Source organism: Chromobacterium vaccinii (genome assembly GCF_001855275.1).
GTDB lineage: Bacteria > Pseudomonadota > Gammaproteobacteria > Burkholderiales > Chromobacteriaceae > Chromobacterium > Chromobacterium vaccinii.
Genome location: NZ_CP017707.1, coordinates 3,921,277 through 4,035,284 on the forward strand (window position 1 = coordinate 3,921,277; position 114,008 = coordinate 4,035,284).

A 114,008-nucleotide genomic window follows, 5' to 3' on the forward strand; every position below is an offset into this window, starting at 1 on the left:
GACGCGGCGATGTACCACGCCAAATCGTCGGGCCGCAACAGCTACAAGTTCTACACCGCCGACCTCAACGCCCGCGCCCGCGAAATCCTGGCGATCGAGAGCCAGCTGCGCTTCGCGCTGGAGCGCGACGAGTTCGTGCTGCACTACCAGCCGCAGGTGGAGATGGAAAGCGGCCGCATCGTCGGCGCCGAGGCGCTGATCCGCTGGAACCATCCGTCTCTGGGCCTGCTGGGGCCGGTGCGCTTCATCCAGGTCGCCGAGGAGCGCGGCTTCATCGTGCAGATCGGCAACTGGGTGATCAGCGAGGCGACGCGCCAGCTGGTGGCCTGGCGCCAGGAGGGGCTGCCGGAGCTGACGCTGGCGATCAACCTGTCGGCGCTGCAGTTCCGCCAGCCGGATCTGGCGTTGCAGGTGAAGCAGGCGCTGGAATCCAGCGGCCTGCCCGGCCACGCGCTGGACATCGAGGTGACCGAGAGCATCATCATGGAAGACGCCCAGGCCACGATCCAGACCATAGACAATATGAAGAACATGGGCCTCAGGCTGTCGATCGACGACTTTGGCACCGGCTACTCCAGCTTGTCCTATCTCAAGCGCTTCAAGGCCGACAAGCTGAAGATCGACCGCTCCTTCGTCCGCGACATCCCGCATGACGCCGACGACAGCGCCATCGCCCGCGCCATCATCAATATGGCCAAGAACCTGAACATGCAGGTGGTGGCCGAGGGCGTGGAGACGATGGAGCAATGGCAGTTCCTGGAGCAGGAGGGCTGCGACTTCGTCCAGGGCTACCTGATCGCCAAGCCGCTGCCGGCCGACGACTTCGCCAAGCTGTTGCACAAGGACAGCCTGCTGCCCCAGAGTTGAAGCCCCAAGACCGTTTCATCCCGAAAGCCCGCCGAGCGCGGGCTTTTTGCTTGGCGGCCGGCATGGCCGGCCAAGATCGGCTCGACATGCCGCGATCGCCGGCCATACTGAAGAAACATAGGGAAAGACAATATCCGCATCGAGTTGTGGAGGAGTTCTCCGCGGGGGGCGCATGGAGGCAGATAGGCGGCGTTTGCATTGGATCATCGTGTCGGCGTACGCGCTGATCGCATCGGTCTGGATCATTGTGCCGGATTTGCTGATGGGGCAGTGGGGCTCGTCGGACAACCCCATCGGCGGCATGGGGTGGGATGGTTTGTTTGCTTTCGTCTCTTCAGCTTTTTTATATCTGTTGCTGAGCGGCATGGGGCCGGAACGGCTGGCGGGCTTGCACAAATTCGGGCGTTTGGGGCGTGGCCTGCTGGCGCTGGCCCGACGGGATATGGGCTGGCTGGTGTTGCTGTATCTGTTGGCCGTGCTGGCGGCGATGGCCGTGCCGGATGTGTCCTTGATTCATCTGGCGAATCCGCGGACGTATGCCTGGTTGGTCGCCGGATGGGATGCGGCGTTCATTTTGGGTTGTGCCGTATTGTTGAAGTTGTGCCTGGATCAACTGAACGACGACTGTGTGCTGCTGCAACCCAGGTATGGTCAGTTGTTGGCCTATCTTTTCGCGGCTTGCGGCTCTCTATTGGTGTTGGATTTGCGGTTTCAATTGAAATCCCAGCATCACCTGATGTTGCTGTTTCTGATTCCGATCGGCCTGAGCGCCTTGCTTGGGGGGCTGGGGCCGGGACTGTTGTCCATCGTCTTGATTTCCTCCATTGTCGCGGCTTTGTCGCTTTCCTCCTTTTCCGGCGTGCCCGCAGGCCCGGCTTCGCAATTGCTGTCGCTCAGCCTGCTGGTGCTGATCGGCGTGTTATTCAGTGTGATGAGCGAGGTGCAGTTGCGCGCCCGCGCCAGGTTGGCCATGGCATTGGAGCGACGGCAAGCGGCGCTGGAGGCCTTGAGGCACAGCGACGAGCGTTTCCGCGCGCTGTTCGCCGACAGTCCGGTGGCGATGGCGATTTCGAGGATGGCGGACGGCGTGCTGGAAGAAGTGAATCAGGCCTTCCTGGATCTGCTGCAACTTGAACGGGAGCGGGTGTTGGGCCGTACGACGCTTGATCTGGGCATTTGGAAAGACGCCGCGGATAGACGCCAGCTGATCGAGACGTTGCGGCGCGAAGGCGAGGTGATGGGCGTTCCGGTAGCCCTGCTGCGGAGCGATGGGACGACCGCTCAGGTGCTGCTGTCGTTCCGTCTGATCCATTTTGACGGCGAATCCCACGTGCACGGCGTGGTGCTGGATGTGACGGATAGGCACCGCGCCCAGATGGCGTTGAGGGAGAGCGAGGCGCGGCTGGCGGGCATGGTGCGGTCGGCGATGGACGGCATCGTGATGCTGGATAGCAGGCTGCGCATCTCGATGTTCAACGCGGCGGCGGAGCAGATGTTCGGCAGGTCGGCGCAGGCTATGCTGGGCCAGCCCCTGGATATGCTGCTGCCAACTGCCTTGCGCGCGGAGCATGGCCGGCTGGTGCAGCGCTTCGGCGACGTCGGCGCCAGTCCGCGGCGGATGGGGCAGCTCGGCAAAGTCCAGGGCGCGCGCGCGGATGGGACGTTGTTCGAGCTGGAAGCGTCCATCTCTTCGCAGGACATCGACGGACAGCGCGGCTATACGGCGATCCTGCGCGATATTTCCGAACGCGAGCGGAGCCAGTTGGAAATTTTGCGGCATATGCGGCAACTGGAGGCGCTGAATGATTTGAGCCGCGCCATCCTGGAAGATGCCGGCGCCGAGCAGATCGCGCAGATAGGCTTGCGCAATCTGCGGAAACTGGTGCCATTCTGGGGCGCGACGGTGATGCTGATCGACTGGGAGGCGGAATACGCCAGGGTGCTGGCCGTGGAGCGCGCGGTAGGCTCCCATTATGATCCCGGCCGGCAATTGCCCCTGGCCAGTTACGGCATGGATGATCTTGTGTTCCTGAAGAGGGGAGAGGTCTGCCTGGAGAAGGATCTGGGCGCCCTGCAGTGGCGCGCGCCGACGTTGGAGCGCCTGTACCGGCAAGGCATGCGCTCCTATGTCCGCATCCCGCTGATAGCAGAGGGACGATTGCTGGGCATGTTGAATATGGGCTCAGACGTGGTCGGAGCCTTCGGCGATGCCCAGCGGGAAGTGGCTCAGGCGTACGCCCGCCATTTGGCGGTTTGCCTGCAGCAGTCCCTGTTGCGGCAGCGGGTGGCGCGCCTGGGGCGGGTGCATGAGGTGCAGAGCCGGGTCAATGCGCTGGTTGTCCGCTGCCATCAGATGGAGGAGCTGTTCGATGGCATCTGCCGGATCGCGGTGGAGGTCGGAACTTACAAAATGGCCTGGGCGGGCGTGATCGATCCGGAAACGCAGAACGGCGCGGTGGCCGCCTTCCGCGGTGAGGACAGCAATTATTTTCGGCAAATCCGCCTGAGCGCGAAGGAAGACTCGCCGCATCGCGACCGCCCGGCCTGTCGGGCCGTGCGCTTGAAGGAAATCGTGGTGTGCAACGATGTGCAGAACGATCCGTCGATGACGGAACTGGCGCCGTCTTTGCTCGGCACCGGTGTGCGTTCCATCGCCAGCCTGCCCATCGTGGAGGAGGGCGGCGCGATTGCGGTGCTGGCCCTGTTCTCCTGCGAAGTCGGCGCTTTCGATAGCCAGGAGATGGCGCTGCTGCGCGAGCTCGCCAGCGATATCGGCTATGCGCTGGACCATATCCGACAGGAACAACGCCTCGACTACCTGGCCTATTACGACAGCCTGACCGGCCTCGCCAACCGCAGCCTGCTGCTTGAGCGTTTGGCGCAGCGCGTGGCGGACGCCGCGCAGCAGGAGCGGCGCTTCTCGGTCGTGGTGCTTGATATCGAGAATTTCAAATCCATCAACGATGTGTTTGGCAGGGGCGAGGGCGATCAGCTGCTGAAGAGGATGACCGAAAGGCTGTCGCGGCATGTCCAGGATGCCTCGCTATTGGCGCGGATAGGCGCGGACCAATTTGCGCTGGCCTTGCCGCAGGCTGCCGGCGAGGATGAGGCGGTGCTTGGGATGGAGCAACTTAGGCAGGATTGCCTGGATCCGCCGATTCCGCTGGATGGGAGGGATCTGTGCCTGGCGGCCAAGTTCGGCATCGCCATGCATCCAGAGGACGGCTCTACCGCGACGGAGTTGTTGGAGCGGGCCGAATCGGCATTGAAGCGAGCCAAGGCCGGGAATGAGAAATTCTTGTTCTATCGCGAGGAAATGACAGCCCGGGCCGCGGCGGCGCTGGAATTGGGCAATCGTCTGCGGCAGGCGTTGGAGCTGGAACAGTTCGAACTGTACTACCAGCCCAAGTGCACGGTGCGCGGGCATGCCGTCGTGGGTGTGGAGGCCTTGTTGCGCTGGCATTGTCCGGGACAGGGCATGGTGCCGCCCGCCCAGTTCGTGCCGATGCTGGAAGAGTTGGGATTGATCGCGGAGGTGGGAAACTGGGTGCTGCGGCAGGCTGCGCGCGACTATCAGCGCTGGCGTTCCGCCGGCCTGCCCGCCCCCCGCATCGCCGTCAATGTCTCGCCGCTGCAGCTTCAGCGTCCGGATTTTGTTCCATCGCTGATCGCGGCGCTTGCCATGAATCCTCAGGATGCCGGCATCGATATCGAGATTGTAGAAAGCCGTCTGATGCGAGACATCGATAGAAGCGTCGCCACTCTGCGCGAGGTGAGGGAGCTGGGCATCGGCATCTCGCTAGATGATTTCGGGACCGGTTATTCCTCGTTGGCTTACCTTGCGCAGCTGCCGGTTCAGACCTTGAAGATCGATCAGTCCTTTGTCTGTCGCATGCTGGAGGAAAAAGACGCGATGACGCTGGTGGAAATGATCATTTCCCTTGCCCACTCGATGGGCCTGGATGTGGTGGCCGAGGGTGTGGAGACGGAGGCGCAAGCCGCGGTGCTGGCGGAGCTGGGATGCGACGCGCTGCAAGGCTACTGGCTGAGCCGGCCCATGCCGGCAGACGCGTTGGCGGCCAGGCTGGCCGGCGGGACCGCGCTGGCCGGACTGAACGCCGGCCAGTGAGCGCGAGGATTAATGGTCGCGATGGTCGCCATGCCACTCGTCGCGGTGGTCGTCATGGCGGTCGTCGCGGTGGTCGCGTTTCCATCCCTCGTGGCGGCCGTTGTCATGATGGTATTCGCGGTAGTGCGGCACGTAGACGCGGTTGTACCAGTCGTCGCGGACGAAATAGACCCGGCGGCCACAGGCGCCGTACTGCCGGCAGTATCGGTCCCAATGCTTCATGTGGCCCGGCGGCACGCGCAGGTAGATCGGCGGCGCGGCCACCGGCACCGGCTGCACGATTATCGGTTGCGGGCTGATCAGCTGGGGCGGCGGGTAGCCGCCGATGTCGATCTGGCCGTAGAAGCCGGGTTCGCCGACGCTGATTGAGACGCCGGCCTGGCTGGGCAGGCTGGTCAGGGAGGCGGCGATCAGCACCGCCGCGGTCATCACGTGTTTCATGGCAAGTCTTCCTTTTACGTTGCGGACGCGTATTGCGCATGCTTGCACTATGGCGTCGGTTTGTTTCGCAATCGCAAAGGAAAGATAGCCACTGATTGCGATTTGTATCTGTTCATAACCGTAACAATGTGTACAGCAGCGGCATGCGGCATCAACGGCGGCCGCGGCGCGCCTGCCGCGCGGCGGCGGTTCCTGAGGGGGAAAAGACGGGAAATGAAAATGACATTAATGGTGTGTTGAATGTATATTAAAGCCATTGTCATCAAGCGGCCGGATTGTCCGGCCGCTTGCGCTTGAGGCGCCGCGGGCGCGCCATTGCAACATCCCGATATCCGAGGAGACGGCATGGAGGCAGGCAGGAAGACGATGGCTGGCCGGCATCGGCGCGGCATGGTCTTGGCCGGACTGGTGGTTTTGGCCGGTTGCGGGAGGGGAGAGGTCAAGCCGCAGGCGGCCGATCTGCAGCGGGCGGAGACGCTGCGGCCGATGGATGCGCAGCTGGCGCGCAAGTACGAGCGCTCCTGTCTGATCTGCCATGGCAACCAGGCCAGCCAGGCGCCGCTGGCCGGCTTCGCGCCGGCCTGGGAGGCCAGGCTGGAGAAGGGCATGCCGCTGTTGCTGACCCATGTCCGCGATGGCCTGAACGCGATGCCGGCGCGAGGTTATTGCAATGATTGCAGCGATCAGGAGTTCACCCGGCTGATCGCCTTCATGGCTGACGGCGGGCCAGGAGGCGCGCGATGAGGCCGGCACTGAATCGTCGGGCCTTGCTGCAACTGGGCGGCGGCGCGCTGCTGGGCGCCTGGGCCGCTCAAGCGGCCGGACCGCGGTCCGCCGCGTCCGCCGGCGGTTATCGCTGGCGTAACTGGAGCGGCCTGCAGAGCTGCGCCGCGCAGGCGCTGGCCACGCCCGGCGACGAGGCCGAACTGGCGCGACTGCTGCGCGAAGCGGCGCAGACCGGCACGCCGCTGCGCTGCGTCGGCGCCGGCCATTCCTTCACCCCGCTGGTGCCCACGCCCGGCAAGATCGTGTCGCTGGACCGGATGTCCGGCCTGCTGGCGCATGACGCGGCCGCCGGCGAAGCCACCTTGCTGGCCGGCACCCGCATCGGCCAGCTGGCGCGCTTGCTGGACGCGCAGGGACTGGCGCTGCGCAACCAGCCGGACGTGGATGTCCAATCCTTCGCCGGCGCGATCAGCACCGCCACCCACGGCACCGGCGCCGGCCTGCCGGCCCTGCACGCCGACGCGCGCGCGCTGCGGCTGCTGACGCCATCGGGACTGACCCTGGACTGCGGCAAGGGCCGCGACGAGGATCTGCTGCAGGCGGCGAGAGTGTCGCTGGGCAGCCTGGGCGTGATCGCCCGCGCCACCGTGGCGACGCTGCCGGCCTATTATCTGCAGCGAAAATTATGGCTGCTGCCGGCGGGACAGATGCTGGACGCCGCGCCGGAGCTGGCGCGCCGGCACCGGCATTTCGAGTTCTACTATCTGCCGTTCACCGGCTACGCCGCGGCGATCACCCACGACATCCGCCCGCCGGGACCGGCGTCGCGGCCGGAGTCCGGCGATGAGGAGATGCTGCAAGAGCTGCGCCGGCTGCGCGATTGGCTGGGAGGCATGCCGGCGCTGCGGCGCTGGACCGCGCAGAAACTGATCGATCCCGATCTGAGCGAGCAGGCCTTCGACAAGTCCTGGCGGCTGCTGTCCACCGTGCGGCCCACTCGCTTCAACGAGAGCGAGTGGCATGTGCCGCGGGAGGCCGGCATCGCCTGCGTGCGCGAGGTGATCGAACGGCTGGAGCGGCGCAACGATGTGTTCTTCCCGCTGGAGTTCCGCTTCGTCAAGGCCGACGACGCCTGGCTCAGCCCTTTCTACCGCCGCGACTCCTGCTCGATCGCCGTTCATGCCGCCGCCGGCGAGCCGCATGATTATCTGCTGACCGAACTGGCGCCGGTTTTCCGCAAATACGAGGGCCGGCCGCACTGGGGCAAGCTGCATCCGTACGGCGCGGCGGAGCTGGCCGCGCTTTACCCGCGCTGGAACGACTTCCTGAAGCTGAGGCGGGAGCTGGATCCCAAGGGCGTGCTGCTCAATTCCCATCTGCGCCGCGTGTTCGGCGTGGCGGCATGAGCGGGCCATCGCGCGGCCGGCGCCGCTTGCTGGCAGCTTTGGGCGCGGGCGGGGCGGCAGTCTGGCTGGCGCGGCCCTCCGCGCGCGGGGCGCCGCACGACGCTTATTTCCGCGGGTTGCAGGCGGCGCTGCGCCAGGCCGGCATCGCCGAGCCGACGCTGGTGTTGGACCGCGAGCGGCTGCGCGCCAATATCCGGCGGATCGCGGGCCATCTGGCCGGCAAGATGGCGCTCAGGGTGGTGGTGAAGTCGCTGCCGTGCCCGGCCTTGCTGGCCGAGGCGGCTGCGCTGGCCGGCACCGGGCGGCAGATGCTGTTCAGCCTGCCGCAGCTGGAGGCGATGGCGAAGGGCGGCCGGGACATCCTGCTGGGCAAGCCATTGCCGGCCGCCGCCGCGCTGGCGTTTTACCGCCAGTTTTCCGACATGGATTTCCAGCCGGAGCGGCAACTGCAATGGCTGGTGGACACGCCGGAGCGGCTGGCGCAGTACCGCGAGCTGGCGCGCGGGCAAAATCTGCATTTGAAGCTCAATTTCGAGATCGACGTCGGCCTGCACCGCGGCGGCATCGCCGACGCCGCCACGCTGCGGCGAATGCTGGACATGGTGGCCGTGGAGCCGCGGCTGCAGTGGTCCGGCCTGATGGGTTACGACGCGCACGTGGCCAAGATTCCGGATCTTCCCGGACTGAGGGACAAGGCTTTGCGCCACGCCCGCGCAAGCTACGCCGCCTTCGCCGCCATTGCGCGGGCGCATCCGGCGGGAAGAATCTCCGAGCCGTGCTTCAACGCCGCCGGCTCGGCCACTTACCGGCTCTATCCCGGCGATGGTCCGGAAAACGAGGTGGCGGTGGGCTCGGCCATGGTCAAGCCTAGCGATTTCGATCTGCCGCTGCTGGATGAGCTGCTGCCGGCCTGCTTCATCGCCACGCCGGTGCTGAAGGCATTGCCGCGCTTCGAACTGCCTTACGGCGTGGAGTGGCTGGGCGGGCTGGCGGGCGGCTGGGACGCCAACGCGCGGCGCGGCTATTTCATCTACGGCGGCAACTGGCAGGCCGACGCCGTATCGCCCGCGGGCCTGGCGGGAAGCGGACTGTACGGGCATTCATCCAATCAGCAACTGCTGGTCGGTTCCGGCTTGCAGGCGCTGGCGGTGGACGACACGGTGTTCTTCCGCCCGCGCCAGAGCGAGGCGGTGCTGCAGCAGTTCGGCGATATCGCCGTGTACGAGGGCGGCCGCATCGTCGACAGGTGGCCGGTATTGCCGGCCACCGGCTGAGGCTGGCTGAACGGCCAGCAGCCCTATGGGGAGGGGCGGCCTACCATGGCCGGGGCATCGGCGCTGAGCCGGCGCCGTTCATCCATCTTCAGCAAGGGGCATGCATGAACCCATTCGCCAAACCGGACCGCGGCGCGCGGACCGCCGACACCGCGGCCATGCCGCCGCTTCCCGACCGTTTCATCATGGGCTTCTGGCACAACTGGCCGTCCTCGGCCGGCAATGGTTATCAGCGCGGCACGTCGGCCGACATCGCGCTGGACGATGTGCCGGAGGACTACGCCGTGGTGGCGGTAGCCTTCATGAAAGGCGCCGGCATCCCCACCTTCAAGCCCTGGAACCTGAGCGACGAGGCTTTCCGCGCCCAGGTGGACGCGCTGAACGAGCAGGGCCGCGCGGTGCTGGTTTCCTTGGGCGGAGCCGATGCCCACATCGAACTCAAGGCCGGCCAAGAGGACGCGCTGGCGGGAGAGATCATCCGCTTGGCGGAGCTTTACGGCTTCGATGGGCTGGACATCGACCTGGAGCAGAGCGCGATCGCGGCGGGCGACAACCAGACGGTGATTCCGGCCGCGTTGAAGATGGTGAAGGACTACTACCTGGCGCAAGGCCAGCATTTCATCATCAGCATGGCGCCGGAATTCCCTTACCTGAAGCCGGATGGACACTACGCGGCCTATATCGCGGCGCTGGACGGCTATTACGACTTCATCGCGCCACAGTACTACAACCAGGGCGGCGACGGCGTGTGGGTGGACGAGTTGAACGCCTGGCTGTCGCAGGATGACGAGGCCAGGAAAGAGGACTTTCTCTATTACCTGACCGACAGTCTGATCCACGGCACGCGCGGCTATCTGCGGATTCCGGCCGACAAGCTCGCCATCGGCTTGCCGGCCAATGCCGATGCCGCCGCCACCGGTTTCGTCCGCGATCCGGACGCGGTGTTCAACGCCTTCCGCCGGCTGGAGGAGGCGGGCAACCCCATCCGCGGCCTGATGACCTGGTCGGTGAACTGGGACGATGGCCGCGACGTGGCCGGCCGCGGCTACGACTGGAGCTTCATCCGCGACTACGCCCCGCTGCTGGAGGGCGGAGCCGGGGGCGATCGCCCGCCGGCGCCCGGCAATCTGCGCGCCGGCGAGATCGGGCGGGATTTCGTCGCCCTGGCTTGGGACGCGCCGGCCGGCGGCGATTTTCCTATCGTGGAATACCGGGTGTATCGCGATGGGCAGCAAGTGGGTCTGACCACCGCCGCCGATTTCCGCGACGTCGGCCTGCGCCCTGGCGGCGATTATCGGTACCATGCGACCGCGCTGGACGACGCCGGCCGGGAATCCCTGCCAGGCAACGGCGTTCTAGTGCGCACAGACGGCGATGGCGAGCCGGATTATCCGGAATGGCAGAACGGCATCCAATACTTGGTGGGAGACGGCGCCGGCTATCAGGGAAAGCGTTACCGCTGCCTGCAGGCCCATGTGTCCAATCCCGGCTGGACGCCGGATGAGGCCATTACCTTGTGGCAGCCGGCCTAGCCTGATCGGCGCGCGCAAGAAAACCGCCGCGGCATGCGGCGGTTTTCCATATGGTCTCGGGCTTGTGGCTGGTTTTCCCGATACCGCAGGCGATATCGGCCCGGGCCTCCGAACAGGGCTTAGGCGGAAGCGTTGTCGTCTTCGCTGTACTCGTCGCTGGCGTAGTCGGAGTCGGCCACGGTCTGGTAGTCGTCGCGCGGGAGCGCATCTTCCCGGTAGCCGGCGTCGTCCTGGCCGTCGGACTCGTAGTAGTTGTTGATGGTGATGTGTTGCTCCACCGGCTGTTCCGCCTCATAACCGGCATGGCCTTGTCCGCTTTCATGGTTGGGCTTGTCGTCGCTGAACAGGCTTTCTATGCCCTGGACCAGGAAGGTGCCGGCGGCGACGCCGGCGGCGGTGGTGGCCACATTGCCGAGGAAGCTGCCCACGCCGCTGGTGAAACCGCCGGCGCTGCCGCCGCCGAAAAAGCCTTGGCGCGGCGCTGGGGCGGGTTGCTGGTAGACCGGCGCGGCTTGCTGATAGGCGGGCGCTGCCGGCGGATAGGCCGGAGGCGCCGCTTGGTAGGCGGGTGCGGGCTGTTGATAAGCGGCAGCCGGTGCAGCCTGGCGCGGAGCGGCGAAGGCGGGCGCCGCGGGCGCGCTGCTCCAGGCCGCGGAACCGGCGTTGGGATCAAGGAAGGTGCCGGGCGCGCCGGCGGGGACCGGCGCGCTGCGAGCGGCTTGCAGGTCCGATTGCAGTTTGGCGATTTGGGCGTTGGCGGCGTTCAGCGCCTGGTCCTGTTGCATGCAGCGCAACACCAGCAGGTAGACGGCGTCCGGCTGTTGGGCCGCGGCCTGCATGATGGTGGCATTGGCTTGCGGGTCCTTGGCCATGCCGCGGACTTGTACCAGTTGATTCAGGAAGTTTTGCAGCGCTTGGGTTTCTTGCGGGGTCATATCTTGCTTTTCCGGGGAAGGGTAGAGATGGCGCGGCTGGCGTCCATCTCAGTTGAGCATGCCGATTCAGTTTGTAAACGAATTGTATATGCGTTTGGATTGATCGGGGAAGGTCGCATGGCCAAGGCATGAATGAAAAGGGCGGCCTGGGTGGGCCGCTCCTCAGTTGCCGGCATGGGGCGATCGGGCGATGCCCGGCCGGCGCGTCCTCAGACAACGGTGATCGTCGACTGGGCCTTGAGCGGGCAGGGCAGGCTGTCGTCGAAGGTGATCTCGATCGCGCTGGCCACGAAGAAGCCGCCGATGTGCTGGGCGGCGATATGCGGCGGGGTGCCGGGCTTGGTCAGATTCACGTCCTGGGCGAACACGAACACCCGCCAGATGCCGCGCACGTCCTGGTGCTGCTGCAGCAGCAGCCGGTAGGCGCGCTCCAGGTCCAGGCTGCCGGCATAGGTGCCGTCGTTGGCGGCCGGATCGAAGCCCAGGCCGTCGTCGGTCAGCGGCGCGACGAAATACAGCCCCTGCGGCGCTTCGAACAGGGCGAAGGAGTACAGGTCGCTGCCCTTGAACAGCGTGCCGTCCTGGCGCTGGAAGCTAGCCCGCACCCACAGGGGGGCGAACGCGTGGACCACGTCGGGCGTTTCCACTTTCACCGGGCCGGCGGCATGCACGTTGACCTGGGTTTCCGTCACCGCGTAGTGATAGGTCTTGCCGGTGGTGAAGCGCTCGTAGGTCCAGGACACATCGGTTTTGTAGGCCTTGCCCGCCACCGGCGCTTCCAGCATCTTCCACTTGGCCACCACCCGCTCGGCCACCGTGGTCTCGCCGGCCGCCGGCGGCGTGGCCGCCTGGCCGCGCCAGAACGGATCGGCCTCGTCCGAGCACGCCACCGCGATCGCCCCGGAGGCGATGGCCGAGGCCACGCCGGCGACGGTGAATTCGGGTTTTCCCGATGCCGCGCCCTTCAGCGAACAGCAGTGGACGCTGGGGTCTGTCTCCTCCACCGAGCCGCCGACGCTGAAGTTGGCCTTGCCCGCGCCGGCGGCGGCGGCGATCCCGGCCACCAGCGCGGCGATCACGGCGACGATGATGGCCAGCACCTTCCACCAGGGGTCGGAGAACGGCAGCTCGGCATGGGTGCCGGCGTAGGCCGGATTCGGCTTCCAGGCCATGGTCAGGCCGGTGGGCACCATCGGGCCGAAGCGGGGCGGGCAGCGGCATTCCTTGCCGTTGTCCGTCGGCTCGCCCCAGGTCTTGCCCGGCGCGTGGCCCTGGATGTTGGAGATGGTCAGCGTGCCTTCCTCCACCGTGCAGGTATAGGTGTTGCTGGCGCTGTCGAAGCGGGTCTGCGACACGAAGATCTGTTGGATGGAGCGCTGGGCGGCGAAGCCGTCGGCGCGGGCGATGAAGCTCACCAGCGGCTTGCCCGGCGTCGCGTGCTGGAAGTCCGCGTCCCAGGTCAGCAGCACGGTGCCGCCGGCGGGGATGGTGGGGAAGGTGAAGGTGTGCGCGGTGGGCGCGATGCCGGGATCGCCGACGCTTTCCAGATAAACGGTGACGTTGCTCAGCGGACTGGCCGAGGTATTGGTGAAATGCGCGGCGATGCGCAGCTGGTAGATCGCGTTGTCGAAGATGCCGTCGGGCAGCATGATGCTGCTCACCGGTTCGATCGCGAACGGGCGCGTGAGCACCTGGAGCGGCGTGTTCATAGTCTGTTCTCCTTGCCTTGCGGAATGACCACATAGCTGACGCCGCCTAACGGCTTGCCGGCGTCGTCGTGCTCGACGATGTGCAGCAGCTGGTAGTGGTCGGGATGTAGCTGGCCGGCCTGGATATCGAGGTATACCGGCACCGTCGCGCCGCGCGGCACGATCACGGCCAGGCTGGGCGCTTTCTCACCGTCGCTCTGGCCGCCGCAGCGCGGCTCCAGGCTCAGCCGGACCTGCACTTCGGGCTTGGGCGCGGGCCGTAGTTGCAGCCGGGCGAGTCCCAGGCGTTGCAGCTGGCGTTCGTCCAGCTCGCCGCCGAACTCGGCGGTCAGCCTCACCCGCCTGTCCTGCCGAGGCAGGCCATTGACGGCGATGCGTAGCATGGACGCCATCTTGCTGGCGTCCAGCACCGTCAGATTGCGTTGGGCGATCTGGTCGTGGGCCGGCGGGTCGAAGCTGTAGGAGGCCGGCAGCGGGTCGGGAATCGGGTTGCTGTCGCCCGGGCTATGCGCGACGGCCAGCAGGCATTCGTGGCCGTCGTTGACGATCTGCACTGCCCAGGGCACCAGGCACAGCACGTCCTGGCCCATCGCCTCCTTCGGGTCCGCCGGCAGATCGGCGTAGCCGGAACCGATGTAATTTACTGCGCCGGCCGTCATTTGCCCGGCCGGATTGGCCCAGTAGAAATCGATGCGGACGTTCTGCGCGTCCGCGTCGCCGATATTGTCCACATGGGCCCAGACATAGGCTTTCTGGCCGGAGACCGGCGTGCCGGGCGCGCCGTTGGGATCGTTGCCGGGAACGGCCCAGACGTCTGCGCTGAGCCACCAGTGCGGCGAACCGTCCCGTATCAGGATATGAGCAGACATGGTTGTCCTTTCGCGCTCAAGAGATGGATGGAAACATCCCCTATGAAGTCGGCGCGCAAAGGAACGCGTCAGCCCATCACGGCATGGACGGGGGCTTGGGTCGGCCGCCCGTTTAAGATGCGCCCGGCGTCTGTAGGCGCCGGTGCGGTCAGGGCAAGGGACGCGGGTGTTCCCTTGTATGTAGTGGTTAGTAATTTAGACCATTTGTTTTTTGATGTAATTGGATTATGCGGCTGTAGTGGTTTTTGCGGAGGGAAAGACGCCACACTTGATTCGTCGGACGGTCGGGGCGGGTTGGCAAGAATCGGGTCGCCGCGCGGGGCGCGCTGTTCCAGACTGGGCGCGTGTTCTGGAAAACGCGGAGGAAAAATGGAACAGCTTGCGGGAAAAGTGGCGATTGTGACCGGCGCCAGCGCCGGCATCGGTTATGAGGCGGCCTGCTTGTTCGCGCGCGAGGGCGCGCGGGTGGTCGCGGTGGCGCGGCGGGCGCATGAGCTGGAGCGGCTGGCGGCGTCCGTCCGGCGGGAGGGCGGGGAGATCGCCGTCGTGGCCGGCGACGCGCGCGAGGAGTCCACCGCGCGGCAGGCGGTGGAGGAGGCGGTCCGGCGCTTCGGCGGTTTGGACATCGCCTTCAACAACGTCGGCGCGGTGGGCGAGGCCGCGCCGGTCCACGAGATCACGCCCGAGGCCTGGCGTTTCGCGCTGGATACCAATCTGACCAGCGCCTTTCTGGCCGCGCGCCGCCAGATTCCGGCGATGCTGGCGCGGGGCGGCGGCTCTCTCATCTTCACGTCCACCTTTGTGGGGCATACCGCCGGTTTTCCCGGCATGGGCGCCTATGCCGCCGGCAAGGCCGGGCTGATCGGCCTGACCCAGGTGATCGCCGCCGAATACGGCGCGCGCGGCATCCGCGCCAATGCGCTGTTGCCGGGAGGCACCGACACCGAGATGGGCCGCGCCGCCGCGCCCACGCCGGAGGCGCGCGGCTTCGTCGAGGGGCTGCATGCCTTGAAGCGGCTGGCGCGGCCGGAGGAAATCGCCCGCGCCGCCTTGTTCCTGGCGTCCGACGCGGCCAGCTTCGTCACCGGCAGCGCGATGCTGGCCGACGGCGGAGTGTCGATCCAGCGGGGCTAGCTGCGGCGAAGCCGGTTTGAGGCGCTTCAAGCTCAGTTTGGTCCCGGGCAAACCGTGCTTTGTCCGTTGAGGCCCTGCGTCCGGATGGCGAACGAGGCGGCGCGATGGCTGCCGGAGCCATTGATGGTGATGACGTAGAGGCTGTCGTAGTCGGAGTCGGACCAAGAGGGGATATTGGCCGATTGCTTGAGGTTGGAGAAGATCTGCTTGGCCAGCGTGACGATCTTCTTGTGTTCCCAGGCGACGAAAATGGTGGCCCCGGCGTAGTCCGAGTCCAGCAGCTTGGCGGCCAGGTCCGATGTCTGGGTGAAGCCGTAGCCGGTGTTGACCGGCATGCCCAGGCGGATGGCGGTGGGTTCTATCGTGGCCAGCGGGCACACGTAGTAATAGTTGTTGCCCGAGTCCGATACCTGGATGGCGGGATCGGGCGCGAAGATCGCGTCCGGCGCGCCGAAGGCGCTGGTCAGCACCTGCGGCAGCGCCAGCGCGCGGTTCAGTCCCTGGCAGGTGATTTGCCCTAGCCCCTGGGCGGGTTTCTCGCCATGGCGGAGCAGCACGATGGTTTCGGTGGCGGCATGAGCGGGGATGGACAGCAGCAGCGCGATCAGCGCCGGCCATTTGGTAAACGATAGCTTCATGTGGATTATCCCGATATCAAATTGGCGCCCGCCGGCGTGGAGCCGGGGCGCGTCAGTGCTTATAGCTGATCAATTTGACAATGGCATGTATCGGGCCGTTGCTTTTGCAAGGATGGCGAGATGCGGCCGGCGGGGTTGTTGGAGGTTGGGGAGAGGCGGGGTCGTCAGGCCGGCACATCGCTGCCGTAAACGATGAAGCCCTGATGCTCGGCCACCTTGTCGTACAGCGCGCGGGCCGTTTGGTTGGTCTGGTGCGTTTGCCAGTAGAGGCGGTTGCACCCGGCGGCTGCGGCCATCTGCTTGGCGGCGTCGATCAAGGCTCGCGCCACGCCTTGGCCCCTGGCTTCCGGCGCGGTGAACAAATCCTGCAGGTAGCACACATCGGCCAGGCGAGTGGTGCTGCGGTGAATGACGGTATGGGCCAGGCCGACGATTTTTCCATCAAGCTCCGCTACCAGCGCGTCTACCGGCTCCCGGTCATCAAGAAAGCGCGCCCAGGTCTGCCGGGTGATGTTCTCCGGCAGCGCTGTTTCCCCGGCGCGTCCGTAAAACGCGTTATAGCCATCCCATAGCGGCCGCCAGGCTTGGTAGTCGTTTCGGTCAACAGGTCTGATAATCATGTTTGCTCAATCCGTGTTTTATTCATTTCTGCCAAGGGGGAGATGTAGCCGGAGGCTAGGGATAGCATGCCAGCTCTCATTCAAAATGGATAGTTCGAGTCAGTTGCTTGATAAGGGAAGCCGCGCGCGGGATGAGCAGGCTCTTACCGCCGCCAGCGCCGGCGTTGCGCTTTACCGGCCGCTCCCATGGGGCTGCGATGAGGTTGGACATTGCTTGAAGCGCGGGAAATGGAGAGTGGAGCAGCCAGGCCCTTGACCCTCTAGCGGCTACAGGCGTTTTCATGGCGCTATCTACATCAAAGGGAGACAGGCAATGGGTCATTTCGGAAAACTGTTTGGCCGCCATCACGGCCGCGATGAGCACCATGGCCGCCGCGAAGGCCACTCCGCTCCACAGCCTGCGCAGACGCTGTCGGCAAGCTGCCCGAGTTGCCGGCGGGGGAATGATCCTGCCGCGCGGTTCTGCCAGCATTGCGGCGCCGGGCTGGTTCCGCGCCGCTGCGGATCATGCGGGCAAGAAGCTGTCGCCGCGGCGAAGTTCTGTTCCCACTGCGGCGCAGGATTGGGCCGAAACGAGATTGGCCGATAGGGATAGAGGGTTGATATTTATTTAACTTTCTAATAGGTATATTAACCAATTGAAGATAAGCATGGCCGAGCCTATGCTGGACTTGTTATGATGACTGCATTTCCTGGCGTGAATTCCTTGCCGCATGAAAGCGGCAAGCTCCGCCGGGCAGCCAAGCTCAGGAGTGTCGCCATGTCGATTTTTTCCATCCAGCCATCGCATCAAACCGTTGAGCGCGTGCCCATTCTTGAGCGCGTGCGCGCCGTTTTCACCGGCTTGAAGAGGGCGGATGCCCGTGCGGAGGCGCCGCTTGTGCCTGGCAAACTCGATTTGGGCAATATCACCGTCGCTGAAGGCAGGGCCGCGATCTGCGCGCTGCTGAAAGCTGGCCGGATCAACCGCGAAGAAAGCCGCAGCCTGAAGTTGGCGATGGATGTCAGGACGCTCAACATCCGTTATGGCGACCCGATCCCCGAGCGCTTCGATTTGATGGCGGAAGCTTGCCGAGCCATGGAAAGCGGCAAAAACATGGGCTGCTGGGATCAGGTGCAGTCGTTGGCGCATGGCCTGGAGGTGATGCAGGCGTATCAGCTGGAGGCTGAGTCCGTCTGAAGATGCGCCATGCCGCCATGGATGGCGGCGCAAAACAGCCAGCCCCGCCCTTCGGCGGACTGGCTGTTTTTCATGCGTGAGTGAGGCTTGCCCATTCCCCCCCGCGACCGCTCGTCGAGCTCTGGGGAGCGGAGTGGATACCAGGGTGTCCGGCTGGCCATCCGGCCACGGATGCTTCCCGCGGGGCTGGTCCGATGTCTCATGCCGACTGGCGGCATGTGCGGGATGCTCGCGCAGCGCTTGGGCTCCGCGCGCCTAACAGCCTGAATGGATGGGCGCTCCGCTTGGCATGGAAAAGGAGAGCCATGCGCTGCCGCAGCATGTTGTTTTTTCTTCGATGGATGCGCTGGGTCAGCTAAGTGAAAACCGCAGGATTATGGCGTTTGCTTGCCTTTTAGTTCTAAAGCATGGGGTTGAGCACTATTTTCCGGCCTAGAGTGGCGGGGCTCGGTCATGGCCGTCGAGCCCTGAGCTGCCAGGTCGCATGCATGTTTCAACTCAAGGAGTGAGCAATATGTCATCGCAATTTCATGGTTTGGCTATTGGAAACGGCAACAGCAATTATCTTCAGGTATTGGGACTCTCCAACATCACGGACACCGCTTATCTGACCGACTGGCAAGACTCCGGCGGCAACTGGCACGCGGGTTTCGCGCTGCCGGTTCCGTCCGACTATCCGAAAGGGCATTTCTTCCAACTGGCCACCGGCGTCGGCAACAGCAATTATCTGCAGGTGCTGGGCGCGGGCGAGGATGGCAATCCCTACCTGGTTTCGTGGCAGGACGGCAGCGGCAAATGGCACGGCGGCATGCCGCTTCCCAAGCCGAGCGGCTACAGCGGCGGTCCCCTGGTGACCGGGATCGGCAACAGCAATTACTTGCAGGTGATCGGCGCCAGAGTGGAATCCTCGCCGTATCTGGTGGCTTGGCAGGACAATGGCGGCAACTGGCATGCCGGCATGCCGCTGCCGAATCCCAGCGGTTACGCGGGCGGTTTCCAGCAACTGGCGACCGGCAACGGCAACGACCATTTCCTGCAAGTCGTGGGGGTGGGCAATGACGGCAACGCTTACCTGGTGACTTGGCAAAACGCTCAGGGCCAGTGGAGCCCGGGCTTCGCGCTTCCCAAGCCCAGCGGCTACAGCGGCACCTTCACGCAGCTGGCCACCGGTGTCGGCAACAGCAACTTCCTGCAAGTGCTGGGCATCGGCACCGACGGCAACGCCTACCTGGTCGCCTGGCAGGATAACGGCGGCAACTGGCACCCCGGCTTCGCGCTGCCCAAGCCCAGCGGCTACAACGGCACTTTCGCCAAGCTGGTCACCGGCATCGGCAACAGCAACTACCTGCAAGTGTTCGGCATCGGCAGCAATGGCGTGGCCTACCTGGTTTCGTGGCAGGACAGCGGCGGAAACTGGCATGGCGGCCTGACGCTGCCGCAACCGTCCGGCTACAACGGCAGCTTCTCGCAACTGACTACCGGCAATGGCAACAGCCATTTTCTGCAGGTAGTCGGCACCGACGCGCAGGGCAATGTCTACCTGGTGTCGTGGCAAGACTCCGAAGGCAAGTGGCACGCCGGTTTCGAGCTGCCCAGGGCATCGTGATGCGTAGATGAATCTTGAGTTTCGGCTTGCGCAAGCAGGCTGAAATCCAAGCCAGGCCCTCCGCGATCAGGAGGGCCTGTTTTTATCGCGATGCCGGCGATCAGGGGCTGGCGAGTGGCAAGAGAGGGATACGCCCCATGCCTGGTGATGCGCTAACCTTGAGCCGGGCCTTGCTTCTTGGGAAGCTGGGGATTCATGAAGTCCCAGGCCGCGGCGCTGGCCACGTGGAAATCCAGCTTGGGGGCGTAAAGCGAGGTTTCGTTCAGTGTGCCCGCCTTGATGCCCAGCATGCCGGGAAAGCCGCCGAACTTGGCGAACAGCTGGGAGCCGCAGTTCGGACAGAAGCCTCTGCCATGCGTATTGCCGCTGTCGGCCGTGGTCTCGAAATACTTGGCTGTTCCAGACACAGTGACTTCTTTTTCCGGGAACAGCATGGCCGGTATATAGGCGCTGCCCGAGCTGCGCTGGCAGTCCTTGCAGTGGCAGTTGCCGGCAAACAGAGGCTCGACATCGACTGAATAATGGATTTCGCCGCACAGGCACTGCCCGGTGTATTTGGACGTCACATTCATCTCCGTATGGATTGGGTTGGTTCGATGCCGCAGCCAGCGGTGGTGGCAGGGGATGTGATACGGCAGACTATATCCACCTGGAATGAATGTGTGAAGCATGTGGATTGGAGTGGCTGGGCTGCCCGCGCTGGCGGGCGGCCCAGCCAGCCACATTCCGATCAGGCCATGTTCAGCCAGGAATGGCGCCGTTTATTTGTCTCGCCTCGGCGATTTGTCGGCCGGCCCTGCGCTTGGCTGGCGTCGATAGCGCCCCGGGCTTTGCCCGACAATCCGCTTGAATGCGGAGTGGAACGCGGCTTCCGAGCCATAGCCTATGCTCTCGGCGACGGTTGCGATGCTTTGCCCCGCCTCCAGCGCGGCCTTGGCCTTGGCCATGCGCCAATGGGTGAGGTAGTCGATGGGCGTCATGCCCACCCGCGTGCGGAACCGCTCGGAAAACGCTGTGCGCGACATCGCCACCGCCGCGGCAAGCTCATCCACTTTCCAGTGCCGGGCCACATCCGCGTGCATCAGGCCCAGGGCCTTGCCTATCCTTGGGTCGGCCAGCGCGCCCAGCCAGCCCGGCGCATGCGCGCCGGACGCCAGATGCGCGCGCAGCACTTGCACCAGTACCAGATTGGCCAGGCTGGCCGCGGCAACCGATGCGCCGGGGCGGGAGGTTTCCGTTTCCAAGCGCAGCAGATCCAGCGTGGCGCGCAGCGTCGGCGCGGTTTCCGACGCGGCCGGAATATGGATCAGCGGCGGCAGCGACTTCAGCAGGAGCCCGCTGGCGTGCGAGTCGAAAACGAAACGGCCGCCCGCCGCGCTGACCCTCTCCCCGCCTTGGCCATAGCGCACGATGCCATCCTCGCAACGATTCGCGGCGAGCACCGTGCGGCCATCGGCAGGCGCGAGCGAGGGATCGCTGCCGGTGCAATAGGCCTGCCCTTGGGTCAGCAGGTAAAAATCGCCCTGGTTCAGCCTGAGCGGCGGAGCGCCGTCCTCGAACCACAGCCAGAAAGCGCCAGCCAGCACGCCGCCGAACTTCATGTGCTGATAAGCGGAAAACCGCAGCGACCACGCGCCATGCGCCTCGAACCGCGCCGACAGCACGCTTTCGACTTTTAGCAGGTGGAAGACATCGGAGAGCGGGTCCATATCAGTTTGTACGATCAATAAATAATTTAGCTGGATTGATTATAGATTGAACGGGATGGGCAGGCGAACATGCACGCTCCTGGATACGAGACAAGGAGAGCATCATGTCGGCCATCAAAGACAAGGTCGTGGCCATTACCGGCGCGAGCAGCGGAATCGGCGCGGCAACCGCGCTGCTGTTGGCGGAGCGGGGAGCGAAAGTCGTGCTGGGCGCGCGCGGCGAACATCGCCTCCGCCATCTGGCCGAACGGATCGAGCAAGCGGGCGGGCGCTGCGCATGGGCATGCGCGGACGTCAGGCGGCGGCAGGACGTGTCGCAGCTGGTTGAACTGGCTTGCGCGCGCTACGGCAAGCTGGACGTATTGATCAACAACGCCGGCATCGGCCCGATCTCCCCGCTAGATGAATTGCGCATCGACGATTGGGATGACATGGTGGACGTGAACATCAAAGGCGTGCTGTACGGCATTCATGCAGCGCTGCCGGTGTTTCGTTCTCAGGGCTTCGGCCACTTCATCAATACCGCCTCCACCGCCGCGCATCGCATCGCGCCGAATATGGCGGTGTATGCGGCAAGCAAGGCCGCCGTGCGCGCGATCTCCGAAGGCTTGAGGCAGGAGGCTGGCGACAAGCTGCGGGTGACGGTGATTTCACCCGGCTTCACCCGGACCCATTTCGCAGAGTCGATGACCAACCAGGCTGTCAAAGCGCAAATCACCGCCAGCATGGAGGCATTCGCCATGGCGCCGGAAGCGGTGGCGCGGGCGATTGCGTTTGCCATCGAGCAGCCGGCGGATGTCGACGTGGGTGAAATCATCGTCCGCCCCACCGCGCAGGGATAGACGCAGAGGCGTAGGGTGCAATACTCGGCGTGAAACGATTAGAGGCAGCGATCTTCCCGCCGGGCATTGCACCACCTTGGCGTACAGCGAAATCAAAACAGCCTGCCGCTGGGAAGCGGACAGGCTGTTGGCTCATGGAGCAGGGCTTACCGCACGCGGGTGAGGAGCGTTGCAACTCGCCCATGCGCTTGTCCAGCGGCGTTAGCAACTTCGCGATGTGCAAGAGGGCAAGTAAAGAGGCAGATCACCGACTGGAAGCCCAAAGGTAGTGGTAGATGCGGAAGATCACTTCGATCTCCGGCGACTCTATATTTTTGTATAAAAGTGAAAGACCCTGCGCGTGTCGCTCAAGCATTAATGTTTTGTCATTGTTAAACTGTCGGCATATTGTTGCCTCTCTTTGCTGAGTATCGTTTTTTTTTGGAAATTTAAGATGTGAAAGCGCACATTTATATTTGTAATTAATTCGGCTGTATATATTGTAACAATGAGTCATGCAACGTAAGCATTGTATGGGTTGAGTGAAATAACTTGCCGGAAATCCTATTGTCATGATAGGTTTTTGTTGAATAACACAGAGGCTATTTAATGCTTGAATATACGAATGTGTCGTGAATTATGTTTGAGATTTCCTTTAATTTATAGGGCTGGTGATGAAAAAACTATCAATGGCACTATTTTCATTTTGTTTTGTATGGTTGTCTTTTTCTGCAATGCTTTATGGTGTTGCAAGGTATTACTCGCCAGGAGGGGACGAGGTTGATGTAAAGCTTGTTGTTTTTAAAACGTTCATCTCAACAGTAATAGTTGTATTGGTTGGTTTTTTTTCAAAGAGAAAAAATGATTGAATTGACTATTGATGAAATAGAAACAGTTGCTGGCGCACGAGGCGAGTGCGCAAATCAAATTGTTGGGGCTGGTGGTGCGGGAATGGGAGCGGGTGCATTGGCAGGTGGAGCGCTTGGCGCTTTGTCCCCCTTCCCTGGAGGGGCAGCTGTTGGTGCGTACTTTGGTGGCATGGCTGGGGCGCTTCTTGGAGGAGCTTGGGGATCTAGTGGAGGAGCTTGCCCCTCTGGCGGTGGTGCTGGAGGAGGCTATTTAGTGTTTATACATCATTTATTGTAGTTTTCGTCTGGATTTATTTTGAAATTACAGACTAATGGGATGGAGTAATTGAAGTTCCTCCCTGTCGTATTACAGTTAATCACATTATCAAAACAGCCAGTCCGCAAAGCGGGCTGGCTGTTGGTTTTTATGGCGCCGGGCTTACTGCACGCGGGTGTGACCTCCTCCCGCAAAAACGTAGCGGCGAAAAGTAGAGATTTCTGGCAAATTTAAGCCCATCCGGGCAGGAGATTTGTCATGAAAAAATCGAAGTTCACCGAAGAACAGATTGCCTTCGCCTTGCGCCAGGCGGAATCCGGCACCACCGTCGCCGAGGTCTGCCGCAAGATGGGCGTCTCCGAAGCCACCTTCTACAACTGGAAGAAGAAATACGGCGGCCTGGGCGTCAGCGAATTGCGCCGCCTGAAACAACTGGAAGAAGAGAACGCCCGCCTCAAGCGCATGGTCGCCGACCTGAGCCTGGACAAGCAGATGCTGCAGGAAGTCATCCAAAAAAAGCTGTGAGGCCGGCTCGCAAACGCGAGCTGGCGAACTTCCTGATCGACGCCTACCGCGTCAGCATCCGTCGCGCCACCGCGGTCATTCAACTGCGGCAAGCTACCTATTTTTATCGCCCTCACCCTCGAGACGATCGTGCGGAGCGGCAGCGAATCCACGAGATCGCCGCCACGCGTATTCGTTATGGCGCGCGCCGCATCCACGTCCTGCTGCGGCGTGAGGGCTGGCAGATCAATCACAAGAAGACCTACCGGATCTACTGCGAGGAGGGTTTGAACCTCCGGCGCAAACGGCCCAAGCGGCGAGTGGCGGCCGCGCACCGGCAAGCTCGGCCGGCGGTCTCCAGTTTGAATGCCTGCTGGAGCATGGATTTCGTCGCCGATCAGTTGTTCAACGGCCAGAAAATCCGGGCCTTAACTGTGGTGGATAATTTTAGTCGGGAGAGCTTGGCGATCACGGTGGATTTCGCGCTGAAAGCCGCAGACGTGGTTGCTACGATGCAGCATGTGCAAGCCTTGCGCGGGACACCGCAACGAATTCAGGTCGACAACGGCAGCGAGTTTATTTCCCTGGCGCTGGACCAGTGGGCCTATGAGCAAGGCGTCACGCTGGACTTCTCACGACCAGGGAAACCCACGGATAATGCCTTTATCGAGTCATTTAACGGCAGTCTGCGGGATGAGTGCCTGAATGTGCATTGGTTTTTATCGCTGGATGACGCACGTGAAAAGATCGAGCGTTGGCGGCAGGATTACAATGAATTCAGGCCGCACAGTTCGCTGGGCGACCAGACCCCGAGCGAGTTCAGACTTGCTCACCTTGAAGCCGGAAATCTCTAGACTAGACCGCTCGGTTAGCCGGGAGGAGGTCACATCACTGTCATTAAGTTCCTTTTTCAACTCTGTTATTAAATCAAGCCAGCTGGGTAGCTTGATGGATTTTGTTTCAGAACTTTTTGATATTCCCGCGCCAACAAATATTGCTAGGCTATTATCATTATTTGCTTTGATAATATTGGCTATATGTTTAAGGTTAGTTCCCAATTCTTTATCCTTTCTTTTAACGATGAGGTATATTTGATGGTTAATAAAAAAGCCGCCCACCTTGCAGTGAGCGGCTTTTTCTTTAGCCCAATGTAAGCTCGCTAAAGCTTACTCCGGACGCATATGCGGGAACAAGATCACATCCCGAATAGAAGGCGCATCCGTCAACAACATCACCAAACGGTCGATGCCGATGCCACACCCGCCCGTCGGCGGCAGGCCGTATTCCATCGCGCGGATGTAGTCGGCGTCGTAGTGCATCGCCTCGTCGTCGCCGGCATCCTTCTGGGCGACTTGGGCCTGGAAGCGCGCAGCCTGGTCTTCCGGATCGTTCAACTCCGAGTAGCCGTTGGCGTGCTCGCGGCCCACGATGAACAGCTCGAAGCGCTCGGTCAGGCCCGGCTGGGTGTCGGAGCCGCGCGCCAGCGGGGAGACTTCCACCGGGTAGTCGATGATGAAGGTCGGGTTCCACAGCAGCGATTCGGCGCATTCTTCGAACAGCGCCAGCTGCAGGCTGCCCAGGCCAGGGGCCGGGGGCAGCTTGCCGCCCAGGCGCTTGATCTCGCTGGCCACCCAGGCGGAATCGGACAGCTGAGCGTCGGTGTATTGCGGGTTGTAGTGCTTGATCGCTTCCACGATGGTGAAGCGGTCGAACGGCTTGCCCAGGTCCACTTCCTTGCCTTGATAGCTCACGGTGGTCGTACCGCAGGAAACCAGCGCGCACTCGCGGATGATGGTTTCGGTCATCTCCATCATGCGCTGGTAGTCGCTGTACGCTTCGTAGAACTCGATCATGGTGAACTCGGGGTTGTGGCGCGTGCTCATCCCCTCGTTGCGGAAGTTGCGGTTGATCTCGAACACGCGTTCCAGGCCGCCCACCACCAGGCGCTTCAGGTACAGCTCCGGCGCGATGCGCAGATAGAGCGGCATGTCCAGGGCGTTGTGGTGCGTGGTGAATGGCTTGGCCGATGCGCCGCCCGGAATCGGGTGCATCATCGGGGTTTCCACTTCCAGGTAGCCTTCGCTCACCATCACGTCGCGCACTTTCTGCACGATCTTGGAGCGCTTGATGAAGGTGTCGCGGCTTTCCTCGCTCATGATCAGGTCGGCGTAGCGCTGGCGGTACTTGGTTTCCTGATCGCTGATGCCGTGGAATTTTTCCGGCAGCGGACGGATGTTCTTGGACAGCATGCGCACTTCGGTCGCCTGCACGGTCAGTTCGCCGGTCTTGGTCTTGAACAGCACGCCCTTGACGGCGATGATGTCGCCCAGGTCCCAGCGCTTGAAGTCGGCGTAGACGTCTTCGCCCACATTGTCGCGGGAGATGAAGGCCTGGATGCGGCCGCTGCTGTCCTGCAGGGTGGCGAAGCTGGCTTTGCCCATCACACGTTTAAGCATCATGCGGCCGGCGACGGCGACTTCGATTTTCTCGGCTTCCAGCGCTTCCGCTTCTTTGGCGGCGTGGTCGTCCTGCAGCGGTTTGGCGAAGTGGCTGCGTTTGAAGTCGTTGGGGTAGGCGATGCCTTTTTCGCGGATCGCTTTCAGTTTCAGGCGGCGTTCCGCCATGATCTGGTTTTCGTCTTGGCTTTGCGCCTGTGCTTGTTCGTGATCAGACATGATGACTCCGTGCCGGGTAGGGTTCCTTCGGCAATTAACTAAAACTACAACGCGAAGGCCGGCCCCGCGGAGGGGCCGGCCCGATATGGCTTAGACGCCGTGCTTGAGGCTGGCTTCGATGAAGCCGTCCAGGTCGCCGTCCATGACGCCCTTGATGTTGCCCACTTCGTAGCTGGTGCGCAAATCCTTGATGCGGGACTGGTCGAACACGTAGGAGCGGATCTGGTGGCCCCAGCCCACGTCGGTCTTGGTGTCTTCCAGCGCCTGCTTGGCTTCGTTGCGCTTCTTCAGCTCCAGCTCGTACAGCTTGGCGCGCAGCATCTGCCAGGCCTCGTCGCGGTTGCGGTGCTGCGAACGGTCGTTCTGGCACTGCACCACGATATTGGTCGGGATGTGGGTCAGACGCACGGCGGAGTCGGTCTTGTTGATGTGCTGGCCGCCGGCGCCGGAGGCGCGGTAGGTGTCGGTGCGCACGTCCGCCGGGTTGATGTCGATCTCGAAGCTGTCGTCCACTTCCGGATACACGAACACCGACGAGAACGAGGTGTGGCGGCGGGCGTTGGAGTCGAACGGCGACACGCGCACCAGGCGGTGCACGCCCACTTCGGTGCGCAGCAGGCCGTAGGCGTATTCGCCCTCGATCTTCAGCGTGGCGCTGGTGACGCCGGCCACTTCGCCTTCGGACAGTTCCAGCACGTCCACCTTGAAGCCCTTGCGTTCGGCGTAGCGGGTGTACATGCGCAGCAGCATGCCGGCCCAGTCTTGGGCTTCGGTGCCGCCGGCGCCGGCCTGGATGTCGATGAAGCAGTTGGTGGGGTCCATCGGGTCGTGGAACATGCGGCGGAATTCCATCTTCGCCACTTTCTCTTCCACTTCTTCCAGATCGGCCTGCACCGCGAGGATGGTGTCGTCGTCTTCCTCGCTCTTGCCCATGTCGAACAGTTCGCGGCTGTCGCCGATGGTGGCGTTGATGCTGTCCAGCACCAGCACCACGTCTTCCAGCTGTTTGCGCTCGCGGCCCAGATCCTGCGCCTTTTTGGGGTCGTTCCAGATATCCGGGTCTTCGGTCAGGCGGCTGACTTCTTCCAGACGGTCTTTTTTACCGTCGTAGTCAAAGATACCCCCGAATGTCGGCGGCGCGGGCGGCCAGGTCTTCGATTTTGGCCGCGATTTGGTTCAAAACTTCAACTTCGATCATGCTTTCGCTCCAAATGGCAGTCTGTATTAGTAAATTCAAATGTATTTTCGCGGTTTGACCAAAGACAAAAAGCGCACCGTTTGGTGCGCTTCTCTTCGGTCAGGCCGGAAAATCAGCCAAACAGGTGAGCGATGGCTGCGCGCTCTTCTTCCAGCTCGGCCAGGGTCAGGTCCATCCGCTCGCGGCTGAACGCGTCGATCTCCAGGCCTTCTACACGTTTGTATTCGCCATTTTCGCATACAACCGGTACGCCGTACATCACGCCTTCCGGGATGCCGTAGGAGCCGTCGGACGGAATGCCCATGGTCACCCACTTGCCGTTGCTGCCCAGCACCCAGTCGTGGATGTGGTCGATGGCGGCGTTGGCGGCGGAGGCGGCGGAGGACAGGCCGCGCGCTTCGATGATGGCGGCGCCGCGCTTGCCCACGGTGGGCAGGAACACGTCGCGGTTCCACACGTCGTCGTTGATCAGGGTCTTGACCGATTGGCCATCGATGGTGGCGAAGCGGTAGTCGGCGTACATGGTCGGCGAGTGGTTGCCCCACACTGCCAGCTTCTCGATCGCGGCCACCGGCTTGCCGGTCTTGGCGGCGATTTGCGACAGCGCGCGATTGTGGTCAAGACGCAACATGGCGGTGAAGTTTTTCGGATCCAGATCCGGAGCCGACTTCATCGCGATCCAGGCGTTGGTGTTGGCCGGGTTGCCCACCACCAGCACCTTGACGTCGCGGGCGGCGTGGTCGTTCAGCGCCTTGCCCTGCACGGTGAAGATGGCGCCGTTGGCTTCCAGCAGGTCCTTGCGCTCCATGCCCTTGCTGCGCGGGCGGGCGCCGACCAGCAGGGCGACTTTCACATCCTTGAAGGCCACGTTCGGGTCGTCGGTGGCTACCATGCCGGCCAACAGCGGGAAGGCGCAGTCTTCCAGCTCCATCATCACGCCCTTCAGCGCGGTTTGAGCCTGCGGCAGGTCCAGCAGGTGAAGAATGACCGGTTGATCCTTGCCCAGCATTTCACCACTGGCAATGCGGAACAGCAGGCTGTAGCCGATCTGGCCGGCAGCGCCGGTAACGGCAACGCGAACGGGGGCTTTCATTGGCGGACTCTCCTTTGATGTATCCGATAATGAGCTGCAGATGATGCTCTGCAGTATAGATGTGGCCAGGAGTGTATCACGGCTGTTTATCGATTTGGGTTATCTGTCAAGAATATGTCGTTAAACAATCGTTTAAGTCTTGTGTCTTATATAAGACTTATCTTTACGCTGGAATTGTTTGGTGTTAAAACACAGACCATGACAGCCAATACGCTGAAAAGACAGCCGCTTTATGCGCAGGTCAAACAGCTGCTGATGCAGCGCATGAGTGGCGGCGAATGGCAGGCGCACGACGCGCTGCCCAGCGAATGGGAGCTGGCCGACGAGCTTGGCGCGAGCCAGGGCACGATAAGGAAGGCGCTGTCGGAGCTGGTGGATGCGGGCTTGCTGTACCGCCAGCAGGGCAGGGGCACTTATGCGGCACCGGTGCCGGGCGATTGGGGCGAGGCCTCGTTGCTGACGCCGGGCCTGTTTTTCGAGCGGCCGGACGAACTGGTCAGGGAATTTCTCGGCATGTCCCGGCTGAACGCCAGCGAGGACATCGCCGAGGCTTTGCAATTGCGGCGTCTTGCGCCTTTATTGAGAATTCGCCAGCTGTGGCGCTGGCATGGCGCGCCGGTGGCGCTGGACGACGCGCTGCTGCCGGCGGAAACGTTTGACGGAATGGACGCGCGCTGGCTGCGCAATTCGGCCGGCGTGTACGCCACGCTGCAGCAGCGCTTCGGCGTGCGGGTGAGGGTGATGTGCGAGCAGTTCCGCGCCGAGATGCTGCCGCGCGAGGAGGCGGGGCTTCTGGGCGTGACCGGCATGGTGGCCGACGTGCCGGCCCTGTGCCTGCTGCGGCTGTCGGCGGACATGGACGGCCGCCCGCTGGAGTGGCGGCAGCGCTACTGCCTGACGCACCAGCTGGCTTATACAGTGAAACACGGCTGAACGCCGCTGTCCTTGACGCAGATTAAGCGGAGAGCGGCCAGCGGGATAGACCAACTTTTGTTAGAATCCCCGGCGCATATTGCAAATGAATTACGCAATATGCCAGGTAAAGGCGGATACCGCTCCCAGTAAAAAGGACGGGTCCGCCAGGCGCTTCGCTCGCGGTGGGCGGGCGTCATGTAAACCACTTGGTCACAAAACATCCAAGGAAAGCCTTATGCAGAAGCAAAGACCGAAGCATCTGGACTTGGCCAGGATCAGACTGCCCGTTCCGGGTTTCGTCTCCATCCTGCACCGGGTCAGTGGTGTGGCGTTGTTCTTTTCCCTCCCGCTGTTGATCTATCTGCTGCACGGTTCGCTCAGCTCCGCCGAATCGTTCGACACCTACAAGGCGGTAGTCTCCCACCCGCTGATGAAGCTGGCCTTGCTGGGCCTGATCTGGGCCTACCTGCATCACTTCTGCGCAGGCATCCGTTTCCTGTTTCTCGACATTCACAAAGGTCTCGAACTCGAGACCGCCCGCGCCACCGCCAAGACCGTGCTGGTCGTCAGCCTGGTGCTGACCGTGGTCCTGGGAGGTATCGCTCTATGGTAAACCGTCACGTCGTCGGCGCCGGCTATGGCCTGCGCGATTGGATCATGCAGCGCGTCACCGCCGTGGTGATGGTGCTTTACACCGTGGCCCTGGCGTTGTTCATGCTGGCGCTGCCGTCCGGCTACGAAGGCTGGAAGTCTTTGTTCAGCCACGCCTGGGTCCAGCTGTTCACCCAGGTGACCTTGTTGGCGCTGTTCCTGCACGTATGGGTGGGCATCCGCGACGTATGGATGGACTACGTGAAGCCGGTGGGCATCCGCCTGGCGCTGCACGTGTTCACCATCGTCTGGCTGGTTTCCTGTTTCATCTATTCCGTTAAAGTGGTCTGGGGGCTGTAATGGGCGTAGCTGTTCGTCATTTTGATGCGGTAGTCGTGGGCGCCGGCGGCGCCGGCATGCGAGCCGCGCTGCAACTGTCGGAAGCTGGTCTGAAGACCGCCGTGCTGTCCAAGGTGTTCCCGACCCGTTCCCATACCGTAGCCGCCCAGGGCGGCGTGTCCGCCTCGCTCGGCAACTCCGAGCCGGACAACTGGCACTGGCACATGTACGACACCGTCAAGGGTTCGGACTGGCTGGGCGACCAGGACGCCATCGAATTCATGTGCCGCGAGGCGCCGAAGGTGGTGGTCGAGCTGGAACACTTCGGCATGCCGTTTGACCGCAACCCGGACGGCACCATCTACCAGCGTCCGTTCGGCGGCCACATGTCCGACTTCGGCGAAGGCAAGCCGGTCCGCCGCGCCTGCGCCGCCGCCGACCGCACCGGCCACGCGATGCTGCACGCGCTGTACCAGCGCAATGTGCGCGCCAACACCCACTTCTTCGTGGAGTGGATGGCGCTGGACCTGATCCGCGATGCCGAAGGCCGCGTGCAGGGCGTTGTCGCCATGGAAATGGAAACCTCGGAAATCGTGGTGTTCCAGGCCAAGGCCACCCTGTTCGCCACTGGCGGCGCCGGCCGCATCTTCGCCTCGTCCACCAATGCCTTCATCAATACCGGCGACGGCCTGGGCATGGCCGCCCGCGCCGGCATCCCGCTGGAAGACATGGAGTTCTGGCAGTTCCACCCGACCGGCGTGGCCGGCGCGGGCGTGCTGATCACCGAAGGCGTGCGCGGCGAAGGCGGCATTCTGCGCAACAGCTCCGGCGAGCGTTTCATGGAGCGCTACGCGCCGAACGCCAAGGACCTGGCCTCGCGCGACGTGGTGTCGCGCGCGATGGTGTCCGAGATCAACGAAGGCCGCGGCTGCGGCCCGAACAAGGATCACGTGCTGCTGGACATCACCCACCTCGACCCCGAGGTGATCATGTCCAAGCTGCCGGGCATCCGCGAGATCTCGATCAAGTTCGCCGGCGTGGACCCGATCAAGGCCCCGATCCCGGTGGTGCCGACCTGCCACTACCAGATGGGCGGCATCCCCACCAATTACCACGGCGAAGTGGTGATCGACGGCCAGCCGGTGCACGGCTTCTACGCCGCCGGCGAAGTGGCGTGCGCGTCGGTGCACGGCGCCAACCGCCTGGGCACCAACTCGCTGCTGGACCTGCTGGTCTTCGGCAAGAGCTCGGCCAACTCGATCATCGAGTTCGTCAAGCAGCAGCCGGAAGACCTGCCGCAGCTGGCGATGGCCGATGTCGAGCGCTCGGTCGCCCGCGTCGCCCGCCTGGATAACCAGACCAATGGCGTGCAGGTGCACGACGCCCGCGCCGAGATGCAGCGCGTGATGCAGGCCCACTGCGGCGTGTTCCGTTTCAAGGACATGCTGGCCGAGGGCGTGGAGAAGATACTGGAAGTGGCCGGCATGGTGGCCAAGACCGAGATCGGAGACAAGTCCAAGGTGTTCAACACCGCCCGCATCGAAGCGCTGGAGCTGGAGAACCTGATCGAGGTGGCCAAGGCCACCATGGTTTCGGCCAACGCCCGCACCGAAAGCCGCGGCGCCCACGTGCGCGACGACGCGCCGGACACGCCGGAAACGCCGAACGGCCGCGACGACACCAACTGGCTGAAGCACACGCTGTGGTTCCGCGAAGGCAACCGCCTGCAGTACAAGCCGGTGAACATGAAGCCGCTGACCGTGGACACGATCAAGTTGAAGGCCCGCTCCTACTAAGGGTTGAACAGAAATGACTACCGAAAACGTCAAATTCCGCATCTACCGCTACGACCCGGACAAGGATGCCAAGCCGTACATGCAGGACATCAGCGTGGACATGGACGCCACCGAGCACAAGCTGCTGGACGCGCTGGTCAAGCTGAAGACCAAGGACGACACGTTGTCCTTCCGCCGCTCCTGTCGCGAAGGCGTCTGCGGCTCGGACGCGATGAACATCAACGGCAAGAACGGTCTGGCCTGCCTGACCGACTTCCGCACGCTGAAGCAGCCGATCGAGCTGCGTCCGCTGCCGGGCCTGCCGGTGGTGCGCGACCTGATCGTGGACATGGCGCAGTTCTTCAAGCAGTACCACTCGATCAAGCCGTACGTGATCAACGACACGCCGCCGCCGGAGCGCGAGCGCCGCCAGTCGCCGGAAGACCGCAAGGAGCTGGACGGCTTGTACGAGTGCATCCTGTGCGCGTGCTGCTCCACGTCCTGCCCGTCGTTCTGGTGGAACCCGGACAAATTCGTCGGTCCGGCCGGCCTCTTGGCCGCCTACCGCTTCATCGCGGATACCCGCGACGAAGCCACCAACGAGCGTCTGGACAACCTGGAAGACCCGTACCGCCTGTTCCGCTGCCACAGCATCATGAACTGCGTCGACGTGTGTCCGAAGGGCCTGAACCCGACCCGCGCGATCGGCAAGATCAAAGACCTGATGGTCAAGCGTGCGGTATGACGGCTTACGATCCGATCGAACTGAAACGGATCCGCTGGCGGTCGCGGCGGGGCCTGCTGGAACTGGATCTGGTGCTGGAGAAATTCTTCGCCGGCCCGTTCGACCAACTGGCGCCCGCCCAGATCGACGCGTACCGGCAGCTGCTGGATCTGCCGGATACTGATTTTCTGGATGTCGTCAACGGCAAGGCCGATCTCGACGATCCGGAATTGATGGACATCGTGGCGATCCTGCGATCGCTGTGATGGCCTAGCCCCAAACCATTACAACAACGAAATAATGACTGGGAGTATTGCTGTGGAAACTAATCGCAAAGTCACGCTCAGCTACAACGAGGGTAAGGAAACCCTGGACCTGCCGGTCCTGGGGGGCTCGCTGGGTCCGGATGTCGTCGACATCCGCGCCTTTGGCAAAACCGGCATGTTCACGTTCGACCCGGGTTTCCTGGCCACGGCCAGCTGCGAATCCAAGATCACCTTCATCGATGGCGATCTGGGCCACCTGTACTACCGCGGCTACCCGATCGAGCAACTGGCCGAGAAGAGCGACTATCTGGAAGTGTGCTATCTGCTGCTGAACGGCGAACTGCCGACCGCGGCCCAGCGCAAGGATTTCGAACGCGGCGTCATGCGCCACAACATGCTGCATGACCAGCTGATGAGCCTGTTCAAGGGCTTCCGCCGCGACGCGCATCCGATGGCCGTGATGGTCGGCGTGGTGGGCGCGCTGTCCGCCTTCTACCACGACTCGCTGGACATCTCCAATCCGGAGCACCGCCGCATTTCCGCGCACCGCCTGGTGGCCAAGCTGCCGACCATCGCCGCGCAAGCTTACCGCTACAACAAGGGCCTGCCGTTCTCCTACCCGAAAAACGGCCTGACCTACGCGGAAAACTTCCTGCACATGATGTTCTCCACCCCGTGCGAAGAGTACAAGGTGAACCCGGTTCTGGCGCGCGCGCTGGACCGCATCTTCACCCTGCACGCCGACCACGAGCAGAACGCCTCCACTTCCACCGTGCGTCTGGCCGGCTCTTCCGGCGCCAACCCCTTCGCGTGTATCGCCGCTGGCATCGCCTGCCTGTGGGGCCCGTCCCACGGCGGCGCCAACGAAGCCGTGCTGAAGATGCTGGACGAGATCGGCTCGGTGGACAATGTCGCCGACTTCATGCAGGGCGTGAAGGACAAGCGCTACAAGCTGATGGGCTTCGGCCACCGCGTGTACAAGAACATGGACCCGCGCGCCGCCATCATGAAGCAGACCTGCGACGAGGTGCTGAACGAGCTGGGCCTGCACAACGATCCGAAGTTCAAGCTGTCGATGGAGCTGGAAAAGATCGCGCTGTCCGATCCGTACTTCATCGAGCGCAAGCTGTACCCGAACGTGGACTTCTACTCCGGCATCGTGCTGTCAGCGATCGGCATCCCGGTTTCCATGTTCACCCCGATCTTCGCGCTGGCCCGCACCGTGGGCTGGATCGCGCACTGGAACGAGATGATCGGCGATCCGGGCATGAAGATCGGCCGTCCGCGCCAGCTGTACACCGGCGCCGCGCGCCGCGACGTCGTGGAAGTCGCCAAGCGCTGATGTGAAAGACAGGGTTGGTTGAAGCGGGGGCTTCAGCCAGCCCTTTTTTACAGAGCGCTGGGGCAAGGACGCCTTGCCCAAGCGCTTTGAGTAATGCAGCAACGTCGTTAAGACAAGACAAAGGGTAGCCAGACCATGATGCAATCCATGTACAGCCATTCCTATCTGTTCGGTGGGAATGCCCCGTTCATCGAGGAGCTGTACGAACAGTACCTCGTTGACGCCAACTCGGTTCCGAACGAGTGGCGCGACTACTTCGACAAGCTGGCGCAGTCGCCGGGCGCCGCCGAGCGCGACGTGCCGCACTTGCCGATCCAGGAGTCGTTCATCCAGCTGGCGAAGAAGCCGGTGATCGGCCAGCGCGGCGCCGCCGCCACCGATTGGGCGGCGATGCAGAAGCAGGTGGGCGTGCTCAAGCTGATCTCCGCCTACCGCGTGCTGGGCGCGCGCCAGGCCAACCTGGACCCGCTGCGCCGGATGGACCAGGCCATCGTGCGCGAGCTGGACCCGGCTACCCACGGTCTGAACGACGCCGATATGGCGGTGCAGTTCAACGTCGGCTCGCTGGCCGGCCCGCAGAAGTTGCCGCTGTCCGACATCATCGCCCGTCTGAAGCAGACCTACTGCGGCAATATCGGCGTCGAATTCATGCACATCACCCAGTCCGACGAGAAGCACTGGGTGCAGAAACGCTTCGAGGAGGCGCTGTCCACTCCGCGCTACGACGCGGGCAAGAAGCAGCGCATCCTGAAGCAGATCACCGCCGCCGAAACGCTGGAACGCTACCTGCACACCAAGTACGTCGGCCAGAAGCGCTTCTCGCTGGAAGGCGGCGAGTCCGCCATCGCGGCGCTGGACCACCTGATCCAGAACGCCACCGAGCAGGGCGTGCAGGAATTGATCATCGGCATGGCCCACCGCGGCCGTCTGAACGTGCTGGTCAACACCCTGGGCAAGCTGCCGCGCGACCTGTTCGCCGAATTCGAAGGCAAGGCCGCTCAGCAGATGGCCTCCGGCGACGTGAAGTACCACATGGGCTTCTCGTCCGACATCCCGACCGCCAGCGGCCCGATGCACGTGTCGCTCGCGTTCAACCCGTCGCACCTGGAAATCGTCAACCCGGTGGTGGAAGGTTCGGTGCGCGCGCGCCAGGATCGCCGCAAGGACGCCGAGCGCAAGACCGCGGTTCCGGTGCTGATCCACGGCGACTCCGCCTTCGGCGGCCTGGGCGTCAACCAGGGCACCTTCAACCTGTCGCAGACCCGCGGCTACGGCACCGGCGGCACCATCCACATCGTCATCAACAACCAGGTGGGCTTCACCACTTCGGACACTCGCGACATCCGCTCGACGATGTACTGCACCGACGTGGCCAAGATGATCGAAGCGCCGATCCTGCACGTGAACGGCGATGATCCGGAAGCCGTCTGCTTCGTGATGCAGGCCGCGCTCGACTACCGCATGACCTTCAAGAAGGATGTGGTGATCGACCTGGTGTGCTACCGCAAGCTCGGCCACAACGAGGGCGACGATCCCTTCCTGACCCAGCCGATGATGTACAAGAAGATCGCCAAGCACCAGGGCGTGCGCGCGATGTACGCCGAGCGCCTGGTGCAGGAGGGCGTGCTGAAGGCCGAGGAGGCTGACGCGCAGATCCAGGCCTACCGCGACGCGCTGGACAAGGGCGAGCACGTCGAGCAGACCGCGCTGACCAACTACCGCCGCGAGCACGCGCTGGACTTCAGCCAGTACCTGGGCACCCACTGGGCGCACCCGACCGACACCTCGCTGCCGCAGGCCGACATCCAGCGTCTGACCGACAAGTTCACCACGCTGCCGGAAGGCTTCAAGCTGCACCCGACCGTGCAGAAAGTGCTGGCCGCGCGCAAGGCGATGGCCGCCGGCGAGCAGAACGTCGACTGGGGCATGGCCGAGACGCTGGCCTACGCGTCGCTGGTGACCAACGGTTTCGGCGTGCGCCTGTCGGGCGAGGACTCCGGCCGCGGCACCTTCTCCCATCGCCACTCGGTGCTGCACGACCAGAACCGCGAGAGCTGGGACCAGGGCAGCTATGTGCCGCTGCGCAATATGTCCGACAACCAGGCCGATTTCCTGGTGATCGACTCCATCCTGAACGAGGAAGCGGTGCTGGCCTACGAATACGGCTACGCCTGTTCCGCTCCGGACCAGCTGGTGATCTGGGAAGCCCAGTTCGGCGACTTCGCCAACGGCGCCCAGGTGGCCATCGACCAGTTCATCTCTTCCGGCGAGACCAAGTGGGGTCGTCTGTGCGGCCTGACCACCATCCTGCCGCACGGCTACGACGGCCAGGGCCCGGAGCACTCCTCCGCCCGCCTGGAGCGCTGGCTGCAGCTGTGCGCCGAGCACAATATGCAGGTGGTGATGCCGTCCGAAGCCGGCCAGATGTTCCACATGCTGCGCCGCCAGGTGCTGCGTCCGTACCGCAAGCCGCTGGTGATCTTCCTGTCCAAGCGCCTGCTGCGCTTCAAGGATTCGATGAGCCCGGTCGAAGACCTGACTTCCGGCAGCTTCCGCCCGGTGATCGGCGACGTGGTGGTCAAGGATCCGAAGAAGGTCAAGCGCGTGCTGCTGTGCGCCGGCCAGGTGTATTACGACCTCGCCGCGGCCCGCAAGGAGCGCAGCCTGGACGACGACATCGCCATCGTGCGCATCGAGCAGCTGTACCCGTTCCCGACCGAGCAGGTGGCCGCCGAGCTGGCGCGCTTCACCCAGGCCAAGGAAGTGATGTGGGTGCAGGAAGAGCCGCGCAACCAGGGCGCCTGGTACCAGATCCGCCACCGCCTGGAGGGTCTGCTGACCGCCAAGCAGCAGCTGTCGTTCGCCGGCCGTCCGTCGTCGGCTTCGCCGGCGGTCGGTTATATGAGCAAGCACGTCGCCCAACTGAAGGCCTTCGTCGAAGAAGCGATGTCGGTCGCCCGCTGAGCCAACGAGAAAGAAGGGGCGGCATCGCGGCCGCCCCGCCATGGAGAAGAACATGCTGATTGAAGTCAAAGTCCCGCAACTGCCCGAATCCGTATCCGAAGCCACGCTGATGAGCTGGCACAAGAAGGTTGGCGAGTTCGTCAAACGCGACGAAAACCTGATCGATCTGGAAACCGACAAGGTGGTGCTGGAACTGCCGGCGCCGCAAGCCGGCGTGGTGGTGGAAATCATCGAGCAGGATGGCGCCACCGTGACCTCCGGCCAGCTGATCGCCAAGATCGATACCGCCGCCAAGGCAGGCGACGCCGCTCCGGCCGCCGCCGCAGCCCCGGCGCCCGCCGCCGCCGCTCCGGTGCAGGCCGCTCCGGCCGCCGGCGCCGCCGCGATGCCGTCCGCAGCCAAGCTGGCCGCGGAAACCGGCGTGGACCTGTCCAAGGTGGCCGGCTCCGGCCGCGACGGCCGCGTGCTGAAGGAAGACGTGCAGGCCGCCAAGCAAGCCGCTCCAGCCCAGGCCGGCCCGGTGATCGGTTCCGGCGGCGCGCTGTCCACCACCCCGACCGCCGTCAACGTGGCCGGCATCCTGTCCGGCCGCGCCGAGCAGCGCGTGCCGATGTCCCGTCTGCGCCAGCGCGTGGCCGAGCGTCTGATCATGTCGCAGCAGACCAACGCCATCCTCACCACCTTCAATGAAGTGAACATGAAGCCGGTGATGGACCTGCGCGCCAAGTACAAGGACAAGTTCGAGAAAGAGCACGGCATCAAGCTGGGCTTCATGGGCTTCTTCGTCAAGGCCGTGGTCGCCGCGCTGAAGAAATACCCGATCGTCAACGCTTCGGTGGACGGCAACGACATCGTCTACCACGGCTACTTCGACATCGGCGTGGCCGTGGGCAGCCCGCGCGGCCTGGTGGTGCCGGTGATCCGCAACGCCGACCAGCTGTCGCTGGCCGACATCGAGAAGCAGATCGCCGAATTCGGCAAGCGCGCCCAGGAAGGCAAGCTGACCGTGGAAGAGCTGACCGGCGGCACTTACACCATCTCCAACGGCGGCACCTTCGGCTCGATGATGTCCACCCCGATCATCAACCCGCCGCAATCGGCGATCCTGGGCATGCACGCCACCAAGGAGCGCGCCGTGGTTGAGAACGGTCAAGTGGTGGTGCGTCCGATGATGTATCTTGCCCAATCCTACGACCACCGCATCATCGACGGTCGCGAAGCGGTGCTGAGCCTGGTGGCGATCAAGGACGCCATCGAGGATCCGGCGCGTCTGCTGCTCGACCTGTAATGAAGCACCGGGCCGGCGCAAGCCGGCCTGTTTGAATTTGCATGAACGGAGCCAGAATGAATCTGCCGGATTGGGTTTACGCGTTCGCCTCGGTATTGGCCGGGGTGGCCTTGTTGTTCCTCACCTGGAAGAAACGCCAGCAGGGGATGCGCGAGGACCGCTACGTGTTGTTCGGCAAGATCGTCATCGCGCTGTTCATGATCGCTTTCGGGGCCTTGCTGTTCAAAGTGGGCAAGGCCTGATCCCAAGGGAAAATCCATGAGCCAACAGTTTGATGTTGTAGTGATCGGCGGCGGTCCCGGCGGCTATGTTGCCGCCATCCGCGCGGCCCAGCTGGGCTTCAGCGCCGCTTGCGTCGACGCGTTCAAGAATCCGGAAGGCAAGCCGTCGCTGGGCGGCACCTGCCTGAACGTCGGCTGCATCCCGTCCAAGGCGTTGCTGCAGTCGTCGGAAAACTTCCACGCGGTGCAGCACGACTTCGCCAAGCACGGCATCAGCGTGTCCGGCGCCAAGATGGACGTCGGCCAGATGCTGTCCCGCAAGACCGACATCATCAACAAGAACGCCGCCGGCATCGGCTTCCTGTTCAAGAAGAACAAGGTCGCCAACATCCACGGCCTGGCCGCCTTCAAGGGCCGTCAGGGCGACAAGTGGCTGATCGAAGTCACTGACGGCGGCAAGGTGGTGGACACCCTGGAAGCCGGCCACGTGATCGTGGCCACCGGCTCCAGCCCGCGCGCGCTGCCGGGCCTGGCCACCGACAACCAGCTGGTGCTGGACAACGAGGGCGCGCTGGCGCTGAGCTCGGTGCCGAAGCGCCTGGGCGTGATCGGCGCCGGCGTGATCGGTCTGGAAATGGGTTCGGTGTGGAAGCGCCTGGGCTCTGAAGTCACCATCCTGGAGGCGATGCCGACCTTCCTGGCGGCCGCCGACCAGCAGATCGCCAAGGAAGCGTTCAAGACGCTGACCAAGGACACTGGCCTGGACATCAAGCTGGGCGTGAAGATCGGCGAAGTGAAAGCCGGCAAGAAGAGCGTCACCGTCAATTACGAGCTGAACGGCGAAGCGGTGAAGGCCGAGTTCGACAAGCTGATCGTATCGATCGGCCGCGTGCCGAACACCCAGGGCCTGGGCGCCGAGACCGTCGGCCTGCAGCTTGACGAGCGCGGCTTCGTCGCCGTGGACGACCATTGCCATACCAATCTGCCCAATGTCTGGGCGATCGGCGACGTGGTGCGCGGCCCGATGCTGGCGCACAAGGCGTCGGAAGAGGGCGTGGCCGTGGCCGAGCGCATCGCCGGCCAGAAACCGCACGTCGATTTCGGTGTGATCCCGTGGGTGATCTACACTTCTCCGGAGATTGCCTGGGTCGGCAAGACCGAAGAGCAGCTGAAGGCCGAGGGCGTGGAGTACAAGAAGGGCACGTCGGGCTTCGGCGCCAACGGCCGCGCGCTGGGCCTGGGCCAGGCGCAAGGCACGGTGAAGATCCTGGCCGACGCCAAGACCGACCGCATCCTGGGCCTGCACATGATCGGCCCGATGGTGTCCGAACTGGTCAGCGAAGGCGTGGTGTCGATGGAATTCAAGGCCGCCAGCGAAGACCTGGCGCGCATCGTCCACGCCCACCCGTCGTTGTCGGAAGTGATCCACGAAGCCGCCCTCGCCGCCGACAAGCGCGCGTTGCACGGTTGAGTGAACACGGGTCGTGTACAATGCGCACGACCCGACCGGTACAGGGCCGGAAAACGCGCGCCGGGGGGTGCGCGCCGGCTCCGCCAACAAGGTTTGGCAAGCGATCAAGGAATAGAGGCAGAGGCGCATGCCCGCCATCATTTCCCCGAAAGGAAACCATAGATGAACCTGCATGAATACCAAGCGAAAGAGCTGCTGAGCCGTTACGGCCTGCCGGTGCAACAAGGCATTCTGGCCAAGTCGCCGGAAGAAGCGGCTGCCGCTTACGACAAGCTGGGCGGCAAATTCGCCGTCGTCAAGGCCCAGGTGCACGCCGGCGGCCGCGGCAAGGCGGGCGGCGTGAAAGTGGTGAAGAGCCGCGAAGAAGCCGCGGAAGTCGCCAAGACCCTGATCGGCACCAACCTGGTGACCTATCAGACCGACGCCGCCGGCCAGCCGGTGAACTCGGTTCTTGTCTGCGAAGACATGTACCCGGTGCAGCGCGAACTGTACCTGGGCGCCGTGGTCGACCGCGGCAGCCAGCGCGTCGTGTTCATGGTTTCCACCGAAGGCGGCGTGGAAATCGAGAAGGTGGCTGAAGAGACCCCGGAAAAGATCATCAAGATCGAAGTGGACCCGCTGGTCGGCATGCAGCCGTTCCAGGCGCGCGACGCCGCTTTCGCGCTGGGCCTGTCCGGCGCGCAGATCGCCGCGTTCAGCAAGCTGATGCTGGGTTCCTACCAGGCCTTCGTCGAGAATGACTTCGCCCTGTTCGAAGTGAACCCGCTGGCGCTGCGCGAAAACGGCGAGCTGGCCTGCGTGGACGGCAAGATCAACCTGGACTCCAACGCCCTGTACCGCCACCCGGAACTGCTGGCCCAGCGCGACAAGAGCCAGGAGAACGAGCGTGAAGTGAAGGCTTCCGAGTTCGACCTGAACTACGTGGCCCTGGAAGGCAATATCGGCTGCATGGTGAACGGCGCCGGCCTGGCGATGGCCACCATGGACATCATCAAGCTGAAGGGCGGCCAGCCGGCCAACTTCCTGGATGTGGGCGGCGGCGCGACCAAAGAGCGCGTGATCGAAGCGTTCAAGCTGATCCTGGCCGATACCTCGGTGCAAGGCGTGCTGATCAACATCTTCGGCGGCATCGTCCGCTGCGACATGATCGCCGAAGCCATCATCGCCGCCGTAAAGGAAGTGAACGTGACCGTGCCGGTCGTGGTCCGTCTGGAAGGCAACAACGCCGAACTGGGCGCCAAGATCCTGGACGAATCCGGTCTGAAACTGACTTCCGCCCAGGGTCTGAACGACGCTGCCGAGAAGATCGTCGCCGCCGTCAAGGCCGTGGCCTGAGACCCGCACTGAGCTGAGGAATACAAAATGAGCGTATTGGTAAACAAAGACACCAAAGTGCTGGTGCAAGGCTTCACCGGCAAGAACGGCACCTTCCACGCCGAGCAGGCGCTGAAGGTCGGCACCAAGGTCGTGGGCGGCGTGACCCCGGGCAAGGGCGGCGCGGAGCATCTGGGCCTGCCGGTGTTCAACACCATGAAGGACGCCGTGCGTCAGACCCAGGCCGACGCCTCGGTGATCTACGTGCCCGCAGCCTTCGCCAAGGATTCCATCCTGGAAGCCATCGACAGCGGCGTGAAGCTGATCGTCTGCATCACCGAAGGCGTGCCGACCCTGGACATGCTGTACGTGAAGAAGGCCGTCGACGAAGCCGGCATCCGCCTGATCGGCCCGAACTGCCCCGGCATCATCACCCCGGGCGAGTGCAAGATCGGCATCATGCCGTGGCACATCCACAACCCGGGCCGCATCGGCATCGTGTCGCGTTCCGGCACGCTGACCTATGAAGCCGTGGCGCAAACCACCGCGCTGGGCCTGGGCCAGTCCACCTGCATCGGCATCGGCGGCGATCCGATCCCGGGCACCAGCCACATCGACGCCTTGCGCCTGTTCCAGGACGATCCGGACACCGACGCCATCGTGATGATCGGCGAAATCGGCGGTTCCGCCGAGGAAGAGGCCGCCGAGTTCGCCAAGTCCTATGTGACCAAGCCGGTAGTCGGCTACATCGCCGGCGTCACCGCGCCGAAGGGCAAGCGCATGGGCCACGCCGGCGCCATCATCTCCGGCGGCAAGGGCACGGCGGAAGAGAAGTTCAAGGCCTTCGAGAAGGCCGGCATCGCCTACACCCGCAGCCCGGCCGAAATCGGCAAGACCATGTTCGACCTGCTGAAGAGCAAGGGCATGATCTAAACCGTGACCGCCGGTCCGCTAGCCGGGCCGGCAGGCAGGAAACAAAACACCCCGTGATCTCTCGCGGGGTGTTTTTTTATCGCTGCCAGAGCGGCGGCGTTCAGGCGAAGCGCGCGCAGGCGCGTTCGAACGGCGACTGGAAGCGCGGGCTGACGTAGGGCGTCAGCAGATACATCAGGCTGCGGCAACCGTTCTGGATCAGCTTGTCCAGTTCCGCCGCGCTGGCGTTTTGCTTGATGGTGCTGATCCAGCCGGTCTGCACCATCTGGAAGTGCTGCACCAGGTGGGAGAGCTGCTGGTCGTCGACCAGGATCATGCCCTGTTCGCGCAGGCGGGTGAACAGCTGGCCCAGCTTGCCGTTGAGCTGGCCGCGCGACAGCTGCTGGTGCTCTTCCTCCAGTTGAGGATTGATGCAGAACAGGCTGGGCAGGCTCTTGGGCAGGAAGCGGAAGCTCCAGATGTGGCGCAGCGTCTTTTCCATCGCCATCACCATCGCCTCGATCGAGTTGCTGTGGCTGAGCGCCGACGACAGCTGCTCCGCCATGCCTTTCACGTAGCGATGGTACAGCTCGTTGATGATCTCTTCCTTGTTGCGGAAGTGATAGTAGAGCTTGCCGGTGCTGATGTTCATCCGCTCGGCGATGTGGTTGGTGGTGATGACGCGCTCGCCTTCCTGATTGAACAGTTGCAGGCTTGCTTCGACAATCTTGTTGAAGGTCTCCGATTGGCCGCTTTTGCGCATGATTTGATTCTTCCCGCTGGAACTGAGATGCCACGGAGCGCCGGCTCAGCCGGTCTTTCTGGCCGCGAGCAGGCAGGCCGCCAGCGCCAGGCCTATCCAACTTTCCAGGCGAAAGAAGTCCAGGCAGGAAACCAGCGTGGCTTGCCGGGCGAGTTCGCCGGCCAGCACCCCGAGGCGTTGAGTATCGCTCAAATCGGGCATGAATTGTCGTAATTGATGCAATGAGTCGAGAAACTGTGGCGAATTCCAGGAAAAACGCTCGGACAAACGACTGTAATGCAGCGCGTTGCGCGCCTGCATGAACACGCTGGCCAAGGCGACGCCGGCCGAGATCGATACCTGGCGCACGATGTTTTTGGTCTGGTAGGCGCGGCCGAACGCCGCCGGGGCGATATCGCGAAAGGCGCTTTGCGCCACAGCCATGATGAACAGAGACATGAAGCCGCCATTGAGCAGCAGGATGGAGGCGATCCGGCCCAGCGTCGCCTCGCCGTTCAGGCCGCTCATCAACCAGCCGTAGCCGGCCAGCAGCAGGCAGCCATAGGCCATGGTCTCCGTCGGGCCGGGCGCCTTGCCCTTCAGCAGCAGCTTGGCGTACAGCAGCGCGAAGGCGATGCCGGCCAGATAGCTGACCGACAGCAGCATGCCGCTGGTGGGCAGGTCGAAGCCCAGCGCCTGTACCGACAGCATCGGCAGGATGTAGCTGTTGGCCGATACCAGCAGGTAGCAGCAGCTATAGCCGACAAGCCCCAGCCGGTAGCCGGGGCGGCGCAGCGGCCGCCAGCGGCGGCGGTCGGATGCCTGGCGGCGGTGCGTCGCGCGAAATAGCAGGAAGGCGGCGACGGCCGCCGCGGCCAGGCCGGCCAGCCATCGGGGATGGGCGAACAGCTGGTAAGGCGTCTGCTGGATCAGCCATTGCAGCAGGAAGGCGGCGGCCAGCAGCAGCATGAAGGCCCAGGTTGGATAATGCGCGGGGCGATGCGCCGGCGGCCGCCGCGGCAATTGGCCGGCCGCCCACCAGGCGGGCGGCAGCAAGGGCAGGATGCCCCAGCACAGCGCGCGCCAGCCATAGGCCTGCAGCAAGACGCCGCCCAGCAGCGGCCCCAGCGCGCTGCCCAAGAGCAACGCCTGGCCGAAGGCGACCAGGCCCGCCCCCCGCTTGGCGGGCGGCAGTTGCGCCACTTCGAGACGGGCTGCGGTGAAGAAGGCGGCCCCGCCCAGGCCCTGCACCGCGCGGCCGGAGATGAAGCCGGCCGGCGACGAGGCGCTGCCCGCGAGCAGCGCGCCCAGCGCGAACAGCAGGATGGAGCCTTGCAGGTGGCGGCGTGAGCCGAAGCGCTCGACGCACCATTGATGGTTGAACAGCGCCACCACCGCGCACAGCGCGTAGGCCATCGCCGCCTGGCTGAACTCTTCCGGTCCTGCGCCGACGCCGCCCATCACCTGCGACGAGGCGAAATTGAGCAGGCCGCTCTGCAGGAATTCCAGCCAGGCGATCAGCGCGATCGCCGCCAGCCGGCTCCAGTGGGGTTGATGGGAAAAAGCGTGCATGCGCGGCATCCGAGGGTGGGGATGCCGCCAGTGTAGAAAGCGCTTATGATTTAATAAAATCGATGTTTTTCATTGGATATATTACTGTGAGTGATATTGACACACAGAAGCTGCGGCGGCTGGATTTGAACAGCCTGGTGGCCTTGCACGCGCTGCTCAGCACGCGCAGCGTCAGCCGCAGCGCCGACTTGCTGTGCCTGGGCCAGCCGGCGGTCAGCCATATCCTGAAAAAGCTGCGCGAGCAGTGCGGCGACCCCTTGCTGTGCCGCGACGGCCGCGGGCTGACGGCCACGCCTTACGCCGAGGCGCTGCTGCCGGCGCTGGAAGCGTGGCTGGCCGAGGCGCAGCGGCTGCTGGCGCCGCCGGCTTTCGACCCGATGGCGCTGGACGGCGTTTACCGGCTAGCGATGCCGGATTTGCTGGAAGCGGCCCTGCTGCCGGATTTGATCGCCGCCTTGCAGCAGCAGGCGCCCGGCCTGCGGCTGGAGGTGGCGGCGATGGCTGCCGGCGAGGCTGAGGCGGCGCTGGAGGCGCGGCGGATAGACGGCGCCATCGGCCATTTTCCGGCGCGCGCCGCGCGGCTGTCCCGGCAAGCGCTGTTCCGCAACCGCTTCGTCTGCGCGCACCACGCCGGGCGGCTGGCGCTGCCGGCGGCGCTGGACGCGGCCGCGTTGGCGCAGCCGCCGCACCTGTACACATCCTATATCGGCAACAGCGCCAGCCTGGTCGACGACTATCTGGCCGCGCAGGGCCTGACGCGGCGGGTGATCGCCTCCACTGCCAGCCTGCTGGCGATTCCCTTGCTGTTGGAGCGCCTGCCGGCGGTGGCGGTGCTGCCGGAGTTGATCGGCCGGGTGTTGAGAACGGAGGCGGGCGGGCTGATGCTGCGGCCGGTGGCCGACACGATGCTGGAGATCGCCGTCGAGCATGCCTGGCATCCGCGCTGCGACGCCGACCCGTTGCGGCAATTCATCCACGCGCTGTTGCTGCGGCTGACGGCTGCATGGCGCGGCGGGCAGGAAGAGGCAGGATTAAGCGCTGTTTGATTTAAATTTGCTGTAAGTATTTAAATGGTATGTGATTTTTAACAATGCGTGCCAGCTGATATGACGGATAATAAAGCTTTTATCAGCATCGGCTTATCATTTCATGCGCTCCATCCGACACAAGCTCATCTTGTTGACGGCGGTGTCCATCCTGGTCGCCACGATCAGCGTGACAGTCATCGCCTGCCTGAACATTCGCAATCACGCCTACGACGAAGCCAAGCGCGAGGTCACCCAGGTTCTGCAGCTGCAGGGCGGGCTGGTATCGGAGTGGCTGACCGTGCGCAAGAACCTGATCACCGCCAGCCTGTCCCGCGCCGGCGACCCGGAGGCCAGCTACTACCTGCAGCAGATCGCCAAGGGCGGCGGCTTCAACATCATTTATGCCGGCCACGGCGACAGCGGCGAGATGTTCTACTCGGTGCCGGGCCGTCCCAAGCCGAGCGCAGACTACCAGCCGGCGCAGCGCCCGTGGTACCAGCAGGCCAAGGCGCAGGGCGGCGTGATCGTCACCGATCCGTACAAGGATTCCGAGCCTGAGACCAAGGACAAGCTGGTGATCACCATCGCCGACAAGGCCCAGGGCCAGGAGATCGTGGTCGGCGGCGACATCCTGATCGACAAGCTGGTGAAGTCGGTGCTGGACATCAAGCTCGCCGGCGACGGCCATGCCTTCCTGCTGACCCGCCAGGGCAAGGTGATCGCCTATCCCAAGCCGGGCCAGGAACTGCGCCCGATCAACGAGCTGATCCCGGGCCTGGACGACAGCCGCTTCCAGCAATTGGTAGGCAGCGGCGACGTGGCCCCGCTGGACATCGACGGCCGCACCTTCCTGGTGACGTTGAAGCCGGTGGCCAACACCGATTGGGTGATGGGCGTGGCCGCCGACGAGGAAGCGGTGCTGGCGCCGGTGACTCAGCTGATCTGGCTGATCTCCGGCGGCGTGGCCATTGTGCTGCTGGTGCTGGTGGCCTTGAGCTCCGGCTACCTGACCCGCCTGCTGCGCGGCCTGATCCAGGTGCGCGACGCGATGCATGAAATCTCGCAAGGCGAGGGCGATCTGACCCGCCGCATCGAGATCCACGGCGAAGACGAAGTGGCGCAGACTGCCGAAGCCTTCAACCAGTTCGTCGGCCGCCTGAACGGCATGTTCCGCGAGCTGCGCGGCGAGGCCGACCAACTGGCGCACGGCGTGATTGAAGTGGGCGGCGCGGTGAAGCAGGTGGCCGCGGATTCGCACCGTTTGGCCGACATTTCCAGTTCCAACGCCGCGGCGATCGAGGAAGTGACTGTCAGCATCTCGCACATCGCCGACGCCACCCGCGAAACCGATTCGCTGGCGCGCAATACCGGCGAGCACTCCCGCGAGAGCGCCGGCGACATGCAGCGCATCAGCAACGAGATGGAGCAGACCAGCCAGTCGGTGAGCGAGCTGTCGGCGCTGCTGGCATCGCTGGAGCAGCGTTCGCAGGAAATCTCCAAGATCACCAATGTGATCAGCGACATCGCCGACCAGACCAATCTGTTGGCGCTGAACGCGGCGATCGAAGCCGCGCGCGCCGGCGAGCAGGGCCGCGGCTTCGCGGTGGTGGCCGACGAAGTGCGCAAGCTGGCCGAGCGCACCGGCAAGGCGACGGTGGAAATCAGCGAGATGGTGGAGAACATCCTGAGCGAAACCGGCAAGGCGGTGGGCAATATGCAGCGCACGGTCGGCGCGGTGGATACCAGCGTGGAGCTGACCAGCCAGGCGCGCGGCCGACTGATCGCCATCAGCGACGCGATGCAGCAGGTGATAGACAAGATCGGCGACGTGGCGCTGTCCACCAGCGAGCAGCACAACGCCACCACGGCGATGGCGCAGAGCACCGAGTCCATCAACAATCAGATCCTGGACTCCGACGCCGCGCTGCAGGGCGCGATGCAGACGCTGGAGTCGCTGAAGCAGCTGGCCCACAATATGCAGGGCGCGTTCGGCCGCTTCAAGCTGTAAGCGTTTTCGCCGCGCCGGCTCGCCGGTGTGGCGAAAAAGCCATGGTTTGAAGGGGTTTTTTCAGGAAAATCAAAACCATTTGCATAATCGATTGGCGCTTTATCCCCGTGATTGTAAACGTTGTTTACAATCCACCCGGTCTAAATATGCGCCAATCCTTACAAGCCGTGATGAACGGCATGCGCCGACGCAAGCCGGCGGAACACAAAGGGCGTCATCGACGCCCTTTTCGCTGTCCGGAGGATTGGCAACGAGAGAGAAGCTACAAGCCGATTGCCATGAAATCCATACGAAGCAAGATTGCCCTGCTGCTGGCGCTGGCCATGCTGGTGGCCACGCTGAGCACCGCCGTCAGCGCCTATTTCCAATTCCGCGACAACCTGTCATCCGGCGTATCCGCCCAGCTGGACCTGGCCATCACCGGCCAGCAGCGATTCGTCTCATCCTGGCTGGAGCAGCGCAAGCAGATCATCGCCAGCGCCGTCCGCCACGGCGGCGAAGCCGACCCCACCCTGTATCTGCAGCAGCTGGCCGAAGCCGGCGGTTATGCCCAGATCTTCGTCGGCGACGGCGACAGCAAGGGCATGGTGTATTCCATTCCCGGCAAGCAGAAACCCAATCCGGACTACGATCCGGCCTCGCGCGCCTGGTTCAAGGCGGCCAAGGCGCAGGGCGGCGTGATCGTCACCGCGCCGTACAAGCCCGCCAGCGCGTCGATCAAGGACCTGGTGATCACCGTGGCCCAGGCTTTGCCGGCCGGCAACAAGGTGGTCGGCGGCGACATCGCCATCGGCCAGCTGGTGAAGTCGGTGCTGTCGGTGTCCTTGCCGGGCAACGGCTTCGTGTTCCTGATGGGCAAGGACGGCAAGCTGATCGCCTATCCCAAGGGCGACGCCGCGCTCAAACCCTTGTCCGAGCTGATGCCGGGCATGGATGCGGCCCGCATCGCCGGCCTGCTGGACAAGCCCGAGCTGGCGACGGTGCAGCTGGACGGAGTGAGCCGCATGCTGCGGCTGAGCTCGGTGGAAGGCAGCGACTGGGTGCTGGGCGTGGTGGTGGACCGCGAGCTTCTGGACGCGCCGCTGCGGCGGATGATGGCGTCGATGGCGCTGTCGCTGCTGGCCGCGCTGGCAGTCACCCAGCTGCTGGCCGGCGCCTACTTGCGCCGTCTGCTGCGCGGCCTGTTCCAGGTGCGCGACGCGCTGCGCGAGATATCCCAGGGCGAAGGCGACCTGACCCGCCGCATCGAGGCCGAGGGCAGCGATGAAGTGGCGCAGATGGCCGAGGCGTTCAACCAGTTCGTCGGCCGCCTGAACGGCATGTTCCGCGAACTGCGTTCCGAGGCCGAGCAACTGGCGCAAGGCGTGATCGCGGTCGGAGCCGACGTGGCGCGGCTGGCCGAGGATTCCCATATGCTGGCCGACATCTCCAGCTCCAACGCCGCGGCGATCGAGCAGGTGACGGTGAGCATTTCCCACATCGCCGACGCCACCCGCGAAACCGACGAACTGGCGCGCGACACCGGCGCCAATTCCCAGGCCAGCGCCGATGAGCTGCAGCGCATCAGCGGCGAAATGGCGCGCACCAGCCGGTCGGTGGGCGAGCTGTCGGCGTTGCTGGCCTCGCTGCAGCAGCGCTCGCAGGAAATCTCCAAGATCACCGGCGTGATCCGCGACATCGCCGACCAGACCAATCTGTTGGCGCTGAACGCGGCGATCGAAGCGGCGCGCGCGGGCGAGCAGGGCCGCGGCTTCGCCGTGGTGGCCGACGAAGTGCGCAAGCTGGCCGAGCGCACCGGCAGCGCCACCGTCGAGATCGGCGACATGGTGCAGAACATCCTGGCTGAGACCGGCAAGGCAGTGGGCAATATGGATAGCACCATCGGCGCGGTGGACGGCAGCGCGGCGCAGACCGAGCTGGCGCGCGAGCGCCTGGTGGACATCACCCGCGCGATGAAGCTGGTGGTGGAGAAGATAGGCGATGTGGCGCTGTCTACCGGCGAGCAGCACAACGCCACCACGGCGATGGCGCAGAGCACCGAGTCGATCAACAACAAGATTCTGGATTCCGACGCGGCGCTGCAAAGCGCGCAGCGGACCTTGAGCACGCTGGATGGGGTGGCGCGCGGCATGCGGCAGGCGTTCAGCCGCTTCAAATTGTAAACGGGGGCCATTTCCCGGTGCCGACGCCAGCCTGTGGGCTGGCGTTTTTATTGCCTAGACGCGAGAATGTCGCAACGTTATCAATCGGAAAAGGCTAATGATGAAGAAGTTATGCTTGCCGTTGCTGGCGCTGAGCCTGGCCGGCTGCGCGATGTTCCCCACCCAGCAGGGCTATGCGCAGAAGGTGTATCGCTGGCAGGGCCGCGACGTCAACGAGCTGCTGGCGCAGTGGGGCGCGCCGACCAAGACCATGCAGATGCCCAACGGCAACAGCTTGTACACCTATGTGAAGGAAAGCACCGAGCAGCGGCCGCTGCAGGAGAACACCCGTTACGAGCCGGGCACCAAGCTGACGATGACCGACAAGGACGGGCAGTCCCGGGTGGTGGAAACCCCGGGACGCTGGGTCAGCAACGGCATGACCGGCGGCGGCACCGTCCACTACGAATGCACCACCAACTTCGTCGTCGACAAGAAGACCAAGGAAGTGCTGAGCGTCAGCTTCGACGGCAACAACTGCCTGGCGGTGGAGCAGCAGTGATCAGCGCTTGGGCAGCTGCCACTCGCCCTTGTTGTCGAAGGGCAGGTCCTTGAGGCCGCCCAGGTCATGCAGCTGGCCGCGGATCTCGTAGTTCAGCTTGCCGCCAGGCAGCTGCTGCCAGTTGGCCAGCTGCCGTATCCAGGCGGCGAGCGAGGTATGCACCTGCAAGGTGACCGTGCCTTCGCCGCGCGAGGGGATGGACAGCGGCTGGTTGCTGCTGCCGCCGCCCAGTTTTTCTCCACCCAGCATCAGCTCGAAGTCGACGCCGCTGGCGTTCAGCGGGATGGGGTTGGGGTTGGCGACGCGCAGCGTCACCGCGAAGTTCTGCTCGAACAGCGTGCTGCTGCCGGGCTCGATATTGCTGAGGCTGACTTCAGGCTTCTTCAGGCCCATGCTGCCGCAGCCGGCGAGCGAGAGCAGCAGCAGAGCGGTGCTTATCCATTTCATGGCGACATTTCCGATTGAGACGCCCTCTATTTTACGGGCAGCGCTTGTGGCGTTGTGTAAACGGAGTGTGCGGAATTGTTAGCGGACGAGCGCCCAAAAGCAACAGGCCATCGGATGATGGCCTGTTGCTTTTGGAAACTCGGCGGAGAAAAACGCCTCATCGGCGTCCTGGGCGCGGGCGGCGGCCATCGGCTGCCGGTCGCGCTCTTCGCGCCAGTCTTCCAGTTCCGCCCAGAGAGAGTGTTTCTGCGATTGGCGCAGGCCGGATCGGCTGCGGCCGTGGGCGCCTCCCTTTTTCAGGATGGCGGCGCAAGCCAGCGGATTGCGCGGTTTGATGGTGTGCATCGTGTGTCCTTGATCATGCGCGCCGGATGGCGCGAGCGGCGATTGTCCGTCCGCGCGGCCGGCGGCGTCAACCGGGCAAGCAAAAAGCCGCCCTGGGGCGGCTTTCGCGTCTATGGCGTCTTGCGCCGTCACACCATCAGGCTGGCGACCTTGGTGGTGATGATGTCCACCGCCGGATCGTTGGCACCGTGCGGCAGGATCACGTCGGCGAAGCGCTTGGTCGGCTCGATGAACTGGTTGTGCATCGGGCGCACGGTGGACAGGTATTGCTCGATCACGTTTTCCATGGTGCGGCCGCGCTCGGCGATGTCGCGTTTCAGGCGGCGGATGAAGCGGACGTCGGAATCTGTGTCGACGAAGATCTTCAGCGACATCATCTCGCGCAGCGCGGCGTCGTACAGCGGGAACAGGCCTTCGATCACGATCACCGGCGCCGGCTGCACGGTGACGGTCTTGTCGGAGCGGGTGTGATTGGAGAAATCGTACACCGGCATCTCGATGGAGCGGCCATTGCGCAGATCGTCGATATGGGAGATCAATAGCGGCCAGTCGAACGCTTGCGGATGGTCGTAGTTGGTGCCCAGGCGCTGTTCGAAAGTCAGGTGGCTCTGGTCGCGATAGTAGTAGTCCTGGATGATCACCGCCGCCATCTCGGAACCAATGGTCTCCAGCACCTTGTTGGTTACCGTGGTTTTTCCGCTGCCGCTGCCGCCGGCAACGCCAATGATGAACGGGGTGCTCATGTGAAATCCTTGACGTAATGAAAATGTAAAAAACGCGCCATTCTAATGACTTATGGCGCGTTGATCCACCCGTTTTGCGACATTCTCTGACTCAGAACGGGCGTTTTCTTTCCGCGGCCGCCGCCGAATACCATTCCTGCATGGCGGGCAGGGACAGGATATGGCGGACATAGGCTTGAGAGCGCTCCGGCAGCCTGACGTTGTAGGTCTGGAAGCAGGTGCAGATCGGCGCGAAGCAGGCGTCGGCGATGGTGAAGCCGCCGAACAGGAACTCGCCGTCGGCGACGTGCCGTTCGCGCTGCTCTTCCCACAGCGCGATCACGCGCGCGATGTCGGATTCCACTGCCGGCGAGCTCTCGTAATCCACCTGGCGCAGCGTGATGTCCATCGGCAGGTTTTCCCTGAGCGCGGCGAAGCCGGAGTGGACCTCGGCGACGATGGAGCGGGCGACGGCGCGCAGCGCGCTGTCGGTGGGCCACAGCCCGGCGGCGGGAAAGCATTCGGCCAGGTATTCGCAGATGGCCAGCGAATCCCATATCCTGAGCTTGTCGTCCACCAGCACCGGCACTTTGCCGGCCGGATTGGCCGCCAGGATGCGGGCCTTGCTGTCGGACAGGTAGAGATCGATCTGCTGCTCCTTGAACGGCTCGTCCAGCATCTTCAGCAGCAGCCAGGGGCGCAGCGACCAGGGGGAGTAGTTCTTGTTGCCGATGATCAGCGTGAACATGGCGGCTCCGTAGCGGGGCGCCGGCGAAGGCCGGCGCGCGTCTGTCGATGATAAACCGGCCGGCGGCGATTTTCACGCGACGCCGAGGCCGCAAGACAAAGGCCCCTTATTCCGGGGCCTTTGCCGTGAAGCGATCACTCCGCTTCGTCTATCCACGCCTGCTGGATCGCTTCCAGCACGCGCTCGCCGCCGCGGGCGTGGTCGTCGTCGAAGCCGGGCAGCTCCACCACCCAGTTGTGCAGGTCGACGAAGCGCACGGTCTTCGGGTCCACGTCCGGGTAGGCGTCCGCCAGTTCGATGGCGATGTCGTTAACGTCGGTCCATTTCATAGATGTCTCCTGAGCGGGAGTAGGTCATGAAATCCAGCGCAGCGGCAGCGGGGAGGCGCGCCGCCGCAGACAGTACACATAGTACGGCAAGGCGGCGCAACGCTGCCGCCGGGATTTCAGGGCCTGCTCCTTAATGGTGTTCGCGGGCGTGGTTGATCGTGTACTTCGGGATCTCGATCACCAGATCCTCGTCGGCGACGATGGCCTGGCAGGACAGGCGCGATTGCGCCTCCAGGCCCCAGGCCTTGTCCAGCAGGTCTTCTTCGAGCTCGTCGGCCTCGTTCAGCGAGTTGCCGCCTTCGCGGACGATGCAGTGGCAGGTGGTGCAGGCGCAGGACATCTCACAGGCGTGTTCGATTTCGATGTCGTGGGCGAGCAGCGCGTCGCAGATGCTCTGGCCGGTTTCTACATTGTCTATCACGGCGCCTTCCGGGCACAGGTCCGGGTGAGGCAAAACGATGATGCGCGGCATGGCGTATCCTTACAGATCGGTAATCTTGTGGCCCTTCAGCGCGCGCTGGATGTTGCGGTCCATGCGGCGGGAGGCGAAGGTTTCGGTGGCGTGGTTCAGCGCGGCGCTGGCCTCGTTGATGCGGCGGGTGACGCCCGCGGCGATGGCGGTTCCCACTGCGGCGGCGGCGGCTTCCACTTCGGCGCGCTCGGCGTCGTCCAGCAGGTCGCCGTCCTGCGCCAGCGCGTTGATGGTGGCGTCGCGCAGGCTTTCGGCGTCGACAATGGCCTCGCGCAGCTTGCGCGCCTCGATGTCTTCCTGCACGTTGGCCATGGAGTCGGTCAGCATGCGGCTGATCTCGTCGTCGGACAGGCCGTAGGACGGCTTGACCTCGATGCTGGACTCCACGCCCGAGGTCTGCTCGCGCGCGGTGACCGACAGCAGGCCGTCGGCGTCCACCTGGAAGGTGATGCGGATGCGCGCGGCGCCCGCCACCATCGGCGGGATGCCGGTCAGCGTGAATTTGGCCAGGCTGCGGCAATCGGAGACCAGCTCGCGCTCGCCCTGCAGCACGTGGATGGACATCGCGGTCTGGCCGTCCTTGAAGGTGGTGAAGTCCTGCGCGCGCGCAACCGGAATGGTGCTGTTGCGCGGGATGATCTTCTCGGTCAGGCCGCCCATGGTCTCGATGCCCAGCGACAGCGGCAGCACGTCGAGCAGCAGCCACTCGTCGTCCTGCTTGTTGCCGGCCAGCACATTGGCCTGGATGGCGGCGCCCAGCGCCACCACCTTGTCTGGATCGAGGTTGGTCAGCGGCGCGCGGCCGAAGTGGTCGGCCACGGCTTTTTGCACGTGCGGCATGCGGGTGGCGCCGCCCACCATCACCACGCCCTGGATGTCTTCGGGCGTGATTCTGGCGTCGCGCAGCGCCTTGCGCACCGGCGTGAGGGTCTTGTCGACCAGCGTCTTGGTGATGGCGTGCAGCGTGGCCTGGTCCAGTTCCAGGTCCAGCGACTGGCCGTCGGAAAGGATCGCGGTGACGCGGGTGCTGGCGTGGTCGGTCAGCGCTTCCTTGGCTTCGCGGGCGCGGGTGTGCAAGAGGCGCATGTCGTGCGCCGACGGCGCGGTCACCCCGGCCTGTTCCAGCAGCCAGCAGAACACGCGGTGGTCGAAGTCGTCGCCGCCCAGCGCGGAGTCGCCGCTGGTGGCCAGCACTTCGAACACGCCGCGGGTCAGCCTGAGGATGGACACGTCCAGCGTGCCGCCCCCTAGATCGTATACGACGTATGTGCCTTCGCTGCCGTTGTCCAGGCCGTAGGCGATGGCGGCGGCGGTGGGTTCGTTCAGCAGGCGCAGCACATTGAGGCCGGCCAGGCGCGCGGCGTCCTTGGTGGCCTGGCGCTGGGCGTCGTCGAAGTAGGCGGGCACGGTGATCACCGCGCCGGTCAGCTCGCCGCCCAGGCTCTCTTCGGCGCGGTCTTTCAGCGCGCGCAGGATGTCGGACGACACCTCGACCGGGCTTTTGACGCCGGCGCGGGTGACCAGCTGCACCATGCCCGGCGCGTCGACGAAGCGGTAGGGCAGGCTGCCGGCGTCCTTGATGTCGCTGACGCCGCGGCCCATGAAGCGCTTCACCGAGACGATGGTGTTGTGTGGATCGCGGTTTTGTTCCTTCTGCGCGTCGTAGCCGACCGCCAGCACGCCTTCGTCGCCGTAGCGCACCACCGATGGCAGCAGGCTGCGGCCGGTTTCGTCCGGGAGCACGGCGGCGGAGCCGCTCCTGACGGTGGCCACCAGCGAGTTGGTGGTGCCCAGGTCTATGCCCACGGCCAGGCGGTGCTGGTGGGGGGCGGAGGAAAGGCCGGGTTCGGCGATTTGCAGTAGAGCCATGTCTTGATCTTTATGTCGTTGCTCGGGAGCGGCGGCGCGCGGGACTCAGTCCAGCAGGTTTCCGATGGCGTCGCCGATCTCCTGGTCCAGCTTTTCCATGAAGCGCAATTTTCTCACCAGGACTGCGGCGGCGTCCAAGTCGGCGCGGGCGTCCAGCGCGGCTTCAAGCTCGGCTTGCAGGTCCTTGACCTCGGCGCGCAGGCGGCGCGACAGCGACTCCAGCGCGTCCACGTCGGCGCGGGCGTCGTCTATGCTCTCGCGCCATTCCATCTGCGCCATCAGGAAGTCGCCCGGCATCCGGGTGTTGTTCTCTTCCTGGGTATCCACGCCGGACAGCTGCAGCAGGTAGCGGGCGCGGTTCAGCGGCGACTTCAGCGTCTGGTAGGCTTCGTTGACCCGGGTCGCCAGCATCAGCGCGCTGCGCTTTTCGGCGTCGGAACTGGCGGCGTAGCGGTCGGGATGGACCTGGGCGGCGGCCGCGCGCCAGGCGGCGTCTAGGCCAGCCGCATCAATCGCGAAGCGGCGCTGCAGGCCGAACAGGCTGAAGAAATCCTGGTTGAAATCGTGGTTCATCGATGCGTCCGGACCAAGGCATAGGGACTGAAATAACGAAGGCGGAGCATCAGCGCTTGCGCGTCAACGCTCCGCCCCGGGGCGGCGGGGGGTCAGACGTTGAAGCTCTCGCCGCAGCCGCACTCGTTCTTGACGTTGGGGTTGTTGAAGCGGAACCCCTCGTTCAGGCCTTCCTTCACATAGTCCAGCTCAGTGCCATCGAGGTAGGCCAGGCTCTTGGCGTCGGTGTAGATGGCCACGCCGTAGCTTTCGAAGCGGACGTCTTCGCCGTTCTCGACATCGACGAACTCCAGCTTGTAGGCCATGCCAGAGCAGCCGGAGGTCTTGACGCCCAGGCGCACGCCCAGGCCCTTGCCGCGCTTGGCGAGGAAGGCGCCGACATGCTGGGCGGCGCGTTCGGAAAGAGTGAGTGCCATCAGTCGCCTCCGCTTACTTGCCGTGTTTTTGCTTGTAGTCTTCCACCGCGGCCTTGATCGCGTCTTCGGCCAGGATGGAGCAGTGGATCTTCACCGGCGGCAGCGCCAGCTCCTCGGCGATCGCGGTGTTCTTGATGGTCAGCGCCTCGTCCAGCGACTTGCCCTTCACCCACTCGGTCACCAGCGACGAGGAGGCGATGGCGGAGCCGCAGCCGTAGGTCTTGAACTTGGCGTCTTCGATCACGCCGTCCGCGCCCACCTTGATCTGCAGCTTCATCACGTCGCCACAGGCCGGCGCGCCGACCATGCCGGTGCCGATGCTGTCGTCGCCCTTGTCGAAGGAACCGACGTTGCGCGGATTTTCGTAGTGGTCCAACACTTTTTCGCTGTATGCCATGTCTTTTCTCCTGCGGGCCGCGGCTTCATTCAAGTCCCCGCGGCCGGTCATCTGTTATCGGCTCAGTGGGCCGCCCATTGAACGCTGTTCAGATCCACGCCGTCCTTGTACATCTCCCACAGCGGGGACAGCTCGCGCAACTTGCCGATCTTGGACTTCAGCAGCGCGATCGCGTAGTCGATCTCTTCCTCGGTGGTGAAGCGGCCCAGCGTGAAGCGGATCGAGCTGTGGGCCATTTCGTCGTTGCGGCCCAGCGCGCGCAGCACGTAGGACGGCTCCAGCGAAGCGGAGGTGCAGGCGGAGCCGCTGGACACGGCCAGGTCCTTGATGGCCATGATCAGGCTTTCGCCCTCGACGAAGTTGAAGCTGACGTTGAGGTTGTGCGGCACGCGCTGGTCGGCGTCGCCGTTGATGTACACCTCTTCCATGTCCTGGATGCCGTTCCACAGGCGGTCGCGCAGCATGCGGATGCGCTCGCTTTCGCTGTCCATCTCTTCGCGGGCGATGCGGAAGGCTTCGCCCATGCCGACGATCTGGTGGGTGGCGAGGGTGCCGGAGCGGAAGCCGCGCTCGTGGCCGCCTCCGTGCATCTGCGCCTCAAGGCGCACGCGCGGCTTGCGGCGCACGTACAGCGCTCCGATGCCCTTCGGGCCGTAGGCCTTGTGCGCGGACAGGCTCATCAGGTCCACTTTCAGGGTGTTCAGGTCGATCTTGACCTTGCCCGGCGCCTGGGTGGCGTCGACATGGAAGATGATGCCCTTCTCGCGGCAGATCTCGCCGATCTGCGGGATGTCCTGGATGACGCCGATTTCATTGTTCACGTACATCACGGACACCACGATGGTGTCGGGACGAATGGCGGCCTTGAAGGCGTCGATGTCGAGCAGGCCGTTTTCCTGCACGTCCATATAGGTGACTTCGAAGCCGACGCGCTCCAGCTCGCGACAGGTGTCCAGCACCGCCTTGTGCTCGGTCTTGACGGTGATGATGTGCTTGCCCTTGCTCTTGTAGAACTGGGCTGCGCCCTTGATCGCCAGGTTGTCGGACTCGGTGGCGCCGGAGGTCCAGACGATTTCCTTCGAATCGGCACCGATCAGCTTGGCCACTTCTGCGCGCGCGTTCTCGACGGCTTCCTCGGCTTCCCAGCCGAAGCTGTGGCTGCGCGAGGCGGGGTTGCCGAACTTGCCGGTCAGATAGGGAATCATCTTTTCGGCGACGCGCGGGTCCACCGGGGTGGTGGCCGAGTAATCCAGATAGATCGGTAGCTTGGGCTGGCTCATTTATTTAATCTCCGCAAGATTTTTCATGCGCTCACAGGGCGCTGCTGGCAGCTGCACGGGAGCTGCTACAGCTGTCGCGCTTGTCCTGCACGACGCTGCTCTCCTTGGTTTGCTGCTCTTTGGTGTGTTGTTCTTCCACCAGGCTGGCGAGGCTTACCTTGGAGAGGTAATCGAAAATGGTGACGTTGAGGTTGGTCCACAAGTCGTGGGTCATGCAGCGCTGGCTGCCGCGGCAGTTCTCGCGCCCGCCGCACTGGGTGGCGTCCACCGGCTCGTCCACGGCGACGATGATGTCGGCCACGGAGATGTCGCAGATCTGTTTGGCGAGCGTGTAGCCGCCGCCGGGACCGCGCACGCTGTCTACCAGTTCGGCGCGTCTGAGCTTGCCGAACAGCTGCTCAAGGTAAGACAGCGAGATGCTCTGGCGCTCGCTGATGCCGGCCAGGGTGACCGGCCCGCCTCCCTCGCGCATCGCGAGATCGAGCATCGCGGTGACGGCAAAACGTCCTTTGGTGGTAAGGCGCATGATGTTCAGTTCCGGTGGGTGGTGGTTCTGCCTCAGATTATACCTAATATCCGACTAAAATAGTCAAGTATTTGGCGAGGCAACCTAGCGCCGGAAGTCGCAAAGTTGAGCATTTTACTTGGTTTAAGCCATTAAAGGCTATGGATTTCTTACACCTGCGCGCCGGGTGCTGTGTAAAATCGCTGCAATATTTTCGCGAGATTCGCCCGCAAGGGCGCCGAGTGGCGGCGGGCGCAACCGGCCGGGCCGAGGAAGGCCGGGTTCGCCGCCATGCTTTCGTTCCTGCTCAGTTGGGATGAGGACATAAAAAGATGCATAAGGTTGTTATCAGCGGGACGGGCTTGTTCACCCCTCCCCACGCGGTCGGCAACGCCGAACTGGTCGAGGCGTTCAATGCCTACGTGCGCGAGCGCAACGAGGCCCGCGCGGCCGACATCGCCGCCGGTTCGATGGAGCCGCTGGCGGAATCCAGCGCGGAGTTCATCGAAAAGGCTTCCGGCATCAAGCAGCGCTTCCTGATGGACAAGAGCGGCGTGCTGGACCCGGCGAGAATGGCGCCCCATCTGCCCGAGCGCGGCAATGACGAGTTGTCAGTGCAGGCGGAGATGGCCGTGGCCGCCGCCAGGCGGGCGCTGGAGGCCGCCGGCCGCGCCGCCGCCGACATCGACATGGTGATCGTCGCTTGCTCCAATATGCAGCGCCCCTATCCGGCGATGGCGATCGAAGTGCAGCAGGCGTTGGGAATCGATGGCTACGCCTTCGACATGAACGTGGCCTGCTCGTCGGCGACGTTCGGCATCCAGACCGCGGTCAACGCGGTGGCAGCCGGCCAGGCGCGCGCGGTGCTGATGGTGAATCCGGAGATCTGTTCCGCCCATCTGAACTTCCGCGATCGCGACAGCCACTTCATCTTCGGCGACGCCTGCACCGCGGTGGTGCTGGAGCGCGCCGACGCGGCCATTTCGGCGCACCGTTTCGAGGTGCTGGGCTGCAAGCTGGCGACGGTGTTCTCCAACAATATCCGCAACAACTTCGGCTTCCTGAACCGTTGCGACGAGACCGGCGTCGGCCAGCCCGACAAGCTGTTCGTCCAGCAGGGGCGCAAGGTGTTCAAAGAAGTGTGTCCGATGGTGGGCGAGCACATCGTCGACCACTTGGGCGGTCTGGGCATCGCGCCGGAAGGCGTGCGCCGCTTCTGGCTGCACCAGGCCAACCTGGCGATGAACCAGCTGATCGCCCGCCGCGTGCTCGGCCGGGAGGCCGATACGGTGGAGGCCCCGGTGATTCTGGACCGTTACGCCAACACCAGTTCCGCCGGTTCCATCATCGCCTTCCATCTTCATTCGCATGATTTGAACGTCGGCGATGTTGGCGTCATTTCCTCGTTTGGAGCCGGCTATTCCGTGGGTTCCGTCATATTGCGCCGCGTGTAGTTAACTTTCCGTTTACGAATTGTCATAGTCGGATTAGGCATGAAAAGCCAGAGGGCGCTTGTCAAAAGCGCCCTCTGTGAATAATGTATCCCCCACCAGCCGAAGCCTAGACATGCTCAGGTTGAATATCAGAAAAGACTAATTAGTCTGTACAAAGGAAGGGAAACATTATGCAAACTTTCAAGAAGTTGCTGCTTGCTGGCGCGATTGCTGGGGCTTCCGTGGCATCGCAGGCCGCGGGGACGTTGGTGTTTTGTTCCGAGGGCAGCCCGGCGGGCTTTGACCCGGGCCAGTACACCTCCGGCACCGACTTTGACGCTTCGGCCGAAACCGTGTTCAACCGCCTGGTGCAATTCCAGCGCGGCGGCACCAAGGTCATTCCGGGCCTGGCCGAGAAGTGGGATGTGTCTTCGGACGGATTGTCCTACACCTTCCATCTGCGCAAGGGCGTGAAGTTCCAGACCACCGACTACTTCAAGCCGACCCGCGAATTCAACGCCGACGACGTGGCCTTCACCTTCGACCGCATGCTCAACAAGGGCAACGCGTTCCGCAAGGCTTACCCGACCGAATTCCCTTACTTCACCGATATGGGCATGGACGCCAACATCGCCAAGGTGGAGAAGGTAGACCCGTACACCATCAAGTTCTCGCTGAAGAAGGTGGATGCCGCCTTCCTGCAGAACCTGGCGATGAGCTTCGCCTCCATCCAGTCCGCCGAGTACGCGGACAAGCTGCTGAAGGACGGCAAGCCGCAGCTGATCAACCAGCAGCCGGTGGGCACCGGCCCGTTCGTCTTCAAGCGCTACCAGAAGGACGCGCAGATCCGCTTCGCCGCCAACAAGGACTACTGGAACAAGGCTGATGGCCCGAAGGTGGACAACCTGGTGTTCGCCATCACCACCGACCCGTCGGTGCGCTACCAGAAGCTGAAGGCCGGCGAGTGCCAGATCACCACCTACCCGCGCCCGACCGACATCGCCGCGATGAAGGCCGATCCGAAGATGAGCGTGATGTCCCAGGCCGGCTTCAACCTGGGCTACCTGGCCTACAACGTCAAGCACAAGCCGCTGGACAAGCTGGAAGTGCGCCAGGCGCTGGACATGGCCATCAACAAGAAGGCCATCCTGCAGGCGGTATACCAGGGCGCCGGCCAGGCCGCGACCAATCCGATGCCGCCGACCCAGTGGTCGTACAACAAGAGCCTGAAGGACGCGCCGTACGACGTGGCCAAGGCCAAGGCGCTGCTGGCCAAGGCCGGCTACCCGAACGGCTTCGACATCTCGCTGTGGGCGATGCCGGTTCAGCGTCCGTACAACCCCAACGCCAAGCTGATGGCGGAAATGGTGCAGGCCGACTGGGCCAAGATCGGCGTCAAGGCCAAGATCACCTCCTACGAGTGGGGCGAGTACCTGAAGCGCGCCAAGGCCGGCGAGCACGACTCGATGCTGATCGGCTGGACCGGCGACAACGGCGATCCGGACAACTGGCTGGGCGTGCTGTTCGGTTGCGACGCGATGAACGGCAACAACTTCTCCAAGTTCTGCTACAAGCCGTTCGAAGACCTGATCCAGAAGGGCAAGGCCACTTCCAACGTCGCCGAGCGCACCAAGCTGTACATGAAGGCGCAGGAGATCGTGAAGCAGCAAGTGCCGATGACCACCATCGCCCACTCCACCGTCAATCAGCCGATGCTGAAGTCGGTGCAGGGCTTCAAGGTCAGCCCGTTCGGCCTGAACTCCTTCTACGGCGTCAGCGTCAAGTAAGCCTGGTTTCAAACCAGGCGTAACCGTAATCGGCGGCGGGGCGGAAGCTCCGTCCGCCTGGCGTAAGTGCCGTCGCACCCAGTCCTCCGGCAGAGAGGGCGGCCGCGGCGGCATGGCAGTGTCTGCACAGGAAAATGGTTAGAGATGGGACGACGGTCGGCCGGCGGTGACGGCGGTTTGACCTGCGTCAAGCGGGACGGGACAGCGCGCTGCTATTGTCTCTCCTGCCGCGACAGTGGATGCAGCTAATGCTGGTGGGTGGTTTAGTTGCCAGTCTGCTGTCCGGCACCCGGTTTTCTCTTTCGCGCCTTCTCGGCGCGTCTTGCGTTTCTACCTTTCCTGTACGGATTCCTTGCACGCGATGTCTAGGTCTGAGGACGCCGCGCCATGCGCGCGTCCGGGAGAGGTTTTCATGTTTTCATTCATCCTGCGAAGGCTGGGCCTGTTGGTGCCCACCTTCTTCGGCATCACGCTGCTGACTTTCGCGCTGATCCGCCTGATCCCCGGCGACCCGGTGGAAGTGATGGTGGGCGAGCGCACGCTCGATCCCCAGATGCATGCCGAAGCGCTGCACCGGCTGGGGTTGGACAAGCCGCTGTACGCCCAATACTTCGACTACGTCGTCAATCTGCTGCACGGCAACCTCGGCGAGTCGCTGGTCACCAAGACCAGCGTCTGGACCGAGTTCAAGACACTGTTCCCCGCCACGCTGGAGCTGGCGCTGTCCGCGCTGCTGTTCGCCATGGTGTGGGGGCTGCTGGCCGGCGTGCTGGCCGCCATCAAGCGCGGCTCGATATTCGACCACGGCGTGATGGGCATTTCGCTGACCGGCTTCTCGATGCCCATCTTCTGGTGGGGCCTGATCCTGATCATGTTCTTCTCGGTCAAGCTGGGTTGGACGCCGGTGTCCGGCCGCATGGACCTGATGTTCGACATCCATCCCAAGACCGGCTTCATGCTGATCGACAGCTGGCTGGCCGAGGCGGCCGATCCCGAGGGCAACGCCGGCGCGTTCAAGAGCGCGCTGTCGCACCTGATCCTGCCGTCCATCGTGCTGGGCACCATCCCGCTGGCGGTGATCGCGCGGATGACCCGCTCGTCGATGCTGGAAGTGCTGCGCGAGGACTACGTCCGCACCGCGCGCGCCAAAGGCCTGTCGCCGGCGCGCGTCATCTTCATCCACACCCTGCGCAACGCGCTGATCCCGGTGCTGACCGTGATCGGCCTGCAGGTGGGCACGCTGATGGGCGGCGCGGTGCTGACCGAAACCATCTTCTCCTGGCCCGGCATCGGCAAATGGCTGATCGACGCCATCGCCCGCCGCGACTACCCGGTGGTGCAGAACGGCATCCTGATGGTGGCCACGCTGGTGATCGTCACCAACTTCGTCGTCGACATCCTGTACGGCATCGCCAATCCGCGCATCCGTCACGCCAAGTAAGCAGAGACGCAACATGAGCCAAACCAATCAAACCGCGGCCGCGCAGACGGCCGACCTGGCGCTGTCCTATCCGTCTCCGCTGAAGGAGTTCTGGCAGGGCTTTTCCCACAACAAGGGCGCGGTCGCCGGCCTCGTTTTCGTGCTGTTCATCGTCGCCTGTGCGCTGTTCGCGCCGCTGATCGCGCCCTACAGCCCGATCGAGCAGTACCGCGACCACATGCTGACGCCGCCGGCCTGGGAGGCCGCCGGCAGCGCGCAATTCCTGTTCGGCACCGACGAATTGGGCCGCGACATTCTGTCGCGCCTGATCTACGGCGCGCGGCTGTCGCTGTTCATCGGCCTGATGTCGGTGCTGATGGCGCTGGTGCCGGGCGTGATCCTGGGCCTGTTGGCCGCCTTCTTCCCCAAGGCGCTGGGCGCATCCATCATGCGATTGATGGACATCATGATGGCGCTGCCGTCCTTGCTGCTGGCGGTGGCCATCATGGCCATCCTCGGGCCGGGCCTGACCAACGCGATGATCGCCATCGCCACCGTGTCGCTGCCGGCCTATGTGCGGCTGACCCGCGCCTCGGCGATGACCGAACTGAACCGCGACTACGTGGTGGCGTCCCGCGTCGCCGGCGCCGGTCTCGGCCGCCTGATGTTCGTCACCGTGCTGCCCAACTGCATGGCGCCCTTGATCGTGCACGCCACCATGAGCTTCTCCTCCGCCATCCTGGAAATCGCCGCGCTGGGCTTCCTGGGCCTGGGCGTGCAGCCGCCGACCGCGGAGTGGGGCACCATGCTGGCCTCGGCCCGCGACTACATCGAGAGCGCCTGGTGGGTGGTGACCCTGCCGGGCCTGACCATTCTGCTGTCGGTACTGGCGATCAACCTGATGGGCGATGGCCTGCGCGACGCGCTGGACCCGAAGCTGAAGCGCGCCGCCTGAGGACAAGAACATGAGTCTGTTGCAAATCAAAAACCTGTCCGTGGAATTCGGATCGGAGAAGAACCCGTTCCGCGCGGTGGAAGGGCTGGAGCTCAGTGTCGCCCAGGGCGAGATCGTCGGCATCGTCGGCGAGTCCGGCTCCGGCAAGTCTGTGACCATGATGGCGATGATGGGCCTGTTGGAAGGGCAGGGCCGCATCGTCGCCGACGAGCTGAGTTTCGACGGCAAGGACCTGCTGAGCATCTCGGCGCGCGGCCGCCGCAAGATCGTAGGCAAGGACATCTCGATGATCTTCCAGGACCCGATGACGGCGCTGAACCCCAGCTACACCGTCGGCTACCAGATCATGGAAGTGCTGAAGGTGCACCAGGGCCTGCGCGGCGCGGCCTTGAAGGCGCGCGCGCTGGAGCTGATGCAACTGGTGGAGATTCCGGCCGCCGAGTCGCGGCTTGCCGCCTATCCGCACCAGTTGTCGGGCGGCATGAGCCAGCGCGTCGCCATCGCGATGGCCATCGCCTGCAGCCCCAAGCTGCTGATCGCCGATGAGCCCACCACCGCGCTCGACGTCACCATTCAAGCCCAGATCATGGAGCTGCTGGTGTCCCTGCAGAAGAGCCAGAACATGGCGCTGATCCTGATCACCCACGATCTGGCCGTGGTGGCCGAGGTCGCGCAGCGGCTGGTGGTGATGTACGCCGGCCAGGTGGCCGAAATGGGCACGGTGCCGGAAATCTTCCGCCATCCCGCCCATCCGTACACCGAGGCGCTGCTGTCGTCCATTCCCGAGCACAGCAAGGGCGCGCGCCGGCTGGCCACGCTGCCGGGCATCGTGCCCGGCCAGTACGACCGGCCCAGCGGCTGCCTGCTGTCGCCGCGCTGCCCGTACGCGCAGGACAACTGCCGCGGCCAGCGGCCCGGATTGACCGCCCACGAGCATGGCGCGGTGCGTTGCCACTACCCGTTGCTGGCCAAGGAGAAGCAGCATGGCTAAGGTTTTGCAGGCGGGAGATCTGACCCGTTACTACGATGTGGCGCAGGGCATGTTCAAGCCCAAGGCGCAGGTGAAGGCGCTGGCCGGGGTGTCGTTCGAGCTGGAGGCTGGCCGCACGCTGGCGGTGGTGGGCGAATCCGGCTGCGGCAAGAGCACGCTGGCGCGCCAGCTGACCCTGATCGAGCAGCCGACTTCCGGCTCGCTGATCCTGGACGGCCAGGATGCGGCCAAGGCCAGCGGCGCCGAGCTGAAGGCGATGCGTCGCAAGGTGCAGATGGTGTTCCAGAACCCGTACGGCTCGTTGAACCCGCGCCAGAAGATAGGCGATCAGCTATCCGAGCCGCTGCTGATCAATACCGATCTGTCGGCGAAGGAGCGCGAAGAAAAGGTGCGGGCGATGATGGCCCGCGTCGGCCTGCGCCCGGAGCACTATTTCCGCTACCCGCACATGTTCTCCGGCGGCCAGCGCCAGCGCATCGCCATCGCCCGCGCGATGATGCTGAATCCCAAGATCGTGGTGGCGGACGAGCCGACCTCGGCGCTGGACGTGTCGATCCAGGCGCAGGTGCTGAACCTGTTCATGGATCTGCAGGAGGAGTTCAACACCGCCTATGTGTTCATTTCGCACAATCTGGCGGTGGTGGAGCACGTCGCCGACGAGTTGATGGTGATGTATCTGGGCCGAGCGGTGGAGGTGGGCGCCAAGGACCGCGTCTACGAACGGCCGCTGCACCCGTACACCCAGGCGCTGTTGTCGGCGACGCCGTCCATCCATCCGGAAGACCGCCGCATCAAGATCAAGATCGAGGGCGAGCTGCCCAGCCCGCTGAATCCGCCGTCCGGCTGCGCTTTCCACAAGCGTTGCCCGCACGCCAATGAGCGCTGCAAGGCGGAGGTGCCGCAGCTGCGCGAGCTGGACCAGCGCATGGTGGCCTGCCACCGCGCGGAAGAGATCAACGGCTGAGACCAAATCGGCATCGCAGGGCCCGTGGCGCAAAGCGCCGCGGGCCTTTTTCGTTTCATTGCCATTCAAGCCCGGCGTACACTGGCCTTCCCATCACTGAACGGAGGCTTGCCATGCATGTGTATCCGTATCTGAATTTCAACGACGGCCGCGCCGAGGCGGCGCTGAACTTCTACCGCGAAGCCTTGAATGGCGAAATCGCCATCCTGATGCGCTATGCCGACGCGCCCAAGGACGTGCCGTCCATGGGCGACATCAACCCGAACTGGATCATGCATGCGCGGCTGGTATTTGGCGCCAACGCGCTGATGATTTCGGATACCGACCGGCCGGCGTCGCCCAGCCAGCAGATTTCGCTGTCCATCAATCTAGACGGCGATACCGCGACCGCGGAGAAGGTTTTTGCCGCCCTCAGCCAAGGCGGCCAGGTGACATTGCCTTTGCACAAAACGTTCTGGAACGCGCTTTTCGGTTGTTTTAGTGATAAATTCGGCGTCAACTGGATGATCAACTGTCAGTTGTGACCGTTTCTTGACAGCCTGCGCGGCGCGGCGTTTTTTGCCGCGCCGCACAAAAAATTCTTTACCACCCCTCTCAACGCAAGATACAGTCGTCATGGAAAACACAATCAAAGCCAAAGGGAAACGTCAATTGAAACGAGCCGTCTATGCCGGCAGCTTTGATCCGGTCACCAACGGCCACTTGTGGATGATACGCGAGGCGGTGGAGCTGTTCGACGAACTGATCGTCGCCGTGGGCGTGAATCCGGACAAGCACTGCACCTTCAGCGCCGAGGAAAGGGTGGCGCTGCTGCGCGAAGTGACCACGGGTTTCAGCAAGCTGCGGGTTGAGGTGTTCGAAAATCAGTTCTTGGTGAATTACGCGCAGAGCGTCGGCGCCAACTACATCGTGCGCGGCATCCGCACCGCCAGCGACTACGAGTACGAGCGCACGATGCGCTACATCAATTCCGACCTGCACCCGGACATCACCACGCTGTTCCTGCTGCCGCCGCGCGAATACGCCGAGGTGTCGTCGACGATGGTCAAGGGCCTGATCGGCCCCCGCGGTTGGGAGAGCGTGATCCGCCAGTACCTGCCGGAGCCGGTCTATCTCAAGATGCTGTCGATGTACTCCGAGCAATAGCGCCTTATAATGCCGGTTTGAACACCGTGTCGCGCCAGCCTAGGCTGGCGCGTTTGTTTTGCAGCAATCGAGGATACGCCATGCAGGACGTCAGCGCCTTCACCAACCGTCTGGCCAAGAACTACAAGCATTACGCCAAGTGGGCGCGCCGGCAGGGGCTGGACGCCTGGCGCGTCTACGACAAGGACGTGCCGCAGTTTCCGTTCGCGCTGGACATCTACGGATCGCGCGTTCATCTGCAGGAGTACGACACCGGCTGGGAGATGGGCGACGACGAGTACCGCGCGTGGATAGACGCGGTGGTGGCGGCCATCGCGCAGGTGACCGGCATTCCGGCCGCCGCGGTCACGCTGAAGAACCGCCGCCGGCAGAAGGGCGTCAGCCAGTACGAGAAAGTGGGCGCCGAAGGCGAGGACTTCGTGGTCGAGGAGTTTGGCCAGCGCTTCATCGTCAACCTGGACCAGTACCTGGACACCGGCCTGTTCCTCGACCATCGCAACACCCGCAAGCGGGTGCGCGAAGAGGCGGCCGGCAAGCGCTTCCTCAATCTGTTCGCCTACACCGGCAGCTTCACCGTCTATGCCGGCGCCGGCGGCGCGGTGTCTTCGGAGACGGTGGACATGTCCAATACCTATCAGGATTGGTCGCGCCGGAACTTCGAGCTGAACGGGCTGGATCTCGGCAAGCACAAGCTGGTGCGCGCCGATGTGTTCCAATATCTGGAAGAAGCGGTGGACGCGGGCAAGCGGTTCGACCTGATCGTGATGGATCCGCCCACCTTCTCCAATTCCAAGAAGATGCGCGACATCCTGGACGTGCAGCGCGACCATGTCTGGCTGATCGACTACGCGATGGCGCTGCTGGCGCCGGGCGGCTGGCTGTACTTCTCCAACAATCTGCGCACTTTCCAGCTCGACGATCGTTTAAGCCAGGATTACCAGATCCAGGATATCAGCGGGCAGTCGGTGCCGGAGGATTTCCGCAATCGCAAAATCCACCAGTGCTGGCGGATCAGCCGCGCCTGAATCGGCATCTGATTGATTGTAAAAAGTTTTTACGCGAACTTTTTCGCCGTTTCTCTGCTCCCATAAGGAAGCGCGTTTCCGCATGGAGTCGCCGACCAGCCAGCCGGCGGCCTTCGTGCCGCCTCGCCGCGCAAGCGGCGGGATGTGGAGCGCCTCCATGCCTTCCTGCTTCATCGGTTTGTCTGCGTCGCGCAGCGGCGCGTTTTCGCTCGAAAACGACAATAGGACTACCGATGATCCAACTCGATTTCTACGGCACGCTGGTGGCCGCCTCGCTCGTTCTGCTGCTGGGCCGCAAGCTGGTCGCCCATGCCGGCGTGCTGCGCACCTACAACATTCCCGAACCGGTGGCCGGCGGCCTGGTGGTCGCCGCCGCCTTGCTGGCTTGGCGCCAGTTTTCCGGTGTCGAGGTTCGCTTCGACGCCTCGTTGCAAACCCCGCTGATGCTGGCCTTCTTCGCGGCCATCGGCTTGACCGCCAATCTGGCTAGCCTGAAACAGGGCGGCAGGACGGTGGGCATCTTCCTCGGCGTGGTGGTGGGGCTGCTGCTGGTGCAGAACACGCTGGGCGTGGCGGTGGCCAGCGCGCTGGGCCTGGATCCGCTGATGGGCTTGCTGGCCGGCTCCATCACCTTGTCCGGCGGCCATGGCACCGGCGCCGCCTGGAGCGGCACCTTCGCCGACAAGTACGGTCTGGCCTCCGCCGCCGAGCTGGCGATGGCCTGCGCAACCTTCGGCCTGGTGCTGGGCGGCCTGATCGGCGGCCCGGTGGCGCGGTTTCTGGTCAAGCGCGTGAAGACGCCGGGGGCGGAGCACAATGCCGACTCTCCCCCGCGTGGCTTCGAGCAGCCGGACGCAGAGCGGCTGATCACGCCGCATTCCTTCATCGAGACGCTGGCCCTGATCGCCGTCTGCCTGCTGGGCGGCACCTTCATCGGTTCGCTGCTGAAAGGCACCGCGTTCGAGCTGCCCACCTTCGTCTGCGTGCTGTTCGTCGGCGTGCTGATCAGCAATGGCCTGTCGGCGCTGGGCTGGTACCGGATTTTCGAGCGCGAGGTGTCGGTGGTGGGCAATGTCAGCCTGTCGCTGTTTCTGGCGCTGGCGCTGATGTCGCTGCGTTTGTGGGACCTGGCGGCGCTGGCGCTGCCTATCTTCTCCCTGTTGCTGCTGCAGACGCTGGCGATGGCGCTGTACGCGGTGTTCGTCACCTTCCGCGTGATGGGGCGCAACTACGACGCCGCGGTGCTGGCCGCCGGCCACTGCGGCTTCGGCCTGGGCGCCACGCCCACCGCTATCGCCAATATGCAGGCGGTGACCGAACGCTTCGGCCCGTCGCATCTGGCTTTTCTGGTGGTGCCGATGGTGGGGGCCTTCTTCATCGACATCGTCAACGCCATCGTGATCAAGCTCTACCTGGCTTTGCCGTTCATCGGCTGAGCGGCTATCGGGGGGATTGAAAAATACAACCGGGGCGATGCCTTGCAATGGCATGAGCCCGCTCATATCTTGGTCTGAGACAGCCCGCCGCTTGGCGGGCCAACCGATTCATAGAAAGAGAGCCGCCATGTCCTATATCAACCTCACCGCCGACAACTTCAATGCCAGCATGAAGGAAGAAGGGCTGGTCATCCTCGATTTCTGGGCGCCCTGGTGCGGCCCGTGCAAGATGTTCGGCCCGGTGTTCGAGGCGGCGTCGGAGAAGCATGCCGACATCGTGTTCGGCAAAATCGATACCGAGTCCGAGCGCGATCTGGCCGCTCACTTCAATATCCGCTCCATTCCGACGCTGATCGCGGTCAAGGATGGCGTGATGGTGTTCAATCAGGCCGGCGCGCTGATGGCCGGCCAGTTCGAACAGTTGATCCAGAGCCTGCGCGACCTGGACATGGACAAGGTGCGGGCGGACATCGCTAGCCAGCCGGAATGACAGGGCGAGGGCGTGCGCCTTCGCGATATGAGACGATAGGGCAATGCATGGGCGCATTGCCCTATTCTTATATCTAGCGAGCGCCGAACCAACAGCCGGTTTGGCAAGGAGGATGCGATGAAACGCTGGGGAATCGTATTGATGTTGTGGGGGCAGGCCGTGCTGGCCGCTTGTCCCGCTTTGCTGAACCATACCGTGCCGGGGCTGATGGGCGGGCAGATAAACCTGTGCCAATACGCGGATCGGCCGCTGCTGGTGGTGAACACCGCCAGCCATTGCGGTTTTACGCCGCAGTTCACCCAGTTGGAGTCTCTATATAAGCAGTACGGTCCGCGCGGACTGATGGTGGTGGGTTTTCCCAGCAACGACTTCCTGCAGGAGCTGGACAGCAACAGCGAGATCGGCGCGTTCTGCCAGGCCAATTACGGCGTGACCTTCCCGATGGCGGGTAAGGGGCATGTCAGGGGCGCGGATGCCCAACCGGTGTTCAAGGACTTGATCGCCGCCACCGACGACGCGCCGATGTGGAACTTCCACAAGTATCTGGTCTTGCCCGGCGCCAGCAAGGTGATCAGTATCGGCACCCGCACCAAGCCGGACGCGCCGGAGGTGGTCAACGCCTTTTTGCCGTATTTGCAGCCGGAAGCGCAGGCGGCGGCCAAGCCATAGCACGGCCGCCACCCCATCAAAGCGCCGCTTTCAAGCGGCGTTTTGCGTTTTTATGAAAATCCCTTCCGGCTGCTTTTCTTATAAATCAACGCTTTGCGCGTATCGGTCGAAGAAAGTTCATTTTTTCTCGCAAAAGGTGTTGACGGGTCAGGGGCCCGGGCGTATAGTTCGCCTCCTCAGCTGACGCAGCGAACGAAACAGCGGAAACGAAACGGTTCCGGTGAAGACGACGCAGCGGACAGCACTGCTCTTTAACAGAACGAATAACCGATAGGTGTAAGTGCTTGGCGAAAGCCGAACACTTGCACTGCAAGAGATAAGAGATACTTGTTTATTTCTTTGAACTTGCGTGCCAGAAAATTTGCTTGAGATTGAACTGAAGAGTTTGATCCTGGCTCAGATTGAACGCTGGCGGCATGCTTTACACATGCAAGTCGAACGGTAACAGGGTGCTTGCACCGCTGACGAGTGGCGAACGGGTGAGTAATGCGTCGGAATGTACCGTGTAATGGGGGATAGCTCGGCGAAAGCCGGATTAATACCGCATACGCCCTGAGGGGGAAAGTGGGGGACCGTAAGGCCTCACGTTATACGAGCAGCCGACGTCTGATTAGCTAGTTGGTGAGGTAAGAGCTCACCAAGGCGACGATCAGTAGCGGGTCTGAGAGGATGATCCGCCACACTGGGACTGAGACACGGCCCAGACTCCTACGGGAGGCAGCAGTGGGGAATTTTGGACAATGGGCGCAAGCCTGATCCAGCCATGCCGCGTGTCTGAAGAAGGCCTTCGGGTTGTAAAGGACTTTTGTTCGGGAGGAAATCCCGCTGGTTAATACCTGGCGGGGATGACAGTACCGGAAGAATAAGCACCGGCTAACTACGTGCCAGCAGCCGCGGTAATACGTAGGGTGCAAGCGTTAATCGGAATTACTGGGCGTAAAGCGTGCGCAGGCGGTTGTGCAAGTCTGATGTGAAAGCCCCGGGCTCAACCTGGGAACGGCATTGGAGACTGCACGACTAGAGTGCGTCAGAGGGGGGTAGAATTCCACGTGTAGCAGTGAAATGCGTAGAGATGTGGAGGAATACCGATGGCGAAGGCAGCCCCCTGGGATGACACTGACGCTCATGCACGAAAGCGTGGGGAGCAAACAGGATTAGATACCCTGGTAGTCCACGCCCTAAACGATGTCAACTAGCTGTTGGGGGTTTGAATCCTTGGTAGCGTAGCTAACGCGTGAAGTTGACCGCCTGGGGAGTACGGCCGCAAGGTTAAAACTCAAAGGAATTGACGGGGACCCGCACAAGCGGTGGATGATGTGGATTAATTCGATGCAACGCGAAAAACCTTACCTGCTCTTGACATGTACGGAACTTGGTAGAGATATCTTGGTGCCCGAAAGGGAGCCGTAACACAGGTGCTGCATGGCTGTCGTCAGCTCGTGTCGTGAGATGTTGGGTTAAGTCCCGCAACGAGCGCAACCCTTGTCATTAGTTGCCATCATTAAGTTGGGCACTCTAATGAGACTGCCGGTGACAAACCGGAGGAAGGTGGGGATGACGTCAAGTCCTCATGGCCCTTATGAGCAGGGCTTCACACGTCATACAATGGTCGGTACAGAGGGTTGCCAAGCCGCGAGGTGGAGCTAATCTCAGAAAACCGATCGTAGTCCGGATCGCACTCTGCAACTCGAGTGCGTGAAGTCGGAATCGCTAGTAATCGCAGATCAGCATGCTGCGGTGAATACGTTCCCGGGTCTTGTACACACCGCCCGTCACACCATGGGAGTGAGTTTCACCAGAAGTGGGTAGGCTAACCGCAAGGAGGCCGCTTACCACGGTGGGATTCATGACTGGGGTGAAGTCGTAACAAGGTAGCCGTAGGGGAACCTGCGGCTGGATCACCTCCTTTCTAGAGAATGGCGATTGCCAAGCACTTACAGCCTATCGGTTATTTGTAGTTAAGGGCAGCCGGGTCGAGAGGCCTGGCGCAGAGAAGTTTACTGGGTTTGTAGCTCAGCTGGTTAGAGCACTGTGTTGATAACGCAGGGGTCGTAGGTTCGAGTCCTACCAGACCCACCAGTTGGGGGATTAGCTCAGTTGGGAGAGCACCTGCTTTGCAAGCAGGGGGTCGTCGGTTCGATCCCGTCATCCTCCACCACTCAATGCAAACAAAATCAAATTGAGAAGTTTGATTCTGTTTGCGTTGTATAAACGCCCGATCTTTAACAAACTGAAGAAGCCGAATATATTGAGACGGCGAGATGAAGGCATGCAGTTAATTCTGCATGCGGACAAATCGTCATCTTGGGTATTTGATTGTATCTAAGGCTGCGTCGCCATATCAAAAGGGGCGGTGCAGTCGTCGCACAAACACATCTTGTTGTTTTAGTGGTTTAGGCTGCTGAAATGATAGGGTCAAGCGACTAAGTGCATCTGGTGGATGCCTTGGCGATCACAGGCGATGAAGGACGTGTAAGCCTGCGAAAAGCGCGGGGGAGCTGGCAATAGAGCTTTGATCCCGCGATGTCCGAATGGGGAAACCCACCGCTTAGGCGGTATCCCTGACTGAATACATAGGTCAGAGGAGGCGAACCGAGTGAACTGAAACATCTAAGTAACTCGAGGAAAAGAAATCAACCGAGATTCCGTAAGTAGTGGCGAGCGAACGCGGAACAGCCTGTATGTGATAGAGATTGCGTTAGTGGAAGGTTCATGGAAAGGACCGCCGTAGTGGGTGATAGCCCCGTACACGAAAACGCATTCTTGGTACTAAGCATACGAGAAGTAGGGCGGGACACGCGAAATCCTGTCTGAATATGGGGGGACCATCCTCCAAGGCTAAATACTCGTGATCGACCGATAGTGAACCAGTACCGTGAGGGAAAGGCGAAAAGAACCCCGGGAGGGGAGTGAAATAGAACCTGAAACCGGATGCATACAAACAGTGGGAGCGGACTTGTTCCGTGACTGCGTACCTTTTGTATAATGGGTCAGCGACTTACGTTCAGTAGCAAGCTTAACCGAATAGGGGAGGCGTAGGGAAACCGAGTCCGAATAGGGCGCTTTAGTTGCTGGGCGTAGACCCGAAACCGAGTGATCTATCCATGGCCAGGATGAAGGTGCGGTAACACGCACTGGAGGTCCGAACCCACTAGTGTTGCAAAACTAGGGGATGAGCTGTGGATAGGGGTGAAAGGCTAAACAAACTCGGAGATAGCTGGTTCTCCCCGAAAACTATTTAGGTAGTGCCTCATGTATCACTTCCGGGGGTAAAGCACTGTTATGGCTAGGGGGTCATTGCGATTTACCAAACCATGGCAAACTCTGAATACCGGAAAGTGCGAGCATGGGAGACAGACGGTGGGTGCTAACGTCCATCGTCAAGAGGGAAACAACCCAGACCGCCAGCTAAGGTCCCAAATGATCAGTTAAGTGGTAAACGAAGTGGGAAGGCCCAGACAGCCAGGATGTTGGCTTAGAAGCAGCCATCATTTAAAGAAAGCGTAATAGCTCACTGGTCGAGTCGTCCTGCGCGGAAGATGTAACGGGGCTCAAACTGATAACCGAAGCTGCGGATGGGCGCGTAAGCGTCCGTGGTAGGGGAGCGTTCTGTAGGTCTGTGAAGGTGTCTCGTAAGGGATGCTGGAGATATCAGAAGTGCGAATGCTGACATGAGTAGCGATAAAGCGGGTGAAAAGCCCGCTCGCCGAAAGCCCAAGGTTTCCTACGCAACGTTCATCGGCGTAGGGTGAGTCGGCCCCTAAGGCGAGGCTGAAAAGCGTAGTCGATGGGAAACGGGTTAAAATTCCCGTACTTTTATGCAGTGCGATGTGGGGACGGAGAAGGTTAGGTCATCAGACTGTTGGAATAGTCTGTTTAAGCCGGTAGGCTGGAGTGGTAGGCAAATCCGCCGCTCCTTAAGGCCGAGAAGTGATGACGAGGGTCTACGGACCTGAAGTGACTGATACCACGCTTCCAGGAAAAGCCACTAAGCTTCAGCTGCATAAGAACCGTACCGCAAACCGACACAGGTGGGCAGGATGAGAATTCTAAGGCGCTTGAGAGAACTCAGGAGAAGGAACTCGGCAAATTGATACCGTAACTTCGGGAGAAGGTATGCCTGTTGAGGTGAATCCCCTGCGGGAGGAGCTTTGACAGGTCGCAGAGAATAGGTGGCTGCGACTGTTTAACAAAAACACAGCACTGTGCCAACACGAAAGTGGACGTATACGGTGTGACGCCTGCCCGGTGCCGGAAGGTTAAGTGATGGGGTGCAAGCTCTTGATCGAAGCCCCGGTAAACGGCGGCCGTAACTATAACGGTCCTAAGGTAGCGAAATTCCTTGTCGGGTAAGTTCCGACCCGCACGAATGGCGTAACGATGGCCACACTGTCTCCTCCTGAGACTCAGCGAAGTTGAAGTGTTTGTGAAGATGCAATCTACCCGCTGCTAGACGGAAAGACCCCGTGAACCTTTACTGTAGCTTTGCATTGGACTTTGAACAGACTTGTGTAGGATAGGTGGGAGGCTTTGAAGCTGAGACGCTAGTTTCAGTGGAGCCGTCCTTGAAATACCACCCTGGTGTGTTTGAGGTTCTAACCTTGGTCCGTGATCCGGATTGGGGACAGTGCATGGTAGGCAGTTTGACTGGGGCGGTCTCCTCCCAAAGTGTAACGGAGGAGTTCGAAGGTTACCTAGGTACGGTCGGAAATCGTGCTGATAGTGCAATGGCAAAAGGTAGCTTAACTGCGAGACCGACAAGTCGAGCAGGTGCGAAAGCAGGACATAGTGATCCGGTGGTTCTGAATGGAAGGGCCATCGCTCAACGGATAAAAGGTACTCCGGGGATAACAGGCTGATACCGCCCAAGAGTTCACATCGACGGCGGTGTTTGGCACCTCGATGTCGGCTCATCACATCCTGGGGCTGTAGCCGGTCCCAAGGGTATGGCTGTTCGCCATTTAAAGTGGTACGTGAGCTGGGTTCAAAACGTCGTGAGACAGTTTGGTCCCTATCTGCAGTGGGCGTTGGAAGTTTGACGGGGGCTGCTCCTAGTACGAGAGGACCGGAGTGGACGAACCTCTGGTGTACCGGTTGTCACGCCAGTGGCATAGCCGGGTAGCTAAGTTCGGAAGAGATAACCGCTGAAAGCATCTAAGCGGGAAACTTGCCTGAAGATGAGACTTCCCTGGAGGCTTGACCTCCCTGAAGAGTCGTTCGAGACCAGGACGTTGATAGGTCGGGTGTGGAAGCGCTGTGAGGCGTGAAGCTAACCGATACTAATTGCTCGTGAGGCTTGATCCTATCATTTGAGTAGCTTAGCAAGGCTAGGCGACGAGAGTGGATGTGCGAAGTACATCAAATACCGAATATATGCGGGTTGAGACGAGAGACTCAGCCCAGGCTTCTTCCAGTTTGTGCCAGTTTATGTCTGGTGGCCTTAGCGAGGTGGTCCCACGCCTTCCCATCCCGAACAGGACCGTGAAACGCCTTAGCGCCGATGATAGTGTGGCATTCGCCATGTGAAAGTAGGACACCGCCAGACGCCCCATAACGAAGCCCAGCTCACACGAGCTGGGCTTTGTGCTTTGTGCCGGTGAAACGCCGCCCTCCATCAGCCCCGACCGGTCCCCGGCGGGGCTTTGGCGTTTCAAGATGGTCTTTGCGGGCACCGCATCCGCTCTAGTCTCTAGCGGCGCGTCGTTGACGCCCGTCGGCATCCCTCACACAATCAGCCATCCGTATCCAAGGACGCAGCAGATGGCCCCTCGCACAAGCAAACCGGCACGGCGAATAGACGCAGGCGGCCGCAGCCTGTTCATTCACAGCCTGCCTCGGCATTCCCTGCACGATCTCTACCATTACTGCATGACCATCAGCTGGCCGCATTTCTATTTGTTTATCGCCGCGTCCTTCATCGCATTGAATCTGTTGTTCGCCGGACTCTATCAATTGCAGTCCGGCGGCATCGCCAACCAGTTTCCGCAAGGTTTTCTCGGCGCCTTCTTTTTTAGCGTCGAGACCCTCGCCACCGTCGGCTACGGCGACATGCATCCGCAGACGCTGTATACCCACTGGGTTTCGATGCTGGAGATCTTCATCGGCATGATGAGCATCGCGCTGATCACCGGCATGACTTTCGCCCGTTTTTCACGGCCCAGGGCGCGCATCGTGTTTACCAATAGCCCGGTGGTGCGGCCCCTGAACGGCGAGCCGGTGCTGATGCTGCGCGCGGCCAATGCCCGCAACAATGTGATCATCGACGCCAGCGCCAGGCTGCGGTTGCTGCAGCATGAGACCACGGCGGAGGGGACGACGTTTCGCAAGCTGTATGACCTGGACCTGGTGCGCGACCAGCATCCGATGTTTGTGCTGGGATGGACGCTGGTGCACAAGATAGACGAGCGTAGCCCCTTGCACCGGCGCGATGCGGCGTCGCTGGCTGCGACCCGCGCGCAATTGATCCTGTCGGTCAATGGCATCGACGAGACCACCATCCAGCCCATGGTGGCCCGGCACACTTTTTCGCATCAGGATATTCGCTGGAATCACGCCTTCGCCGACCTGATCTACACCGACGAGGATGAAAACGACCATGTCGACTACCAGCGCCTGCAGGAGGTGAAACCATTGCCGCACCGCGAGGATGAAACGGAGAGGCGGGGCCCGAGCGAGGCGCGGACTAGCTGGGATTTGCCGGAAAGGTGATGATGAAGGCGGCTCCCTGTCCGGGCTCGCTTTCCAGGCGGATGCGTCCTTTCAGGATGGCCTGGACGATGTTATGGACCAGCGCCAGCCCCAGTCCCATGCCGCCTTGGCCCATCCGGGTGGTGAAGAAGGGGTCGAATACCTTGCTTTGAAGCTCGTGGCCGATGCCCTTGCCGTCGTCGGCGTAGATCAGGGTGAGTTCGTCCTGATCGCGTCCGATGTCGATGCGGATGGCGCCGCCGCCTTTTTCGTCGAAGCCATGGGCCAAGGTGTTGGCCACCAGATGGGAAACCAGCTGTTCCAGCGCGCTGGGATAGTTTTCAATGACCAGGTCGGCGGGAATCCGCAGGTCTATCCGGATGTGGGGATGGTGCTCGGCCGGCAACAGCGTCTCCAGCAGATTGGCCATGACTTTGGCGGGGTGGAAACTGCGTTTGGGCTGGTCCAGCTGGTCGACCGCGATCTGCTTGAACCGGCCGATCAGGTCTCCGGCCTGCTCGCTGTTGCGTTGCAGCAGCTCGCAGGTTTCGCCGGCTTTTTGCAGAAATTCCTGCAAGCCCTTGCGAGATAGACGCTTTTCCGCGTCGTCGGCGGCGATGGCGCCGATGTCGGCGCGCATCTGAGACGAACACAGCAGCACATTGCCTATCGGCGTGTTCAGCTCGTGGGCCATGCCGGCCACCATCCGCGCCAGCGCCGCCTGCTTCTCGGCGATGCTGATCTGCTGCATCGCCGTTTGCAGCTCGGCGCCGCGCGCCGCGACTCTTTCTTCCAGATGGTTGTTCAGCAGCTGCAGCTCCGTTTCGGCCTGCTTGCGAGCGGTGATGTCGGAATAGGTGCCTATCATCCGCAAGGGGCGGCCGTGGATATCGAGGCTGACCACCATGCCGCGCGCCAATAGCCAGATCCATTCATCGCCTCTGCGGAAGCGGTGTTCCGAGACGAAAGAGCCTTCCGGCCGCTGAAGATAGCCCGCCAGCTCGGCCTGGACGGCGGGAAGCTCGTCGGGATGCATGCGGGTCCGCCACAGCTGGAAGCCGGCGATTTCGGCCGGAAAGAGGCCTAGCAGCTGCTGGCAGCGGCTGGAGAGGAAGACGCTTCCCTCGGATAGGTCCCAGTCCCATACGCCGTCGCCGGCGCCTTCCAGCGCGAAGTGCCAGCGCTCCTCGCTCTCGCGCAATGCCTGCAGCGCCTTGCGTTCGCCGGCGCGCAGCCGCTCGAACTCCTGGCGGATCCGCTCCGCCTCGTCGGCGCGCAGCGCGGCGTCTTCTTCCGCGCGCGCCTTGTCGTTGTAGATTTGCCTGAGGTCGCGCTCCACCATCGCGCGGAACTGCGCCAGCAACTGGCGGTAGGTGGCGTTGTAGGGATTTTCCTCGCTGTCGAGCACGCAGATGGTGCCGAACACGTCCTGATTGGGCCAGACCAGGGGCAGGCCCATATAGGAGATCATGCCCAGCTTGATGTCGGGGTTGTGGTCCCAGTCGAGGTCGGACAGGGCGTTGGGGACGATGAGCTCGCCGCGGCGGGCCATCACGGTTTCGCAGTAGAGGCCGGTGCCCAGGTCGGCCAGTTCGTCTTCCTCGTAGGGATTGCCGTCGCTGCGGCTGGACAGGAAGACCTTGATCCGCGGCGGCTGCACCCGCATGATCAGCGCCGCCGGGATGCGCAGCAGCCTGGCCAGCAGGTCCAGCACTTCCTGCCATTTCTCGGCGTAGTCGTGGCCGACGGCGAGATTGGCGGTTTTCACGTCGACGGCGGCGCGCATCGGCCTCTCCACAGTGACTCCGGTTCACCGCTTAATCATAGCCGAGGACGGCAAAAAGCCCCGGCATACGGGGCTGTGGGATGAAAGGGCGCGGCGGCGTTTACAACATCAGGTTCAGCATCCGGTCTATTCGCACCCGGCTTAGCCGGGTGAGCAGCTTCTTGATCTGTTCGGGATAGGCCCGCACGTCTTCCAGCTGGCGGTAATGCGAGAGCGGCGAGGCATGGCGCAGGATGCTTTGCTGTTCTGCATCGCTCTGCCCGCGCAGCGCGCCTTGCGGATCGCGCAGCAGCAGCGCGTTTTCCAGGTCCAGGCGGAAGGCCCGCGGGTTCAGGTTGTTGCCGGTCAGCAGAATGTAGCGGTCGTCGCTCCAGATGCCTTTCAGGTGGTAGGTGTTGTCGCCGTTCTTCCACAGGTGGATGCGCAGCTGTTCCCGGCTCAGGTATTGGCGCTGGCGCTTGGCGAAACGGCGCAGGTTCATTTCGTACAGATAGGGCAGCGCGCCGATCACACGGAACGGCTGTTCCGGCGGAATGTAGAAGTCGTTGGCGGTCTTGTCGCCGACCACGATGTCGATTTCCACGCCGCGGCGCAGCGCGCGGTTGATTTCCAGCACCACGGCCCGCGGGAAATTGAAATAGGGCGTGCAGATGAACAGCCGGCGCTGGGCGCTGGCGATCACGTCCAGAATCGCGCGGTTGAGCCGATTGCCCTTGCCGATGCCGACCACGGGGCTGACCGCCAGATCGTTGGGCGCGGCGACGCGGTCCATGGCGGGGCGGTACTGGCTGTGGGCCAGCTTGTCGCGGAACTGGCGGATTTCCTTGCGTATGCTGCGGGTGGACGGCGTGGGCTTGTCCAGGCGGAACACGGCGGGGTCGTTGAAAAACTGCTCATTCATGAAGCCTGCCATCGCATCGGCCAACTCCGGGCTGCTGACCAGGTGATAGCGGTCGAAGCGGTATTTGTCCAGCTTGTGCAGGTAGACATTGTTCAGGCTGGCGCCGCTATAGAAAACGGTATCGTCGATGACGAAGCCCTTCAAGTGAAGCACGCCGAACAGTTCGCGCGTCTGCACCGGCACGCCGTAGATCGGGATGTCCAGATCGCGGCGCAGCGCCTCTTCCCGATACCAGCTGGCGTTGCAATGGGACTGATCCTCGCCGATGCGGCCGCGCTGCGCGCGGTGCCAGTCCACCATCACCCTCACGTCCAGCTGCGGGCAGCGCTGCTTGGCCTGGTACAGCGCGTCCAGGATTTCCTGGCCGGCCTCTTCGTTTTCCAGGTAGAGCGCGCACAGGTAAACCCGTCGCGTCGCCGCCGCGATGGCCTCCAGCAGACGGAGGCGGAAATCGGCCGTCTGCAGCAGCGTGGTGAAGTCCTCGGGCCGCAGGGGCAGCCAGGTCAGGCGGGACAGTGTGGGTCGGTTCAGCAGGGTTGCCATGAATGCGCAGTGGAATGACGTTCAATCGGCGAATCGTAGCATCGTTTGGGCGGTTTGGGGGAGTGCCCGCCTGGCCATGGTGATATGGGTCAAGCGGCATCGAGGCGGGGACGGAGCCGGCGCGCGTGGCAAGGCGGCCTGAAATGTGCAAAAATTCGGTAACTAACGAATTGCAGGTTTTTTTCCATGCTGGACCGGGACGGATACCGCCCAAACGTCGGAATCATCCTCACCAACGCCAAAAACGAGGTGTTCTGGGGCAAGCGCGTGCGCGAGCATTCCTGGCAGTTCCCGCAAGGCGGCATCAAGCCGGGCGAAAGCCCGGAAGCCGCGATGTACCGCGAACTGCTGGAGGAAGTGGGATTGCTGCCTCAGCACGTGAAGATACTGGGACGCACGCGCGACTGGCTGCGTTACGAGGTGCCGACGAATTGGGTACGCCGCGAATGGCGCGGCAGTTACAAGGGCCAGAAGCAGATCTGGTTCCTGCTCAGGCTGGTGGGGCGGGACAGCGACGTTTGCCTGCGCGCGACCAACCATCCGGAGTTCGATGGCTGGCGCTGGAACGACTACTGGGCGCCGGTGGACGCGGTGATCGAGTTCAAGCACGACGTTTACGAGCGCGCGCTGTCGGAACTGGCGCGCTTTCTGCGCGGAGTGGAGAGCCATCACGCCTACCTGGCGCGCACCTCAACCCAGAGCGAGCAGTGAGCGGCGGGCGACGCTTTTGCAGTACAGCGACGGCGGGCGATGCCCGCTGTCTTCATTTGTGCCACCCGTAGCGGGCGGCGTCGACGTGACGCGCCGACAGGGCAAGACCAGAACATGACTCAACAACAATACGACGAATCCTCGGTACGGGTGCTGAAGGGGCTGGAGCCGGTGAAAGAGCGGCCCGGCATGTACACCCGCACCACCGACCCCACCCATATCTGCCAGGAAGTGATAGACAATGCCGCCGACGAGGCCTTGGGTGGTTTCGCGCGCAAGATCGCGGTCACCGTCCATCAGGATGGCTCGCTCAGCGTGGAGGACGACGGCCGCGGCATTCCGGTGGGCCTGCATCCGCAGGAAGGCGTGCCGGTGGTGGAGCTGGTATTCACCCGTTTGCACGCCGGAGGCAAATTCAACAAGAAGGACGGCGGCGCTTACGCCTTTTCCGGCGGCCTGCACGGCGTCGGCGTGTCGGTGACCAACGCGCTGTCCACCCGGCTGGAAGTCGAGGTGAGGCGCGAGGGCGGCGTGCACCGCCTGGTGTTCTCGGGCGGCGACGTGATCGAGCCCCTGGCCCGCGTCGCCGATTGCGGTCCGCGCACCAGCGGCACCCGGGTGCGGGTATGGCCGGACGGCAAGTATTTCGAGAGCCCGCGCTATTCGATGCAGGAGCTGGAGCGGCTGCTGCGGGCCAAGGCGGTGCTGCTGCCCGGCGTGGCGGTGACGCTGACCGTGGAAAAGCCCAGCGGCGACGAAGTGAAGGCGTGGCAGTATCCGGAGGGCCTGAAGAGCTATCTGGCCGAACTGTGCAACGGCGACGAGCCGGTGGCGCCGCTGTTCGCCGGCGAAGCCTATATCGGCGACGACCATGAGCAGTTCGCCAAGGGCGAGGGCGCGCAATGGGCGATGGCCTGGTTCGAGGACGGCGCCAGCGGCGAAAGCTACGTCAACCTGATCCCGACGCCGGTGGGCGGCACCCACGAGGCCGGCCTGCGCGCCGGCGTCTACGATGCGGTGAAGAGCTTCATCGACCACCACAACCTGCTGCCGCGCGGCGTCAAGCTGATGGCCGAGGACGTATGGAGCCGCGTGCGCTTCGTGCTGTCCGCCCGCGTGCTGGACCCGCAGTTCCAGGGCCAGACCAAGGACAAGCTGACCAGCCGCGACGCGCTGAAGCTGATTTCCGGCTTGGCGCGCGATCCGGTCGAGCTATGGCTGAACCAGCACGTGGAAGCCGGCAAGAAGATCGCCGAGCTGGCCATCCGCCAGGCGCAGAGCCGCCTCAAATCGGTCAAGAAGGTGGAGAAGAAGAAAGGTTCCGGCGTGGCGGTGCTGCCTGGCAAGCTCACCGACTGCGAGAGCGAGGACATCGAGCGCAACGAGCTGTTCCTGGTGGAGGGAGACTCCGCCGGCGGTTCGGCCAAGCTGGCGCGCGACAAGGAATACCAGGCCATCCTGCCGCTGCGCGGCAAGGTGCTGAACAGCTGGGAGACCGACCGCGACCAATTGTTCTCCAATGCCGAAATCCATGACATCTCGGTGGCGATAGGCGTGGACCCGCACGGTCCCAACGACGCGCCCGATCTGTCGGGCCAGCGCTACGGCAAGATCGCCATCCTGTCCGACGCCGACGTCGACGGCTCCCACATCCAGGTGCTGTTGCTGACGCTGTTCTTCCGCCATTTCCCGCGCCTGGTGGAAAACGGCAACATCTACATCGCCCAGCCGCCGCTGTTCCGCGTCGACGTGCCCGGCCAGGGCAAGACCCGGCCGCCGCGTAAACTCTATGCGCTGGATGAGGGCGAGATGACCGCCATTCTGGACCGCCTGCGCAGCGAGGGCGTGCGCGAGAATGTCTGGACCATCTCCCGCTTCAAGGGCCTGGGCGAGATGAATCCGGAGCAGCTGAAAGATACTACGATGAATCCGGACACCCGCCGCCTGGTCAAGGTGCAGGTGCGCCCCGGCATGCTGCAGCAGACGCTGGACATGTTCGTGATGCTGATGGGCAAGGGCGAGGCCTCCAGCCGCCGCGGCTGGATGGAAGCCAAGGGCAACGAGGTGGAAGCCGACATCTGATCCGGCACGGCCCGGATGTTTCCGAACCCCGTTCGCCTGAGAAGACCGACCGGGTTTTTCATCGTCAGTCGTACTGGGCCAGCAGCGTCGCCATCCTGGCGCGGCCCTCGGGAGACTGGCAGGCCGCTTTCAGCCGCGCCAGCGCGGCCGCGTCCTTCGACAGCGGATGGGCGCGCGACACGTACACCGCCATCGGCTCGCGGCTGATCGCCAGCTCCGCCCATCGGTCGGCGGGCGTGGAAATCTCGCGCAGCACGCGGCCGCAGCCCGGGCGCACGCACATCATCGCGTCCAGCCGGCCGATGCGCAGCATGCCCAGGCCCTGGCGCATGTCGCTGACCAGCACCGGCTCCGCGCCGCTTTGGGCGATGAAGGCATCCAGCGTATGGGTGCCGCGCAGAATGCCGACCGGGCGTAGTTTCAGGTCGGCGGCCCGCAGCTCGCGCGCGCCGAGGCGGTAGACCACGGACAGGCGGATGTCGGCGGGGCGGCACAGCTCCAGCCCGAAGGCGTCGCGCTCGGGTGAGGCGGTGATCAGCGCCAGCGCGTCGCGGCCGGCTTTCATATCCTCCACCAGCCGCGGCAGCGGCCGGGTGTCCTGCTTCAGCCGCAGGCCGCCTTGTTCGGCCAGCCAGCGCAGGAAGCGCGGCGTCAGCCCGTCGCCGCTGGCGGCGTCGCCCCAGGGCTCTATCGCCTGGCTGTACGCCGGTATCGGCTCGGCATGGAGAAGGGGCAGGCACAGCAGCAGCGCCAGCCCGCTCCACAGTTTAGGTTTCATCGCGGCATCCCGTGCTTGGCGGCTGATGCAGTATAGGCTGGCCAGGATGCGCGCTTCGCCGCCTCGATGAGGTTACCGCCGCCGGGAGGCCGCTTGTTCTTGAGGAAGAGGCATTCAGATGTCCATCACTATTGACGCGCCCGCGCCTGCCGATCATCCCGGCATGCTCCGGTTGTGGGAGCGCTCGGCGCGCGCCACCCATCATTCTCTCGGCGAGGATGATATCGCCGAAATCCGTTCCGAAGTGATGGCTGCTTTCGAGGCGGCGGCATCCATCGGACCTAGTCCTTCGCGTGGCCAGAAACGAGGAGGGCGAAGTCGCGGGTTTCGCCGGGGCCATGGACGGCAGGCTGGAAATGCTGTTCATCGCCCCCGCCTGCCGCGGCCGCGGATGGGGGCGGGCCTTGCTGGAGCATGCGGTCGACGCGCTGTCGGCATGCAAGGTGGATGTCAACGAGTATAACCCCGAGGCGCTGGCCTTCTATCGGCGCATGGGTTTCGAGGTGCGCGGCCGCTCGGCGCGGGATGGCGCCGGAGGGCCGTTTCCGCTCTTGCATTTGGAAAGGCGTCCGTGTTGAAAGGACGTAGTCTCGGCAGCTGGCCGGGATGCTGTTTCAGGCGAGCAGCGTTTGCAGTTCTTCTCGAGCCGCCTTGATGTCGAAGTCGATGATCTGATACTCGGCGACGTCGTGCTGGAGGTATGAATCCTCCTCCAGTATCGCAAGTAGCGCCGCCTTGGGCATGGACCGCGCCAGGATGACGCCGCCCAAGCCGCTTTGCTTGGGGCCTGCGAACAGGATGTTGCCCGAAGCCAGGTGGCGTTTTACCCATTCTCCGTGGCTTGGGATATGCGTTTCCACTTCGGCGGGTTTGCGGATATAGCTAATGTTGAGCAGATACATGCGTTTTCTCCTTTGCGGTTGGCGATTTACCAGACTTTGAAAACCTGGCCGGTCTCCACCCCCTCTACACTGCGTTGATAGGCGCGGGCGACCCGGGCTGCCGGCACCGGTTCGAAACCCGGGAAGTAGCTTTGCAACGGCTCCCATGATTCCTGCAACACGCTTGGGCAAACCGCGTTGATGCGCAGCCCGGCCGCCAGCTCCACAGCCGCGCCGCGGGCGAAGCCCTCTATCGCGGCGTTGACGGCGCAGGCGTTGCTGCCGTGGCGCAGCGGAATTTCATTGCCCATGCCGCTGGTCAAGGTGATGGAGCCGCCCGCATTGAGAAAGCGCTGCCCTATCAGGGCCAGGTTCACCTGGCCCATCAATTTGCTGTCCAGGCCGATGCGGAATTGCTCGGGCGTCATCTCTGTCAGCGGCCCCAGATGCAGCAGCCCGGCGGCGCTGACGATGGCGTCGACATTGCCTGTGCGTTCGAATAGCGCCCGTATGCTGTCAGGCTGGCTCATGTCGACGCGCAGCTCTCCGCTGTCGCGGCCGGCGGCCAGGACTTGATGGCGGGACAGCGCTTGTCGCACCGCGCGTCCTATGGTTCCGTTCGCGCCGACTAGCAGTATTTTCATATGCGGTTTCTCCTCAGTCATGGCGCGGCTTACCACACCGTCAGCGTCTGGCCGTTGGCGATGCCTTCCACGCTGCGAACGTAGGCCAGCGCGGCGCGCGCGGCCGGCACCGGCTCGAAGCCCGGAAAGTAGGGCGCGTAGCCGTCCCATGATTCCTGCAGCGCGTTGGGGCTGACCACGTTGATGCGGCGGTCGCGGCCCAGCTCCAGCGCGGCGGCGGCGGCGAAGCCTTCCAGCGCGCGGTTGACCGCGGTGGCGTTGGCGCCCTGGCGGATGGGCTGGGCGCTGATGACGCCGCTGGTCAGCGTGATCGAGCCGCCGTCGTTCAGATAGTGCTGGCCGGTCAGCGCCAGGTCGATCTGGCCCAGCAGCTTGTCGTTCAGGCCGATGCGGAAGTCGGCGGCGCTCATCTCGGCCAGCGGGGCGAAGTGCACGTTGCCGGCGGCGCTGACGATGGCGTCCAGCCGGCCGGCCTGTTCGAACATCCGCTGCACGCTGGCGCTGTCGGTGATGTCGACGCGCAGCTCGCCGCTGCTGCGGCCGGCGGTGATGATCTGGTGGTGGGACAAGGCCTGGTGCACGGCGCGGCCCAGCGTGCCGCTGGCGCCTACGAGCAGGATTTTCATCGGGGTTCTCCATTGCTGGTTGCGATGTCTGCAGTGTGCGCGGATTCCCTGGATTGATTAATCCGCTATGATGAACAGGATTGATAACCTGGAGTTTTTAATCGGTGGATCGCCTGCTGAGCATGGAATTATTCGTCGCGGTGGTGGACAAGGGCAGCTTTACCGCGGCGGCCGACGCCCATCGGTTGTCCCAGCCCATGGTCGGCAAGCATATTGCCGCGTTGGAAAAACGGCTGGGCGGCAAGCTGCTGGTGCGCACCACGCGTCGCCAGCAGCTGACCGAGCTGGGCCAGCACTATTATCAGCGCTGCCGCGCCATCCTGGCCGATCTGGCCGCTGCCGATGACGCTGCCGCCTTGCTCAGGGAACAGCCGCGCGGCGTGCTGCGCGTCAATGCCTCGGTGACCTTCGGCACGTTGAGGCTGGCGCCCTTGCTGGCGGAGTTCATGGCGCGCTATCCGGAGATCGGGGTGGAGCTGGAACTGAGCGATCAACTGGTGGATCTGGTGGCAGAAGGCTACGACGCGGTGTTCCGCATTGGCCATCTGGCCGATTCCGGCCTGGTGGCGCGCCGACTTAAGCCGTACCGGATGATGATCGCCGCGTCGCCGGTGTATCTGGCGCGGCGCGGCAGGCCGGAGACGCCGGAGCAACTGGCGGAGCATGATTGCCTGGGCTTCAGCCGCTGGCGGCGCGACGACGGCTGGGACGCGCTGGCCCGGCTGCACGCCGCGCAAATCCCTTCCAGCCGCTTCCAGTGCAATCAGGGCCAGGCCTTGCGCCAGATGGCGCTGGCCGGCGCCGGCATCGTCTTGCAGGCGGAAACGCTGCTGGCCGACGATGTGGCGGCGGAGCGGCTGGTGTCCTTGCTGGACGGCTATCTGCCCGATCCCAAGCCCATGCATCTGATCTACCCGGCCGACCGCCAGCCGCTGCCCAAGCTGCGGGTTTTCATCGATTTCATTGTCGAGCGGCTGGGCGAACTGTGAGGACAGGTGACCGCCCCTGTCAGAATTTCTCGTTTGTATAGTCTTTCGGCGGCGAGTAGTGTCAAGGCATGCATAGCGATCTGATTCTTCCGCGCCGGCGCGAATTGTTCGCCGGCTTCTTCTCCATCGGCGTCAGCGGTTTCGGCGGCGTGCTGCCGCAAGCGCACAGCATGCTGGTGCTGAAGCGGCGCTGGCTGTCGGAGGCCGACTTCGCCGAACAGCTGGGCCTGTGCCAGGTGCTGCCCGGTCCCAATATCGTCAATATGGCGGTGTCGATAGGCGCGCGCTTCCACGGGCCGTCCGGCGCGTTGGCGGCGGTGTGCGGCCTCTTGCTGGCGCCGATGGTCATCGTGCTGTTGCTGGCCTCCGCCTATGGCCGCTATCGCCAGCTGCCGCTGGTGGAGCACGTGATGCACGGCCTGGCCGCGGCGGCGGCCGGCCTGCTGCTGGCGATGGCGCTGCGCCTGCTGTCCAGGCTGGAGCGGCGCCTGTGGAGCGCGCTGGTGGTGGCCGCCACCTTCGCCGCCATCGCGGTGTTCCGCCTGCCACTGCTGTGGGTGCTGCTGGCTTCGGCGCCGCTGGCGTTGGCGCTGGCCTGGTTGGCCAAGGGGAGGGCGGCGACATGATCCTGCTGGTGCTGCTGTGGCATTTCTGCCTGATGTCGCTGCTGGCGGTGGGCGGCGCCAATGTGCTGTTGCCGGAGCTGCAGCGGCTGGTGGTGGCCGAGGGCTGGATGAGCGCCGGCCAGTTCGCCGAGCTGTTCGCCATCGCCCAGGCCGCGCCGGGCCCCAATGTGCTGGTGGTCAGCCTGGTGGGCTGGCATGTGGCCGGCGTCGCCGGCGCGCTGGTCAGCATGCTGGGCATGTGTTTGCCGTCGTCGCTGTTGAGCTTCTACGTTTCCCGCTGGTGGACGGCCAACCAGGGCGGCGAACTGGCCGGGCTGCTGTCGCGCGCGCTGCTGCCGCTGACGGTGGGGCTGGTGGGCGCCAGCGCCTGCCTGCTGCTGCAGGCGGCCAACCGCGACTCGGGCGGCTGGATCTTGAGCGCCGCGGTGGCGCTGCTGGCGTGGAAGCGGAACTGGAACCCGGTGTGGCTGCTGTTGCTGGGCGGCGCGGCCGGAGGCTTGGGCTGGCTGTAAACCGTTGCCATAATGGCCTTAGCGCTTCCGTAAAGGCGAGACATGGCGAAATTGCTGCGGATAGGGATGCTGTGCCTGTGCTGCTTGTGCGCGCGGGCGGAAGGCGTGTCCATCACTTACGCGCTGGTGTCCGGCGACAACGATCCGCATTGGCCGTATATCCAGGCCTTGCTGCAGCTGGCCTGCAGCGAGATGGGGCAGCGCTGCGCGCTGCTGGCCGCGCGCGACATGAACCAGGGCCGGGCGATGGAGCAGATGCAGCGTCCGGACAGCCGCGTGGACCTGTTCTGGGGCATGACCAGCCGCGAGCGCGAGCGCAAGCTGCTGACGGTGCGCATTCCGCTGGACAAGGGCCTGATAGGATGGCGGGTGCCGCTGATCAACGCCGACCGGCCGCAACTGTTCAAGAGCGTCAAGACCTTGCCGCAGCTGGCGGCCTTCCGCGCCGGACAGGGGCAAGACTGGCCGGATACCCAGATCCTGCAGCATGCCGGCCTGCCGGTGCTGACCAGCCCGGACTATCCCAATTTGTTTTCCATGCTGCGCCAGCATCGCTACGACTACTTCCCGCGCAGCGTGATCGAGGTGCGGCAGGAGCTGGAATCGCCCAACAGCAAGGGGCTGATGCTCGACCCGTATCTATTGCTGCACTACCCGACCGCCTTTTATTTCTTCGTTTCGCCGCAGCGGCCGGAATTGGCCCGCATGCTGCAGCAAGGGCTGGAGAAAGGCGTGCGCGACGGCAGCTTCGATCAACTGTTCAAGGCGTTCAACGGCGACCATCTGCGCGAGCTCAAGCTGTCCGGCCGCGCCATCATCGAATTGCCCAATCCGCTGTTGCCGGAAGCCACGCCGCTGGCGCGGCGCGAGCTGTGGTTCCACCCCTGAGCGTTCTCCAGGCCGGCGTCACACCATGTCTTCAGGCCTGACCCAGGCGTCGAACTGCTCGGCGCTCAGATGGCCCAGCGCCAGCGCGGCCTCGCGCAGCGTGGTGCCGTGGCGGTGGGCGTGCTTGGCGATGGCGGCCGCCTTGTCGTAGCCGATGTGCGGATTCAGCGCGGTGACCAGCATCAGCGAGCGTTCCATCAGCTCGGCGATGCGTTCGCGGTTGGCCTCCATGCCGTCCACGCAGTGCTCGCGCAGGCTGTCCATGCCGTCGGCCAGCAGCCGCGCGCTTTGCAGGAAATTGTGCGCGATCAGCGGCTTGAACACATTGAGCTCGAAGTTGCCGGACGCCGCGCCTATCGCCAGCGCCGCGTCGTTGCCCAGCACCTGGCAGCACAGCATGGTCATCGCCTCGCACTGGGTCGGGTTGACCTTGCCGGGCATGATGGAGCTGCCCGGCTCGTTTTCCGGCAGCGTCAGCTCGCCCAGGCCGCTGCGCGGGCCGGAGCCCAGCCAGCGGATGTCGTTGGCGATCTTCATCAGCGCGGCGGCCAGCGTTTTCAGCGCGCCGTGGGCGAACACGAGCGGCTCGTGGCCGGCCAGCGCGGCGAACTTGTTGTCGGCGCTCTGGAACGGCAGGCCGGATTGCTCGGCCAACCGGGCCGCCACCGCGCCGCCGAAGCGCGGATCGGTGTTGAGGCCGGTGCCGACCGCGGTGCCGCCGACCGCCAGCTGGCACAGCATCGGCTGCGCCGCGTGGACCGCCTGCTCGGCCAGCGTCAGTTGTGCCTCCCAGCCGGACATCTCTTGGCCCAGCGTTAGCGGCGTGGCGTCCTGCAGATGGGTGCGGCCGATCTTGACGATGTCGGCGAAGTCCTTGGCCTTGGCCTCCAGCGCGCGCCGCAGCAGGCCCAGCGACGGCAGCAGCCGCTCGGCCAACTGGGTCGCGGCGGCGACGTGCATCGCGGTAGGGAAGATGTCGTTGGACGACTGGCCGCGGTTGACGTCGTCGTTGGGATGGACCAGCCGGTCGGGGCCGCGCTTGCCGCCCAAGAGCTCCGACGCGCGGTTGGCCAGCACCTCGTTCATATTCATATTGCTCTGGGTGCCGGAGCCGGTCTGCCACACCGACAGCGGAAATTCGCCGTCGTGGCGGCCGGCCAGCACCTCGTCGGCGGCGCCGACGATGGCGGCGGCCTTGGCGTCGTCGAGCTTGCCCAGCTCGCGGTTGGCCTCGGCGCAGGCGCGCTTGACCCGGGCCAGCGCCTGGATCAGTTCCGGCGGCATCTTCTCGCTGGAGATATGGAAATGCGCGAGCGAGCGCTGGGTTTGCGCGCCCCACAGCGCGTCGGCGGGAACGTCGATCGGACCGAAGCTGTCGGTCTCGCTGCGTACGGCTTTCGTCATGCCATCATCCTTTCCTGGTCGAACTTGCGCCGGCGGAGCCGGTCCTAATCTATCCTGATGCAAGATGTCAGACCCTGGCGGCGGATGCGTTTTGGTCCGCCCTTCGCGGCCCCGCCGGCCTGCGTGGCCGGCGCTCACCGGAGTGCACCATGTCCCTGCTTGCCCAAGATAGTCTGCGAGATTTCCAATTGGCGTCCGGCCACAGCGTCAGCTTCCATTCGTTGCCGGCGCTGGCCGAGCTCGGCATCGGCGATGTCGGCCGGCTGCCGGTGTCGCTGCGCATCGTGCTGGAGTCGCTGCTGCGCAAGCTGGATGGACAGCGTATTACCGAAGCGCATGTGCGGCAACTGGCCGGCTGGCAGCCCAGGGCCGAGCGCAGCGAGGAGATTCCCTTCGTCGTCGCCCGCATCGTGCTGCAGGACTTCACCGGCGTGCCATTGTTGTGCGACCTGGCTGCGATGCGCGGCGTCGCAGCCCGCTTCGGCAAGCCGCCGTCGGCGGTGGAGCCGCTGGTGCCGGTGGATCTGGTGGTGGACCACTCGGTGCAGGTCGACCATTTTCGAGAGGCGGGCGCGCTGGATCTGAACATGAAGCTGGAGTTCCAGCGCAACGCCGAGCGCTACCGCTTCATCAAATGGGGCATGCAGGCTTTCGACACCTTCAAGGTGGTGCCGCCGGGCATCGGCATCGTCCACCAGGTGAACCTGGAATACCTGGCGCGCGGCGTGCTGCGCGACGGCGACGTCTACCACCCGGACTCGCTGGTTGGCACCGACTCCCACACCACGATGATCAACGCGCTGGGCGTGGTGGGCTGGGGCGTGGGCGGCATCGAGGCCGAGGCCGGCATGCTGGGCCAGCCGGTGTATTTCCTGACGCCGGACGTGGTGGGCGTGAACCTGAAGGGCCGGCTCGCCGCCGGCGTCACCGCCACCGACCTGGTGCTGGCGGTGACCGAACTGCTGCGGAAGGCCCATGTGGTGGGCAAGTTCGTCGAGTTCTTCGGCGCGGGCGCGGCGTCGCTGACGCTGCCGGACCGCGCGACGCTGGCCAATATGGCGCCGGAGTACGGCGCGACCATGGGCTTCTTCCCGCCGGACGAGCGCGCCGCCGACTACCTGGCCGCCACCGGCCGCAGCGCCGAGGAGGTGGACGCCTTCCGCCGCTACTTCCTGGCGCAGCGGTTGTTCGGCATGCCGGAGGAAGGCGACATCGATTACAGCGAAACGCTGACGCTGGACCTGGCGTCCATCGTGCCCAGCGTCGCCGGCCCGCGCCGGCCGCAGGACCGCATCGCTTTGACGGAGCTGAAGCCGCGCTTCGGCGAATTGCTGCAGAAGCCGGCCTCCGCCGGCGGCTACGGCAAGACGCCGGGCGGCGCGGCCGCCGAAGGCCTGAAGCATGGTTCGGTGCTGATCGCGGCGATCACCTCTTGCACCAACACCTCCAACCCCGGCGTGATGCTGGCCGCGGGCCTTCTGGCGCAGAAGGCGGCCGCGCGCGGGCTGAAGGTGGCGCCGCGCATCAAGACCTCGCTGGCGCCGGGTTCGCGGGTGGTCACCGACTACCTGTCCAAGGCCGGCCTGTTGCCGCCGCTGGAGCAACTGGGCTTCCGCGTGGTGGCCTACGGCTGCACCACCTGTATCGGCAACTCCGGCCCGCTGGAGCCGGCGCTGGAGTCGGAGATCATGGGTAAGGACCTGATCTGCGCGTCGGTGCTGTCCGGCAACCGCAATTTCGAGGCGCGCATCCATCCGGCGATCAAGGCCAACTTTCTGATGAGCCCGCCGCTGGTGGTGGCCTTCGCCATCGCCGGCCGCGTGGACATCGACCTGGAGCGCGAGCCGCTGGGCGAGGGCGCGGATGGCCAGCCGGTGTTCCTGCGCGATGTCTGGCCCAGTCAGGACGAGGTGGGCGCGGCGCTGGCGCAGACCGCCGATCCGGAAACCTACCGCCGGCTGTACCGCGATCTGGCCGACGCCAACCCGTTGTGGGCCGGCATCGCGGCGGCCGCCGGCGAGATCTATGGCTGGGAACCGTCCAGCTATATCGCCGGGCCGCCGTTCTTCGCCGATTTCGCGATGGCGCCGGCCGCGCCCAAGCCGGTGCGCGGCGCGCGGGCGCTGGCCATCTTCGGCGACTCGGTCACCACCGACCACATCAGCCCGGCGGGATCCATCAAGCCGTCGTCGCCGGCGGGGCTTTATCTGCAGGAACGGGGCATCAAACCGGTCGATTTCAACAGCTACGGCTCGCGCCGCGGCCATCATGAGGTGATGATGCGCGGCACCTTCGCCAATGTCCGCATCCGCAACCTGATGCTGCCGCCGGACGTGGACGGCCGGCCGGTGGAGGGCGGGCTGACGCTGCGCCAGCCGGGCGGCGAGCGCTTGTCGATCTACGACGCGGCGATGGCCTACCAAGCCGAGGGCACGCCTACCGTGATCTTCGCCGGCGAGGAATACGGCACCGGCTCCAGCCGCGACTGGGCGGCCAAGGGCACGCGGCTCCTGGGCGTGCGCGCGGTGATCGCCAGGAGCTTCGAGCGGATACACCGCTCCAACCTGGTGGGCATGGGCGTGCTGCCCTTGCAGTTCCAGGGCGACGACAGCGCCGCCGGACTCTCCGGCGACGAAACCTTCGATCTGGAGGGGCTGGACGGCGAGTTGAAGCCGCGGCAGGAGGCGACGCTGGTGATCCGCGGACCGGGCGGCATGGAGCGGCGCCTGGCGCTGACGCTGCGCATCGACACGCCGGTGGAGGTCGATTACTACCGTCACGGCGGCATCCTGCCCTATGTGCTGAGGCAGATATTGTCCTGACCGCGCTTGGAAGGATGAGAGGACGGCCTGGTTTTCCGGCCGTTTTCATTTGTCCGCGCCGGCGGCAGGGTCGGCTGGGATATAATGCCCGCTGATTTCCATAGCCGCGTGATGCCATGACCCAGCTGAAAAACGATACCTTCCTGCGGGCCCTGCTGAAGGAGCCGGTCGAATACACTCCTATCTGGATGATGCGCCAGGCCGGCCGCTACCTGCCGGAATACCGCGCCACCCGCGCCCGCGCCGGCAGTTTCATGGGCCTGTGCACCAGCCCCGACTACGCCACCGAGGTGACGCTGCAGCCGCTGGACCGTTTTCCGCTGGACGCGGCCATCCTGTTCTCCGACATCCTGACCGTGCCGGACGCGATGGGCCTGGGCCTGTATTTCGCCGAAGGCGAGGGGCCGAAGTTCCAGCGCCCGCTGCGCGACGAGGCGGCCATCCGCGCGCTGGCGCCGGCCGACATGGGCAAGCTGCGGTATGTGTTCGACGCGGTGGCCAGCATCCGCAAGGCGCTGGACGGCCGCGTGCCGCTGATCGGCTTCTCCGGCAGCCCGTTCACGCTGGCCTGCTACATGGTGGAGGGCGGCGGCTCCGACGACTTCCGCCACGTCAAGGCGATGCTGTACAGCCGCCCGGAACTGCTGCACCACATTCTGGAGGCGAACACCCAGTCGGTGATCGCCTACCTGAACGCCCAAATCGACGCCGGCGCGCAGGCGGTGCAGATTTTCGACACCTGGGGCGGCGCGCTCAGCCATGCCGCCTATCGCGAATTCTCCCTCGCTTACATGCAGCGCATCGTCGCCGGCCTCAAGCGCGAGGCCGACGGCCGCAAGGTGCCGGTGATCGTGTTCACCAAGGGCGGCGGCCAGTGGCTGGAAGACATCGCCGCCATCGGCGCCGATTGCGTGGGCCTGGACTGGACCACCGACATCGGCCAGGCGCGCGCGCGCGTCGGCGCCAAGGTGGCGCTGCAAGGCAACTTCGACCCCAACGCGCTGTTCGCCGAGCCGGCGGCCATCGAGCGCGAAGTGGCGCGCATCCTGGCCAGCTATGGCCAGGGCAGCGGCCACGTGTTCAATCTGGGCCACGGCATCTCGCAATTCGCCGATCCTGCCCACGCCGGCGCGCTGGTGGACGCGGTGCATCGGCTGTCGCGCGGCTATCACGGCGCGGCCTGACGCGCCGAAACGGGGCGGGCGGAAAACGCGCCGCCCCATGTCGGTGCGTTGTGACTGCCGCTTTGAGCGAAGCTGATTAAAAGACGCTGTTTTTTTAAGAATTTATTAATTTTCCCAGGAGAGGCCGCGTGGCCGAAGCCGGGGGTATTCAGCCGCTTGCCATCGTTCCTGTTGCATAAATTCACTCGTTGACAATATTGCTGCCTGGCTACGGGAAGATGCGGGTTGACAGCGGACGCGGCTGGTGTTCTTCGAGTTATGCACACTGCCTAGACCCTGGGTCAAACCTTGTCAAGCGCGGCGGGTAAAAAAAATTAATATTCGTAAGTTGTTGAAATAAAAGAGATTTTACGTTTGATTAATTTTTGTGCAATCTAGTGGAAACACTGATTTCACGGCTTTTTGCCCGATATCACCATGGTTGTTCACAAAGTTATCCACAAGATCTGTGCACAGCGGATGCAAAGCCTTGTCGCAGCAGGGTTTGCATCTAGCGGGGGGCAATCATGAACGGGCCGGTCCGGATTCAGGTCGCGGTGGATGTGCCGCTGGCGGGAACGTTCAGCTACCTGACTGAATCGCCTGTCATGCCAGGCGCCCGAGTCAGCGTATCCTTCGGCAATCGCCGGGTGTGTGGCGTGGTGGTCACGCCGATACCGGGGGAGGGTGTGCCCGAGCTCGACGCCGCCAGATTGCGGAGCATCGACGGCGTGTTGGATGGCCTGCCGCCGCTGCCGGAAGAATTTCTCGCGCTGGCGCGCTTCGCGTCCGATTATTACCACCATCCTTTGGGCCAGACGCTGTTCACCGCGCTGCCCACCGGCTTGCGCGAGCCGCGCGACGTCACCAAGCCTGACCGCAGGCCGTTCGTCCTGACCGACGCCGGCCTGGGAGAGGCGCCGCCGGCGCGGCAGCGCGCGCGGCTGGCCTTGTGGCAGGCGCTGCAGGATGGCCCGCTGGACCTGGCCGCCGCCAAGGCTGTGACGCCTCAGGCCGGCAAGCTGCTGGCCGACTGGGTGGCCGAAGGCAAGGCCGGACGCGCGACGCAGGAGCCGCCGCCGCTGCGGCTGGGCGACGCGCCGGCGCTGAACGGCGAACAGCAGGCGGCGCTGGACGCGCTGTCGGCGAGCGAGGGCTTCCAGCCCTGGCTGCTGCATGGCGTCACCGGCAGCGGCAAGACCGAGGTCTATCTGCGCCTGATCGCCGAGCAGCTGGCGGCGCGGCGGCAGACGCTGGTGCTGGTGCCGGAAATCAATCTGACGCCGCAACTGATCAATCGCTTCGCCGATCGCTTCCCCGGCAGCCGCATCGTGGTGCAGCACAGCCACCTGGCCGACGGCGAGCGCATGCACGGTTGGCTAAACGCCTGGCACGGCGACGCCGACGTGGTGATCGGCACCCGGCTGTCGGTGTTCACGCCGCTGCCGCGGCTGGGCCTGATCGTGGTCGACGAAGAGCACGACGGCTCGTTCAAGCAGCAGGACGGCCTGCGCTACCACGCCCGCGACCTGGCGGTGTGGCGCGCGCGCCGCGCCGGCATCGCCATCCTGCTGGGATCGGCCACGCCCAGCCTGGAGACGGTGGCCAATGTCGAGGCCGGCCGCTACAAGAAGCTGGCGCTGACCCGGCGCGCCCACGGCGCGGCCAGGCTGCCCGACGTGCGGCTGGTGGACACCCGCCGCAAGAAGCTGGTCGAGGGCCTGTCCGAAGCGGTGCTGGACGCGCTGAAGACCAGGCTCTCGCGCAAGGAGATGAGCCTGGTGTTCATCAACCGCCGCGGCTTCGCGCCGGTGGTCGCCTGCACCGCCTGCGGCTGGACCAGCGGCTGCCCGCATTGCTCGGCCAAATTGGTGGTGCACCTGATGGAGCGCAAGCTGCGCTGCCACCACTGCGGCTGGGAGGAACCGGTGCCGCGCGCCTGCCCGGACTGCGGCGATCCGGACATCAAGCCGCTGGGCGAGGGCACGCAGCGGCTGGAGTCGGCGCTGCAGCGCATGCTGCCGGAGGCGAGGGTGCTGCGGATAGACCGCGACACCACCAGCCGCAAGGATGCCTGGGACGAGGTCTACCGCAAGGTGCACGGCGGCGAGGTGGACATCCTGGTCGGGACCCAGATGCTGGCCAAGGGCCATGATTTCGGCACCTTGTCGCTGGTGGCGGCGCTGGGCGCGGACGGCGGTCTGTACTCGGCGGATTTCCGCGCGTCCGAGCGCCTGTTCGCCCAGCTGATGCAGGTGGCCGGCCGCGCCGGCCGCGCCGACGCGCCAGGCGAAGTGCTGGTGCAGACGCAGTGGCCGGATCATCCGCTGTACCAGGCGCTGGTGGCCCACGATTTCGACGGCTACGCGGCCACATTGCTGAACGAGCGCCGCCAGGCCGGCTTCCCGCCGTCCACCTTCCAGGCGCTGCTGCGCGCCGACAGCCCGGCGCTGGCCCAGGCCACCGCCTTCCTGCGCCAGGCGCGCGAGGCGCTGGAGCCGCTGGCGGAGGGCGTGCTGATTTCCGGGCCGGCGCCGGCGCTGATGGCCAGGCTGGCGCAGCGCGAGCGCGCTCAGCTGGTGCTGGAGTCGCCGCAGCGCGGCGCGCTGCATCGGCTGCTGCATCAATTGCCGCCGTTGCTGGATGGCCTGGCCAAAGCCCACGGCCGCGCGCTGCGCTGGTCGCTGGACGTGGATCCGCAGGAATTATGAGAGGAAACGATATGGCAATCGCGAAGTTGCCGGCCTTGTTGGCGCTGGCCTGCGCGCCGGCGCTGGCGCTGGATCTGCATGGCCTGAAACCGGACGAGATCGCGGTATGGGCGGCGCCGGTGGAGGGCGGCGAGCCGCTGGCCAGCCACCGGGCCGACGAGCCGGTCAACCCGGCCTCGACCATGAAGCTGCTGACCGGCTGGGCGGCGCTGAACCGGCTGGGGCCGGACTACCGCTGGAAGACGGCGCTGCTGTCGGCCGCGCCGGTGGAGGGCGACGCGCTGAAGGGCGACCTGTACTGGCTGGGCGGCGGCGATCCGCGCTTCGACAACGGCGATCTGCTGAGCCTGCTGTACAGCCTGAGACTGCGGGGCATCCGCCAGCTGGACGGGCAGCTGCTGCTGGACAAGCGCGCCTTCGGCAATATCGGCGGCGCCGAGGATTTCGACGGCGACGCCGGCCGCGCCTTCGTCGTCGGCCCCGACACCCATCTGACCAACCTGAAAGTGGCTTGGCTGACCTTCTTCAACGACGGGCAGGGCGCGCGCGTCGCGCTGGACCCGCCGCTGGCCGGCGTAGAGCTCAGCGCATCGCTGAAGCCGGGGCCGGATGAGGCCTGCGCCGATGTGCGCCGCTTCGTTTCCATCGAGAACGACGGCCGCCGCGTGAGCGTCGCCGGCAGCCTGCCGCCGGCCTGCGACGGGCAGCGCGCCTACGTCAACGTGCTGGGCCACGACGCGTTCGCCGGCCAGGATTTCGCCGCGCTGTGGGCGGCGCTGGGCGGCAGCGGTCCGCTGCGGGTGGCGCGCGGCAGGGCGCCGGACGGCGCGCGCGAGCTGGCTTCCTGGCAGTCGCAACCTCTGGCGGTGGCGCTGTCCGACATCAACAAGTACAGCAACAACACCATGGCGCGCACGCTGTTCCTGACGCTGGGGCGCGAGGCCGGCGGCGAAGACACCGCGGCGGCGGCCGAACGCGCGCTGCGCGAGGAGCTGAGCCATCGCGGCATCGCCGACATCGGCGCGCTGCGGCTGGAGAACGGCTCCGGCCTGTCGCGGCGCGAGCGGGTGACCGCCCGCTTGCTGGGCGAGGTGCTGCTGGACGCCGCGCGCGGCCCGTACGCCGGCGAATTCATCGCCAGCCTGCCGATCGCCGCCACCGACGGCACGCTGAAGAAGCGCTTCGCCGATCTGGGGCCGCGGCTGCGGATGAAGACCGGCACGCTGAACGACGTCAAGGCGCTGGCCGGCTACTGGCAGGCGGCCGACGGCAGGCGGCTGGCCATCGTCGCCATCGTCAACGGCCCGCGGGCGATGGAGTCCGGCAAGGCGCTGGACGCGGTGGTGGCCGATCTGGCGCGCGGCTTCAATACCGAAACGATGCGATCCAGCGCAAGGCGCTGAGCCGCGAACCCGGCTATAATCGTCGGCGATCGAATTTTCAGGCGAGAACCATGAAACCGGTAACCATGTACACCACCGCGGTCTGCCCCTACTGCGTGCGCGCCAAGCAACTCTTGGCCAGCAAGGGCGTCAGCGGCATCACCGAGATCCGCATCGACCTCGATCCGGACGCGCGCGACAAGATGATGGCGCTGACCGGCCGCCGCACCGTGCCGCAGATCTTCATCGGCGAGACCCATGTCGGCGGCTGCGACGAGCTGGTGGCGCTGAATCATTCCGGCAAGCTGGACCCGCTGCTGGCGGACTGAGCGGCGGGGCTTTGCCGCGATTGGCCGCCGCGCGGCTTTCGTGCGATGATGCCCGCCGATGTACCCATAAAATTCTGCCGTCATGAGACGGTTTTTGCGAGAAAGAACATGAGCGAACAACAAGAGCTGCAACCGGCGTTTTCCATCGAAAAAATCTACGTGAAGGACATCTCGCTGGAGGTGCCGAACGCGCCGCAGGTGTTCCTTGAACAGGCTCAGCCGGAAATCGACATGCAGCTGGCCAGCGCCGGCCAACAGCTGGACGACGGCTATTTCGAAGTGACCCTGACCGTCACCGTGACCGCCAAGCTGCCGGAAAAGAACATGTTCCTGTGCGAAGTGGCCCAGGCCGGCATCTTCCAGATCCGCAACATCCCGGGCGAAGACCTGGATCCGATCCTCGGCGTCGCCTGCCCGAACATCCTGTTCCCGTACGCCCGAGAGACCGTGTCCAGCGTGGTGAACCGCGCCGGCTTCCCGCCGGTGCTGCTGGCCCCGATCAACTTCGAAGCGCTGTACATGCAGCAGCGCGCTCAGCAAGCCGAAGCCGGCAACGCCTGAGGCCAGCCATGAAGCGTCTCCTTCTGCCGCTGTTGCTGGCGTCCGCGTTGGCGGCCCCGTCCGTCCATGCCCTGGAATTCCGTTCGGTCAAGGAAACCGGCGTCGCGCTGTACGAGGCGCCTTCGCTGAGCGCGAAAAAGCTGTTCGCGGTCAGCCGCTATTATCCGGTCGAGGTGCTGCAGAGCCAGAAGGAGTGGTCGCGCGTGCGCGACGCCACCGGCGGCATCGCCTGGATTCCGGCCGCGGCGCTGTCCAAGCAGCGCTGGTTGCTGGTGGTGTCGGCCCAGGCCGGCGTGCGCGACCGGGGCGCGGAGGACGGCAAGCTGCTGTTCACGGTGCCCAAGGACGGCGTGCTGGAGCTGCAGGAGGCCCCGCAGAACGGCTGGGCCAAAGTGCGCCACCGCGACGGCAGCGTCGGCTATGCTCGTATTACCGATCTCTGGGGTTTGTAAGGACCGCGGATGAAACTGGCGATTCTCGGCGCCGGCGCATGGGGCAGCGCGCTGGCGATAGCTTTTGCCCGTCACCACCAGGTGACCTTGTGGGCGCGCGACGCTGAACAGATCCGGCGGATGGACGCGGAGCGGGTAAACCAGCGTTACCTGCCCGACTGCCCGTTTCCGGAGCCGTTGACGCTGTCGTCGGACCTCGCGGCCGCTACGCGCGACGCGGAGCTGGCGCTTATCGTCACGCCGATGGCGGGGCTGCGGCCCACGCTGAAGTCTCTGGTGGCGCTGGAGGCGCCGCCGCCGCCCATCCTGTGGGCGTGCAAGGGCTTCGAGGCCGGCTCCAGCCTGCTGCCGCACCAGGTGGCGGAGGAGGAACTGCCGGCCGGCCACCTGTATGGCGCGTTGTCCGGCCCCAGCTTCGCTCGCGAAGTGGCGCAGGGCCTGCCGGCGGCGGCGGCCATCGCCTCCGACCACGCCGAGTTCGCCGCCAGCGTCGCGCGCGAGCTGCACAGCCCGCTGCTGCGACTGTACGCCAACGACGACCTTGTCGGCGTCGAGGTGGGCGGAGCGGTGAAGAACGTGATGGCGATCGCCACCGGCGTCGCCGACGGGCTGAATTTCGGCTTGAACGCGCGCGCGGCGCTGATCACCCGCGGGCTGGCAGAGATCACCCGGCTCGCGATGGCGCTGGGCGCCAGCTCGCAGACCATGATGGGCCTGTCCGGCATGGGCGACTTGATCCTCACCTGCACCGGCTCGCTGTCGCGCAACCGCCAGGTGGGCCTGAAACTGGCCGAAGGCAAGCCGCTGCAGCAGGTGCTGGACGAACTGGGCCACGTGGCCGAGGGCGTCGCCACCGCGCGCGAGGTGCTGACCATGGCCGAGCGGCTGCAGGTGGACATGCCGATCACCGCCGCGGTGTGCGGCCTGCTGTATCAGGGGCATGATCCTCAAACCGTGGTGGACGGCCTGCTCAGGCGCTCGCCGAAGTCCGAATCCGGCGGCTTGCTGGATTAGGCGCCAAAGACATCAAGGCCGCTCCCCCTCCGGGCAGCGGCCTTTTTCACGCCCGCCGTTCAGCGCTCGATCGCGCGCAGGAATTCGTTGCGGGCGTTGGCGTCGGTTTCGAAATCGCCGGCGTAGCACTGGGTGATCACCCGCTCGTCGCCGCGGCGGTTTTCCCCCATCAGCAGGCACAGCTGCTCGGCCTCGATCAGGCAGGCGGCGCCGCGCGCCCCGCCATGCTCGACCAGAGTGCGCGAAATCTCGTGGGTGATCCATTCCTGATAGGTGTAGCGATGGCTGATGGCGTCCACCATCCGCGCGATGCGGCCGAAGCCGTGCAGCCGGCCGCCGGGCAGATAGGCGACGTGGGCGACGCCGCGGAAGGGCAGCAAGTGGTGCGGGCACATGCCGTGGACCGCCAGGCTGCGTATCACCACCATGTCGCGGCGGTCGTCGGCGAAGCCGCTGCCCAGCGCCTCGGCGGGGACGGTGTCGTAGCCGTCCAGCAGGCGCTTCTGCCACAGCTCGCGCACGCGCTGGGCGGTCTTGCCGGTGTGGATGGGGTCGATGGCGATGCCGCTGGCGGTCAGCATGTCGGCCACCGCTTTTTCGAAGGCGGCGGCGTCGAAGGGCCGGACGCGGTCGAGCGGGCGCTGGCAGGCGGAGTGGTCGTGATCGTCGATGAAAGACATGGCGCGGCTCCATTGCGGTGGGACGGAGGGGCGGCCTGGCCCGGAGAGGGGACAGCCGCCTGTGTTTGCATGGTATCGGGAGGCGGGCCGTCTTGACGATCGGATTCCGTCCGTTTATTTCGATTTCTGCGCGCGGGGCGGCGCGCTCCGCTTATTTTTTAGCGACTGGGCATTCCTGCGGCGCGTAGGGATAGCGCGGCCGCAGCCGCAGCCCTCCGGCGTCCAAGTCGGGCAGCAGCGGGGGAACGGCTCGCGCCTGTCCCGCCGCCAGCGCTTCCAGCGGGGCCGGGCAGGCGGCGGGAAGGTCGTAGGTGGCGGCGAGCGTCCACAGGCCCTGGGCGTTGCGCTGGAACAGCGACAAGCGGGCGGCAAGCTTTTCCGCCAGCAGCACTTCCGGTTTGCCGCCGCCGCTGTAGTCGCCGACATAGGCGTCGCATTCATTGCGGCCGTCCAGCAGGCAGGACGGCAGTTCGCCGGTTCGCTTGGCGGCTTGCTTCCAGTCCTGGGCCAGGAAGCCGGCCGGCAGCGGGGCCGGACCGCGCGGGCGGACCGCCTGGGCCGGAGGCTTGGGCTGGGGCTTGTCCTCGCTTAGCGCGTCGCCGGCCTTGCGGCGGATGGCGCCGTCGACGCCGGGATCGTCCCTCAGCCGCAGCAGGGCCGCATGGCCATAGCGCAGCCCCTGATAGCGCAGGAAATCGAAGTCGAAGCGCTCCGCGGCCACGCGGCCGGCTTGCAGCCGGGACAACTGGCTGGACACCGAGATCCGCGCCGGGTCGGCCAGCGGCGTTAGCACGGCGGCCAGCAGGGCGAGCGATAGCCAGGCGGCGCCGATGTTGGCGCAGGCCACGCCGGCGAGCCCGGCCTGCCGACGCAAGGCCGCCCAGCCGTAGCCGACGGCGTAGCAGGCGCCGAGGATGACGAGGCTGGCGGCGAACACCCGGTCCGGCGACCAGCCATACTGGCCGACGCGCAGCGCCAGCGCGTAGGCGGCCAGCGCCTGCAGCGGCGCGAGCAGCAGGCAGGCGGCGCGCAGGCTGAGCCGGATGACGCGACCGGGCTGCTCGTTGCCGTCCTGGTAGGCGGTGTTCAGCAGAAAGATCAGCAGCCCGCTCGCGCCGAGCAACAGCGCGGAGGCGTGGCCGGTCTTCCACAGGCTGTCCAGCCCGGTGAAAGGCAGCAGCGCGAGAAAGGCGCCGATCAGCAGGGCCAGCAAGGGCAGCAGCCAGGACAGCAGGGTCAGCAGCAGCGAGCGCAGCCCCTGGATGATGCCCGGGCGGACATCGCTCAGATGCAGGCCGGCCGACAGCGCCAGCGTGCTGGCCGGTATCGCGAACTCGGCTTCGCCTATCAGCCGGCGCAGGCCGCCTATGCCCACCAGGGCGAACAGCTCGGCGCCCAGATTCAGGATCAGCCAGAACACGCCGACGAACAGGCCGGAAAACATCAGCTGCAGGCCAAGCTTCCAGGCGGTGTCGAAATAGGCGGGGTAGGACGCCCGCCAGCGCCGCTCGCTTTCGCCGGCCAGGATCAGCGGCCAGGCGATGAACAGCAGCAAGGAGACGCCCAGCATCGCCAGCGCCCCCGGCATCAGGTCCGAGCGCGCGGCGTGCTCCAGCCCGACGCGCCAGCGGTCATGCGCGCCGACGACTGCGACGGCCAGGGCCAGTCCCGCCAGCCAGGCCGCCAGCCGGGAGGGGCGCAGCGCGCCGACTCCGGTCTGGCACAGCAGGGGCAGAGACGCGGCGGCGAGCAGCAGCGGCGAGAACAGCAGCGGGTGGAGGGCCAGCCAGCCGCCATGGTCCGACGCGCGGTACAGCGCATAAAGCGCGATTCCTTGCAGCAGGCCGATGGCGGCGCGAAAGTGGAATGGGTTCATGAACATGCCGGGAGAGGAAAAATTTTCCCGATCCTAGCATGAATGGAAAAATCGATCAGGCGCGCAGCCCCAGCGCGTAGCGGATCGCCTCGCGCTTCAGCGGGCCGGCCTTGTCCGCCAGCCTGAGCCCCAGGCCGCGCAGCAGGCGCAGCGGACCGATGTCGTTGGAAAAGCCATAGCAGAACGCGTCCATGCCGGCCTGCATCGCCAGATTGGCCGGCTTGCGCGCGCGCTGGTAGCGCGCCAGCGTCTTCCCGCAGGCCCAATCCTCTCCCTTGGCGCGGGCGTCCAGAATGGTCCGGGCCAGCGCGGCGGCGTCCTGGAAGCCCAGGTTGACGCCCTGGCCGGCTAGCGGATGGATGGTGTGGGCTGCGTCGCCGGCCAGCGCCACGCCGTCCTTGACGTAGCATTGGGCATGGCGGCGGGTCAGGCCGAAGCTGCCGCGCGCGGTCAATTCCCGGATGCCGGGCAGCTTGCGCGGAAAAGCCTGGCTGACCGCGGCGATCAACTCGTCGTCGCCCAGCGCCAGCAAGCGCTTCACCTCTTCCGGCCGGTGGTACCACACCAGGGAGGCCGCATCCCCGGTCAGCGGCAGGAAGGCCTGCGGGCCGTCGGGGGTGAAGCGTTGCCAGGTGATGTCCTGCTGGCCGCCCTCCATCCGGCAGGACAGCACCAGCGCCTGCATCTGGTAATCCCAGCCGGTGACGCCGATGCCGGCGGCGTCGCGCACCTGCGAACGGGCGCCGTCGGCGGCGATCAGCAAGCGGGCCTGAATCCGGCCGCCATCGGACAGCGTCAGTTGCGAGGCCTGGGGCCGGTAGACGATTTCCGACACTATGGCCGGACAGCGGTAGTCGATGTCGCCCTTGCCCTTCAGCGCCGCGGTGGCGGCCAGCTGAACCACGCGGTTTTCCACGATGTGGCCCAGTTCCGCCACGCCGGCTTCGTCGGCGTCGAACAGCGTGCCTGCGGCCTCGTCACCTTCCCATACCTGCATCCGGCGGTAGGGCGCGGCGCGCATCGCCAGCACCGGCTCCCAGGCGCCTATGGTCCGCAGAAAGGCGGCGGAGGCCGGGCTGATCGCCGACACCCGCAGATCGGGCGCCTGCTCCGGCGCGAACGGCGCGGGGGCCTCTCTTTCCAGCACGCAGACCGACAACCCCTGCCCGCTCAGCGCGGCGCCCAGCGCGCTGCCCACCATGCCGCCGCCGACGATGACGATGTCGCGATGTTCCATTGCATTCTCCTTGTTCAAGCCTGTTCAAAGCCTGCTGCGCGTCGGCGATACGGCGTTGAAAGCATCTTCAGAATGTTCACCGTATGTGCATTCCGCTTCTGTCAGCCGTTTTCGCCTTGTCTCGCGCGAGCTAGCGAGACTTTGAACAGGCTCTTAGGCCGGCGCGGAGCCGGCGCGAATGGCGCTCATTCTGGCGATGGCGGCCGAATGCCGCTTTGGCCTGGATCAATTCCGGCTTCAAGCAGCGCGCGCATGCGCGGCACCACGTGCTGGATGAAGGCTTCGTATTTGCGCGGCAGAGGGTGGCGGTAGGGGTAGACCAGGTAGACCGGCCAGCAGTCGTGGCTCCAGCCCGGCAGCACCGGAGCCAGGCGGCCGCTTTTCAGGTGCTCGCTGGCGACGTAGGCCGGCAGCAGCGCGACGCCGCTGCCGGCGATGGCGGCGGACAGCAGCGGCGCGTACTGGTGGCTGCTGAGCACCGGCTGCACCCGCACCTGCTTCTGCTGGCCGTCCTTTTCCAGCAGCCACTCCGGCGTGTCGCGCAGTTTGGGGCGGCTGGTGTCCAGCAGGATGCGGTGCAGCGGCAGGTCGTCGGGCGTCTCGAGCGGCGGCGCCTTGGCCAGGTAGTCAGGCGAGGCGAACGCCCACTCGCGCACCAGCCCCAGCGGCTTGGCCACCAGCGCGTCGTCGTGGATGTTGCGGGTGCGGACGCAGAAATCCAGCCCCTCGGAGATCGGATCCTGCAGCCGGTTTTCCACCTGCAGCTTCAGTTGCAGGCCGGGATGCAGCACCGCCAGCTCGGCCAGGATGGGGGCCAGCAGGTATTGGGCGAAGGAGGTGATGGAGCTGATCACCAGCGGTCCGCTGACCTCGCCGTCAGCTTCATTGATGTCTATCCGGGCCCGCTCCAGCAGGCAGCGCAACTCGCGGGCGTGCACGGCCAGCCGCTGGCCGGCTTCGGTCAGCGCCACGCGGCGGGTATTGCGCAGCACCAGCACTGTGCCGAACTGTTTCTCCAGCGCTTTCACCAGTTGGCTGACCCGGCTCTTGGTGCAGTCCAGCTCTTCGGCGGCGGCGGTGAAGCTGCCGCGGCGGACCAGCGCGTCGAAGGCAAGCAGCGCTTGGGAGTCGGGTAGGTAGTTTGTTCTCATTTCATGAACAGTTTGTCATGGGATATAGGATTTTTCAAATGAATCACATCCGATAGCATCTTAGTTGGGTAAAAAAATTAAACAGTTGTGGAGGCGAAAATGCTTAGGAAAATCTTGAGAGCATACCGGGATTGGTGGTGGCAAGGGATTAGCGAACATGCCCGGCGAGTGTGCCGCGATGAGAGCGAGGCTCTTGAGCGGATTCGGGGGCTTGGTGTCCGAAGGGCGCGCGATGCTGGCGAGCCATCCCGCGGAACATGCCGGCGCGATGATATTTAGGAGGGCGATGCGCGATTGGTCTGAATGGTGTTTCAGGCAGGCGATCGACAGGCGCCATGTGCAAGAGCTTGCGCGAGGGGCATCTCCGCTGCGTTCCGGGATGGGTTTGCTGCGGCGTCGAGGAGAATGAGACGGGCATTCATGGCCATCATGTCTGCGAGCGTCTGGGAAGAGCCGGACGGCAATGTTTCCGACTTAGATGGCGGGAGCCTCTGCCAGCCATTGCCGCGGGGCTGAGCGAAACCTTGCGAGTCTTGTCGATGGATGCGAACCAGCGAAGGGCGAGCAGGGATTCGGCAGTCTTGGCCCGGACGCGGGGCCGCTGAGCGGGAGACTGGCGGAATTGGAGGCAGATCTTCATGCGCTGCTCCGCCAGCGCTGTTCGCGAAAAGACTTTGAACAGGCTCTTGGGCAATCGTGCTCGAATGATACGGAGGCATGCGCGTTTTCATGACTCTGGTTGCATTTTGATACCATGAATGTCATCATGATATCCATTTTGAATTAAATTCATATTGAGCTGTTGGTCCTGCCAACACTCGCGCTGCAGCTTGGACTCCAGCTAAAGAAAACTGGGCATGCCGACCCGGTAGGGTTTCATTGGTCCGCCTGTCCTATGGTTTGGAGACCATTATCATCATTGTCTGATTCATGCCGAACCATATAAAAATATGCATTGCAGCGAATTGGCCAGAGCTGCAGATTGAAATCATGCCTGTCGCAGTACTGAGTGTTCAGTTGATGATGTTTCTATTTCTGGCACCCGGATATTGGAAAACATACCGCTGCTAAGTAAAAGTTGGTTTGCTAATCAGAGGTTGAGATAGTTGCTCTACACATAGTGCCGATCGCTTTTTTATACAATTGGGGTAACAGCCTATGAAGCTGAGTCATTTCTTTCTCGCCATATTCGTAATGGCCATTTGGGGGGTCAATTTTTCAGTAATAAAAATAGGCTTGTCCTCGGTGGATCCATTTGTGCTGGCTGGTTTGAGGTTTGCGTTGTGTGCGTTGCCTGCGGTCTTTTTTATCAAGCGGCCTTCTGTGCCATTGAAGTATATGGCACTGTATGGCTTGATATTCGGGGTCGGATTGTGGGGTGTCGTTAATGTTGGCATTCAGGTGGGAATTTCCGCAGGCATTGCTTCCCTGATACTTCAATTTAGCGCCTTTTTTACCATGCTGCTTGGCGCTTGGGTTTTTAAAGAGCGTTTGTCTCCATATCAAATTTATGGGATGGGGATCGCATTGCTTGGCTTGGCGTTGATCATAGCGGTGACAGATGGCAGCGTGACTTATGCCGGGGTTGTGCTGGTGGTATTGGGGGCCGCATCATGGAGTGTGGCTAATGTTCTCGTAAAAAAAATAGCAGTGCGCCAAATTTTTGAGTTTTTGGTATGGTCCAGCTTATTTTCTCCTATCCCTTTATTTTTGATTTCATATTTTGAGCATGGCTGGGTTGGTTATGTGAGGCTTTTCAACCATTTTGATGGTAAGGCACTGTTTTCTATTTTGTTTCAAGTCTACCCGACAACATTATTTGGCTACTGGGTATGGAATTCATTATTGAAAAAATATCCAGTTTCCACAGTGGCGCCGCTGTCATTGATGGTGCCTATTTTCGGCATGCTTGGTTCTATTGCTATTTTCGGTGAAAGCGTAGGTGCCGTTAAATTGGCGGCAATGGTTTTTATTTTGTTGGGACTGATTGTTGGACTTTACGGGCATCGAGTCCGAACGTATTTCGATTTTAAGACTCAGTCTCGGTAGGGAAAATTTTAACTAAATCTTTGTCAGGAGAGTGGTTTTGAATAGTCGTCGAAATTTTTTGATTAATTCAGCAAGCGCGACTTTGGCAGGCGCTGCCATAGGGTTTTCGGGCGTGGCTCAGGCTGGGGCTGTGGCTCAATCTGTTGCGCGTGTCGCAGAGTTTAATCCTATGGATTGGGCATCAGTGCGACAGCAGTTTTTACTGAGTCCCGACTTGATACACTTGTCTAACTTTTTCCTGGCATCGCATCCGGCAAGTGTTCGAAATGCAATAGATAAGTATCGACGCGAGCTGGATTTGAATCCATACTCCTTCCTTGACGATAACATGTTTGCTCTCGAGCAGGATAAGCTTTGGCGTAGCGTGGCTGGCGCGGCGGCTGAATATGTTGGTGGCCGTCCGAATGAAATCGCATTGACTAGCAGCACGACAGTTGGATTGGCGCTTATTTATAATGGTCTACGATTGAAGCCTGAGCAGGAGATCTTGACTACCACTCATGAATTTTATCCTCATCATGAGTCTATGCGGTTGGCAGTAAATAAATGGGGTGGGCATGTCCGAAAAGTTACCCTGTATGAGTCCAGCGCGAAAGCATCCGGGCCTGAGATGGTGTCGCGTTTGGTCAAGGAGATAAAACCGCACACCAAGATTTTGGGCGTAACCTGGGTACATTCCGGTACAGGCGTGGTATTGCCGATCAGAGAATTGGCGGCAGAAGTGGCCAAAATTAACCAGACTCGCGATGAGAGCGACAGGCTATTGCTGATCGTTGACGGCGTGCATGGTTTTGGCGTGCTTGACGAGGATATCGCTTTGCAAGGCGGCGATTTCTTTTCCGCGGGAACGCATAAATGGATTTTGGGTCCGCATGGCAACGGGATTGTTTGGGCCAAGCCAGAAAACTGGGCTTTGGTGCAGCCAACCATTCCTTCGCTGATGGATCCGGAGCTAAGCACCGCATGGCGTGAAGAGAGGGCTCCACATGGTCCTACCCAAGCGGCATGGGTGAGTCCCGGCGGTTTTTTTGCCTATGAAAATCAATGGGCTACGGTTGAGGCTTTCCAGTTCCATCGACAAATTGGTAAAAAAAGGGTCGCGGATCGTATTCTGGATTTGAATGGCCAGCTTAAAGAGGGGCTATCCAGGATGTCGCATGTGACTTTACATACGCCTTTGAATAGAGATCTGTCTGCGGGCTTCGTGTGTTTCGAAGTCAATGGGGTTAGCCCAAAAGAAGTGGTGTCGCGTTTGAGGGAAAAGGCAGTGATTGCCAGCTCGACTCCCTATGGTAAGTCTTATGCGCGCTTTTCAGCAGGCATTGTCAATACGCCTGCGGAAATGGATCGCGCTTTGAGCTTAATCCGGGCCATGGCCTGAGCGGGCGCAGGCCGCAGAAGCATGATCTTTATCCCTTGAGGAGGGCATGCTTCTGCGGTGGTTTGGCATTTTCATTTTAGCATCGGATGCTCAGGCGATTTTCTTGACGGTAGTGTCGTCTTTTTGCAGTTTTGCGCCATTTTCCGTCGCCAAGTGAATGGCACCTACGGGTTGGCGATTATGTTTGTAGATCAAACTGGAGTGATTTTCATCGCTCTTGTATAAGTTGCACTCGCCCCATTGCCGATACATGACAATTATCGGGAATAAACCTTCTCCCTTGCGAGTCAGCACGTATTCCTGATAGGCCGTTCCATCAGATGCCGGAACCGTTTGAATGATGCCATTCTCTGTTAGCATTTTTAGACGATCAGCTAGTATGTTTTTGGCCATTCCTAAGTTGGATTGAAATTCTCCAAAACGGCGCAGACCATCAAATGCATCTCTGATGATCAGCAATGACCACCGATCGCCGATTATGTCGACTGCGCGCGCGACCGGGCATGGCGAGTCGGATAAGGTTTTCCGTCTGCTCATAAGCGTTACCTGTTGAATTTTTAGAATTGTATGCCGGTTGAAGTTTAGGAGTACAGGACTTTGAGCCAATTGGCCATTGTCTTGCACGATATGGACTGCTTATAATCAATTTGGTTTCAAAATAAAACCACAATGAGAGGTGGATACTATGAGTCATGATGGTGTGGCGGGCCTGAGCAAGCGCGCCGCCAGCGGGCTAAGCGTTTCGATAGTCTGGTTGCTGGCGATATGTTGCGCGGCCAGTGTCGCCAATGTTTACTATGCGCAGCCGCTTCTGGATGCGATCGCGGCCGATTTTGGCATTTCGCATGCGATGGTCGGCGGGGTGATTACCGCCACCCAGCTGGGGTGCGCGCTAGCGCTGTTCTTTGTGGTGCCGCTTGGCGATCTGCTGGACAGGAAGCGGCTGGTGACGCTGCAATTGGTGGCGCTGATGCTGGCGCTGGCGCTGGTATGCAGCGCGAACTCGCTGTGGCTGCTGCTTGCGGCCATGGTGGGGGTCGGAATGCTGGGTACCGCCATGACCCAGGGACTGATCGCGTATTCGGCGGTGTTGGCGCCGCCTGAGCAGAGAGGGCGAGTGGTCGGCGCGGCGCAGAGCGGCGTGGTCATCGGCCTGCTGATGGCGCGCGTGCTGGCCGGTTTTGTCAGCGATGTGCTGGGGTGGCGGATGGTCTACCTGGTGTCGGCGCTTTTTGCGTTGCTGATGCTGTGTTTCCTGAGGCTATTGCTGCCCAATACGCCGCGCGCCGACACGGGCATCTCTTACCAGGCATTGCTGGGGTCCATGTTCACGCTGCTGTGGCGGGAAAAAGTATTGTGGATACGCGGAGTGCTGGCCATGCTGATGTTTGCCGCTTTCAGTACGTTCTGGAGCGCGCTGGTGCTGCCGCTGAGCGCCGCGCCGTATTCGATGACGCATACCGCGATCGGCGCATTCGGTTTGGTGGGCGTGATCGGCGCGCTGGCGGCTGCCAGGGCGGGGCATCTCACCGACAGAGGACTGGGACAGAAGACCACTGCCTGGGCGTTGGCCTGCCTGCTGCTGTCTTGGCCCGCCATCGCCTTGATGGACTACAGCATATGGCTGCTGATCGTGGGCATCATCTTGCTGGACTTGGGCGGACAGGCCATACATGTGGTCAACCAAAGCATGATCTTGAGCTCGCGCTCGGATGCGCATAGCCGGCTGATCGGATGCTATATGCTGTTTTATTCGGTGGGCAGCGGCCTGGGGGCGATCGGGTCGACAGCCATGTATGCGCGCTGGAGCTGGCTGGGCGTATGCGGATTGGGGTTTGCCATCAGTTTGCTGGCCTTGCTCTTCTGGCGGCTGAGCATGAACGCCATGCCAAGGCGCGCGCCGGCTTTCGCGCTGCAGGCGGATTGAGATGACGACGCCCATCTTCCGGCGCGAGGGGCGTTCGACAGCCATCCTCGTCTTCTGAAACAATGTCTCCCGCATAGGGCCGCGCAGACGGCCCGCCAACCGCATCGGGAGACATCTTGCCTTATCTCGCCCTGACGCTGGCCATGTTCCTGTGGTCCAGCGCCTTCATCGTTCTGAAATACGTATTCCAGTTCTACCATCCGCTGGCAGTGCTGTTCGCGCGCATGGCCATCGCCACGCTGTGCCTGCTGCCGCTGGCGATGGGGGGGCGCATCGCCTGGCATTACCGCAAGGGCGACTGGCCGTGGCTGCTGGCGATGGGCCTGTGCGAGCCCTGCCTGTACTTTCTGTTCGAGGCCAACGCGCTGATGCATACCAGCGCGTCGCAGGCTGGCGTGATCACCGCCACGTTGCCGATGATGATGGCAGTGGGCGCCGCCCTGTTCCTGCATGAGCGCCAGCCGAGGCAAGTGTGGCTGGGCATCGCGCTGTCTTTCGCCGGCGTGATCTGGCTGAGCATGGACAGCCAGGCCGGGCCGGGCGCGCCGGATCCGCTGCTGGGCAATGCGCTGGAGTTCTGCGCGATGATCTGCGCCAGCGGCTATGTGTTGATCGCCAAGCGCTTGTCGGTCCGTTATTCGCCGCTGGCGCTGACCGGCGTGCAGACGCTGGCCGGCTGCGCCTGGTTCGGCCTGGCGATGCTGACGCCGTGGGGCGTCTGGCCGGACAGGCTGCTGCTGGTTCCCAGTCTGTGGGTGCTGTACCTGGGCGCGGCGATCACGCTGGGCGCTTACGGGCTCTACACCTGGGCGGTGTCGCGGATTCCGGTGGCGCGAGCCGGCGCCTTCAACAATCTGATACCGGTGTTCACAGTCGCCATGGCCTGGTTGTTGTTGGACGAGAAATTGCAGGCCTGGCAGGGCGCGGCCGGGGCGCTGGTATTCGCCGGCGTGTGGATGAGCCAGCGGCGGCAGGCGTGAAAGGCGGCTGGCGGCTTTCCCCACCATGGTCGATGATGCAGAATAGAAATGATTGTGAATGACGTAAGGAATCGAGCATGAGCCCACGGCTGATCGGATCTTGCATGATGTTGCCGTTGCTGCTGAGCCTGCAGGCGGCCTGGGCCGACGATGCGTCCGGCAACCAGGTGCAGCAGGTGATCAAGCTGCCGCTGAAGCTGAACAAGCCCCCGCAGGCCGCGGAGCACGGCGCCGCGCCGGCCGCGAAGCCGGCCGCCGAGGCGAAACCGGCGGAAGCCAAGCCGGAAGGTAAACCGACGGAGGCCGCCAAGCCGGCGGCGGAAGCGGCGAAGAAGGCGGAGCCGGCCAAGGCCGCGCCGGAGAAAATGGAGCCCGGCGTGCCGATGGCCAAGCCGCCGACGCGCGATCTGAGCCAGCCCAGCCCGGAAGTGCGGGCGCCGGGAGGCAAGCCGCGGGCCGCGCACCGGGTCAAGCCGCGCCGCCCGGCCAAGCATGTCGAGAAGGCGGCCGGCGAAGCCGGACAGGTGAAGGGCGTGGTCGGCAGCATCCTCAAGGCCAACAGCGCTTATATCGCCAAGCATTCGCCGGGCTATCTGGCCAAGCTGGGAGGACGCGCCGCGCCCAGGGCGACGGTGGTCGCCTGTTCCAGTCCCGGCGGCAACGTGGGCATGCTGGGCGGGGAGGCCGACGCCGACCTGTTCGTGATCAGCAATCTGGGCAATCAGCTGGCCAGCTCCGAAGGATCGATAGAATACGGCGTGCGCGACCTGCGCACCCCGCTGCTGATGTTCGTCAGCCACACCGGCTGCGGCGCGATCAAGGCGGCGGCCGGCGACTACAGCAATCTGGGGCCGGCGGTGCAGAAGGAGCTGGACAATATCGAGATTCCCAAGGGAATCGACGCCACCAACGGCGCGCTGATCAACATCAACAACCAGGTGGAGGGTGCCATCCTGAAGTTCTCCGGCGAGGTGGAGGCGGGCAGGCTGGCGGTGCTGGGCGGATATTACGACTTCAACAACGATCTGAAGCAAGGCCGCGGCAAGCTGGTGATCACCAATATCAACGGCGAGACCGATCCGGCGCGCATCCGCGAGCTGACGCGCAGCGGCCGCTACTTCCACTACGCCTTCATGGGGCGTTGAGTCCGCTCCGGTAGCATGCCCGTTACAGCGGTTTTCACCAGGACCATTCCAGGAGCGCCCAAGCGGCGCTCTTTTTGCGGGAAAAGCGGAAATTGTTTGGCCATGCGCAAAAACGAATATCCGAAAACGGATTAGGATAGTCATGAATCAAGCGAGCCAGCGGCGATGCGCGATGAACCCACTGAATTTCATCAGGGTATCGCGTTTCGGATGTAATGGCTCCGCTACAAAGGGTTGGATGGCGTCGTCATCGCGCGGCGGTGATGGATGGCGTTTTGGCTGATATTTTTTCGAATTCGAAAATT

The 114,008-nt window shown here is 63.6% G+C and carries 102 protein-coding genes, 2 tRNA genes and 3 rRNA genes (2 of these 107 only partly in view); 68 read left to right on the forward strand and 39 right to left on the reverse strand.

Annotation, left to right across the window (positions count from 1 at the left end; translation table 11 throughout):
- On the forward strand, nt 1-867 hold the 3' portion of the coding sequence (locus BKX93_RS18260) for an EAL domain-containing protein (protein ID WP_046155381.1). 1,944 nt of this gene lie to the left of the window's left edge; the window shows 867 of its 2,811 coding nt (coding positions 1,945-2,811); its start codon lies beyond the left edge, outside the window; the stop codon is at nt 865-867.
- A 193-nt stretch (nt 868-1,060) separates the two neighbouring features.
- Complete coding sequence (locus BKX93_RS18265) at nt 1,061-4,996, forward strand: bifunctional diguanylate cyclase/phosphodiesterase (protein WP_160300402.1); 3,936 nt, start codon at nt 1,061-1,063, stop codon at nt 4,994-4,996.
- Nucleotides 4,997-5,005: 9 nt separating this feature from the next.
- On the opposite strand, the gene BKX93_RS18270 is transcribed toward BKX93_RS18265, so the two are convergent.
- Nucleotides 5,006-5,437, reverse strand: coding sequence for a hypothetical protein (locus BKX93_RS18270; protein WP_046155380.1), 432 nt, complete (start codon nt 5,435-5,437; stop codon nt 5,006-5,008).
- Between the two features lie 345 nt (nt 5,438-5,782).
- On the opposite strand from BKX93_RS18270, the gene BKX93_RS18275 reads away from it, so the two are divergent.
- The 4 genes from BKX93_RS18275 to BKX93_RS18290 all read left to right on the forward strand — a co-directional run bounded on the left by BKX93_RS18275 (nt 5,783) and on the right by BKX93_RS18290 (nt 10,375).
- Nucleotides 5,783-6,181, forward strand: coding sequence for a c-type cytochrome (locus BKX93_RS18275; RefSeq protein ID WP_083340599.1), 399 nt, complete (start codon nt 5,783-5,785; stop codon nt 6,179-6,181).
- Complete coding sequence (locus BKX93_RS18280; RefSeq protein WP_046166341.1) at nt 6,178-7,569, forward strand: D-arabinono-1,4-lactone oxidase; 1,392 nt, start codon at nt 6,178-6,180, stop codon at nt 7,567-7,569. The genes BKX93_RS18275 and BKX93_RS18280 overlap by 4 nt, the downstream gene beginning before the upstream one ends.
- Nucleotides 7,566-8,843: an alanine racemase gene (locus BKX93_RS18285; protein WP_046166340.1), complete on the forward strand. Its 1,278-nt coding sequence runs from the start codon at nt 7,566-7,568 to the stop codon at nt 8,841-8,843. Before BKX93_RS18280 ends, BKX93_RS18285 begins: the two co-directional genes overlap by 4 nt.
- Before the next feature lie 104 nt (nt 8,844-8,947).
- Nucleotides 8,948-10,375, forward strand: coding sequence for a carbohydrate-binding protein (locus BKX93_RS18290; RefSeq protein ID WP_046166339.1), 1,428 nt, complete (start codon nt 8,948-8,950; stop codon nt 10,373-10,375).
- 119 nt (nt 10,376-10,494) lie between these two features.
- Here the strand turns inward: BKX93_RS18290 and BKX93_RS18295 are convergent, their stop codons facing one another.
- The 3 genes from BKX93_RS18295 to BKX93_RS18305 form a co-directional block, all read right to left on the reverse strand.
- The gene (locus tag BKX93_RS18295) at nt 10,495-11,310 is read right to left on the reverse strand and encodes a DUF2076 domain-containing protein (protein ID WP_046166338.1); all 816 of its coding nucleotides are present in this window, start codon (nt 11,308-11,310) and stop codon (nt 10,495-10,497) included.
- Nucleotides 11,311-11,519: 209 nt separating this feature from the next.
- A complete protein-coding gene (locus tag BKX93_RS18300) occupies nt 11,520-13,019 on the reverse strand; it encodes a choice-of-anchor X domain-containing protein (protein ID WP_070980798.1) in 1,500 nt (499 codons plus the stop codon).
- The gene (locus tag BKX93_RS18305) at nt 13,016-13,888 is read right to left on the reverse strand and encodes a hypothetical protein (RefSeq protein WP_070980799.1); all 873 of its coding nucleotides are present in this window, start codon (nt 13,886-13,888) and stop codon (nt 13,016-13,018) included. The genes BKX93_RS18300 and BKX93_RS18305 overlap by 4 nt, the downstream gene beginning before the upstream one ends.
- A 369-nt stretch (nt 13,889-14,257) precedes the next feature.
- Here BKX93_RS18305 and BKX93_RS18310 point away from each other — a divergent pair, with 369 nt between their 5' ends.
- Nucleotides 14,258-15,022, forward strand: coding sequence for an SDR family oxidoreductase (locus BKX93_RS18310; RefSeq protein ID WP_046155372.1), 765 nt, complete (start codon nt 14,258-14,260; stop codon nt 15,020-15,022).
- 32 nt (nt 15,023-15,054) lie between these two features.
- Here BKX93_RS18310 and BKX93_RS18315 read toward each other — a convergent pair whose 3' ends face one another.
- From BKX93_RS18315 to BKX93_RS25795, 3 genes are all read right to left on the reverse strand, one after another.
- Nucleotides 15,055-15,660, reverse strand: coding sequence for a hypothetical protein (locus tag BKX93_RS18315; RefSeq protein WP_070980800.1), 606 nt, complete (start codon nt 15,658-15,660; stop codon nt 15,055-15,057).
- 164 nt (nt 15,661-15,824) lie between these two features.
- The gene (locus tag BKX93_RS18320; protein WP_070980801.1) at nt 15,825-16,280 is read right to left on the reverse strand and encodes a GNAT family N-acetyltransferase; all 456 of its coding nucleotides are present in this window, start codon (nt 16,278-16,280) and stop codon (nt 15,825-15,827) included.
- A gap of 76 nt (nt 16,281-16,356) precedes the next feature.
- Nucleotides 16,357-16,752, reverse strand: a complete 396-nt coding sequence (locus tag BKX93_RS25795) for a hypothetical protein (RefSeq protein ID WP_244887195.1) — start codon at nt 16,750-16,752, stop codon at nt 16,357-16,359.
- Here BKX93_RS25795 and BKX93_RS26010 point away from each other — a divergent pair.
- From BKX93_RS26010 to BKX93_RS18335, 3 genes are all read left to right on the forward strand, one after another.
- Entirely contained in the window at nt 16,690-16,869 is a 180-nt protein-coding gene (locus BKX93_RS26010; protein WP_369094632.1) for a double zinc ribbon domain-containing protein, read from the forward strand. The genes BKX93_RS25795 and BKX93_RS26010 overlap by 63 nt on opposite strands.
- 171 nt (nt 16,870-17,040) lie before the next feature.
- Nucleotides 17,041-17,460: a hypothetical protein gene (locus tag BKX93_RS18330; RefSeq protein WP_046155368.1), complete on the forward strand. Its 420-nt coding sequence runs from the start codon at nt 17,041-17,043 to the stop codon at nt 17,458-17,460.
- 514 nt (nt 17,461-17,974) lie between these two features.
- Complete coding sequence (locus tag BKX93_RS18335; protein WP_144410138.1) at nt 17,975-19,066, forward strand: CV39L family lectin; 1,092 nt, start codon at nt 17,975-17,977, stop codon at nt 19,064-19,066.
- Nucleotides 19,067-19,218: 152 nt separating this feature from the next.
- Here BKX93_RS18335 and BKX93_RS18340 read toward each other — a convergent pair whose 3' ends face one another.
- Nucleotides 19,219-19,632 carry a GFA family protein gene (locus BKX93_RS18340; protein ID WP_222103264.1) on the reverse strand — a complete coding sequence of 138 codons (414 nt, stop codon included), beginning with the start codon at nt 19,630-19,632 and terminating at the stop codon, nt 19,219-19,221.
- Nucleotides 19,633-19,827: 195 nt separating this feature from the next.
- Nucleotides 19,828-20,775, reverse strand: coding sequence for an AraC family transcriptional regulator (locus BKX93_RS18345; RefSeq protein WP_070980804.1), 948 nt, complete (start codon nt 20,773-20,775; stop codon nt 19,828-19,830).
- A gap of 104 nt (nt 20,776-20,879) precedes the next feature.
- Between BKX93_RS18345 and BKX93_RS18350 the strand changes: the two genes are divergently transcribed.
- The 3 genes from BKX93_RS18350 (at nt 20,880) to BKX93_RS18365 (ending at nt 24,079) form a co-directional block, all read left to right on the forward strand.
- Entirely contained in the window at nt 20,880-21,617 is a 738-nt protein-coding gene (locus BKX93_RS18350) for an SDR family oxidoreductase (protein WP_070980805.1), read from the forward strand.
- A gap of 653 nt (nt 21,618-22,270) precedes the next feature.
- Nucleotides 22,271-22,465 (forward strand): hypothetical protein, encoded by a 195-nt coding sequence (locus tag BKX93_RS24830; RefSeq protein ID WP_145929336.1) that lies wholly within the window; start codon nt 22,271-22,273, stop codon nt 22,463-22,465.
- A 514-nt stretch (nt 22,466-22,979) separates the two neighbouring features.
- Nucleotides 22,980-24,079 (forward strand): IS3 family transposase gene (locus BKX93_RS18365; RefSeq protein WP_145929247.1). Its coding sequence is split into 2 segments (ribosomal slippage): nt 22,980-23,241 and nt 23,241-24,079, totalling 1,101 coding nucleotides; the frame shifts between segments, so codons are not numbered across the junction.
- Between the two features lie 312 nt (nt 24,080-24,391).
- Here the strand turns inward: BKX93_RS18365 and lysS are convergent.
- The 3 genes from lysS to BKX93_RS18380 form a co-directional block, all read right to left on the reverse strand.
- Nucleotides 24,392-25,900 (reverse strand): lysine--tRNA ligase, encoded by a 1,509-nt coding sequence (lysS, locus tag BKX93_RS18370; RefSeq protein ID WP_070980808.1) that lies wholly within the window; start codon nt 25,898-25,900, stop codon nt 24,392-24,394.
- Between the two features lie 90 nt (nt 25,901-25,990).
- Nucleotides 25,991-27,098, reverse strand: a protein-coding gene (gene prfB / locus BKX93_RS18375; protein WP_104946273.1) for a peptide chain release factor 2 whose coding sequence is annotated in 2 segments (ribosomal slippage) — nt 25,991-27,013 and nt 27,015-27,098 — 1,107 coding nt in all. Because the reading frame shifts where the segments join, the coding sequence is not laid out codon by codon here.
- Between the two features lie 112 nt (nt 27,099-27,210).
- The gene (locus BKX93_RS18380; protein WP_046155359.1) at nt 27,211-28,191 is read right to left on the reverse strand and encodes a malate dehydrogenase; all 981 of its coding nucleotides are present in this window, start codon (nt 28,189-28,191) and stop codon (nt 27,211-27,213) included.
- Between the two features lie 198 nt (nt 28,192-28,389).
- On the opposite strand from BKX93_RS18380, the gene BKX93_RS18385 reads away from it, so the two are divergent.
- From BKX93_RS18385 to sucD, 13 genes are all read left to right on the forward strand, one after another.
- A complete protein-coding gene (locus BKX93_RS18385) occupies nt 28,390-29,124 on the forward strand; it encodes a GntR family transcriptional regulator (RefSeq protein WP_046155358.1) in 735 nt (244 codons plus the stop codon).
- A gap of 217 nt (nt 29,125-29,341) precedes the next feature.
- Nucleotides 29,342-29,719: a succinate dehydrogenase, cytochrome b556 subunit gene (sdhC, locus tag BKX93_RS18390; RefSeq protein ID WP_070980809.1), complete on the forward strand. Its 378-nt coding sequence runs from the start codon at nt 29,342-29,344 to the stop codon at nt 29,717-29,719.
- Nucleotides 29,713-30,057: a succinate dehydrogenase, hydrophobic membrane anchor protein gene (gene sdhD / locus BKX93_RS18395; protein ID WP_046155357.1), complete on the forward strand. Its 345-nt coding sequence runs from the start codon at nt 29,713-29,715 to the stop codon at nt 30,055-30,057. Before sdhC ends, sdhD begins: the two co-directional genes overlap by 7 nt.
- Complete coding sequence (gene sdhA / locus BKX93_RS18400; RefSeq protein WP_046155356.1) at nt 30,057-31,832, forward strand: succinate dehydrogenase flavoprotein subunit; 1,776 nt, start codon at nt 30,057-30,059, stop codon at nt 31,830-31,832. Before sdhD ends, sdhA begins: the two co-directional genes overlap by 1 nt.
- Before the next feature lie 13 nt (nt 31,833-31,845).
- Nucleotides 31,846-32,556, forward strand: a complete 711-nt coding sequence (locus BKX93_RS18405; protein WP_021478551.1) for a succinate dehydrogenase iron-sulfur subunit — start codon at nt 31,846-31,848, stop codon at nt 32,554-32,556.
- Nucleotides 32,553-32,801 carry an FAD assembly factor SdhE gene (locus BKX93_RS18410; RefSeq protein ID WP_021478550.1) on the forward strand — a complete coding sequence of 83 codons (249 nt, stop codon included), beginning with the start codon at nt 32,553-32,555 and terminating at the stop codon, nt 32,799-32,801. The genes BKX93_RS18405 and BKX93_RS18410 overlap by 4 nt, the downstream gene beginning before the upstream one ends.
- A 34-nt stretch (nt 32,802-32,835) precedes the next feature.
- On the forward strand, nt 32,836-34,143 hold the full coding sequence (gltA, locus tag BKX93_RS18415; protein ID WP_031296837.1) for a citrate synthase: 1,308 nt from the start codon (nt 32,836-32,838) through the stop codon (nt 34,141-34,143).
- Nucleotides 34,144-34,278: 135 nt separating this feature from the next.
- The gene (locus BKX93_RS18420) at nt 34,279-37,107 is read left to right on the forward strand and encodes a 2-oxoglutarate dehydrogenase E1 component (RefSeq protein WP_070980814.1); all 2,829 of its coding nucleotides are present in this window, start codon (nt 34,279-34,281) and stop codon (nt 37,105-37,107) included.
- Between the two features lie 52 nt (nt 37,108-37,159).
- Nucleotides 37,160-38,395 (forward strand): 2-oxoglutarate dehydrogenase complex dihydrolipoyllysine-residue succinyltransferase, encoded by a 1,236-nt coding sequence (gene odhB, locus BKX93_RS18425; protein WP_046168404.1) that lies wholly within the window; start codon nt 37,160-37,162, stop codon nt 38,393-38,395.
- Nucleotides 38,396-38,451: 56 nt separating this feature from the next.
- Nucleotides 38,452-38,637 carry a hypothetical protein gene (locus BKX93_RS18430; protein WP_021478971.1) on the forward strand — a complete coding sequence of 62 codons (186 nt, stop codon included), beginning with the start codon at nt 38,452-38,454 and terminating at the stop codon, nt 38,635-38,637.
- A gap of 16 nt (nt 38,638-38,653) precedes the next feature.
- A complete protein-coding gene (gene lpdA / locus BKX93_RS18435) occupies nt 38,654-40,087 on the forward strand; it encodes a dihydrolipoyl dehydrogenase (RefSeq protein WP_046155352.1) in 1,434 nt (477 codons plus the stop codon).
- Nucleotides 40,088-40,249: 162 nt separating this feature from the next.
- A complete protein-coding gene (sucC, locus tag BKX93_RS18440) occupies nt 40,250-41,422 on the forward strand; it encodes an ADP-forming succinate--CoA ligase subunit beta (RefSeq protein ID WP_021478969.1) in 1,173 nt (390 codons plus the stop codon).
- 27 nt (nt 41,423-41,449) lie between these two features.
- Nucleotides 41,450-42,334, forward strand: coding sequence for a succinate--CoA ligase subunit alpha (gene sucD / locus BKX93_RS18445; protein WP_070980816.1), 885 nt, complete (start codon nt 41,450-41,452; stop codon nt 42,332-42,334).
- A 100-nt stretch (nt 42,335-42,434) separates the two neighbouring features.
- Here the strand turns inward: sucD and BKX93_RS18450 are convergent, their stop codons facing one another.
- The gene (locus BKX93_RS18450; RefSeq protein WP_070980818.1) at nt 42,435-43,076 is read right to left on the reverse strand and encodes a TetR/AcrR family transcriptional regulator; all 642 of its coding nucleotides are present in this window, start codon (nt 43,074-43,076) and stop codon (nt 42,435-42,437) included.
- Between the two features lie 45 nt (nt 43,077-43,121).
- Nucleotides 43,122-44,627: an MFS transporter gene (locus tag BKX93_RS18455; protein ID WP_070980822.1), complete on the reverse strand. Its 1,506-nt coding sequence runs from the start codon at nt 44,625-44,627 to the stop codon at nt 43,122-43,124.
- Nucleotides 44,628-44,713: 86 nt separating this feature from the next.
- Between BKX93_RS18455 and BKX93_RS18460 the strand changes: the two genes are divergently transcribed.
- The 4 genes from BKX93_RS18460 (at nt 44,714) to BKX93_RS18475 (ending at nt 50,366) form a co-directional block, all read left to right on the forward strand.
- A complete protein-coding gene (locus BKX93_RS18460; protein WP_186009442.1) occupies nt 44,714-45,673 on the forward strand; it encodes a LysR family transcriptional regulator in 960 nt (319 codons plus the stop codon).
- A 103-nt stretch (nt 45,674-45,776) separates the two neighbouring features.
- A complete protein-coding gene (locus BKX93_RS18465) occupies nt 45,777-47,663 on the forward strand; it encodes a methyl-accepting chemotaxis protein (protein WP_070980828.1) in 1,887 nt (628 codons plus the stop codon).
- A gap of 278 nt (nt 47,664-47,941) precedes the next feature.
- Nucleotides 47,942-49,825 (forward strand): methyl-accepting chemotaxis protein, encoded by a 1,884-nt coding sequence (locus BKX93_RS18470; RefSeq protein ID WP_070980829.1) that lies wholly within the window; start codon nt 47,942-47,944, stop codon nt 49,823-49,825.
- A 97-nt stretch (nt 49,826-49,922) separates the two neighbouring features.
- A complete protein-coding gene (locus BKX93_RS18475) occupies nt 49,923-50,366 on the forward strand; it encodes a hypothetical protein (protein ID WP_046155346.1) in 444 nt (147 codons plus the stop codon).
- Here the strand turns inward: BKX93_RS18475 and BKX93_RS18480 are convergent, their stop codons facing one another.
- The 12 genes from BKX93_RS18480 to iscR form a co-directional block, all read right to left on the reverse strand.
- Complete coding sequence (locus BKX93_RS18480; protein WP_046155345.1) at nt 50,367-50,813, reverse strand: LEA/WHy family protein; 447 nt, start codon at nt 50,811-50,813, stop codon at nt 50,367-50,369.
- A 78-nt stretch (nt 50,814-50,891) separates the two neighbouring features.
- A complete protein-coding gene (locus tag BKX93_RS18485; RefSeq protein WP_046155344.1) occupies nt 50,892-51,158 on the reverse strand; it encodes a hypothetical protein in 267 nt (88 codons plus the stop codon).
- Between the two features lie 128 nt (nt 51,159-51,286).
- The gene (udk, locus tag BKX93_RS18490) at nt 51,287-51,901 is read right to left on the reverse strand and encodes a uridine kinase (RefSeq protein WP_021478292.1); all 615 of its coding nucleotides are present in this window, start codon (nt 51,899-51,901) and stop codon (nt 51,287-51,289) included.
- Between the two features lie 91 nt (nt 51,902-51,992).
- Nucleotides 51,993-52,628: a glutathione S-transferase family protein gene (locus BKX93_RS18495; protein WP_046155343.1), complete on the reverse strand. Its 636-nt coding sequence runs from the start codon at nt 52,626-52,628 to the stop codon at nt 51,993-51,995.
- Between the two features lie 134 nt (nt 52,629-52,762).
- Complete coding sequence (gene iscX, locus BKX93_RS18500) at nt 52,763-52,957, reverse strand: Fe-S cluster assembly protein IscX (RefSeq protein ID WP_046155342.1); 195 nt, start codon at nt 52,955-52,957, stop codon at nt 52,763-52,765.
- Between the two features lie 130 nt (nt 52,958-53,087).
- Nucleotides 53,088-53,429 carry an ISC system 2Fe-2S type ferredoxin gene (gene fdx, locus BKX93_RS18505; protein ID WP_021478295.1) on the reverse strand — a complete coding sequence of 114 codons (342 nt, stop codon included), beginning with the start codon at nt 53,427-53,429 and terminating at the stop codon, nt 53,088-53,090.
- 9 nt (nt 53,430-53,438) lie between these two features.
- A complete protein-coding gene (gene hscA, locus BKX93_RS18510) occupies nt 53,439-55,298 on the reverse strand; it encodes a Fe-S protein assembly chaperone HscA (RefSeq protein ID WP_070980831.1) in 1,860 nt (619 codons plus the stop codon).
- Nucleotides 55,299-55,343: 45 nt separating this feature from the next.
- Nucleotides 55,344-55,871, reverse strand: coding sequence for a Fe-S protein assembly co-chaperone HscB (hscB, locus tag BKX93_RS18515; protein WP_070980832.1), 528 nt, complete (start codon nt 55,869-55,871; stop codon nt 55,344-55,346).
- A gap of 92 nt (nt 55,872-55,963) precedes the next feature.
- The gene (gene iscA, locus BKX93_RS18520) at nt 55,964-56,287 is read right to left on the reverse strand and encodes an iron-sulfur cluster assembly protein IscA (RefSeq protein ID WP_070980833.1); all 324 of its coding nucleotides are present in this window, start codon (nt 56,285-56,287) and stop codon (nt 55,964-55,966) included.
- Between the two features lie 13 nt (nt 56,288-56,300).
- Nucleotides 56,301-56,684 (reverse strand): Fe-S cluster assembly scaffold IscU, encoded by a 384-nt coding sequence (iscU, locus tag BKX93_RS18525; RefSeq protein WP_021478299.1) that lies wholly within the window; start codon nt 56,682-56,684, stop codon nt 56,301-56,303.
- 62 nt (nt 56,685-56,746) lie between these two features.
- Nucleotides 56,747-57,964, reverse strand: a complete 1,218-nt coding sequence (locus BKX93_RS18530; protein WP_046155339.1) for an IscS subfamily cysteine desulfurase — start codon at nt 57,962-57,964, stop codon at nt 56,747-56,749.
- Nucleotides 57,965-57,995: 31 nt separating this feature from the next.
- A complete protein-coding gene (gene iscR, locus BKX93_RS18535; RefSeq protein WP_046155338.1) occupies nt 57,996-58,490 on the reverse strand; it encodes a Fe-S cluster assembly transcriptional regulator IscR in 495 nt (164 codons plus the stop codon).
- Between the two features lie 311 nt (nt 58,491-58,801).
- Between iscR and BKX93_RS18540 the strand changes: the two genes are divergently transcribed.
- The 18 genes from BKX93_RS18540 (at nt 58,802) to BKX93_RS18625 (ending at nt 77,493) form a co-directional block, all read left to right on the forward strand.
- Nucleotides 58,802-59,923 carry a beta-ketoacyl-ACP synthase III gene (locus BKX93_RS18540; protein WP_070980834.1) on the forward strand — a complete coding sequence of 374 codons (1,122 nt, stop codon included), beginning with the start codon at nt 58,802-58,804 and terminating at the stop codon, nt 59,921-59,923.
- 170 nt (nt 59,924-60,093) lie between these two features.
- Complete coding sequence (locus tag BKX93_RS18545) at nt 60,094-61,689, forward strand: ABC transporter substrate-binding protein (protein WP_046155336.1); 1,596 nt, start codon at nt 60,094-60,096, stop codon at nt 61,687-61,689.
- 412 nt (nt 61,690-62,101) lie between these two features.
- Complete coding sequence (locus BKX93_RS18550; RefSeq protein ID WP_021478305.1) at nt 62,102-63,130, forward strand: ABC transporter permease subunit; 1,029 nt, start codon at nt 62,102-62,104, stop codon at nt 63,128-63,130.
- 13 nt (nt 63,131-63,143) lie between these two features.
- Nucleotides 63,144-64,064, forward strand: coding sequence for an ABC transporter permease subunit (locus BKX93_RS18555; RefSeq protein ID WP_046155334.1), 921 nt, complete (start codon nt 63,144-63,146; stop codon nt 64,062-64,064).
- 10 nt (nt 64,065-64,074) lie between these two features.
- Entirely contained in the window at nt 64,075-65,055 is a 981-nt protein-coding gene (locus BKX93_RS18560; protein ID WP_070980835.1) for an ABC transporter ATP-binding protein, read from the forward strand.
- Nucleotides 65,048-66,019 carry a peptide ABC transporter ATP-binding protein gene (locus BKX93_RS18565; RefSeq protein WP_070980836.1) on the forward strand — a complete coding sequence of 324 codons (972 nt, stop codon included), beginning with the start codon at nt 65,048-65,050 and terminating at the stop codon, nt 66,017-66,019. Before BKX93_RS18560 ends, BKX93_RS18565 begins: the two co-directional genes overlap by 8 nt.
- Before the next feature lie 113 nt (nt 66,020-66,132).
- On the forward strand, nt 66,133-66,543 hold the full coding sequence (locus BKX93_RS18570; protein WP_046155331.1) for a VOC family protein: 411 nt from the start codon (nt 66,133-66,135) through the stop codon (nt 66,541-66,543).
- A gap of 91 nt (nt 66,544-66,634) precedes the next feature.
- Nucleotides 66,635-67,165, forward strand: a complete 531-nt coding sequence (gene coaD, locus BKX93_RS18575) for a pantetheine-phosphate adenylyltransferase (protein ID WP_043149269.1) — start codon at nt 66,635-66,637, stop codon at nt 67,163-67,165.
- 80 nt (nt 67,166-67,245) lie between these two features.
- Nucleotides 67,246-68,190: a class I SAM-dependent methyltransferase gene (locus tag BKX93_RS18580; protein ID WP_046155330.1), complete on the forward strand. Its 945-nt coding sequence runs from the start codon at nt 67,246-67,248 to the stop codon at nt 68,188-68,190.
- Nucleotides 68,191-68,423: 233 nt separating this feature from the next.
- The gene (gltS, locus tag BKX93_RS18585) at nt 68,424-69,626 is read left to right on the forward strand and encodes a sodium/glutamate symporter (protein ID WP_046155329.1); all 1,203 of its coding nucleotides are present in this window, start codon (nt 68,424-68,426) and stop codon (nt 69,624-69,626) included.
- Between the two features lie 127 nt (nt 69,627-69,753).
- Nucleotides 69,754-70,116: a thioredoxin gene (gene trxA, locus BKX93_RS18590; protein WP_070980837.1), complete on the forward strand. Its 363-nt coding sequence runs from the start codon at nt 69,754-69,756 to the stop codon at nt 70,114-70,116.
- Nucleotides 70,117-70,233: 117 nt separating this feature from the next.
- Entirely contained in the window at nt 70,234-70,785 is a 552-nt protein-coding gene (locus BKX93_RS18595) for a glutathione peroxidase (RefSeq protein ID WP_046155327.1), read from the forward strand.
- Between the two features lie 373 nt (nt 70,786-71,158).
- Nucleotides 71,159-72,694 (forward strand): 16S ribosomal RNA (locus tag BKX93_RS18600).
- Nucleotides 72,695-72,787: 93 nt separating this feature from the next.
- Nucleotides 72,788-72,864, forward strand: a tRNA-Ile gene (locus tag BKX93_RS18605).
- 3 nt (nt 72,865-72,867) lie between these two features.
- Nucleotides 72,868-72,943, forward strand: a tRNA-Ala gene (locus BKX93_RS18610).
- Between the two features lie 255 nt (nt 72,944-73,198).
- Nucleotides 73,199-76,089, forward strand: a 23S ribosomal RNA gene (locus BKX93_RS18615).
- 126 nt (nt 76,090-76,215) lie between these two features.
- Nucleotides 76,216-76,330, forward strand: a 5S ribosomal RNA gene (gene rrf / locus BKX93_RS18620).
- Together the 16S, 23S and 5S rRNA genes with 2 tRNA genes alongside form the textbook arrangement of a ribosomal RNA operon.
- Nucleotides 76,331-76,545: 215 nt before the next feature.
- On the forward strand, nt 76,546-77,493 hold the full coding sequence (locus BKX93_RS18625; protein WP_070980838.1) for an ion channel: 948 nt from the start codon (nt 76,546-76,548) through the stop codon (nt 77,491-77,493).
- Here the strand turns inward: BKX93_RS18625 and BKX93_RS18630 are convergent.
- Both BKX93_RS18630 and pssA read right to left on the reverse strand, forming a co-directional pair.
- Nucleotides 77,468-79,258, reverse strand: a complete 1,791-nt coding sequence (locus BKX93_RS18630; protein WP_070980840.1) for a sensor histidine kinase — start codon at nt 79,256-79,258, stop codon at nt 77,468-77,470. The two genes, BKX93_RS18625 and BKX93_RS18630, sit on opposite strands and share 26 nt — an antisense overlap.
- A 100-nt stretch (nt 79,259-79,358) precedes the next feature.
- On the reverse strand, nt 79,359-80,702 hold the full coding sequence (pssA, locus tag BKX93_RS18635) for a CDP-diacylglycerol--serine O-phosphatidyltransferase (protein ID WP_046157527.1): 1,344 nt from the start codon (nt 80,700-80,702) through the stop codon (nt 79,359-79,361).
- 186 nt (nt 80,703-80,888) lie between these two features.
- Here pssA and BKX93_RS18640 point away from each other — a divergent pair, with 186 nt between their 5' ends.
- On the forward strand, nt 80,889-81,413 hold the full coding sequence (locus BKX93_RS18640) for an RNA pyrophosphohydrolase (RefSeq protein WP_031296470.1): 525 nt from the start codon (nt 80,889-80,891) through the stop codon (nt 81,411-81,413).
- Nucleotides 81,414-81,527: 114 nt separating this feature from the next.
- Nucleotides 81,528-83,495, forward strand: a complete 1,968-nt coding sequence (gene parE / locus BKX93_RS18645; protein ID WP_046157528.1) for a DNA topoisomerase IV subunit B — start codon at nt 81,528-81,530, stop codon at nt 83,493-83,495.
- 64 nt (nt 83,496-83,559) lie between these two features.
- On the opposite strand, the gene BKX93_RS18650 is transcribed toward parE, so the two are convergent.
- Nucleotides 83,560-84,273: a type 2 periplasmic-binding domain-containing protein gene (locus tag BKX93_RS18650; RefSeq protein WP_046157529.1), complete on the reverse strand. Its 714-nt coding sequence runs from the start codon at nt 84,271-84,273 to the stop codon at nt 83,560-83,562.
- A gap of 293 nt (nt 84,274-84,566) precedes the next feature.
- Between BKX93_RS18650 and BKX93_RS25595 the strand changes: the two genes are divergently transcribed.
- A complete protein-coding gene (locus BKX93_RS25595) occupies nt 84,567-84,851 on the forward strand; it encodes a GNAT family N-acetyltransferase (RefSeq protein ID WP_222103265.1) in 285 nt (94 codons plus the stop codon).
- Nucleotides 84,852-84,887: 36 nt separating this feature from the next.
- Here BKX93_RS25595 and BKX93_RS18660 read toward each other — a convergent pair whose 3' ends face one another.
- Genes BKX93_RS18660 through BKX93_RS18670 form a run of 3 tightly spaced genes read right to left on the reverse strand, consistent with a single transcriptional unit; the run spans nt 84,888 to nt 86,424 of the window.
- Nucleotides 84,888-85,175: a YciI family protein gene (locus BKX93_RS18660; RefSeq protein WP_046157530.1), complete on the reverse strand. Its 288-nt coding sequence runs from the start codon at nt 85,173-85,175 to the stop codon at nt 84,888-84,890.
- 26 nt (nt 85,176-85,201) lie between these two features.
- Nucleotides 85,202-85,798, reverse strand: coding sequence for a short chain dehydrogenase (locus BKX93_RS18665; protein ID WP_046166850.1), 597 nt, complete (start codon nt 85,796-85,798; stop codon nt 85,202-85,204).
- A 29-nt stretch (nt 85,799-85,827) separates the two neighbouring features.
- A complete protein-coding gene (locus BKX93_RS18670; protein ID WP_046157532.1) occupies nt 85,828-86,424 on the reverse strand; it encodes a short chain dehydrogenase in 597 nt (198 codons plus the stop codon).
- 104 nt (nt 86,425-86,528) lie between these two features.
- On the opposite strand from BKX93_RS18670, the gene BKX93_RS18675 reads away from it, so the two are divergent.
- The 4 genes from BKX93_RS18675 to BKX93_RS18690 all read left to right on the forward strand — a co-directional run bounded on the left by BKX93_RS18675 (nt 86,529) and on the right by BKX93_RS18690 (nt 89,439).
- Nucleotides 86,529-87,413 carry a LysR family transcriptional regulator gene (locus BKX93_RS18675; protein ID WP_070980841.1) on the forward strand — a complete coding sequence of 295 codons (885 nt, stop codon included), beginning with the start codon at nt 86,529-86,531 and terminating at the stop codon, nt 87,411-87,413.
- Between the two features lie 68 nt (nt 87,414-87,481).
- Nucleotides 87,482-88,039, forward strand: coding sequence for a chromate transporter (locus BKX93_RS18680; RefSeq protein WP_070980843.1), 558 nt, complete (start codon nt 87,482-87,484; stop codon nt 88,037-88,039).
- Nucleotides 88,036-88,551 (forward strand): chromate transporter, encoded by a 516-nt coding sequence (locus BKX93_RS18685; protein WP_046166852.1) that lies wholly within the window; start codon nt 88,036-88,038, stop codon nt 88,549-88,551. The genes BKX93_RS18680 and BKX93_RS18685 overlap by 4 nt, the downstream gene beginning before the upstream one ends.
- Nucleotides 88,552-88,593: 42 nt before the next feature.
- A complete protein-coding gene (locus tag BKX93_RS18690) occupies nt 88,594-89,439 on the forward strand; it encodes a type 2 periplasmic-binding domain-containing protein (protein WP_046157536.1) in 846 nt (281 codons plus the stop codon).
- 18 nt (nt 89,440-89,457) lie between these two features.
- Here the strand turns inward: BKX93_RS18690 and fumC are convergent, their stop codons facing one another.
- Nucleotides 89,458-90,843 carry a class II fumarate hydratase gene (gene fumC / locus BKX93_RS18695; protein WP_070980844.1) on the reverse strand — a complete coding sequence of 462 codons (1,386 nt, stop codon included), beginning with the start codon at nt 90,841-90,843 and terminating at the stop codon, nt 89,458-89,460.
- Between the two features lie 149 nt (nt 90,844-90,992).
- Between fumC and acnA the strand changes: the two genes are divergently transcribed.
- The 8 genes from acnA to BKX93_RS18735 all read left to right on the forward strand — a co-directional run bounded on the left by acnA (nt 90,993) and on the right by BKX93_RS18735 (nt 101,277).
- Nucleotides 90,993-93,665 (forward strand): aconitate hydratase AcnA, encoded by a 2,673-nt coding sequence (gene acnA, locus BKX93_RS18700; protein WP_070980846.1) that lies wholly within the window; start codon nt 90,993-90,995, stop codon nt 93,663-93,665.
- A 116-nt stretch (nt 93,666-93,781) separates the two neighbouring features.
- Nucleotides 93,782-94,849, forward strand: coding sequence for a uroporphyrinogen decarboxylase (hemE, locus tag BKX93_RS18705; protein ID WP_046157539.1), 1,068 nt, complete (start codon nt 93,782-93,784; stop codon nt 94,847-94,849).
- A 506-nt stretch (nt 94,850-95,355) separates the two neighbouring features.
- Nucleotides 95,356-97,539: a primosomal protein N' gene (locus tag BKX93_RS18710; RefSeq protein ID WP_046157540.1), complete on the forward strand. Its 2,184-nt coding sequence runs from the start codon at nt 95,356-95,358 to the stop codon at nt 97,537-97,539.
- 11 nt (nt 97,540-97,550) lie between these two features.
- A complete protein-coding gene (gene dacB, locus BKX93_RS18715; RefSeq protein ID WP_070980848.1) occupies nt 97,551-98,942 on the forward strand; it encodes a D-alanyl-D-alanine carboxypeptidase/D-alanyl-D-alanine endopeptidase in 1,392 nt (463 codons plus the stop codon).
- Between the two features lie 50 nt (nt 98,943-98,992).
- A complete protein-coding gene (gene grxC / locus BKX93_RS18720; protein ID WP_031296824.1) occupies nt 98,993-99,250 on the forward strand; it encodes a glutaredoxin 3 in 258 nt (85 codons plus the stop codon).
- 108 nt (nt 99,251-99,358) lie between these two features.
- Nucleotides 99,359-99,811, forward strand: coding sequence for a protein-export chaperone SecB (secB, locus tag BKX93_RS18725; RefSeq protein WP_021478518.1), 453 nt, complete (start codon nt 99,359-99,361; stop codon nt 99,809-99,811).
- 8 nt (nt 99,812-99,819) lie between these two features.
- On the forward strand, nt 99,820-100,263 hold the full coding sequence (locus BKX93_RS18730) for an SH3 domain-containing protein (RefSeq protein ID WP_046157542.1): 444 nt from the start codon (nt 99,820-99,822) through the stop codon (nt 100,261-100,263).
- A 9-nt stretch (nt 100,264-100,272) separates the two neighbouring features.
- The gene (locus tag BKX93_RS18735; RefSeq protein ID WP_070980849.1) at nt 100,273-101,277 is read left to right on the forward strand and encodes an NAD(P)H-dependent glycerol-3-phosphate dehydrogenase; all 1,005 of its coding nucleotides are present in this window, start codon (nt 100,273-100,275) and stop codon (nt 101,275-101,277) included.
- Between the two features lie 59 nt (nt 101,278-101,336).
- On the opposite strand, the gene folE is transcribed toward BKX93_RS18735, so the two are convergent.
- From folE to BKX93_RS18755, 4 genes are all read right to left on the reverse strand, one after another.
- Entirely contained in the window at nt 101,337-101,957 is a 621-nt protein-coding gene (gene folE, locus BKX93_RS18740; RefSeq protein ID WP_046157544.1) for a GTP cyclohydrolase I FolE, read from the reverse strand.
- A gap of 151 nt (nt 101,958-102,108) precedes the next feature.
- Complete coding sequence (locus BKX93_RS18745; protein ID WP_186009443.1) at nt 102,109-103,833, reverse strand: DUF4153 domain-containing protein; 1,725 nt, start codon at nt 103,831-103,833, stop codon at nt 102,109-102,111.
- Nucleotides 103,834-103,888: 55 nt separating this feature from the next.
- Nucleotides 103,889-105,070: an FAD-dependent monooxygenase gene (locus BKX93_RS18750; RefSeq protein ID WP_070980852.1), complete on the reverse strand. Its 1,182-nt coding sequence runs from the start codon at nt 105,068-105,070 to the stop codon at nt 103,889-103,891.
- Between the two features lie 185 nt (nt 105,071-105,255).
- Nucleotides 105,256-106,221: a LysR family transcriptional regulator gene (locus tag BKX93_RS18755; protein WP_046157547.1), complete on the reverse strand. Its 966-nt coding sequence runs from the start codon at nt 106,219-106,221 to the stop codon at nt 105,256-105,258.
- A 1,158-nt stretch (nt 106,222-107,379) separates the two neighbouring features.
- Here BKX93_RS18755 and BKX93_RS18760 point away from each other — a divergent pair.
- Together BKX93_RS18760 and BKX93_RS18765 are read left to right on the forward strand one after the other, a co-directional pair.
- Nucleotides 107,380-108,270, forward strand: coding sequence for an EamA family transporter (locus BKX93_RS18760; protein ID WP_046166858.1), 891 nt, complete (start codon nt 107,380-107,382; stop codon nt 108,268-108,270).
- A 37-nt stretch (nt 108,271-108,307) separates the two neighbouring features.
- A complete protein-coding gene (locus BKX93_RS18765) occupies nt 108,308-109,651 on the forward strand; it encodes an aminotransferase class V-fold PLP-dependent enzyme (RefSeq protein WP_200896019.1) in 1,344 nt (447 codons plus the stop codon).
- A gap of 90 nt (nt 109,652-109,741) precedes the next feature.
- Here BKX93_RS18765 and BKX93_RS18770 read toward each other — a convergent pair whose 3' ends face one another.
- Entirely contained in the window at nt 109,742-110,188 is a 447-nt protein-coding gene (locus BKX93_RS18770) for a winged helix-turn-helix transcriptional regulator (protein WP_031296826.1), read from the reverse strand.
- A 148-nt stretch (nt 110,189-110,336) separates the two neighbouring features.
- On the opposite strand from BKX93_RS18770, the gene BKX93_RS18775 reads away from it, so the two are divergent.
- The 3 genes from BKX93_RS18775 to BKX93_RS18785 all read left to right on the forward strand — a co-directional run bounded on the left by BKX93_RS18775 (nt 110,337) and on the right by BKX93_RS18785 (nt 113,703).
- Nucleotides 110,337-111,578, forward strand: a complete 1,242-nt coding sequence (locus BKX93_RS18775) for an MFS transporter (protein ID WP_046166859.1) — start codon at nt 110,337-110,339, stop codon at nt 111,576-111,578.
- Between the two features lie 116 nt (nt 111,579-111,694).
- Nucleotides 111,695-112,558, forward strand: a complete 864-nt coding sequence (locus BKX93_RS18780) for a DMT family transporter (RefSeq protein WP_244887196.1) — start codon at nt 111,695-111,697, stop codon at nt 112,556-112,558.
- 104 nt (nt 112,559-112,662) lie between these two features.
- Nucleotides 112,663-113,703 carry a carbonic anhydrase gene (locus BKX93_RS18785; RefSeq protein ID WP_052729293.1) on the forward strand — a complete coding sequence of 347 codons (1,041 nt, stop codon included), beginning with the start codon at nt 112,663-112,665 and terminating at the stop codon, nt 113,701-113,703.
- Between the two features lie 147 nt (nt 113,704-113,850).
- Here BKX93_RS18785 and BKX93_RS24835 read toward each other — a convergent pair whose 3' ends face one another.
- Nucleotides 113,851-114,008, reverse strand: partial view of a hypothetical protein gene (locus BKX93_RS24835; protein ID WP_145929337.1) — the 3' portion only. It continues 73 nt past the right edge of the window; 158 of the gene's 231 nt are visible here — the last part of the coding sequence; the start codon falls outside the window, past its right edge; it ends in the stop codon at nt 113,851-113,853.

Bases quoted from the DNA above. Each gene is read 5' to 3' on its own strand.
- BKX93_RS18270 (WP_046155380.1), bottom strand. From the start codon at position 5,437: ATGAAACACGTGATGACCGCGGCGGTGCTGATCGCCGCCTCCCTGACC.
- BKX93_RS18275 (WP_083340599.1), top strand. From the start codon at position 5,783: ATGGAGGCAGGCAGGAAGACGATGGCTGGCCGGCATCGGCGCGGCATG.
- BKX93_RS18280 (WP_046166341.1), top strand. From the start codon at position 6,178: ATGAGGCCGGCACTGAATCGTCGGGCCTTGCTGCAACTGGGCGGCGGC.
- BKX93_RS18285 (WP_046166340.1), top strand. From the start codon at position 7,566: ATGAGCGGGCCATCGCGCGGCCGGCGCCGCTTGCTGGCAGCTTTGGGC.
- BKX93_RS18290 (WP_046166339.1), top strand. From the start codon at position 8,948: ATGAACCCATTCGCCAAACCGGACCGCGGCGCGCGGACCGCCGACACC.
- BKX93_RS18295 (WP_046166338.1), bottom strand. From the start codon at position 11,310: ATGACCCCGCAAGAAACCCAAGCGCTGCAAAACTTCCTGAATCAACTG.
- BKX93_RS18300 (WP_070980798.1), bottom strand. From the start codon at position 13,019: ATGAACACGCCGCTCCAGGTGCTCACGCGCCCGTTCGCGATCGAACCG.
- BKX93_RS18305 (WP_070980799.1), bottom strand. From the start codon at position 13,888: ATGTCTGCTCATATCCTGATACGGGACGGTTCGCCGCACTGGTGGCTC.
- BKX93_RS18310 (WP_046155372.1), top strand. From the start codon at position 14,258: ATGGAACAGCTTGCGGGAAAAGTGGCGATTGTGACCGGCGCCAGCGCC.
- BKX93_RS18315 (WP_070980800.1), bottom strand. From the start codon at position 15,660: ATGAAGCTATCGTTTACCAAATGGCCGGCGCTGATCGCGCTGCTGCTG.
- BKX93_RS18320 (WP_070980801.1), bottom strand. From the start codon at position 16,280: ATGATTATCAGACCTGTTGACCGAAACGACTACCAAGCCTGGCGGCCG.
- BKX93_RS25795 (WP_244887195.1), bottom strand. From the start codon at position 16,752: ATGCTGGCAGAACCGCGCGGCAGGATCATTCCCCCGCCGGCAACTCGG.
- BKX93_RS18330 (WP_046155368.1), top strand. From the start codon at position 17,041: ATGTCGATTTTTTCCATCCAGCCATCGCATCAAACCGTTGAGCGCGTG.
- BKX93_RS18335 (WP_144410138.1), top strand. From the start codon at position 17,975: ATGTCATCGCAATTTCATGGTTTGGCTATTGGAAACGGCAACAGCAAT.
- BKX93_RS18345 (WP_070980804.1), bottom strand. From the start codon at position 20,775: ATGGACCCGCTCTCCGATGTCTTCCACCTGCTAAAAGTCGAAAGCGTG.
- BKX93_RS18350 (WP_070980805.1), top strand. From the start codon at position 20,880: ATGTCGGCCATCAAAGACAAGGTCGTGGCCATTACCGGCGCGAGCAGC.
- BKX93_RS24830 (WP_145929336.1), top strand. From the start codon at position 22,271: ATGAAAAAACTATCAATGGCACTATTTTCATTTTGTTTTGTATGGTTG.
- lysS (WP_070980808.1), bottom strand. From the start codon at position 25,900: ATGTCTGATCACGAACAAGCACAGGCGCAAAGCCAAGACGAAAACCAG.
- BKX93_RS18380 (WP_046155359.1), bottom strand. From the start codon at position 28,191: ATGAAAGCCCCCGTTCGCGTTGCCGTTACCGGCGCTGCCGGCCAGATC.
- BKX93_RS18385 (WP_046155358.1), top strand. From the start codon at position 28,390: ATGACAGCCAATACGCTGAAAAGACAGCCGCTTTATGCGCAGGTCAAA.
- sdhC (WP_070980809.1), top strand. From the start codon at position 29,342: ATGCAGAAGCAAAGACCGAAGCATCTGGACTTGGCCAGGATCAGACTG.
- sdhD (WP_046155357.1), top strand. From the start codon at position 29,713: ATGGTAAACCGTCACGTCGTCGGCGCCGGCTATGGCCTGCGCGATTGG.
- sdhA (WP_046155356.1), top strand. From the start codon at position 30,057: ATGGGCGTAGCTGTTCGTCATTTTGATGCGGTAGTCGTGGGCGCCGGC.
- BKX93_RS18405 (WP_021478551.1), top strand. From the start codon at position 31,846: ATGACTACCGAAAACGTCAAATTCCGCATCTACCGCTACGACCCGGAC.
- BKX93_RS18410 (WP_021478550.1), top strand. From the start codon at position 32,553: ATGACGGCTTACGATCCGATCGAACTGAAACGGATCCGCTGGCGGTCG.
- gltA (WP_031296837.1), top strand. From the start codon at position 32,836: ATGACTGGGAGTATTGCTGTGGAAACTAATCGCAAAGTCACGCTCAGC.
- BKX93_RS18420 (WP_070980814.1), top strand. From the start codon at position 34,279: ATGATGCAATCCATGTACAGCCATTCCTATCTGTTCGGTGGGAATGCC.
- odhB (WP_046168404.1), top strand. From the start codon at position 37,160: ATGCTGATTGAAGTCAAAGTCCCGCAACTGCCCGAATCCGTATCCGAA.
- BKX93_RS18430 (WP_021478971.1), top strand. From the start codon at position 38,452: ATGAATCTGCCGGATTGGGTTTACGCGTTCGCCTCGGTATTGGCCGGG.
- lpdA (WP_046155352.1), top strand. From the start codon at position 38,654: ATGAGCCAACAGTTTGATGTTGTAGTGATCGGCGGCGGTCCCGGCGGC.
- sucC (WP_021478969.1), top strand. From the start codon at position 40,250: ATGAACCTGCATGAATACCAAGCGAAAGAGCTGCTGAGCCGTTACGGC.
- sucD (WP_070980816.1), top strand. From the start codon at position 41,450: ATGAGCGTATTGGTAAACAAAGACACCAAAGTGCTGGTGCAAGGCTTC.
- BKX93_RS18450 (WP_070980818.1), bottom strand. From the start codon at position 43,076: ATGCGCAAAAGCGGCCAATCGGAGACCTTCAACAAGATTGTCGAAGCA.
- BKX93_RS18455 (WP_070980822.1), bottom strand. From the start codon at position 44,627: ATGCACGCTTTTTCCCATCAACCCCACTGGAGCCGGCTGGCGGCGATC.
- BKX93_RS18465 (WP_070980828.1), top strand. From the start codon at position 45,777: ATGCGCTCCATCCGACACAAGCTCATCTTGTTGACGGCGGTGTCCATC.
- BKX93_RS18470 (WP_070980829.1), top strand. From the start codon at position 47,942: ATGAAATCCATACGAAGCAAGATTGCCCTGCTGCTGGCGCTGGCCATG.
- BKX93_RS18475 (WP_046155346.1), top strand. From the start codon at position 49,923: ATGATGAAGAAGTTATGCTTGCCGTTGCTGGCGCTGAGCCTGGCCGGC.
- BKX93_RS18480 (WP_046155345.1), bottom strand. From the start codon at position 50,813: ATGAAATGGATAAGCACCGCTCTGCTGCTGCTCTCGCTCGCCGGCTGC.
- BKX93_RS18485 (WP_046155344.1), bottom strand. From the start codon at position 51,158: ATGCACACCATCAAACCGCGCAATCCGCTGGCTTGCGCCGCCATCCTG.
- udk (WP_021478292.1), bottom strand. From the start codon at position 51,901: ATGAGCACCCCGTTCATCATTGGCGTTGCCGGCGGCAGCGGCAGCGGA.
- BKX93_RS18495 (WP_046155343.1), bottom strand. From the start codon at position 52,628: ATGTTCACGCTGATCATCGGCAACAAGAACTACTCCCCCTGGTCGCTG.
- iscX (WP_046155342.1), bottom strand. From the start codon at position 52,957: ATGAAATGGACCGACGTTAACGACATCGCCATCGAACTGGCGGACGCC.
- fdx (WP_021478295.1), bottom strand. From the start codon at position 53,429: ATGCCGCGCATCATCGTTTTGCCTCACCCGGACCTGTGCCCGGAAGGC.
- hscA (WP_070980831.1), bottom strand. From the start codon at position 55,298: ATGGCTCTACTGCAAATCGCCGAACCCGGCCTTTCCTCCGCCCCCCAC.
- hscB (WP_070980832.1), bottom strand. From the start codon at position 55,871: ATGAACCACGATTTCAACCAGGATTTCTTCAGCCTGTTCGGCCTGCAG.
- iscA (WP_070980833.1), bottom strand. From the start codon at position 56,287: ATGGCACTCACTCTTTCCGAACGCGCCGCCCAGCATGTCGGCGCCTTC.
- iscU (WP_021478299.1), bottom strand. From the start codon at position 56,684: ATGGCATACAGCGAAAAAGTGTTGGACCACTACGAAAATCCGCGCAAC.
- BKX93_RS18530 (WP_046155339.1), bottom strand. From the start codon at position 57,964: ATGAGCCAGCCCAAGCTACCGATCTATCTGGATTACTCGGCCACCACC.
- iscR (WP_046155338.1), bottom strand. From the start codon at position 58,490: ATGCGCCTTACCACCAAAGGACGTTTTGCCGTCACCGCGATGCTCGAT.
- BKX93_RS18540 (WP_070980834.1), top strand. From the start codon at position 58,802: ATGCATAAGGTTGTTATCAGCGGGACGGGCTTGTTCACCCCTCCCCAC.
- BKX93_RS18545 (WP_046155336.1), top strand. From the start codon at position 60,094: ATGCAAACTTTCAAGAAGTTGCTGCTTGCTGGCGCGATTGCTGGGGCT.
- BKX93_RS18550 (WP_021478305.1), top strand. From the start codon at position 62,102: ATGTTTTCATTCATCCTGCGAAGGCTGGGCCTGTTGGTGCCCACCTTC.
- BKX93_RS18555 (WP_046155334.1), top strand. From the start codon at position 63,144: ATGAGCCAAACCAATCAAACCGCGGCCGCGCAGACGGCCGACCTGGCG.
- BKX93_RS18560 (WP_070980835.1), top strand. From the start codon at position 64,075: ATGAGTCTGTTGCAAATCAAAAACCTGTCCGTGGAATTCGGATCGGAG.
- BKX93_RS18565 (WP_070980836.1), top strand. From the start codon at position 65,048: ATGGCTAAGGTTTTGCAGGCGGGAGATCTGACCCGTTACTACGATGTG.
- BKX93_RS18570 (WP_046155331.1), top strand. From the start codon at position 66,133: ATGCATGTGTATCCGTATCTGAATTTCAACGACGGCCGCGCCGAGGCG.
- coaD (WP_043149269.1), top strand. From the start codon at position 66,635: ATGGAAAACACAATCAAAGCCAAAGGGAAACGTCAATTGAAACGAGCC.
- BKX93_RS18580 (WP_046155330.1), top strand. From the start codon at position 67,246: ATGCAGGACGTCAGCGCCTTCACCAACCGTCTGGCCAAGAACTACAAG.
- gltS (WP_046155329.1), top strand. From the start codon at position 68,424: ATGATCCAACTCGATTTCTACGGCACGCTGGTGGCCGCCTCGCTCGTT.
- trxA (WP_070980837.1), top strand. From the start codon at position 69,754: ATGTCCTATATCAACCTCACCGCCGACAACTTCAATGCCAGCATGAAG.
- BKX93_RS18595 (WP_046155327.1), top strand. From the start codon at position 70,234: ATGAAACGCTGGGGAATCGTATTGATGTTGTGGGGGCAGGCCGTGCTG.
- BKX93_RS18625 (WP_070980838.1), top strand. From the start codon at position 76,546: ATGGCCCCTCGCACAAGCAAACCGGCACGGCGAATAGACGCAGGCGGC.
- BKX93_RS18630 (WP_070980840.1), bottom strand. From the start codon at position 79,258: ATGCGCGCCGCCGTCGACGTGAAAACCGCCAATCTCGCCGTCGGCCAC.
- pssA (WP_046157527.1), bottom strand. From the start codon at position 80,702: ATGGCAACCCTGCTGAACCGACCCACACTGTCCCGCCTGACCTGGCTG.
- BKX93_RS18640 (WP_031296470.1), top strand. From the start codon at position 80,889: ATGCTGGACCGGGACGGATACCGCCCAAACGTCGGAATCATCCTCACC.
- parE (WP_046157528.1), top strand. From the start codon at position 81,528: ATGACTCAACAACAATACGACGAATCCTCGGTACGGGTGCTGAAGGGG.
- BKX93_RS18650 (WP_046157529.1), bottom strand. From the start codon at position 84,273: ATGAAACCTAAACTGTGGAGCGGGCTGGCGCTGCTGCTGTGCCTGCCC.
- BKX93_RS18660 (WP_046157530.1), bottom strand. From the start codon at position 85,175: ATGTATCTGCTCAACATTAGCTATATCCGCAAACCCGCCGAAGTGGAA.
- BKX93_RS18665 (WP_046166850.1), bottom strand. From the start codon at position 85,798: ATGAAAATACTGCTAGTCGGCGCGAACGGAACCATAGGACGCGCGGTG.
- BKX93_RS18670 (WP_046157532.1), bottom strand. From the start codon at position 86,424: ATGAAAATCCTGCTCGTAGGCGCCAGCGGCACGCTGGGCCGCGCCGTG.
- BKX93_RS18680 (WP_070980843.1), top strand. From the start codon at position 87,482: ATGCATAGCGATCTGATTCTTCCGCGCCGGCGCGAATTGTTCGCCGGC.
- BKX93_RS18685 (WP_046166852.1), top strand. From the start codon at position 88,036: ATGATCCTGCTGGTGCTGCTGTGGCATTTCTGCCTGATGTCGCTGCTG.
- BKX93_RS18690 (WP_046157536.1), top strand. From the start codon at position 88,594: ATGGCGAAATTGCTGCGGATAGGGATGCTGTGCCTGTGCTGCTTGTGC.
- fumC (WP_070980844.1), bottom strand. From the start codon at position 90,843: ATGACGAAAGCCGTACGCAGCGAGACCGACAGCTTCGGTCCGATCGAC.
- acnA (WP_070980846.1), top strand. From the start codon at position 90,993: ATGTCCCTGCTTGCCCAAGATAGTCTGCGAGATTTCCAATTGGCGTCC.
- hemE (WP_046157539.1), top strand. From the start codon at position 93,782: ATGACCCAGCTGAAAAACGATACCTTCCTGCGGGCCCTGCTGAAGGAG.
- BKX93_RS18710 (WP_046157540.1), top strand. From the start codon at position 95,356: ATGAACGGGCCGGTCCGGATTCAGGTCGCGGTGGATGTGCCGCTGGCG.
- dacB (WP_070980848.1), top strand. From the start codon at position 97,551: ATGGCAATCGCGAAGTTGCCGGCCTTGTTGGCGCTGGCCTGCGCGCCG.
- grxC (WP_031296824.1), top strand. From the start codon at position 98,993: ATGAAACCGGTAACCATGTACACCACCGCGGTCTGCCCCTACTGCGTG.
- secB (WP_021478518.1), top strand. From the start codon at position 99,359: ATGAGCGAACAACAAGAGCTGCAACCGGCGTTTTCCATCGAAAAAATC.
- BKX93_RS18730 (WP_046157542.1), top strand. From the start codon at position 99,820: ATGAAGCGTCTCCTTCTGCCGCTGTTGCTGGCGTCCGCGTTGGCGGCC.
- BKX93_RS18735 (WP_070980849.1), top strand. From the start codon at position 100,273: ATGAAACTGGCGATTCTCGGCGCCGGCGCATGGGGCAGCGCGCTGGCG.
- folE (WP_046157544.1), bottom strand. From the start codon at position 101,957: ATGTCTTTCATCGACGATCACGACCACTCCGCCTGCCAGCGCCCGCTC.
- BKX93_RS18745 (WP_186009443.1), bottom strand. From the start codon at position 103,833: ATGAACCCATTCCACTTTCGCGCCGCCATCGGCCTGCTGCAAGGAATC.
- BKX93_RS18750 (WP_070980852.1), bottom strand. From the start codon at position 105,070: ATGGAACATCGCGACATCGTCATCGTCGGCGGCGGCATGGTGGGCAGC.
- BKX93_RS18755 (WP_046157547.1), bottom strand. From the start codon at position 106,221: ATGAGAACAAACTACCTACCCGACTCCCAAGCGCTGCTTGCCTTCGAC.
- BKX93_RS18760 (WP_046166858.1), top strand. From the start codon at position 107,380: ATGAAGCTGAGTCATTTCTTTCTCGCCATATTCGTAATGGCCATTTGG.
- BKX93_RS18770 (WP_031296826.1), bottom strand. From the start codon at position 110,188: ATGAGCAGACGGAAAACCTTATCCGACTCGCCATGCCCGGTCGCGCGC.
- BKX93_RS18775 (WP_046166859.1), top strand. From the start codon at position 110,337: ATGAGTCATGATGGTGTGGCGGGCCTGAGCAAGCGCGCCGCCAGCGGG.
- BKX93_RS18785 (WP_052729293.1), top strand. From the start codon at position 112,663: ATGATGTTGCCGTTGCTGCTGAGCCTGCAGGCGGCCTGGGCCGACGAT.